The organism is Novosphingobium sp. AAP93 (genome assembly GCF_001296055.1).
GTDB lineage: Bacteria > Pseudomonadota > Alphaproteobacteria > Sphingomonadales > Sphingomonadaceae > Novosphingobium.
The window spans coordinates 1-115343 of sequence record NZ_LJHZ01000029.1 but is presented as its reverse complement, the minus strand read 5'-3'; the positions used below and the strand labels follow the sequence as shown (position 1 = coordinate 115343).

Below are 115343 nucleotides of genomic sequence, written 5' to 3'. Positions count from 1 at the left end.
CGCCTATGCCAAGAACCTGCGCCTGACGGTCGATTGCGTGTTCGGCGGCGTGCCGGTGGGCAAGCAGGCCCGCCGCCTCGTGCCGGGCTGCGACATCCTCGTCGCGACGCCGGGCCGCCTGCTCGACCTGATCGACCAGCGCGCGCTCACGCTGGGCCGGGTCGAGATCTTCGTGCTCGACGAAGCTGACCAGATGATGGACCTCGGCTTTATCCATGCGCTCAAGCGCGTGGCCAACCTGCTACCCAAGCAGCGCCAGAGCCTGTTCTTCTCGGCCACCATGCCCAAGGCGATTGCCGACCTCGGCAAGCAGTTCATCAACAATCCGGTGCGTGTGGAAGTAACGCCGCAGGCGACCACGGCCGAGCGCGTCGAGCAGTACGTTACGTTCGTCAACCAGGCCGAGAAGCAGGCTCTGCTCACGCTGCGTATCCGCGCGCTGCTGGCGGACAAGACGCTTGACCGCGCGCTGGTGTTCACCCGCACCAAGCACGGCGCGGACCGCGTGGTGCGTCACCTCTCCGCTGCCTCGATCAGCGCCCGCGCGATCCATGGCAACAAGAGCCAGGCGCAACGCACCGCCGCGCTGGATGCGTTCCGGCAGGGCTCGTGCCCGATCCTCGTCGCCACCGACATCGCCGCGCGCGGGATCGACGTGAGCGGGGTGAGCCACGTGTTCAACTTCGAGCTGCCCAACGTGGCGGAGCAGTACGTCCACCGCATCGGCCGCACCGCGCGTGCGGGCGCGGATGGCGAGGCGATCAGCTTCTGCGCGCCGGACGAGAAGCCCTACCTGCGCGATATCGAGAAGCTCACGCAGGTGAAGCTCACCCCGCTGCCGCTGCCCGAGGGCTTCCAGGCCGAAGCCGCGAAGCTTCCCGCCGTCAGCCGCAAGCCCGACGAGGCCGAGCGCGACGCACGGCGCGACGAGCGCGATCAGCGCGGGCGCTTCGGCGATCGCGGTGCGCCGCGTGGGGAGCGTCGTCGCGACGACCGTTCGCCGGGTGGCCGCGCGCAGGGCCGTGATGGCCGCCCGCGCGACGCCAATCCTGCTCGCGCGAACAATGATCGCGGCCCGGTCGGCAATCCCGTCCGCGCCGAGCGCACCGAAGCACCGCAGGGCGAGCGGCGCGAAGGCCAGAAGAAGCCGTTTCGTCCGCAGGGACCGGGACGCGGTCCCGGCGGCAACGGGGGCATGGGCCAGCACCGCAACAAGGTCCGCCGCGTCGTCTGACCGGCGTGCGGTGCCTGTGGACTGACCCAACGGCCGTCTGTCCACTGGCGCACCGCCTTGGCATAGAGAGCGCCGTGTTCCTGACTTCCTCTCCCCACGCTACCGGAGCGATCCCCGCATGAGCGAGCTGTGGCTGACCGCAGCGATCATGACGGTGATCATCGCCGCGCGCTATCTCGCGGTAAGCGGGCTCTTCGCTTGGCTGACCAAGCTGGTGCGCCCCGGCCATTACGATGGCCTTGACCGCCAGATGCGCAGCGAGATCGCGTGGAGCCTCGCTTCCGCCGCGATCTATGGTGTGCCGGCGGGCATCATCGCCTGGGGCTGGCAGCACCATGGCTGGACGCGGGTCTACACCGATGCGAACGCCTGGCCGCTGTGGTGGTTGCCGCTCTCGCTGTTGGTCTACCTCGCGCTCCACGATACGTGGTTCTACTGGACGCACCGGCTGATGCACCGCCCCCGCGTGTTCCGCGCGGTGCATGCGATCCACCATGCCAGCCGCCCGCCTACAGCTTGGGCAGCGATGAATTTCCATCCCGTGGAGGCCGCGATTGTCGGCCTGTTCATTCCCGCGCTGGTCTTCGTGGTGCCGATCCACGCCGGCGTGCTGGGGCTCGTATTGATGGTGATGACCGTGATGGGAGTCACAAATCATATGGGTTGGGAAATGTTTCCCAAGGCACTTGTTCACTCAACTGTAGGGCAATGGGTGATAACAGCGAGTCATCACCATCGTCATCACGAGCTCTATCGATGCAATTACGGCCTTTATTTCCGGTTCTGGGATCACGTCTGCGGGACCGACAAGGGTCTGTCCGCGCCATGATGCGCAAGGGACTTCCGCTTGGCGTGGCGGTGATCGCTGCACCGGCTGCGATGGCGGCTATGCCGTTGCCGCAGATTCTGGGCGCAGCGAATGCGTCCGAAGCAAGCTCGATCCTCGTCGAGATCGACGGGCTGCGTTCGAATCGCGGGCAGATCATGGCCTGCATGACCGCCAATCCCAAAACCTTCCCCGATTGCCAGAAGGACCCGCACGCGCGGCACCTCACCGTACCGGCGGCGAACGGAGAGACCGTAGAGTTCCGGGACGTGCCGCAGGGCCGCTATGCCATTGCGCTGTTCCATGACGAGAATGGCAATGGCCGGATGGACAAGATGATGATGCTCCCGCGCGAAGGTTTCGGCTTCTCGCGCGATGCGCCGCTGCAATTCGGCCCACCCCGATTCGGCGCGGCGTCGTTCCAGGTCGGTCCGGCGCAGCTGAAGACCGCAATCAAGGTTCGCTATATCCTGTAACATTTGCTTGCGCGGCGGCGCGGCATCGGGAATGGGCTGAAAGCCTCATGCTTTGTCGGAGAAGTGTGTGCCTGATGCCCTGACCGGAGCGCAGCCGCTGCGCTCGCTGCTTTACATGCCGGCGAGCAACCGCCGCGCTGTCGACAAGGCACGCGCGTTGCCGTGCGATGCCGTCGCGCTCGATCTCGAAGATGCCGTCGCGCCCGAGATGAAGGACGAGGCCCGCGCCGCGCTGGTCGAGGAACTGACCGCGGGCGGCTTCGGACACCGGCAGATGATCGCGCGGATCAATCCGCTGGGTTCGCCCTGGGGCAAGGCCGATCTGGCGGCGCTCGCTCGCGCGCCGCTCCACGCCGTGCTGGCGCCGAAGGTGGATGATGCCGCCGACGTGGTCGCGCTGTCGGTCGCGATGGACGGTGCAGGCTATGATCCTGCCGTGCGGCTGTGGGTGATGATCGAGACGCCGCAGGCCGTGCTCGCGCTGGAGCGGATTGCGCAGTCGGCTCGGATTTCGCGGCTCGCGGGCTTTGTGCTGGGGCTCAACGATCTCGCCAAGGAAACAGGCATGGCGCAAGTGCCGGGCCGCACCGGGTTCGTGCCGGTGATGGTGCAGGCGCTGATGGCGGCGCGCGCCTATGGCCTCGTCCTGCTCGACGGGGTGTGCAATGCGATCGACGATGCCGCGCGGCTCGAAGCGGAATGTACGCAGGCGCGCGAACTGGGGTTCGATGGCAAGACGCTGATCCATCCCTCGCAGGTCGAAACCGCCAACCGCGTCTTTGCGCCGGGAAAGGCGGAAGTCGCCGAAGCAGAGGCTATCGTGGCGGCCTTTGCCGACCCGGCGAACGCAGGCAAGGGCGCGCTCAAGGTCGGCGGCAAGATGGCAGAGCTGCTCCACCGCGACATGGCGGTGAAGCTGCTGGCCAAGGCGGCGGCCATCGCCGCACGCTGACTCCATTATCGAACGATTGCGCGCAGAGACGCGGCGCAACTTAAACACATCTTTACCATGTTGCGCCATGACCGATCCCATCGCACGACCACGGGGACTGGTTCATGGATACGTATCGCGGCATTTCCACGGAAGGTCGGGAGGGGCAGGAGCCCCTCGACTATGCCGCCGACTATACCGGTTACGAGGAATCAATCGACGAGCGGGGTGCTGTCGCGCCGCCGCCGCCGCCCATCGGGCAGGACGAGCGCCGCATGCAGGTGCGCGCCTACAATTTCTGGGCGAGCCTGCTCGATCAGGGCCAGTTTCCGCCGGTGCAGACGCTGCTTGACGGGCAGATGCCCGATTTTGCCGACCATTCGGTGCTGCTGCACTTCGACAATGGCATCGAGGACCCGGCCATCCCGTTCCTTGGTCAGGTGCTCGCCGATGAATGCGAAGCCGGCAGCCCGCTTCGCCGCCTGAGCGACATTCCCGGCCGCTCGCTGCTCTCGCGCATCACCGACCACTACCTGCAGATCATCGCCAATCAGGCACCGATCGGATTCGAGGCCGAATTCGTCAACCAGCGCGGCAAGACGATCCTCTACCGTGGCATCCTGCTGCCGTTCTCGACCGACAACGAGACGATCGACTACCTCTACGGGGTCATCAACTGGAAGGAACTGGCCGATCAGCAGACCACCGATGCCCTGCTGCTCGAAGTCGACCAGGCGCTCGACCAGCGCCCGAGCAGCGCGACGCTGGCCCCGCGCCGTGCGTCCGCCGTACCGCTGGGCGGCTGGGCGGATGGCCCCGATGCAGACAGCCACCCGCTCGATCTTGCCGAAATCGGGGCCGAGATCATCCCGGAAGAGGCCGCTCTGCCCGGAGAAGCTTACGGGCTCGAAGACCCTGTCCCTGCCTGCCTTGCCGACTGGCTCGCTTCCGCTCGCGACCTGGCGCACATCGCCCATGCCAGCGAGGACCGCACCCGCGGCGCGCTCTATGCTGCCATTGGCCGGGCCTGGGACTTCGCGCTTGCAGCAGAGGAAGCAGCCGACGACTATGCCGAAATGCTTGCGGACGCAGGCCTCACCATGCAGGCCCGCGCGCCGTTGACGCCGCTGGTCAAGCTGGTGTTCGGCGCGGACTACGACAAGACGCGCATTGCCGAATACACCACCGCGTTGACCCATGCGCAGCGCCTCGGGCTGGGCATTGGCGAACTCGGGGCCTACCTCGCATCGGCTTCCGGCGGGCTCAAGGGTGTCGTCGCGCTGGAACGCAAGCTGCGCCGCGAGGAGACCGGCAAGACCGCGCCGAAGCCGCGCGCGCCGTTGATCGAGGGGTTGCGCGCGCTCGATCACAAGCCGCTCTATGCGCTGGAGCCCGAAGGCGCGGAATTTGCACTCGTCATGGTGCGCCGCCTCGCCAGCGGCCCCGCCGTGCTGCTGGGCGAGATCGCTGACGACCAGCCAATGCTGGAGCGCGCGGCGCGCCGCCTGCTGGGCTGAAGGGCCGCTTTCCCGTCTGCACAAAAGCGTCTAGCCATGGCTCATGGCTGACGTCCTTACTCCAACCTGCAAACCGCGCCGCCGCTGGCTGGTGTGGACTCTTGCCGTGCTGGCCCTTCTCGGAGTCGGCGGATTTCTCCTCTATCGGCAAGCACTTGCGACAGAGGCCGTGGCAATGCTGGATACGGCCGACCGCATCCTGCATGGCGGCGACGGTACAATCCACGAAGTAGCCGCCGTGCGCTATGGCAGTGATCCGGCACAGAAGCTTGAAATGTTCCTCCCCGCCGGTGCGGCGAAAGGTCCTTTGCCCATCATCGTCTTCATCCATGGCGGCGGCTGGCGTTCGGGCGATCCGCACGACTACCGTTTTATCGCCCGCGCGCTGGCGCCGCAGGGTTATGCCGTGGTGCTGGCAGGCTACCGGCTCTATCCCAAGGCGCAGTACCCAGGCATGCTGGAGGACGGCGCCGCCGCGGTGCGCTGGGTGGCGGACCATGCCGCTGCGCTGGGCGGCGATCCCAAGCGCGTGGTGCTGATGGGCCACTCCGCCGGAGCCTACAACGCGGTGATGCTCGGGCTTGACCAGCGCTGGCTGGCGGCAAAGGGCCTAGATGCCAACACACTGCGCGGGGTGGTAGGTCTGGCTGGCCCCTATGACTTCTACCCCTTCGAGAGCGAGGCGACCAGGTTGAGCTTCGGCAAGGCGCCGAATCCCGAGGAGACCCAGCCGGTGGTCCACGCCCGCGCCGGAGGGCCGCCGCTGCTGCTCGTCCACGGCATCGCCGATACCCGCGTGCGACCGCGCAATTCAGTCGAGCTTGCCCGCACGATGACCCGCGCTGGAGCGCCGACCCGCGCCGTGCTGCTGGACGGCGTGACGCATGAAGGCCTCATCATGATGTTCGCACGGCCCTTCTCGCGCGATTCGCGGGCCTTCGATGCCGTGCTGCCGTTCCTCGCCAAGGTGACCGCTTCACCGGCGGTTCAGGCGAGCGGCAGATAAGCTCCGGCCACCGTGACCCGATCCTTACCTCGCCGCATCGGACAAGCCGTCGCAGCCGGCATCGCGCTGTTCCTCGCGCCCACGCCAGCCTCAGCGCAATCGGTCTTGCGCGATGCGGAGACTGAAGCCTTCTTTCAGGACATGGCCGCGCCGATCGTCGCAGCCGCCGGGTTCAACCCGCGCGCGATCGATCTGGTGCTGCTCAACGACCCTTCGATCAACGCCTTCGTGGCGGGCGGGCAGGCGGTTTACATCCACTCCGGCCTGATCAGCGCGGCGGACAACGCGCAGGAAGTCCAGGGCGTTTTCGCGCACGAACTGGGCCATATCACCGGCGGACACGTGATCCGCGGTGACGAGGGCGGCAAGCCCGCCACCGGGATCACGCTGCTCAGCCTGCTGCTGGGCGCCGCAGCGGCAGCGGCGGGTTCGGGCGATGCGGGTATCGGCATTCTGATGGCCGGGCAGCAGGCCGCGCTCGGCAAGTACCTCGCCTTCAGCCGCGCGCAGGAATCCTCGGCGGATGCCGCCAGCGTCGGCTTCCTGTCGAAGGCGGGCATCTCGGGCAAGGGCTCGATCGACTTCTTCAAGAAGCTGCAGAACCTCGAGTTCCGCTATGGCTTCAAGCGCAATGCGGACGCCGAGTTCTATTCCACCCACCCGCTGACCGCGGATCGCCTCACCACGCTGCAGGATTCGTTCTCGCAGGACCCGTCGTGGAACAAGCCGGGCGATGCGGCGCTGCAGGCGCGGTTCCTGCGGGTGAAGGCCAAGCTTGTCGGCTATCTCGCCGAGCCTTCCGCCACGCTTGCCGCCTATCCCGATTGGATGCAGGACGCGCCCGCACACCTCGCGCGCGCCTATGCCTACCACAAGGAAGCGCTCATGGACAAAGCGCTGGCCGAGACCGACGCGCTGCTTAAGCTCGATCCGAACGATCCCTATGCGCTTGAACTCAAGGGGCAGGTCCTGCTCGAATCGGGCAAGCCGGCCGATGCCATTGCCCCGCTACGCCGCGCGACTGAACTCACCCGCAACGCCCCGCTCATCGCCACCACGCTCGGCCATGCGCTGCTGGCGACCGAGAACAAGGCCAATTTTCCCGAGGCCGAGCGCGTGCTGAAGACGGCCGTGGGGCGCGACCGCGACAATCCCTTCGCGTGGTATCAACTCGGCGTCGTCTACGAAGCGCAGGGTGATATTCCGCGCGCACGGCTCGCCAGTGCGGAACAGCAGCTCGGCCAGTTGCAGCTGCCTGAAGCGCTGCGCAGCGCCGAGGCGGCCGAAGCCGCGCTGCCAAAGGGCTCGCCCGATTGGCTGCGTGCGCAAGACATCGCAATGTCGGCGCGCGCGATGATTGAGCGGACGCGCAAGTCGCGGTAGGCGCAGCAGGCGGCCCGTCAGGAGTTCAAGGCATGCGTTTCAGTCCGTTTCTTGCTCTGGCGCTGGTGGTCGGCGCAGCCGGTGCTGCCGGGGGCTGGTGGGCCATGCATGGCCGTGCCAGCGAGGAACAGCAAGCCGCCGCCGCTGACGCCAAGCTCGACGGCCAGCTCGCCGAAGCGGGAATTGACGCGCGCAAACGCGGCGCGATCGAGGCACTGGTGCGCAGCTATATCCTCGAACATCCCGAAATCCTGCCGGAAGCGATGGACAAGCTGCAGGCGCGCGAGACCGAAGCGCGGCTGGCCCCCTTGCGCGGCGCCCTTGAGACGCCCTTCCCCGGCGCCATTCTTGGCAACCCGCAAGGCAAGGTAACGCTGGTAGAATTCACCGACTTTTCCTGTACTTATTGCCGCAGCAGCGTCGCCGATGTCGAAGCGCTGGTGAAGGACAATCCGGACCTGCGCGTGGTGATCCGCGAGCTTCCGATCATCGGGCCCGAGAGCGAGCCCGCCGCCCGCATGGGCCTGGCCGCCGCGGCGCAGGGCAAGTACGCCGCCTTCCACAAGGCCATGTTCTCTGGCGAACGACCAAACAGCACCAGCATCGCTGCCGCCGCGAATGCAGCTGGGGTCGATGCTGCTTCCGCCACGGCCTTCACCCAGCAGCCCAGCGTGAAGCAGGAACTGGAGCGCAATATCGGCTTCGCGCGCCAGCTCGGCATCAACGGCACTCCGGCGTGGAGCGTGGGCGGCAAGCTGCTCAGCGGGGCGGTCGGGCGAGAAGCGCTGCAGGCGGCGGTCAACGCAGCCCGCAAAGGCTGATGCTGGCGCGGCTGGCGTTTGCTGTGGCCGCACTGGCACCGGGGACCCCGGCGTCCGCGCAGCCGGTCGACGATCTCCAGCAGGACGATGCGCAGGTCCAGACGATCGGCTGGCGACTGAGCCACGCCAATGCGGGTTTCTGCGCGCGGGCCGCACCGGGGATTGGCCTGCTGCTCGGCGACGCCCAGACATTCGCCGATCCTGAATTGGCGCGCGCTGCTTACGGCCTCTCCGGCGATATTGCGGTCGCGGCCGTTGCGGCAGGCAGTCCGGCGGAAGCGGCGGGCCTCGCAGTAAACGCAGTGGTGACCGCCGTCGATGGCGTGCCAGTCGGACCCGCACCGCGCAAGGGCAGCTGGGACCGCGTCTGGGCGCTGCAAACACGGCTTGAACAGGCTGCGGCGCGCGCTGGCAAGGTCTCGCTGATGCTTGGCGGCGGACGGGTTGTTACCGTCATGGCCGCACCCTCTTGCGCGGTGCGCTTCATCCTCGACGACGGGAAGAACAATGCCGGCGCCACGCGCAGCCAGGTCCGTATCGGCCGCGAGGCGCTCGATCAGCTGGGCGGCGACGAGGCAATGATCGCGGCGGTGCTCGCACACGAACTGGCCCACGCTGCGCTCGATCACGAGACGCTGCTCGGCCCGGGCAAGCGCAGCACCAATGCCGTCCGCCGCACCGAGCGCGAGGCGGACCGGCTTTCGGTGTGGATCATGGCCAATGCCGGTTATCCGCCAGAAGCGGCTCTGCGCATGATCCGCCTGATCCAGCCGCGCGGCCTGCTGGTGATCCCCGGCGCCAGCCACGGCATGGCGAGCACCCGCATGAAGGAAATGGCCGCCGAAATCGCAGTGATGCGCGCCCAGCCCGATACGAACTGGGCGCTCCGCTTCCGGCGCGAGCCTTAGGCCGGAACCTCGGTCTTCGCGGCGGTCGTTTCCATCGCGGTGATCGCCGTTTCGTTGCGCGGCCGGGCCATCACGCGGCGCACCATCGGCTCGAAGAATTCCAGCGGCAGCGTGTCGTAGTCCGGGTCGAACGCGGCCTGATCATACTTCGCGCAGAATTCCGCGCAGGCATCGAAGTACGGATTGCCGCGATGCTTCTCGCGCACATTGCGGTCGATGCCGAGGTAGTGGAAGTAGTAATACCCTTGGAACGCGCCGTGGTTGCGGCAGATCCACAGCTCTTCCTCGCTCACGAACGGCTGGAGGATCGCGGCGGCGACTTCGGGATGGTTATAGGAGCCGAGCGTGTCGCCGATGTCATGGAGCAGCGCCATCACGACATAGCTCTCTGGGCGGCCATCGCGGTGCGCGCGGGTGGCGGTCTGCAGGCTGTGGGTCAGGCGGTCGATCGGGAAGCCCCCGAAATCGCCGTCGAGCAGCTTCAGGTGCGCAAGCACGCGGTCCGGCAGGCCGGCAGCAAAGCCGACATAGTCGCGCGCGATGATCGCCCAGTCTTCCTGCGTGCCTTCCTCCATCGAATGGAACTGCGCGCGCTCTGCGGAATCGCCGTGATGATCCATGGTTCTCTCCCTTTTGCCGGGCAGACTATCCCCTTTGCACCACCACGAAAAGCCCACCTGTGGCGCTGCGCGAAACTGTGGGGTACACAGCCCCCATGGCAATGAAGCTGCCGCTGCGCCCAACGCCGTTCTTCGGCAACAAGAACCGCGCCTTCTGGCGTCTGCAGATGCTCGGCTGGGGCGGCGCGATGCTGCTGCGCGCGCTCTCCAGCATCGCCAACGGGCAGCCCTGGTCATTCCTGATCATCGTGCTGATCGCCACGATCACCGGCTTCTCGATCAGCCTCATCCTCTCGGTGATCTACCGCGCGCTGATCAACCGCACCCCGCTGATCACCTGGGGGATCACCGCCGTCGTCCTCGCAATCGCCGTCGGCCTCTATGCCTTCATCGATTCATGGGTGATCAGCCTCTACCGGACCGAGGGCAATTCCGGCTTCGCGCAGCTGTTTCTCGGCGTGTTCTACCTCGATCTCACGCTGCTCGGCGCGTGGTCGGCACTTTACTACGCGATCAATTTCTATGTGCAGGTCGAAGAGCAGAACGACCAGCTCATGCGGCTCGAAGCGCAAGCGACATCGGCGCAGCTCGCCATGCTGCGCTACCAGCTCAATCCGCACTTCCTGTTCAACACGCTGAACTCGATCTCCACGCTGGTGCTGCTCAAGCAGACCGAACCCGCCAATGCGATGCTCAGCCGCCTCTCCTCGTTCCTGCGCTATACGCTGATCAACGAACCCACCGGGCGCGTCACCGTGGCGCAGGAAGTGGAGACGCTGAAGCTCTACCTCGACATCGAGCGGATGCGCTTCGAGGAGCGGCTCGCTACCGAATTCCGCATCGACGAGGAGGCATCGCCAGCGCTGATGCCGTCGCTGCTGCTGCAGCCTTTGGTGGAAAACGCGATCAAGTACGCCGTCAGCCCGCTCGAGGAAGGGGCGACGATCACCATAGCGGCGCAACTCGTCGGCCCGGTGCTGCGGGTCACCGTGTCCGACACCGGCCCGGGGTTGCAACCGGGCACCGACCCTTCGACATTGTTCGGCGTGACCAGTTCTCCCTCGGACTCCACGCGCGTCGGCCTCGCCAATATCCGCGACCGGCTTGCCCAGGCCTATGGCGAGAACCAGCGGTTCGAAATCGGCGAGCGGCCAGGCGGAGGCTTTCAGGTGGTGATCGAACTGCCCTTCGAAGCACGAGAAACTCACGCAGCGTCGCTTGCCAGTCAGCAAAGGTAGCGCATGACCATTCGCACGATCCTCGTCGATGACGAAAAGCTCGCCATTCAGGGCCTTCAGCTCAGACTGGAAGCCTTCCCCGATGTCGAGGTGATCGACACCTGCTCCAACGGGCGCGAGGCGATCCGCAAGATCAAGACCGAGAAGCCCGATCTCGTGTTCTGCGATATCCAGATGCCGGGGTTTGACGGGTTCAGCGTGGTCAGCGGGGTGATCGAGATCGATCCGCCGCTGTTCGTCTTCGTTACCGCCTATTCCGAGCATGCGATCCGCGCCTTCGAGGCCAATGCGGTCGACTATCTCCTCAAGCCCGTCGAGCCCGCCCGCCTCGCCGACGCGCTTGACCGCGCGCGCACCCGTCTTGCCGAAAAGCGCGGGCTGGAAGAGGCCGAGAAGCTGAAAACCGTGCTCGCCGAGGTCGCGCCCGATGCGATGGAAGGCATTCCGGAGGATAGCGAGCCTGCCGTCGGGCGGTTCGAGAAGCTCATCAACATCAAGGATCGCGGCCAGATCTTCCGCGTCGATGTCGACACCATCGAGCGGATCGAGGCGGCGGGCGACTACATGTGCATCTACACCGGCGACAATTCTTTGATCCTGCGCGAAACGATGAAGGACCTCGAACGCCGCCTCGATCCGCGCGTGTTCCAGCGCGTCCACCGCTCGAAGATCGTCAACCTCGACCGCGTACGACAGGTCAAGCCGCACACCAATGGCGAATGCTTCCTCGTGCTCGACAGCGGCTCGAAAGTGAAAGTCTCCCGCTCCTACCGCGATGTGGTAGCACGCTTCGTGCATTGATGGTTGGCAGCGGGACCAGCCATGGCTAGTCCCGCTGCCATGACCGACTTCTCCATCCCCGGCTTCGATCTCGAGGCCTTTGTTGCTGCCACGCTTGCCGAGGATCTCGGGCAGGGCCTCCCCGGCGGCGGGCATGACGTGACGAGCGAAAGCGTGATCCCGGCGGACGCGCGCTTTGCCGGGGTGATGGATAGCCGCGACGCGATCACCGTCTGTGGGCTGCCGATTGCCGCCGCGTTCTTCCGTGCGCTCGATCCGACGATGGAAATCGAAGTGCTGGTTGCAGAAGGCGCGCGCGTTGAGCCCGGATCGGCACTGATGCGCCTCACCGGATCGGCCCGCGCGATGCTCACAGCGGAACGCAGCGCGCTCAACACCGTGCAGCACCTTTCGGGCGTCGCCACGCTCACGCGCCAGTATGTCGATGCAATGGGCGAGACCAGCGCAAAGCTGCTCGATACCCGCAAGACCATCCCCGGACTGCGCCATCTGGAAAAGTACGCCGTACGCACCGGCGGCGGGGTGAACCACCGCATGGGTCTGTGGGACGCGGCGATGATCAAGGACAACCACGTCCTTGTCGCAGGGGGTGTGGCCGAAGCCGTGCGCCGTGCGCTGGCCGCCGGGGTGCGCGAGGTGATCTGCGAGGTCGACCACATCGACCAGATCGAACCCGCGCTGCAGGCCGGCGCCACCCGCCTGCTGCTCGACAACATGGGGCCGGACACGCTGCGCGAGGCCGTCGCGCTGGTTGCAGGCCGGGCGCCCTGCGAGGCCTCAGGCGGTGTTCGACTGGAAACCATCGGCGCAATCGCCGCCTCGGGCGTGGACTACGTCTCGGTCGGCCGCCTGACGCAGAGCGCGCCTGCTGCCGATATCGGGCTCGACTTCACGCCGATCTGAACGCTGATCCGGTTGCCCGCTGGCCGCCACATGGTAGTCTCGCCGATGCAAAAGGGGGACACCGCTTTGAGGCCGCCATCGATTATCCGCTTCGAACAATTCTATCTTGGCGCAACCGCAATCACGGTGGTGCTTCAGATGCTCAATTTCGCCGGGCTGGTCGGGCCAGACCGCACCGCGGCGTTGGGCACTGCCGGAATGCTGATCGTTCTGGCTATGAGCTATGGCATGACGTTTCTCTTCTGGTACCTGATCGCCCGCCGCGCGAGCAATATCACGAAGTGGGTGCTGGTGGTCATCACCGTGCTTGGCGTGATCGGCACCGTACCGCTGCTGATTGCGCAGGGGCAGTCCAACCTTGGCTACTCTCTGATCGTGTCGCTGGTCTTCGTGCTGCAGCTCATCGCCATTGCGTACCTGTTCCGCCGCGATGCCGCCGAATGGCTGAAAAGCCGGGGGCAGCACGGGATAGTCGACCTGACTGCGTTCAACTGATGCGCAAGTTGGCGCTCGCGGCGCTGGGGTTTGCACTCCCGGCAACGGCGCTGGCTGAGGTTCCGCAATGCCGCGTTCCTCCGCAAGTCTCTGCCCCTGCCCTGCCCGCGCCTGATGGCCCGCGCCGCGTCCTGCCTGTCGCGGGCTATACGCTCGCGCTCAGCTGGTCGCCCGAGTATTGCCGCACCCGCGCGCGCGATCCCCGCGCAGCGTTCCAGTGCGGCGGCAAGCTGGGACATTTCGGGTTCATTCTTCACGGCCTCTGGCCGGAATCCTCGCCGGGCAACTGGCCGCAGTGGTGCCCCGCCAGCCCGCTCTCCGCCGAGACGGTCCGCCGCAACCTTTGCATGACACCTTCGCCCGATCTCATCGCGCATGAGTGGGCCAAGCATGGTGCTTGCATGACGGCCACGCCGGACAGTTACTTCAGGTCGAGTGCCGACCTGCTGCGCAGCGTGCGCTTCCCCGACATGGTCCGCCTCTCGCACCGCCCGGGCCTCACCGCGGGCGATCTGCGCACTGCTTTCCGCGCCATTCCCGCCAGCGCGATCCGCGTGAAGGCCAATCCGCGCGGCTGGCTGGACGAAGTCCACATCTGCTACGGGAAGGACTTCAAGCCCGCTGTCTGCACAGAGCGCGGTGCTGACGACAGCACGCCGATCAAGATCTGGCGCGGCCGGTAACCGAAGTACCGGCATATCCGAATCAGTGTGAGGAGGTTCCTATGTCGCTAAGGCTCGATCACCTTACGATCCTCTCGCGCGATCCCGAGGTCAGCGCTGCGTTCTATGGCTTGTTGCTGCCCAAACTCGGCTTTGTGCAGAAGAAGCCGAGTATCTGGGCGAACGACAGCGGCCTCCACATCCAGTTCGGCGCGGCGCATCCCGAAACTCGCGACTATGAGCGCTATGGCGCGGGCCTCAACCACTTCGGCTTCACTGCACCCTCGGTGGATATGGTCGAAGCCTTGGCGGCGCAGATGGAGGCGGCAGGCCATGTCGCGCGGCTGCAGCGCTTTCCGGGCGGCACCGTGGCCGTGTTCCTGCCCGATCCCGATGGCCTGCGCGTCGAAGTCTCGTGGTATCCGCCGGGCACCCCGCCGGTCGATTGAGCCTTCAGCGCCGCGCCTTGAAGAAATCGCGCAGCAGTTCTGCCGCCTCGCTCTCGCCAATGCCGGAATAGACTTCGGGGCGGTGCAGGCAGCCGGGCGCGTCGAACACCTTCGCGCCATGCTCCACTGCCCCTCCCTTGGGATCGCTCGCGGCGTAGTAGACCCGCGCCAGCCGCGCGTGGACGATCGCACCCGCACACATGGCGCAGGGCTCCAGAGTGACCCACAAGTCGCACCCGGTCAGCCGCTCATGCCCCAGCGCAGAGGCTGCCGCACGAATCGCCATGACTTCGGCGTGGGCGGTGGGATCATGATCCTCGCGCGGCGAATTGTGGGCGGCGGCGATCACCACGCCGTCCTTGACGATCACCGCCCCGATGGGCACTTCACCCGCCTCGGCAGCGCGTGCTGCGGCCTCCAGCGCCATGCGCATGGGTTCAGGAAGGGGCCAGCGGGTCATTCCAAGCGGGCTAGCGCGGCTTGGGGCGCGGATGCAACGTGCGAATCCTTGACTTTGCGCGCCGGATCGGCAAGAGCGCGCCCTTCCCGATCCATGATCGTTCAAATCCAAGCGAGTTTTCAGCCATGTCGCGTATCTGCGAACTGACCGGTAAGGGCCGCCAGGTCGGCCACAACGTGAGCCACGCCAACAACAAGACCAAGCGTCTGTTCCTGCCCAACCTGCAGAACGTCACGCTCATGTCGGAAAAGCTTGATCGCAGCTTCAAGTTCCGCGTCTCGACCCATGGCCTGCGCTCGGTGGAGCACAACGGCGGTCTCGACAACTGGCTGCTCAAGGCGGCTGACGCCAAGCTCAGCCCGCGCGCGCTCAAGGTGAAGCGCGAGCTGGTCAAGGCTGTCGCTGCCTGATCGACTTGCCGGGCGGCACGCTGCTGCCTGCGCTGAACGGGCCGGAGCCTAGCGGGCTTCCGGCCCGATTCGCAGCTTGAGCAGAAGTGTTCGCTGCGCCCAGACCATTTCGTTGCTGTCCGAGACCAGCCAGACGATCTGGCTGCCATCGGCCTCGCGCGTCACGGTCATGCCTTCATAGTTGTCACGGATCCTCGGATCATCGATTCGCGCGATCACGTGCGGGGTAACTTTCGCGCCCGGCCGCACCTGTTGCGGCGTGAATGCGGCGATCACCGAGCGAAAGCCGGTCAACCCGAAATGCCGTCCAAGCACCAGCAGCCGCCCGTCCGGCATCTGTGCGAGCTCGCAGGGCCGGTAACCCGGCGGCATGACCAGTTCGAACCGCGCAGGCTCTTCGTAAGGCTGCGGCGCGGCGCGAAAGATCAGGCCGGGATGGCGCGTGCGGTCAAGCCAGCCGGAATAGGTCTCGCCCACGATCAGCGTGCGCCCGTCGGCCAGCCTCGCCATTGCCTCCGGCCCCTGGTTGTCCGGCCATTCAGCCAGGACCGGCAAGGGTATGAACCGGCGCCGCACCAGATCGTGGCTATAGACCTCAAGCCCCGGCAGATCTTCATACGCGACGGTCAGATCACCGCTGGCAGGATCGACCGCAACGGCCTCGGCATCGGTCGGAAAACGGTGCTTGCGCCACTCGAGGCGGATCAGCCGGTCGAATCGGGCAAGCCAGGGTCCGGGCTGGTCTGGCCGGGTGAACCATAGAACGTTGCCGCGGTCTCCCACGGCGACGAACCCGCTGCTCGTCTGGGCAAGGCCGGACAATGTGCCGAGCCTGCGGTGCTGCCCGACGATTTGCCATGCGCCGGCAAGCCGCAGCGCACCCATCTGCGGCAATGAACCCTGCAGCGAGGGCATCAGATCCACGAGGTGGATCGCCGGATCACGCGGGCGAAGGGGCTTCGGCGCGGACAGCCAGGTCACTGGCACGAGCGCGAGGATCAGCAGGACCAGTTTAAGCGCGCGCATTGCCGGCGCGCTTGCCACAGCAGGCGGCGCGTGAACAGGCTCGATCAGGCGGGCACGAACTTCAGCGCATCGCCATTGATGCAGTAGCGCTTGCCGGTCGGCGGCGGGCCATCATCGAACACGTGACCAAGGTGACCACCGCAGCGCGAGCAATGCACTTCGGTGCGGGTCATGCCGAACGAGGTGTCGGTTGAAGTGCCGATGCCGCCCTTGATCGGTGTCCAGAAGCTGGGCCAGCCGGTGCCGCTGTCGAACTTGGTCGAGGAGGCGAACACTGCAGTGCCGTCCGCCGCGCACGTGAAGGTGCCCTTGCGGTGCTCCTTGAGCAGCGCGGACGTGAACGGCCGCTCGGTCCCTTCCTCGCGCAGGATGTAGTACTGCGCAGGGGTGAGGAGCTTGCGCCATTCCGCTTCGGTATGGTGCAGCGGGAAGGTGCCCTTGCGGGTGGCCGCAGCGGGCGCACCGCAGGCCGCCGCTGTCATGGCGGCAGTGGCGGTGAGGAAAGCGAGGAAATTGCGACGCGAAGGTTTCATGGCGTCCGGTTCGGCGGGATGGCTCAAGGCGTTACATCCGATGCGACAGGCAGCAGATCAAGTAAGCCATTTGGGTGAGAAGGAGTCCCGCCGTGGGCCGGGGAGGGGGGCGGGGTAACCCATCGGCGGGACGCCCCTCTCCTAGGCCTATGTACCTGAACGGAATCTGACCCGATCCGATAGGAACCGTTCAGCGTTTTTCGAGGACGACTTCCATCTTGCGGAAGCCATGGACGAAGTTGGCGCGCACGCGCTTCACACCGCCCGCCACGCGCACGCGCATCTTGCGCTCGTGCATCTCCTCCAGCAGCACACGCAGTTGCAGTTCGGCCAGACGCGCACCGACACAGCGGTGGATGCCGTGGCCGAACGCCAGGTGGCGGCGGGCATTGGGGCGGTCGACGATCAGCTTGTCCGGGTTCTCGAACACCGTCTCGTCGCGATTGGCCGAAAGGTACCACATCACGACCTTGTCGCCGGCCCTGATCTGCTGGCCGAAAAGCTCGTTGTCGGCGGTGCAGGTGCGGCGCATGTGGGCGAGTGGCGTCACGAAGCGCAGGCACTCCTGCACTGCGTTCGGAATGAGCGAGGGATCGCCTTCGAGCAGCGCGCGCTGATCGGGGAACTGGTCGAGCGCATGGACGATGCCCGACATCGTGTTGCGCGTGGTGTCGTTGCCACCGACGATGAGCAGCACGAGATTGCCCATGAATTCCTGCGGGCTCATCTTCGACATCGCGGGCGAGTGAATCATCATCGAGATGAGATCCGGGCTCGGCGCCTTGCCCATGCGCTCCATCCACAGTCGGCTGAAATAGTGCGCCATTTCCTGGAGAAGGCCGAAGCGCGTATCGGCAAGGTCCTGCGCCAGCGTCAGTTCGACATCGCCTGCCCAGTCCGACCAGAAGGTGAGGAGCCGGCGATCCTGCCACGGGAAGCCGAACAGGATCGCGAGCATGCCGGTGGTGAGTTCGATCGAGACCTTGTCGACCCAGTCGAATTTCTCGCCCCACGGCAGGCTGTCGAGCACCTCACCGGTGCGGTGGCGGATTTCCGCTTCCATCCGCGCGATCTCGGCAGGGGTGAAGGCAGGGGCGACGGTGCGGCGCTGGCCGGTGTGTTCGGGGCGGTCCATCGCAATGAACATCGGCAGCTGGCGCTCGGCAAGCTTGGCCGGGTCAATATCTTCCGGCGGATCACCGATCGTGATGCCGCCATGCTCCCACGAAGAGGAGAACAGCTCAGGCAGCGATTCGACGTGCTGGATCGCCTTGTGGGTCGCGATGTTCCAATAGTCGCCGTAAGGCGTGCCGGTCACCTTGTTGATCGGCGCCTCGCGCCGCATTTCAGCGAAGATCGGGCCCCAGCGGTCCTCGACGTAGATGTCCGAACGGCTGACGTCCCACTTGTGGGTGTGGTGCGGCCGCGCCTGCGGATTGGCGGCCAGCCATTCCTCGAACGCTTCGTTGGCGGTTGGTGAGGTGCGATAGGTGAACGGCGCTTCGGGGGCGAGCTGGGTGGCCATGGCAATCCTTCCGGGTGCGGGCAGCTCCGGGCGGCCGCCCTTGTCACTCGGTGGATACTATCCTTGCAACCTACATGGCTGTCAATAAGCTTTAGGCAGCCTTGGTTGATCTCCGCAACCAGCCCGCCACCCGGCTCTTGCGCCCGCGCGCCGGGCCCGATTTCATCACCGTGCGGCGGAACAGCTGTGCACCCACGCGGATGATCACGCCGACCCACACCGCCTGCCAGACCAGCGCGATAACATGCGGCCAGAGCACCGGCGATTGCGCCGCCTGCGCCAGCATCGCAAAGGGCGAACTGACGGGGAAGACAAGGCTCGCAACCTCGATCCACGTGCCCGGCCGCGCCAGCGCGTAGCTCGCAAAGAAGAACACCATGAGCTGCATCATCGTGACCGGCATGGAAAGCGTCTGCACTTCGCGCACCGTGGTCGCCATGCCACCGATCGAAAGGAACAGCGATCCGAGCAGCAGGTAGGCCATCGCGAAATAGAGGAAGCCGAGCACGCAGAACAGCGGCCAGCCGACAGCCGGGGTCGCCAGCAGCGGGATCGACTTCATGCCCGCCAGCATCAGCATGCCATAGACCGAGCCCCACACCGCGATGCCGACAAGGCTGACCGCGAGCATGGCGAAGAGCTTGCCGAGGAACAGCGCATCCATCGGGATCGAAGCGGCCAGCACTTCGATGATCTTGTTGGCCTTTTCCTCGACGAGGTTCGAAAGGACCATGCCCGCAAGGAGCATCGTGAGCAGGAACAGCAGCACCTGCCCGGCCTGCGCCGTCACCGCGAGATCGACGTGCTGCTTGGCGGCAGTCGTCGCGATCTTGTCTTCCTTCACTTCAGGGAACGTCCGCGGCCCCGGCGCACCGGCCTCTGCCGCAATCAGCGCGATCTGTCCGCGCCATTGGTCGACCCGTTCCGAGCTGCCGGTCAGCACCGGCTTGTCGAGCGTGCCCGTCACCACGGCGGCGAGTTGCGGGGCACCCTTCACGCCCTTGCTGGCAAGCACAGTGCGGGCGTCAAACGCCTCGCCCGGCTCCAGCCGCGCCAGCACAGTGTATTCCGGCACAAAGCCCGACATCTTCGGCGCAAGGCTGCCGCGCGCCGCAACCATCGCGTCCCCCTGATGCGCGGGCATGGCGATGCCGATCACCGGATTGTCGATGTCACGCGAAACCTGCGAGCCGACCGCCGCCGCCATCGCGCCGATGAACACCGGAAACAGCGGGCCGATGAGGAAGAAGATGAAGGTCTTGGAGAAGATCACCGCGCTGAAATCGCGGCGCATGATCACCCACGCGGCGGCAAAATGATTGCGAAGCATCAGCGGCGGCCCTTCTTCTGATTGGCTTTCTCGGCCTCTTCCTGTGCCGATTCCTCCAGCGCGCGGGCCGCAGCTTCGCCCGCAATCGAAACGAACGCATCATGCAGGCCGGGGCGCTCGATCGAGAGCGAAAGAATGCCGGCATCGCCTTCGATCAGCGCGCGCAGCAGCGGCTCGACCCCACTTTCGGGCAGGGTGAAGAACCAGAAGCGGCCTTCGTGGCGGGCATCGGCGGGGATGGCGGCCCGCCACGGCCCGTCCTGCGCGCGGGTTTCGAGGCGGACTTGCGGGCGCAAGCGATCGCGCGCCGCGTCGACTGGACCCGCGAACGGCACCTTGCCGCCGGCGATGATGGCGATCTGGTCGCACAAGCGCTCGGCATGGGCGATGACGTGGGTGGAGAAGATCACCGTCGTGCCGCGCTCGGCCAGGCTGCGGATCATCCGCTCCAGCTTGCCCTGATTGAGCGCGTCGAGGCCCGAAAACGGCTCGTCGAACACCACGAGATCGGGATTGTGCACAAGCGTGCCGAGCAGCTGGACCTGCTGCGCCATGCCCTTTGAGAGCTGGCGGATCTGCCGGTCCGCCGCATAGCCGAGGCCATGCTGCTCGAGCAGTTCCTGCCCCCGGCGGCGGCCTTCCTTGAGCGGCACCCCGCGCAGCGCGGCGAGGAACGCGATGGCCTCGACCGCCTTCATCGCCGGATAGAGCCCGCGCTCTTCTGGAAGGTAGCCGATGCGGCGCGCGACTTCGGTCGGCCGTTCGTGCCCCAGGACACGGCGATAGCCCGAATCGGGATCGATGATGCCCAGCAGCATGCGCAAGGTCGTCGTCTTGCCCGCGCCATTGGGGCCAAGAATGCCATAGATCGCGCCGCGCGGCACCGAAATGTCGACGCCGTCGACGGCGGTAAAGCCGTCAAAGCGCTTCACGAGGCCGCGCGCCTCGATAGCTAGTTCTGGGGCCAGATCGGCAGATGGAGCGTTGTCCAGCACGGGCGTCCCGGTAAAGGAGGCAAAGGGTTCGATCTTCATGCGATCTGCCGTTAACCGTAAGGCATGAACGAGGGGGGCAGCAAGTTTGGTTAACGGCGCGGAAACCACTCTCGTCTCGCGCATCAAGGACGAAGCCTCCAAGCTGGGTTTCGCCGCCTGCGGGATCGCCCCCGCCGCTGACAATCCGCTGCGCGCCGAACGGCTGGAGCAGTGGCTGGCGGAGGGGAGCCACGGCTCGATGGAGTGGATGGAGACCCGCTTCGATCACCGCAAGGGTCCGCAGTCGCTCTGGCCCGCCGCGCAGAGCGTGATCGCGCTGGGGATGAGCTATGCTCCCGCCGCTGATCCGCTCGCGCTGGCGGCTGCGAAAGACCGCGCGCGCATTTCGGTCTATGCGCAGGGGGCGGACTATCACGATGTGGTGAAGCGCGCGCTGAAGGCCCTCGCGCGCTGGCTTGTGAGCGAAGTGCCCGGGGCCGAGGTCAAGGTCTTCGTCGATACTGCGCCGGTGATGGAAAAGCCGCTGGGCGAAGCGGCGGGGATCGGCTGGCAGGGCAAGCACACCAATCTGGTCAGCCGCAGCCACGGTTCATGGCTGTTCCTCGGCGCAATCTACACGACGCTCCCGCTGGAGCCCGACGCGCCACATGCGGACCGCTGCGGCAGCTGCACAGCTTGCCAGACGGCCTGCCCGACCGAGGCCTTCCCGGCGCCCTATCGCCTCGATGCGCGGCGCTGCATTTCCTACCTCACCATCGAGCACAAGGGGCAGATCCCGCACGAGTTTCGCGCCGCGCTGGGCAACCGGATCTATGGCTGCGACGATTGCCTGGCGGTCTGCCCGTGGAACAGTTTTGCTGGCACGGCTGCGACGAACAAAGCGTTCCTTCCCCGCGCCGAACTCGCCGCACCGCGCCTTGCCGAACTGCTCACGCTGGACGACGCAGCCTTCCGTGCGTTGTTCGCAGGTTCGCCCATCAAGCGCATCGGGCGCGACCGGTTTGTGCGCAACTGCCTCTATGCTGCGGGCAACAGCAGCGATCCCAAATTGATGGCCCCGGTGCAGCGCCTGCTCACCGATCCGGATCCAGCCGTGGCCGATGCCGCGAGCTGGGCCTTGGACCGCCTCGCAGGGGCTATGCCAGTTCCTTGAGCGGGGTGCCCGGGTCGGCCAGCTTCTCGGGTGCGATCACCGCGCCGGTCTCCACCAGTTTGCGGCCCTGCACATAGTCCTTGACCATGTTGACGCAGTCGAGCGCCACGACCTTGCCCGCTTTCAGATAGATCACCGAGAAGCTGCGCGTAGCCGGATCACCGCGCGTGACGACCGCATCGTGACCGGTCGAAAGGCCGACCGTCTGGAGCTTGAGATCATACTGGTTCGACCAGAACCACGGTATGGCGTGGTAAGCGGCCTCCACCCCGCAGATCGTCTTGGCGGCGACGGTTGCCATGTCGTTGGCGTTCTGAACCGACTCCAGCCGGATGACCGCACCATCAGCAAAGGCGTTGGCATGCGCGGCGCAATCGCCGATCGCGAAGACATCAGGCAGCGACGTGCGGCACTGGCCATCGACCATCACACCGTTCGCTCCTTCGGCGCCCGCCGCGCGCAGCGGTTCGACGCAAGGGATGATGCCGATGCCGACGATCACGAGATCAGCCGGGAGCACCGTGCCATCGGCGAGCTTCACGCCGGTCACCTTGCCACCCTCACCCACCAGACAATCGACCGCGACGCCGGTGCGCAGGTCCACGCCATGCGCGCGGTGGTCGGCCTCGTAGAACGCGGAGAGCGCCTCGCCCGCAACGCGCGCCAGCACGCGGGGCAGGGCTTCGAGCAGCGTGACATGGCAATCGAGCTTGGTCAGCACCGCCGCCGCTTCCAGCCCGATGTATCCGCCGCCGATCACCACGGCGCGCTTCGCCCCGGCATCGAGCTCGCCCATCAGCCGGTCGACATCCTCGCGCGTGCGGACCGCATGCACGCCCGCCAGATCGGCGCCCGCGCAGGTCAACTTGCGCGGATCGCCGCCTGCAGCCCAGATCAGGTGGCCATACTGGAGAGTGCGTCCATCGCTCAGGGTTGCGACATGCGCCGCCGCATCGATCGCGGTGACTTCGGTGCCGAGCAGCATCGTCACCGCCTTGTCCGCCCAGAACGCTTCCGGACGGATCATGATGCGGTCGAACGTCTTGTCGCGCGCAAGGTATTCCTTCGAGAGCGGCGGGCGCTCGTATGGCAGCTCCGGCTCGCGCCCCACCACCATGACCGTGCCGGCAAACCCGTTCTGCCGCAGCGCGATCGCCGCCTGCGCGCCGCCATGGCCCGCGCCGACAATCACCACATCCGCCGAAAGGTCCGTCCCGCTCATATCCACTCTCCTTGTGTGAGCGCGGATTTGGCGAAAAGTCGCGGCGCGTCAACTATGCCGGTGATTATGTCCGGCGCGGCAAAGCCTCCTAGCGAGCCAGCAAGGTCCTCGCCTGGCTTGCCAGCTGCGCCAGCATGGCGGGAGCCACTCCGCCCGCACCCTGCGCCCGGCCCGTCAACGCGCGGAAATTGCGCACCGGAGCGGCCTGCGCCTCCAGCCACTGCGCGACTGCAGCCGCCGGATCCTGCCCGGCGGCACGGGCGAGGAAATCGAGCCGCATCTGCTGGAAATCGCGCGCGAGGCCGGCCACCAGCAGCCGCTCCCATGGATCGGAGGGGCTCATGCGGCTGGCCGCCTGCTGCGCCCAGTCGAGCCCGAGCGCCGCGCCCAGTGTGGCGAACGCCGTCGTCAGCGCGGAAGGATCGATCCCGCGCACCGCCGCAAGGTGCGCCAGCCCGATGGCCCCATCCATATCGACGAGGTGCGCGATGCGCTCCGCCACATGGGTGGGAACACCCGCGTCGGTCAGCTCCGCCAACATCCGCCGCGCCTGCACTTTGGCCTCGCCCTGAAGCAGTTCCCCGGTGGCGGCGGAGAGCTGCGAGACCCCCGGCTCCAGCTCGGCGATCAACTTGCCCGGCTCGAACGACCCGCGCCCGGCGCGCAGCACGTCGGCGATATGGCCCCGCAGCACTTCGGCGACGCGGCCGTAGAGCGAGAGCCGCACCTGTTCGGGCATAAGGTCGCCATCCGGCCCGTCGAGCAGCGCCCAGATGCCCTTGAGATCGAGCAGCCGCGCTGCCGCGACAAAGGCCGCCGCCACCTGTGCAAGGCTGACGCCTTCCTCCTCGACCAGCTCGAAGGGGTGCACCGGCCCCAGATCGTTGACGATCCGGTTGGCCAGCTTGGTCGCGATCAGCTCGCGACGCAGGCGGTGGGTGCGGATGTCCTCGGCAAAGGTCTCGCGCATCTGCGGCGGGAAGGCGGCGAAGAGATCGGCCTCGAGCACCGGATCATCGACCACCGGGCTTTCCTCCAGCGCACGCTGCAGCACGAGTTTCGCACTGGACAGCAGCACCGCGAGTTCGGGCCGGGTAAAGCCGTGGCCCGCTGCTGCACGGCGCAGCATATCCTCGCTGCTGGCCAGCCCCTCGGTCTTTCGATCAAGGTCACCGTTCTCTTCGAGCACATCGACCAGCCGCGCATAGGCCGGCGCCGCGCCAGCCCCACCGCGTTCGGCGATGGAGAGCGCCAACGCCTGCAGGCGGTTGTCTTCCAGCACGAGCGCCGCGACATCGTCGGTCATCGCGGTGAGCAGCGCGACGCGGCCATCCTCGTCGAGCCGCCCGGCGCGCTTGGCCGAAGCAAGCGCGATCTTGATGTTGACCTCGTTGTCCGAGCAATCGACGCCCGCCGAGTTGTCGATGAAATCGGTGTTGATCCGCCCCCCGCGCCCTGTTGCACCCACCAGCGAATACTCGATGCGGCCAGCCTGCGTGGTGCCGAGATTGGCGCCTTCGCCGATCACCCGCGCGCGCACGTCCTCGCCATTGATGCGCAGACCATCGTTGGCGGGATCGCCCACGGCGACGTTGTTTTCGCTCGAGGCCTTCACATAGGTCCCGATGCCGCCGAACCACAGCAGGTCGACCGGCGCCTTGAGGATCGCGGTGATCAGCGCTTCGGGCTCAAGCTCGGCGTCCTCGACGCCCAGCAGCGCGCGCACTTCGTCGGTCAGCGGGATCTGCTTCATCGTCCGGGGGAACACGCCGCCACCCGGCGAGATCAGCGCCTTGTCGTAGTCATCCCAGCTCGACCGCGGCAGTGCGAAAAGTCGCGCGCGTTCTGCCCAGCTCGCCGCCGGATCGGGCGTGGGATCAAGGAAAACATGCCGGTGATCGAAGGCCGCGACGACCTTGAGCGCCTTCGACAGCAGCATGCCATTGCCGAACACGTCGCCCGACATGTCGCCACAGCCCGCCACGGTGATCGGCTGCGTCTGCACATCAACGCCGAGCTCGCGGAAATGCCGCTGCACCGAAAGCCAGGCGCCCTTGGCGGTGATGCCCATGGCCTTGTGGTCATAGCCCTTGGAGCCGCCGCTGGCGAAAGCATCATCCAGCCAGAAGCCCTTGTCCTCGGCGATCGCATTCGCGATGTCCGAAAACGTCGCGGTGCCCTTGTCAGCCGCCACGACGAAATAGGGATCCTCGCCATCGCGGATCACCACGTCTCCCGGATGGACCACTTCACCGCCGACGATGTTGTCCGTCACCGAAAGCAGTGTGCGGATGAACACCTGATAGCTTGCGCGGCCCTCGGCGAGCCAGGCTTCGCGCGCGCGGACCGGGTCGGGGAGCTGCTTGGGATAGAAGCCGCCCTTCGCGCCCGTCGGCACGATCACCGCGTTCTTCACGCGCTGCGCCTTCATCAGGCTTAGCACTTCGGTGCGGAAGTCGTCGCGCCGGTCGGACCAGCGCAGGCCGCCACGCGCGACTGGGCCGGCGCGCAGATGGATGCCCTCGACGCGCGGCGAGTAAACGAAGATCTCGCGCCATGGCACCGGCTTGGGCAGGCCGGGGACGAGCGCGGAATCGATCTTGAACGCCAGCGCTTCGGCCGCAGCAGGCGAAAACGCATTGGTCCGCAGAATTGCTTCGGCAAGGGCGCGGAACTGGCGCAGCAGGCGGTCATCGTTGATCGCGGCCACTCCGGCGAGCCCTGTGCGGATCTGCTCGGCAAAGCGGGCTTCGGCCGCGGCGCGGTCTTCCTCGAACGCCGGATCATGGCGGGCAAGGAACAGGCCGATCAGCCCGCGCGTCACCTTGGGGGCGCTGCGCAGTGCTTCGACCGCTGTCGCGATCGAGAACGTCATCCCGGCCTGCCGCAAGTAGCGATACCACGCCCGCATCCAGTTGGCGCCGCGCGCGGTCAGCCCCGCCGTCACGATCAAGCGGTTGAACAGGTCGTCCTCAGCCCCGCCATTGAGCACGGCGGCCAGCGACTCCTCGATGGCCTCCTTGCGCGCGAGCAGTCCTTCGCCCTCGATCCCTTCGGGCAGCGCGACAAGGAAATCATGGATGAAGCCCAGTCGGCCCTTGTCGAGTGCGGTCGGGACTTCCTCCAGTACGCGGAAGCCGAAGTTCTCCAGCACCGGCACCGCGTCCGACAACACGATCGCGCCTTCGCGCTGATAGAGTTTCAGGCGCAGGCCTTCCTCGCCCGGCAGGCGGTGGAGCCGCACCGCGCGGCGCGGGGCATCGGTCTGCGTCAACGCGCGCAGCACACGGATATCGTCGGCTGCTTCGGCCGGGCCATAGGCGCTGCGATAGCCGATGGGGAACGCCTCGGCATAGCGCGCGGCGATGGCGGCGGCGCGCGCCGGGTCTTCACCCTTGGCCAGCTCGGCTTCGACTGCGGCGCCCCAGCCGCGCACCATCGTCTGCAGCGCCATGTCGAGCGCGGCTTCATAGGGCAGCGCCGCGCCATCGCGGATATCGATGACGAAGCGCATCAGCGCCAGCGTCCCGCCCTCGACCGAAAGGCTCCAGTCGAGGATAGGCGCGTCGGTCGCGGCCTCGAGCATGGCCTGCACGCGGTGGCGCAGCTCAGTCGACTGCACATCGCGCGGCAACCAGACAAACGCGAACAGGTGGCGCGCAAGCGGCGCGGCGACGAGCGCGAGGCGAGGGCGCGGCCGGTCGATCAAAGTCATCATCGTCGTCGCGACCCGTTCGAGGTCGGCTTCGTCAAAGCTGATCAGGATATCGTGCGGCAGAGCGGTGAGCGCATGGGCAAGCGCCTTGCCGGCATGACCGTTGGGCGCAAAGCCGAACTTGTCCATAAGCGCTTCAAGCTGGCTGCGCATGCGCGGAATGCGGTCCGGCGTCGCGGCCAGCGCGGCGCTGGTCCACACGCCCGCATGGACCGAAAGCGCCACAACCTTGCCGCCTTCCATCACCGGCGCGATGAACAGATCGAGCGGCACACGGCGGTGGACCAGCGCGATGCGATTGGCCTTGACGATGAGCGGGCTGCGCGGGGCATCGGTGCCGCGCTCGCCCAGCCGGTCGAACCACTTGAACGCGCGGTCGTAGCTGGCCTTGGCCAGCAGCGGGGCATCGCTGGCGCGGCAGATGCCGAGCGCCTCACCATGCGAGCCATCGCGGTGCTGCACGACATGGCCGAGCTGGGTGAGCATCCCGTCCGCCAGCCAGCGCAGCAGCGCGGCACCTTCCTGATCGGGAAGCGTGCGCGCATCCTCCTGCATCGCCGCCTGCATGCGTGACCAGTCCGCGACGGCGGCGTGCACGTCCGCAAGCGTTGCGCGCAGCGCGGCCAGCAATTCGCGCCGTTCGCGCGCATCGACGCGCTCGGTTTCCAGATAGACCATGGACTCGCGGCGTTCGCCCACGGCATCACCCTCGGGCAGGCCTAACAGCTTGCCTTCAGGATCGCGCCGGACCGCCACAACAGGGTGCACCAGCCGGTCGATGGCAAGGCCCTGCGCCGAAATCGTCGCCGCGATCGAATCGACGAGGAACGGCATGTCATCGTTGATCACCGCGATGCGCAGATAACGCGCGCCGCCGCCTGCGCCAGACTGGCCGCCGATGCTCTCGATGGCGATGGCCGGCTCTGCGCCGCAGCGCTTAGCCGCCGCCTTCAACGTGAAGCTTGCCGCCCCTGCCAGCCGCTCCGCATCGAATTCCGCTGCTTCCGCGGGCAGCAACGAAGTCGCAAAACGCGTGGCCAGAGTCTGGGACAGCGCCTGCGACAGAATCGCATCGGCGCCGGTGTCGGCGGTCTTCGTAGCCATGGTCGCTCCTGCTTCCCGGCGCGATCACCCCGCAGGTTTTGCCCTGTCAGCGGCGCGCCTTCTTGTCGTTATGGGTGCGTAATTTTATGTCACACCCATGAACTAATCATGCGAAGCCTACTCCGGCATCGGCGCAGAGGCAAGCGGGAGGAGCCTTAGGAATTCGGCGTCATTGGCTATTATGCCGGAACGGCCAAGTCGGCCTTGAGCGCATCCATCGTCAACGCGAGGCTGCGGTGGCGCAGCGCCGGATCGAAAGTCGAGCCCGAAACAATCAGCTCGTCCGCTCCGGTCCGCGCGCGGAAAGCCGTCAGCCGCTCGCGCACCGTCTTCACGCTGCCGATGGCGCTGACCTGCCGCATATGATCGAGCATCGCGAGCGAAGAGGGATGCAGGCTGTCGCGGTAGCCCGGCACCGGCGGTGGCAGCTTGCCCGGCGATCCGGTGCGCAGTCGCACGAAAGACTGGTCCATCGAGGAAGCAAGCAGCACGGCCTCTTCGTCGGTCTCCGCTGCGATCACGTTGATGGCGGCCATGACGTAGGGCTTTTCAAGCCGCTCCGAAGGCTGGAACCGCTCGCGGTAAAGCGTGAGCGCCGCGTCGAGCTGGTCGGGCGCAAAGTGCGAGGCGAAGGCATAGGGCAGGCCCAGCATTGCCGCGAGTTGCGCGCCGAACAGGCTGGAGCCGAGGATCCACATCTCCGGCTTGGCCCCGAGCCCCGGCGTCGCCTGCAGGGGCAGACGCGGATCGCCGGCAAAATGCAGCTGCAGCTCGACAACGTCATTGGGGAAGCTCTCGGCCGCCTGGTGGATGTCCTTGTGCAGCGCGCGCAGGATGCGCTGATCGGCCCCCGGCGCGCGGCCGAGCCCGAGGTCGATCCGCCCCGGAAACAGCGCGTCGAGCGCGCCGAACTGTTCGGCGATCACCAGCGGGTTGTGGTTTGGCAGCATGATCCCGCCCGCACCGAGCCGGATGCGCGAAGTGGCATTGCCGATATGCGCCAGCACGACCGAGACGGCAGCGCCGGCGATGCCTTCCATGCCGTGATGCTCGGCCACCCAGAAGCGGTTGTAGCCCAGATCCTCCGCCGTCTTCGCCAGCGCTGCCGCTTCGGCCAGCGCCTCGCTCACTGTCCCGCCCTCGCGCACGGGGACGAGGTCGAGGACGGACAGCTTGAGGTTTTCGAGGCTCATCGCGGCGGCTCCGGTGGCGCGGCAGCGGCTGCTGCCGGTGCGGATGATGTGGGAGCTGGTCCGATCTGGTCAAGATATCCTTTGGCCGTCGCCGCTTCCGCGCTGTCCGGCGCGAGTGCCAGGACCGATTCCCACGATTTGCGCGCGGCATCCTCGCGGCCCGAAAGCATGGCGATCACGCCCGCCTCGAGGCCAATAGGCGGACCGAGTGGATCGCCACGCGCGGCAAGGCTGGCCGCGACTTCGATATCACGCTGCGCCCGCTCCAGATCCTTGCCCCGCCGCGCCAGCGTGGCAGAGAGCAACCAGCCTTCGGGATCGTTCGGCGCGAGCCGGTGCGCGTCCTGCAGGGCACCGCTCGCTTCGGGCAGGCGCCCCAGCGCAACCAACGCGCGCGCCCGGCCGATCTGCGCTGCGCCGCGCACCGCGTTGTCGTCCGCGCTGGGCGCGCTGGATGGAAGCGGAGCAAGCGCCGTGTCAAACCAACCCAGCGCGGTTTCCGCGCGCCCGCCAGCCAGCGCGGCATTCCCGGCCATCGTCTGCAAGGCCGCTGCGGCAGCTTGTTTGTTGGCGGGCACCTGCCCCGCGCTTTCGACAAAGGCCGCTTCCGCCCCAGCGGAATCGCCCTGCTGCAAAAGCAGTTGGCCCAGACACTGCGCGGCAGCGCCATGCGCCGTATCCGGCGTTGCCGCCTTGGACGCCTCGGCAAGCCATGCGCGGGCAGCGGCGACGCCTGCGGCCAGATCCTTCTCACCCACCTTCAGGCACAGCGTATACCGCGTCGGCCGCGGTGCGGTCTCGACCGGCGCAGCAGGAATGCCGGTCTGCGTCGCCTGCGGTGTCTCGCCCGGCTTCGGCGGCGGCACTTCGGTCACGCGCTTGCGGCGCGGGATCGGCAGCGGCGAGGGTTCGTATTGCCGGGGATTGGGGCCGATCTGGTGCCAGACGTTCAGGGCAAGAGGCGTTTGCGCGGCAACCAGAGCGGAAAGCAGGAACAGCATCAGGGATCCTTCAGGCCCCGCCCAGCGCATCCAGCGCGGCGAGGAGCACCGCGATATCCGACGGGCGGGACAGGCGGTGGTCCGCATCCTTGATCAGCTGCACCTGCACATCGGCTGAACGCAGCGCGGCCGCAAGCCGGATGGAGATGTCCCACGGCACGTCCGGATCGGCCTGCCCGTGGATCAGCCGCACCGGGCCATCGAAGGCGATACCCTTGGCCAGCACCCGGCATTTCTGGCCGGCAGCCCAGAATTTCGCATAAGTCGGGGTCGGCTCCGGCCCGTAGATGTTGTCCTCGTAGACCGTCTCGCCGCGCGCAAACACAGCCTTCTGCTCGGCCGTGAAGCCCCATTCGCTGAAATCCGGCGCGGGCGCGAGGCCGACGAGCGCCGCCACCCTATCGCCCAGCACTTCGGCCAGCAGCAGCATCAACCAGCCGCCCATGCTCGACCCGCACAGCACCACGCGCTCGATCCCGAGCCCATCCAGCAGCGCGATCACTTCGTCGCGCCAAAGTGGCAGCGTCTTTTCGGCAAAAACACCCTCACTCTGGCCAAGCCCGCTATAGTCCAGCAGCAGGCAGGCCCTTTCGCGCCGCTCGGCATGCGCCATCAAGGCTTGCGCCTTGCCGCCGCTCATGTCGGACATGTAGCCGGGAAGGAACACGAATACTGGGCCTTGGCCCGGCAGGTAGCGATAGGCCATCCGTTCGCCGGAAGGCATGGTCATGTACTGGGTCATGCCGCGCTTGTGCCACCTCGGCGCGCCAAGGCCAACGCATTCGGCGCAGCTCATCCCCACAACCGGCCTTCCGCATGGCGGCGCTTTCTGCCAAAGCGCCCGGAACACCAGCGAGAGTTACCATGTCCGAAATGTTCAAGATCACCCTGCCCGATGGTTCGTCGCGCGAAGTCGCGCCCGGCACGACCCCGGCAGACATCGCCGCCGCGATCGGCCCGGGCCTTGCCAAGGCCGCGATCGGCGCGCGCGTGAATGGTGAGCTTTTCGACATTACCCGCCCCTTCGAAGGCGATGCCGCGCTCGCGCTCGTCACTGCGCGCGACGAAGCCGATGCGCTGGAACTCGTGCGCCACGACTATGCCCACGTGCTGGCCGAGGCGGTGCAGGCGCTGTTCCCCGGCACGCAGATCACTTTCGGCCCGAGTACGGACGACGGCTTCTATTACGATTTCGCCCCGAAGGACCGCGCCTTCACCGAGGACGACCTGCCCGCGATCGAAGAGGCGATGCGGGGGATCATCGCTGCGGACAAGCCGCTCCGCCGCGAGGTCTGGAGCCGCGAGCAGCTGATCAGCCGCTGGAAGCAGCAGGGTGAGACGTTCAAGGCCGAGTGGGCCGCTGAACTCCCCGAGAACGAGGAACTGACGGTCTACTGGTCCGGCGATGACTGGCTCGACATGTGCCGCGGACCGCACTTGGCCTCCACCGGCAAGCTTGATCCGCAGGCCTTCAAGCTCACGCGCGTCTCGGGCGCCTACTGGCGTGGGGACCAGTCGAAGGCGATGCTCAGCCGCGTCTACGGCACCGGCTGGCTGAACAAGAAGCAGCTCGATGCGCACCTCACGCGGCTGGACGAAGCGGCCAAGCGCGATCACCGCAAGCTGGGGCAGGAGATGGACCTGTTCCACCTCCAGCAGGAAGCCCATGGCTCGGTGTTCTGGCACCCCAAGGGTTACCGCATCTGGCGCGAGCTCGAGGCCTATATGCGCCGCGCCATCGACGGCGCGGGCTACAAGGAGGTCAAGACCCCGCAGGTGATGGACGCGCGCCAGTGGGAGCAGTCCGGCCACTGGGGCAAGTACCGCGAGAACATGTTCGTCATCCCCGATGAAGTGCCGAACACCGAGGACGAAGGTCCGATCGTGTCGGACGACGCCGAGTGGATGGCGCTGAAGCCGATGAACTGCCCGGCGCATGTGCTGATCTTCCGGCAGGGCCTCAAGTCCTACCGCGAACTCCCCTTGCGCCTCTACGAAAACGGCTGCTGCCACCGGAATGAACCGCACGGCGCGCTGCACGGGCTGATGCGCGTGCGGCAGTTCACGCAGGACGATGCGCATATCTTCTGCCGCGAGGACCAGATCGTGTCCGAAGTGCGCGCATTCTGCGAGCTGGCGGACCGGATCTACAAGGACTTCGGCTTCACCTATTCGATCAAGCTCGCGCTGCGCCCCGAAAAGCGCTTCGGCACCGAGGAGATGTGGGACAAGGCCGAGCACGAACTGCGCAATGCGGTGATCGAGGCCGGTCTCGCTACGCCGGAATATGGCTGGGAAGAGCTCCCCGGCGAAGGTGCGTTCTATGCTCCCAAGCTCGAATGGCACCTCACCGACGCCATCGGGCGGACCTGGCAGGTCGGCACGATCCAGTCGGACCGCGTGCTGCCCGAACGGCTCGATGCGGGCTATATCGGCGAGGATGGCGAGCGCCACCGTCCGGTCATGCTCCACCGCGCAATCTTCGGGTCCTACGAACGCTTCATCGGCATCCTGATCGAGCATTTCGCGGGCCGCCTGCCCGCATGGCTCGCCCCGGTGCAAGCCGTCGTCGCCACCATCGTCTCCGACGCCGATGACTATGCCTACGAGGCAACCGACGCCCTGCGCGCGGCCGGCATTCGCACCGAGACCGACACGCGCAACGAGAAGATCAACTACAAGGTGCGCGAGCACTCCTTGCAGAAGGTCCCCTACCTGCTGGTGGTCGGCAAGCGCGAGGCGGAGGAAGGCACTGTCGCGATCCGCACGCTGGGCGAACAGCACCAGAAGGTGATGCCGCTGGCCGAGGCACTTGCGATGCTCAAGGCCGAAGCGACTCCGCCGGATCTGCGGAGCTGATCACGCTCGATCTGCCGCTGCTCTCGCTGGCTCTCTGTGCGCTGGCGGCGTTCGTTGCCGCCTTCGTACGGGGCCTTGCGGGCTTCGGCATGGCGATCCTGCTGGTGCCGCTGATCGCGCTGGTGATCCGCCCAGGCGAGGCGGTCGTTGTCTCGAACATGCTCGGCCTCCTCATCGGCCTCGTCGGCGCGCGCAAGGTGTGGAAGGCGGGCGAAAAAAGCGCGGGCGTGATCGGCGGGCTTGCCATGGTGATGACGCCGCCGGGTCTCCTCGCACTGTTCGCCACGCCGCCCGCCGTCGCGCGTGTGGTCATCGCCGCTGTCGCCATCGGTGCCTTCGTGATGGTGCTGCTCCCTGCCAAACCCGGCCATGCCCCGGGCCAGTTGGAAACCGGGCTGACTGGCGTCGCCTCGGGCCTGCTCACCGGATTCGCCGGCATGCCCGGCCCGCCGGTCGTGCCTTATTACCTGCGCCGCCCGATCCCGCGCGAAGTCGCCCGCGCCTCGATGCTCACCGTGTTCCTGCTGACCTCCACCGCCAGCACCGCTGCTGCCCTCGTCCTGCGGCTGGCGTCCTGGCGCGATGCGCTCTTCGCGCTGCTGCTGTTCGGGCCGGTCCTCCTCGGCAATCACCTCGGCTCGCTCGCTTTCGGGAAGGTGAGCGATACGTTGTGGCGCGGCTTCGTCGGCCTGCTGCTCGCGGTCTCGGCTCTCATGGCTGTCGTCCGCCTGCTCGGCTGATCTGCCTAAGACGGGCCGTATCATGGGTAACGCCAAAGTAACCCTCGTCGGTCCATAGGTGCCGCGACTGGACAACCGGACGGACTGCCGATGACGATCAATTTCCCCGAGCTTGCACGTCAGGCCGCGGCCGACGGCGCGATCACTCCCGAGGAAGTGCTGGCCCTGCGCCGCTCCGCGTGGCCCGATGGCCGGATCGACGAGACTGAAGCCGAAGCCATTCTCGCGATCAACGACGTGGTCTCCGCCAAGAGTGCCGAATGGATCGACTTCCTCGTCGAAGCGGTCGGCGAATATGTCCTCAATGGCACCGAGCCGCGCGGCTATGTCGCCGATGAGACCGCCGACTGGCTGATCGCCAAGCTCGACAATGACGGGCGCCTCGATTCGGCAGCGGAACTCGAACTGCTCGTCCGCGTGCTCGAAAAGGCACTCGGCACGCCGGATCGTTTCAAGGACTACGCCCTCGCCCAGATCGAGCACTCGGTACTGACCGGCGAGGGCCCGACGCGCGACGGCGGCCACCTCAGCGCGGGTTCGATCACTGAAGCCGAATGCAAGCTGCTGCGCCGCGTGATCTTCGCAAGCGGCGGCGACCGGCCTGCCGCCGTGAGCCAGCGCGAGGCCGAAATGCTGTTCCGCCTCAAGGATGCGACCCTCGGCGCCGATAACGCCGCCGAATGGCAGCGCCTGTTCGTGCAAGGCGTCGGCAACTACCTGCAAGGCTGGCAGGGCGCCAAGGGTCTCACCCGCGAGCGTGCCGCCGAGCTGGAAGCCTTCATGAACCAGCCTTCGGGCGGCCTCAGCGGCTTCTTTCGCCGTATGGGCAGTGTCGCCGCCGGCGATCTGCGCTCTGCAGCCCGCGACCTGCTCACGAGCCCCTCCGCGCGCAACTTTACCGGAGAAGCCGTCGCTGATGCCGCTGTGACCGGAAGCGAACAGCAGTGGCTCGACACCCGCATCGGCAACGACGGCCAGATCGATCCGCTCGAACAGGCCCTGCTGGCGTTTCTCGCCGAAGGGTGAGGCCGCTCTTCACGCGAAATTAGCCATTCTGGCTGCAAGAAGCGTTTACCCGACCAAGGCATAACGGTCCCATCGCAAGGGGACGTCTATGCACATTCCGGCCAGAATGCTGACGCACGAAGACGCAGTCGACAACCGCCGCGTCCGTCGCCAGCGCGCGGGTGAAAACCCCGCCGGGCGCGTGCAGCGCATCTTCGATATCTCGCGCTATGGCTGCCAGATCGAAAGCAACGACCTTGCCGACGGTGCCAGCGGCCAATTTGTCGAGATCGATTTCGGCACGGTCGTTACCCGCGCCATCATCCGCTGGTCGGACCGTGCGCGGCTCGGCCTCGAGTTTGCCCGGCCCCTCGGTTCGCGTGAGGTCGATACATTGCTGGCTGAACCAGCACCGATCAAGTTGCGACGGCTCTAAGCCGCAGGCTTCACCGCCGCCGTCGGTTTGTACTTCGCGGCATCCGTCGTGAACTCGGCGTGCCCCAGGCTGCCGAGGTAGCCGCGCACTTTGCCCACCAGCCGCTGGTCGGCGAGGTGGCGCACCACCGGCGTCTTTGCGGCAACGCCATAAAGTCGCATCTGCCCCATCAGGCCTACCCCGACCGCCGTCGCGCGCAACTTGTCGATCGCGCGGATCTGCACGCCGAAGCGCGCCGCCGCCTTCTCGCTGCCATTGCAGAAGTTCTGCATGAAATAGACTTTGGCAAACGAACGCTCGAGCCGGGCGCGGACTTGCCCTTGCGGCGTCGAGGTGTCGATCAGATCGGCCTCCAGCGTCGCACGCAGCAGGCCGCCGCAAGTCGTGTCGTCAAACCCGGCCCGCAGCGTCAGTGCCCGCGCATTCCACATGTCGACGATCCCCTGCGGCGTCTCGGCCAGCAGGTCTTCCGGCAGACCGAGCAGGAAGCAACGATAGCGCGACAGCTCGATCTGCGTGCGCTCTTCGGGTGTAAAGTCGCTGCGGCCTTCCTTCAGCACCTTGGAAGAAATGAGAAAGTCCGAAATGAGCCCTGCTGGCATCTGGTCCACTTGCGGGATCGGAATGCCGTAGACCTGCTGGTCCCATTTGCCGCCCGAAAGCACGTTGAAGCGCACCATCGAGTGCATCAGCCGCACCATCGCCGCCGCCTTGAACCCTGGCCCGAACCGCGCCAGCGCGCCGGGCAATACCGAAGTGCCGAAGAATGTCGCGGTCTCCTTGATCCGCCGCGCGGCGGTCTTGTTGGAGAGCGTGCCCGTCAGCGCCATCGGCAGTGCGGCGTACTTGTTCATGAACGTCGCGACGAAGGCGCCCCGAATGGCCCACGGCGCGACATTGGCAAAACTCACCCGGTGCAGCCTTGCACCTTCCTCAACTTTCGCCATGTCGACCCACTCCGGAGTCGCTTCCATAGAGCGGATGAAGGTGACGAGCTCGGCAGGCGCGCCTTCCACTTTGTCGACGCCCTTGTCGCAGGCTTCGACCAGCAGATCGACCAGCCGCCGGAAACCATATTCCGGCATGAGCGCGGCATAGGGATCAGCCACAGCATCGCCCATCAGGGTATAGACAGCCATGCGCTCCATCAGCTCGGTGTTCTCGAGCAGCTTGGCCGCAACTTTGGGATACGAGCGGAGCTCGCTGCCGGCGATGTCACCATCCAATAGCAGGCGCTCGGGCTGAATGCTGAAATCGACCGCGCCATACATCGCCGGATTGTCCGTGCGCTGCGCGGCAATCCGCTGGCGCAGCTCGGCAATGGGCGTGGGCACGCGGGGCCTAAACCGTGAAGCTTTCCCCGCAGCCGCAGGAGCCCTTGGCATTGGGGTTCTGGAACACGAAACCGGCGGTGAAATCATCCTCCTGCCAGTCCATCGTGCTGCCGATGAGGTAGAGCACCGAGGCCCCGTCGATGAAGAAGGTCCCGCCCGGCGTCTCGATCCGCTCGTCCATCGGGTTCGCCTCGGCCACGTAGTCCACCGAATAGGCCAGACCCGAGCAACCCCGGCGCGGGGTGGAGAGCTTGACCCCGATCATGCCCTCGGGCGCTGACGCCATGAGCTTCGCCACGCGCGCCTCGGCGGAGGGCGTAAGGATAACCGCAGCGGGTCGGGGGCGGGCCTTGGGGCGGGTGGTCGTGTCGGTGGTCATGATTTCACCTAGATAGGTACGGTTCAGAGCATACCAAGTTCGAGCTTGGCGTCATCGCTCATCTTGTGCGGGTCCCACGGTGGATCCCACACGAGATTCACTTCGGCATCGCGCACGCCGGGCACCGCCTCGACGCGCAGTTCCACCTCCGCGGGCATCGACTCGGCCACCGGGCAATGCGGCGTCGTCAGCGTCATCGTCACCATGACCGAACCTTCGGCGCTCACATCGACGCCATAAATCAGGCCAAGGTCGTAGATATTGACCGGGATTTCCGGATCGAAAATCTCGCGCAGCGCGGCGACCACACCTTCGTAGATCTCGCCACCCGGCTCGCCCGGCGCGGCATCGGCCGGCTTTTCGGCCAGAAAGCCCTCCAGATAGTCGCGCTTGCGCTCCAGCTTTTCGGCGGGCGTCTCCACAGCCTCTTCCACACGCGCGCGGCGCGGCGGTTCGACGCCTTCGACTTCCTCGATCTCGATCCGGCTCATCCGAATATCCTTATCGTCCGTTCGATCCCGCGCACGAGCGCGGCAATATCGCTTTCATCGCTGTAAATGCCGAAGCTGGCGCGCGCGGTGGCTGGCACCCCGAGATGCTCCATCAGCGGCTGCGCGCAGTGGTGGCCCGCGCGGATCGCCACGTTCTCCTCATCGAGGATCGTGCCGAGATCGTGCGGATGCACGCCTTCCAGCGCGAAGCTGACGATCCCCGCGCTGTCTTCCGGTCCGAACAGGCGCACCGAATTGTTCCGCCCGAGCGCCTCGCGCGCCATGCGCACAAGCTTCGCTTCATGGGCATGGATGGCATCAAGGCCGTGGCCGGTGAGAAAGTCCGCAGCCGATCCGAAGGCAATCGCCTCGACAATCGCCGGGGTACCGGCCTCGAAGCGCTGCGGGGCCGGAGCCCAGGTCGTTTCGGCAAAGGTCACGCGGTCGATCATCGAGCCGCCGCCCTGCCACGGCGGCATCGCATCGAGCAGGTCCTTCTTCGCCCACAGCGCGCCGATCCCGGTCGGCCCATAGAGCTTGTGCGCTGAAAAGACGTAGAAATCGCAGCCGAGCGCCGTCACATCCACCGGGAGTCGCGCAGCAGCCTGGCAGCCATCGAGCAGGATTTTGGCACCGACACCATGCGCCAGCTTCACCGCGCGCTCTGCATCCAGCACCGAGCCAAGCACATTGGAGATATGCGCAAAGGCTACCAGCTTGTGCGCCGGGGTCAGCATCCGCTCAGCCGCATCGAGGTCGATCCGGCCATCCTCGGTCAGCGGACAGACGTCGATTTCAAGGCCTGTGCGCTCGCGGATCAGCTGCCACGGAACGATGTTCGAATGGTGCTCCAGCTGCGAAAGCAGCACGCGGTCGCCGGGCCGGAGGTTGGAGACGCCCCAGGTCTGCGCGACAAGGTTGATCGCCTCGGTCGCCCCGCGCGTGAAGACCAGTTCGTCCTCGCGCCCGCCGATCAGCGCCGCCACGGTCCGCCGTGCGGCTTCATAGGCCAGCGTCATCTCGGCCGAGCGGGTGTAGACGCCCCGATGCACCGTCGCGTAGTCCGCGCCCATCGCGCGGGTCATTGCGTCGATCACGCCCTGAGGCTTCTGCGCCGTCGCGGCAGTATCAAGGTAGTGCCAGCGCTTGCCTTCAGCGTTGAGCAGGCCGGGCCACTCAGCAGAGCGGGTGAGGGTTTCGGTGCTCACAGCAAGCCCTCCAGCGCCGCCAACGCAGCTTCGGTAAGCGCTTCACCTTCCGGCGCGTCCACAAAGGCTTCGGCAATGAACGCATGTAGCATCAGCTTCTTCGCTTCCGACGGCGGCAACCCGCGCGATTGCAGGTAGAACAGTCCCATCGGATCGAGCTCACCCACCGCACAGCCATGCGCGCACTTCACGTCGTCGGCGTAGATTTCGAGTTCGGGCCGCGCATTGGCGGTCGCCGTGCGCTCCAGCAGCATGGCGCGGATCGATTGCTCGCCGTCCGTCCCGATCGCCCCGCGCGCGACATGGACCTTGCCGAGATAGGTGCCGGTCGCATGCCCGCCGAGCACCGAGCGCACGACCTGCCGGCTGACCGCATCCGGCGCCATGTGGCGCACTTCGGTCACGATCTCGAGCGTCTGCTCCCCGCCGCCCAGCTGCGCGGCGCCGAAGTGGAACGACGCGCCCTTGCCCAGCGTTGCGGTCACGGCAATGCGGCCATAAGCCTGCCCGGCATTGAGCACGCGCAGATCGAAGCTTGCGCCCTCTTCCAGCGTGATAGCGATTGCGCGCGCTTCAGCCGCTTCGGCATTTGCGGTGATCGCCAGCGCCCCGCTCTCGCCAGCGGCGACATGGATTTCCTCCACCGCGACCGGCCACAGCGGCTCCAGCGCCGCGAGGTCGGCATAGCGATAGGCCTCGTGGGCCCGCGTCGGCAAAGCAAGACTAGCCACGGGCCACCTCGCACCGAACCATCGGGATCGCCGGCTCGGAAACCTTGGCACCATTGCGCTCCAGCACGTGGAGCACCAGCATGCGCGCATCCGGACTCAGCACATAGTCCGCCGTCAGCGCCACGCCGAAATCGTCGTCACCCTCACGCACCAGGATATGCCGACTGCCGAGCGTCTCGACCGCCTTGACCACGCCCCAGTAGTCGCCTTCGGTGTTCATCGTGGCGGTCACAATGCGCCGTGCGTACTTGTCGCCGCACGCCGCCGCGGAGGGCGCCCACTCGCCGAGGAATTCGGCGGGCATCGCGGCCGCAGGCGGCGCAGTGGGAGCCGGGTCCGCTGCCATGGCAAGGGCGAGCAGCAGGCTCATGCCGCCACGGCCTCGTAGCCCTGTTCTTCCAGCTGCAGCGCGAGTTCGGGCCCGCCGGACTTGACGATGCGGCCGCCAGCCAGCACATGGACGAAGTCCGGCTTCACGTAATCGAGCAGACGCTGGTAGTGCGTGATGAGCAGCACGGCCTTGTCAGGCTTGCGCATGATCGCGTTGATCCCCTCGCCGACGATGCGCAGCGCGTCGATGTCGAGGCCGCTGTCCGTTTCGTCGAGGATCGCGAGCTTCGGGTTCAGGATGCCCATCTGCACCATCTCGGCGCGCTTCTTCTCGCCGCCCGAAAAGCCGACGTTCACCGGGCGCTTGAGCATGTCCATATCGAAGCGCAGCAGCCCCGCCTGCTCCTTGGCGAGCTTGATGAAGGCCGCGCCCGAAAGCGGCTCCTCTCCATGCCCCTTGCGCTGGGCATTGAGCGCCTCGCGCAGGAACTGCAGGTTGGAAACGCCGGGAATCTCGACCGGATACTGGAAGCCGAGGAACAGCCCCGCCGCCGCGCGCTCATGCGGTTCGAGCGCGAGCAGGTCCTGCCCATCGAAGTCGACGCTGCCGCCGGTCACTTCATAGCCCGGACGGCCACCCAGCGTGTAGCCCAGCGTGGACTTGCCCGCGCCGTTCGGCCCCATGATCGCGTGGATTTCGCCCGCGTTGATCTGGAGCGAGAGGCCCTTGAGGATGGGCTTGTCGGCCACGGTGGCCTGCAGATTGTCGATCTTGAGCATCAGTATTCCCGTGGACGGCGCGGCGCGGAGCGGCGCGCGCCGGTTCTGGTGGAGGCGGACCGCTTGGCGCGGCGTTCGGTGTGGAGCGCGCGCATCGCATCGGAAACGCGCTGCGCGGCGGCATCGGGATCGGCGAGCACATCGGCGGCCGCGATGCGCTCGACGCGGTAGCCCACTTCGCCAAGGCTCTTGTCGCGCGCGGCGGTGAACGCCGCATCGGCATCGCCGTCGATCTCGACCACCAGCATCAGCTGCTTGCACGCGAAATCGACGATGGCCGAACCGATCACCGCCTGACGCTTGAAGCTGTAGCCGCCAGTCTCCACGCGGGTCAGCGCCTCGGCCAGCGCTTCCTGCGCGGGGCTGGGGTTGCGCCGCATCTCGCGCGCCCTCTCGTGCAGGGCGTCGAGCCGCGATTCCGAAATCGCCCAGCCGCGCCCCTTCTTTTGCAAGGTCGGCGCATCGGCCTCGCCAAAGCGCAGCGAAAGCTTGCGCTTTGCTGGGGCCGCCAGAGCAAACCGCTTGTGCACGCGGTCAACCGGAGTGCCATCCTTGAGCGGCACACCCTCGGTCACGCCATGATCGACAAAGCCCTGCTTGGTGTAGAACGCAAGACCGCCGGTATTGTCGCCCCGGATCGTCGCGTTGATCGCGCTGAGGCCGAGTTCGGCGGCGCGCTTGGAGGTCTCGGCAAACAGCGCCGAACCGATCCCGCGCTGCGTCCCGCCCACCAGCGCGAACGTGCCGATATCGCCGACATCCTCCGGAAGTCCCGGATAGCGCCCCAGCGTCTGAAACCCGAGCAGCGTGCCGTCCTCATCCTCTGCTACGAAGCAGCAGTGGACGTTGGGCCCCGTCAAATAGGCCGCATCGAGCGCTTCCGGCGTGTAGGGATCCTGCAGCGCCGTCGTCCCGCCCGCCGCGATAACCGCGTTGAGCAGGTCGGCCAGCGCGGGCGCATCCGCCGACGTCACCGGGCGCACGGCAAGGGTGATCGCATCGCTCACCCAACCGAACCTTCCAGCGAAATACCGAGCAGCTTCTGCGCCTCGACCGCGAACTCCATCGGCAACTGCTGCAGAACTTCGCGCGCGAAGCCGTTCACGATCAGCGCGATGGCGTCCTCCTGCGCGAGGCCGCGCTGCATCGCGTAGAACAGCTGGTCGTCCGAAATCTTGCTCGTGGTCGCCTCGTGCTCGATCGTCGCCGAAGGATTGCGCACCTCGATATAGGGCACGGTATGCGCGCCGCAGTCCGCGCTGAGCAGCAGGCTGTCGCACTGGGTGAAGTTGCGCACGCCCTCGGCCTGCGGGGCCACGCGCACCAGCCCGCGATAAGTGTTGTTCGAATGACCGGCGCTGATCCCCTTCGACACGATGGTCGAGCGGGTGTTCTTGCCATTGTGGATCATCTTGGTGCCGGTATCGGCCTGCTGGTGGTTGTTGGTGACCGCGACGGAGTAGAACTCGCCCACCGACCCCTCGCCGTTGAGCACGCAGCTGGGGTACTTCCACGTGATCGCGGAGCCGGTCTCGACCTGCGTCCACGAAACCTTGCTGCGCGCGCCCTGGCACAGCGCGCGCTTGGTCACGAAGTTGTAGATCCCGCCCTTCCCTTCGGCGTCACCGGGATACCAGTTCTGCACGGTGGAATACTTGATCTCGGCATCGTCGAGCGCGACGAGTTCGACCACCGCGGCGTGCAGCTGGTTCTCGTCGCGCTGCGGCGCGGTGCAGCCTTCGAGGTAGGAGACATAGGCCCCCTTGTCGGCCACGATCAGCGTGCGCTCGAACTGCCCGGTATTCTCCGCATTGATGCGGAAATAGGTGGAAAGCTCCATCGGGCAGCGCACGCCCTCAGGGATGTAGACGAAGGTGCCATCCGAAAAGACCGCGCAATTGAGAGCCGCAAAGTAGTTGTCGTGCATCGGCACGACCTTGCCCAGCCAGCGCTTCACCAGCTCCGGGTATTCGCGGATCGCCTCGCTGATCGAGCGGAAGATGACGCCGGCCTGCTCCAGCTCCTTGCGGAACGTTGTCGCCACCGAAACGCTGTCGAACACCGCATCGACCGCGACCTTGCGTGCACCCTCGACGCCTGCGAGCACCTTCTGCTCCTCGAGCGGAATGCCGAGCTTCTCGTAGATGCGCAGGATCTCGGGATCGACTTCGTCAAGGCTGCCGAGCTTGGGCTTCGCCTTTGGCGCGGCCCAATAGTAGGCCTCCTGGTAGTCGATCGGCGGGATTTTCAGCTTGGCCCATTCGGGTGTGGGCATGGTCAGCCAGTGGCGATAGGCCTTGAGCCGCCACTCGAGCATCCACTCCGGCTCGTCCTTCTTGGCCGAGATGAAGCGCACCGTGTCTTCGGAAAGGCCCTTGGGGCCATATTCCTGCTCGATGTCCGACGACCAGCCATGCTCGTAGTCCGCGACTCGCGCCGCAGCCTCGCGCGCGGCCTGGTCCTTGATCTCGATTTCTTCGCTCATGCTGAAATTCCTGAACCCACCGGGCTTGCCAGCTGCGTCAGCGGCACACCGGCAAGCGCACCGCGCAGCGCGGCATCCACCTGCGGCCAGTGCGGGCGCACGGTGCAATCGGCTTCCAAGGTGCAATCGTGGCGACCATGCACGCTGCACGGCGCCATCGCGATCGGTCCTTCGACCGCTTCGACAATGTCGGCCAGCGAAATCGCCGCCGCCGGACGCGCCAGCTTGAGCCCGCCGCCCAGCCCGCGCGCGGACTTGAGCAGGCCCGCCGCCGAGAGCTTGCTCACCAGCTTCTGCACCGTCGGGACCGGCAGTCCGGTCTCATCCGCCAGCTGCTGCGCCGAAACGCGCGCCCCGCCCGCGGCATGGCGCCCGCAATGGCGCGCAGCGGCGGTCATCGTCACCACGGCATAGTCGGCCATGCTTGAAAGTCGCATTGCGGCACTGTCCCGGAAAGGCATCCGATCCAAAATCGGACTAATCTGTTCCGGTTATCTAGGCGAAGGGCGCTGGATGCGCAAGGCGTGCGCCATGCCCGAAAATGCCAGTGACCGCACGCGGCACAAAAAAAGGCGGCCGTGCCAGGGCACGAGCCGCCATGAAGTCGAGAACTCGGCCGCATTGCTGCACCGAGCCCTTCGGGTCGCACGAGTCTGGTAGATCAGCAGCCTGCCAAAGAATTGTACGGATTCGACAAAATGGGTGGCAGCCATGCAACAGGCTAGTGAATTCAATGCTTAACTGGCGGTTAACCGACAAATTGGTTGCAATTGCGGCTTGGCGCGCTCGCCCGGTGCGGCAATAGAACCAGTGATCCGTAACGTTAAGGCGGATACGGACCGGAGGGAAACGCTCGCGCATGCTCTATTCGATTTGCCGCCCATTGCTGTTCCGCATTCCCGCCGAGCCTGCCCACCGCCTGACTATCGCCGCATTGGCAGCCGCACCACGCGGTGGGCGCATCGCACCGCAGCCACTGCTGTGCCAGCGAGTCGCGGGGCTCGTGTTCCCCAACCCGGTCGGGATCGCTGCCGGGTTCGACAAGAACGGCGAAGTTCCTGACGCGCTGCTTGGCTTGGGCTTCGGCTTTGTCGAGGCCGGTACGGTCACCCCGCGCCCGCAGGAAGGCAATCCCAAGCCGCGCCTGTTCCGCCTTGTCGAGGATAATGCGGTGATCAACCGCATGGGCTTCAACAACGCCGGCGCCCAGGTGGTCGCAAGCCGACTTGCCGCGCGGCAAGGCCGGCCCGGCGTCGTCGGTGCGAACATCGGTGCCAACAAGGATTCGGTCGACCGCATTGCCGACTATGCCGCGATGACGCGGATCATGGCCCCGCTGGCGAGCTATCTCACGGTCAATATCAGCTCGCCCAACACGCCCGGCCTGCGCGCCTTGCAGGATCCCGCGGCACTGGCCGACTTGCTCGATGCGGTGATCGAGGCGCGCGGTGCTCTGCCAACCAAGCTGTTCCTCAAGCTCGCCCCCGATCTCACCTCCACCGATATCGATGCGATCTGCCGAATCGCGATCGACAAGCGGCTTGATGCTCTGATCGTCAGCAATACCACGATCACCCGCCCTTCGCTGCGCTCGCCGCTGGCCGGCGAGGCAGGCGGCCTTTCAGGCGAGCCGCTGCGCACGCTGGCACTGCAGGTGCTGCGCGATTTCCGCAGCGCCACTGCCGGCCGCATCCCGCTGATCGGCGTGGGCGGCATTGCCAGCGTCGATGATGCCTGGGCACGCATCCGCGCCGGGGCCAGCCTGATCCAGGTCTACAGCGCGCTGGTCTACGAAGGGCCGGGGCTGGTGCGGCGCATTGTCGATGGCCTGGCCAAACGCGTGCGCGCCGAGGGCATGAGCAGCATTGCCGAGGCGGTCGGCAGCGAATAGGCACTGGCGGTGATGAAGAACCGCCTCACCCGCTCGCTGCTCACCCCGCTCGCTTTGGCATCGCTGGTAAGCGCCTGCGCACCGCTGCCCAATGCCGCGCGCCCCGTCGCAGCGCTCGCCCCGGCTCCTGAGCAGGCGCCGGAAGATCCAGGTGTCGTGACGGCCGCCGATCCCCGCGCCGCTGCGGCAGGCGCGGAAATGCTGCGCCTCGGCGGGTCCGCGACCGACGCCGCCATCGCCATGATGCTCGCACTCACCGTAGTCGAGCCGCAAAGCTCCGGCATAGGCGGCGGCGGCTTCCTCGTGACGGCAGACGAAGCGGGCAAGGTTGAAAGCTTCGATGGCCGCGAAATGGCCCCCTCGGCAGCCACGCCGGACTGGTTCAAGGTCGATGGCAAGGTCCTCAGCCACAGCGATGCCGTCCCCGGCGGACGCAGCGTCGGTGTTCCGGGCAACCTGCGCCTTGCCGCCATGGCCCACGCCCGAAACGGCAAGCTGCCCTGGCGCGTGCTGTTCGGCCCCGCGATCAAGCTGGCCGGGGACGGCTTCGCGATCACCCCGCGCCTTAACAACACGCTGGGCTTCGCCTCGGACATTGCCAGCCTTGACCCCGCCGGCCGCGCGCTGTTCTTCGCACCTGACGGCAATCCGCTCCCGGTCGGCACCCTCGTCCGCAATCCTGCACTTGCAGCCACGTTCGAAAAGATCGCCGCGCTTGGCGCCGACAGCTTCTATCTGGGCGACAACGCCAAGGCCATCGCCGCAAAAGTCGGCACGGCGCCGCGCAACCCCGCGCCGATGTCCACCGCCGATCTTGCCGCCTACAAGGCCAGGCCCCGCGATCCCATCTGCGCTCGTTACCGCGTCTACCGCGTCTGCACGATGGGTCCGCCGTCTGCCGGCGGCGTGACCGTGCTGCAAACGCTGGGCGCGCTTGAGCGCTTCGATCTCAAGGCAATGGGCTCCGCCTCGCCCAAGGCCTGGCACCTCATCGCCGAAGCCGAGCGGCTCGCCTTTGCCGACCGCGATACCTGGCTGGCTGATCCCGACTTCGTGCCCGTGCCGACCGCCGGCCTTATCGATCCCGCCTATTTCACCGCCCGGTCCGCGCTGATCTCGGAGACCGCGGCCATCAACAATGCCGCGCCCGGCAAGCCCGCCGGTGCAAGCGACCGTTTCTCCATGGCGGCCCCGGTGGACGAACACGGCACCACCCACTTTGCCGCCGTCGACCGCTGGGGCAATGCGGCCAGCTATACCGCGACCGTCGAAAGCGCATTCGGCTCGGGCCTCATGGTCGGCGGCTACTTCCTCAACAACGAGCTGACGGACTTCAACCTCGATCCTGACCGCGACGGCAAGCCTACCGCCAACCGCGTCGAGGCAGGCAAGCGGCCGCGCAGTTCGATGAGTCCCGTCGTGGTCTATGGTCCGGACGGCCACTTGCGCCTGATCGCGGGCGCGGCGGGAGGCTATACCATCCCGCCGCAGGTGATCCGCGTGATCATCGGCACGCTCGATTGGAACCTGTCCGCGCGCGATGCCATCACGCAAGGCATCGTGATGCCCGCGCCCGGCGGCGTGCTCGCGGTGGAAGCAGGCACCCCGCTTGCCGCCATGGTTCCGGCGCTGCAAACATTTGGCCATGCCAAGGTCGTCGCCGTCCCGATGCGCCTCAAGGCCAATGCCATCGAATGGGTGCCGGGAGCGGACGGCAAGAACCACTGGGTGGGCGCCGCCGACCCGCGCAGCGAAGGCGCCGCCGCCTCCCCTTGAGGCGCTATCCACAGCCCACCTTGCCCTTCCGCTACGGCACTCCTAGTTTCCGGGCCAAACACGTGACCCGCGGGCGCGGGCACCATGGGCAGGGGATCACCGCAACGTGCAGCTTTCCGATTTCGCGTCCTATCCGAATCTCGTCGCCATGTTCCTCGATCGGGCCGAGTTCTTCGGCGATCGTCCGTTCCTCTGGGCAAAGCGCGGCGGCACGTGGACATCGCAGAGCTGGCGCGAGGCAGCGGACCAGGTCTGCCTGCTGGCGGAGGCACTGCGCGGCCTTGGCCTCGATCCGGGTGACCGCGTCATCCTCGTCTCGGAAAACCGCCCGGAGTGGTGCATCGCCGATCTCGCGATCATGGCCGCCGGGCTGATCACCGTCCCCGCCTATGTCACCAACACCGAGCGCGACCATCTCCACGTTCTGGAGAACTCGGGCGCCCGCGCGGTGATCGTCTCCAACGCCAAGCTTGCCCAGCCGTTGCTCGCCGCCTGCCTGAGCGCGCGCGGGGTGGAGCATGTGATCGGCATCGAGCCGCTCCGCCGCATCCAGTCAGACCGCCTCGGCTTCCACGACTGGTCGGCCCTCACCAGCGGTGACGCCGCGCCTGCGCGCCTCTCGGCTGCCGCGCGCGTTGCTGCCATCGGCCGCGCCGATACGGCCTGCATCATCTACACCAGCGGCACCGGCGGCGCCCCGCGCGGCGTGCTTCAGCACCATGGCGCGATCCTCTGCAACGTGGACGGCGCGGCGCATGTCGTCGCCGAGGACCTGAGCTGGGACACCACGGGCCGCGAGACCGAGGTGTTCCTCTCCTTCCTCCCCTTGAGCCATGCCTACGAGCATTCCGGCGGGCAGTTCCTCCCCATCGGTCTCGGCTCGCAGATCTACTATGCCGAGGGACTCGAGAAGCTCGCCAGCAACATCGAGGAGACCAGGCCCACACTTATGGTCGTCGTGCCGCGCCTGTTCGAGGTGCTGCGCGCACGGATCATGAAGCAGGTCGAAAAGCAGGGCAAACTCCCGAACTACCTGATGGCCCGCGCGCTCGCGATCGGCGCGCGCAAGGCCGAAGGGGCAAACATCCTGCGCCGGATCATCGATGCACCGATGGATTTCTTCATCGAGCGCACCTTGCGCCCCAAGATCCGCCAGCGTTTCGGCGGACGCCTCAAAGCCCTCGTCTCGGGCGGCGCACCGCTCAATCCCGATGTCGGCCTGTTCTTCGATGCGATGGGCCTCACCATGCTGCAGGGCTACGGCCAGACCGAGGCAGGACCCGTCGTCAGCTGCAATCGTCCCAAGGTCGGCCTTGCAATGGACACCGTCGGCCCGCCGCTGCGCGGGGTCGAGGTGAAGATCGCGGATGACGGCGAGATTCTGGTGCGCGGCGAACTCGTCATGCACGGCTACTGGCACAACGATGCCGAAACGCTGCGCGCGATCCCGCAGGACGGGCCGAATGCCGGCTGGCTCCACACCGGCGACATCGGCCACTTCGACGAGAAGGGTCGCATCAAGATCACCGATCGCAAGAAGGACATGATCGTCAACGACAAGGGCGACAATGTCTCCCCCCAGCGGATCGAGGGCATGCTCACGCTTCAGCCCGAAATCGCGCAGGCGATGGTCTCCGGCGACAAGCGGCCTTACATCGTCGGCCTGATCGTCCCGGATCCCGAATGGGCGATGGAATGGTCGCGCGCGCAGGGCGAGAAGTACGATATGGCCGCCCTGTCCGACCTCCCCGCCTTCCGCAGCGCGGTGCGTGCGGCGGTGGACCGCGTGAACAAGGACCTCTCGGTGATCGAGAAAGTCCGCCAGATCACCCTCGCAGACGAGGCCTTCACCATCGACAACGAGGAAATGACCCCCTCGATGAAGATCCGCCGCCACAAGATCAAGGAACGCTACGGGTCAAGGCTCGACGCGCTGTATAAAGCGTGACGCTACCGACCTCGTTCCGCTCCCGCCTCCGCGCATTCCGCGAGATGCGAGGGGATCCACCAGATCCAGGATTCATCGCCGATCTTGAGTTCCTCGAGAACCGCGATCTTGATCTTTCGGTCCGGCTGGGCGCGATGCTGGGCTTTAACGCACTGATGATCACCATCGGCACGCATCCCATCTCGGCCAGCCCCGGCGCGCCGCTCGCGCTTGATGCGCATAGTCAGCCACAGTTCGTGCTTGCCAGCCTTGCCGGGCTGGCGCCGCTGATCGTGTCTTGCGCGCTCGCGCTCAGGGCCATGCTGTTGGGCGAAGAATTCGACGCCGAAGGGCTGGAAGGCGATGCCGCGCTGCGCCAGCGCCTGTTTGCCAGCTTTGTGCACTCGATCGACGCGCAGGCCCATTATCTGCGCCTTGCCATCCGTTGGACGATCGCTGGCGGAGGACTGACGCTGCTGGTCTGGGTGTCCATCCTCACCGCCAAGATGATCTGACAACCCCCTTCAAGGCTCGGCGATATTGAACGCCCCCGGCATAGGATCGAGCGCGGCCAGCCACGCTTCCACCGCCGCACGGTCGCCTTCCACCTTCAGCCCCGCCGCTTCCAGTTGCGCCAGCGGCAGTTTCAGGAACAGCAGGCCGAGCAGCAGACGGCGCGGGGCCGTCAGCGTCGCCGCCGGCCCGCTCGCCGCGCTCATCCGCGCCAGCATCGCGGTGCCTGTCAGTTCGACTCCCGCGGTCTCGCTACGCTCGGGCATCACTAGGTTGATTGCTGCGTGACGCCCCGCCAGCTTCGCCGGATCGATCCTTGTCGCCACCGAATCGAGCAGCAGCTGCGTCGGCACCGCCGCGATCATGTCCTGGCTCTGGCTCGATGTGGCCGAACTGATCCGCCCGTTGCGCAGCTCGTTCGCTGCGGCAAGAAACTGGTTGCGCCAGATCGCGCTTTCCGCCTGATAGCCCTGCTGCTCATAGCTGTCCGCAAGCAGCGCGCGGGCCGCCTTGTTTGCGGGATCGGCGAACACCGCAGCGCTCAGCAGCTCCGACGACCAGCGGTAATCGCCCGCCTTCATCGCCGCCTTGGCCTGCGCCAGCACCTTGGCCCCGCCGCCAATCGCCGCGACCAGCCGCTTCGAGCGCTCCACCGCAGGCCATGGGTTGAGGTTGGCGGGCACCGCATCGTACCAGCCGAGGTAGAACTGATAGACCGCCTTCGCGTTGTGGCTGTAGGTGCCGTAATAGCCGTGGTTGAACCAGTCGGCGGCAATCGCGGCAGGCTGCACCAGTTCCTCGGCAATCTCCGCCGCGGTCTCACCCTTGTTCATCAGCCGCAGCGTCTGGTCGTGAAGCAGGCGGTAGTTGTCGCGCTGGCTCGCCAGCATCCGGCTCACTTCCGCTTGCCCGAAGCGCGGCCAGCAATGGCTCGAGATCACCGCATCGCTGCGGTTGCCATAGAGCCTCAGCGCTTCATCGAGATAGCCCGCCCAGGCCCGCGTATCGCGCACCTTCGCCCCGCGCGGGGTCAGGATATTGTGCAGCGAGCAGGTGCTCATCTCCGCCGAAAGCAGCACTTTCGGGCCCGGCAGATAGACGTTGAGCTCGCTGGGCGCCTCGCTCCCCGATACGATCTGGAACTCCATCGGCACACCGTCGACCACCCGCGTCTCGCCCGTCTTGCTCACGGTATCGGTCGGCGCGATCAGCGTGATCGTGCCGGATGATACGCCGAGGCCGATGCCGCTCCCCATCTGGCCTTGCGCGCCCGGCACTAGGCCGCCGCCAAACTGGTACTGCGCGCGCCGCCCCATCGCGGCACCGGCAAGGATGTTCTCGCTCGCCGCTTCTTCGATGAAATGCGCCGGGGCGAGCACCTGTGCCTTACCCGCTGCCACGTCCGCCTCGGCGATCACCCCGCGCACCCCGCCGAAGTGGTCGGCGTGGCTGTGGCTGTAGATCACCGCCGAAACCGGCCGCGCGCCCAATTGCGCATTGACCAGCGCCAGCGCCGCCGCCGCGGTTTCCTTCGTCGTCAGCGGATCGACCAGCACCCAGCCGGTTGCCCCACGGATCACGGTCATGTTCGAAACGTCGAAGCCGCGCACCTGCCAGACGCCGTCGGCCACAGCGAACAGGCCATGCTGCTTGAGCAACCCCACCTCCCGCCATAGCGAGGGATTGACGCTGGCGGGCGCAGCGCCCTGCACCCAATCATAGGCGGCGACGTTCCAAACCGGCTTGCCCGCTGCATCGCGGATTACCGGATCGGCGGCGCTTGCCACGAAGCCTTCTGCGGCAAAGGCTGCATCGCGCCCGTCTTCCTGCGGCAGCGCGGCGGCCACGGCTTGCTGCGCCGCGACTGTCGCCGCGCTGGCAGGCTTGGGCGAAAGCGCCGGATCGGCAGCTGGTGCGGCCTGCGCCAAGCCAGGCAAAAATGCCGCCGTCGCCAAAGCAAGCCGCATCATGCGCGCGCGAAAAAGCATCCCGATCCCCTCCAGCCATTCTTATCCCGCCAGCTTGTCCGCTCGCAGCCCGGCTGGCAAGGGGAGGCAAATCGCAAGGCCCCTCGCAAAGAATACAAGCCAAACGCCGCGAATTGTTCTATGGGGCGCGCTTCTCCCGGCGCGGAGGCGAGCTTTTCAGGCTGCCACCGCGAGTCCGGCCCGCTGTTTTTCCCCCGAAAGTCCTATGCCCTTTTCCCAGCTCCCCCCCGCCCTCGGCGCCGCCGTGGCAGCCCGTGGCTATGCCGCCCCCACCCCGGTCCAGGCCGCCGTCCTCGAAGCCGAAGCACATGGCCGCGATCTCGTCGTCTCGGCGCAGACCGGCTCGGGCAAGACCGTCGCCTTCGGCCTCGCCATGGCCGCCGACCTCCTAGCCGGTGAAGACAAGCTCGGCCCCGCCGGCGCCCCGCTCGCGCTCGTCATCGCCCCGACCCGCGAGCTCGCCCTTCAGGTCAGCCGCGAACTGATGTGGCTTTACGAGCAGACCGGCGCACGAATTGCCACCTGCGTCGGCGGCATGGACCCGTCGCGCGAACGCCGCACGCTGATGCACGGCACCCATATCGTCGTCGGCACCCCGGGTCGCCTGCGCGATCATCTCGAACGCGGCGCCCTCCAGCTGGCCGCGCTGCGTGTCGCCGTGCTCGACGAAGCCGACGAAATGCTCGACATGGGTTTCCGCGAAGACCTCGAGGCGATCCTCGACGCGACGCCCGACGAGCGCCGCACGCTGCTCTTCTCCGCGACAATGCCCTCGCCGATCGTCGCGCTTGCCCGCCGCTACCAGAACGATGCGCTGCGCATTTCGACCGTTACCGAAGAGCGCGGCCACGGCGATATCGACTATCAGGCGATGGCTGTCGCCCCCGCCGATATCGAGCACGCTGTCGTCAATCTGCTGCGCTTCCACGAGGCCGAAACCGCGATGCTGTTCTGCGCCACGCGCGACAATGTCCGCCGCCTCCACGCCAGCCTGACCGAGCGCGGCTTCGCGGTGGTCGCCCTCTCCGGCGAGCACAGCCAGAACGAACGCAACCACGCGCTGCAGGCGCTGCGCGACCGCCGCGCCCGCGTCTGCGTGGCGACCGACGTTGCCGCTCGCGGGATCGACCTGCCTTCGCTCAGCCTCGTCGTCCATGTCGAAATCCCGCGCGATGCGGAAACCTTGCAGCACCGCTCGGGCCGCACCGGGCGCGCGGGGAAGAAGGGCACCGCCGTGCTGATCGTCCCATATCCGCGCCGCAAGCGGGTCGAGGCCATGCTGCGCGGCGCGCGTATTCCCGCGCGCTGGGTGCCGGTGCCGTCCGCTGCCGATATCCGCGAAGCTGATTCAGCGCGTCTGATGTCGGTGCTGCTCGCGCCCATCGAGGCGACCGAGGAAGACCGCGCGCTCGCCCAGCGCCTGCTTGCCGAACGCAGCCCGGAAGATATCGCCGCCGCGCTGGTGCAGGTCCACCGTTCAAAGCTGCCGGAGCCCGAGGATCTGATCAGCGGCGACGCCGGTCCGCCGCCCGGCCCGCGTGAGCCGCGCCCCGGTTTCGAGCAGAGCACGTGGATGCGGCTCAACATCGGGCGCAGCCAGAACGCCGATCCGCGCTGGATCCTGCCGCTGCTGTGCCGCCGCGGCCATGTCAGCCGCAGCGAAATCGGCGCGATCCGGATCACCGCGCGCGAAACGCTGTTCGAAGTGCCGACGGCGATCGCCGCGCGCTTCATGGACGCAGTGCGGCGCACGGCCGAGGAGGCGGACGAGTTCGAGATCCTGCCGATGGACGCTGCCCCCCGCGAGGAATCGCGTCGCCACCGCAGGGAAGGCAAGCCGGGCTACGCGCCCAAGCCCTATCGCACGCCGGGCCGGGCCGAAGCGCCCAAGCCGCACCGCAAGGGCACGTGGCGCGCCAAGCCCGACCGGGCCAAGTAGGTCAGCCTGCGAAGGCCCTCAAGCCGCGTCTTCCATCTCGACATATTCGGGAAAGAACTGCGGCGCGCGCATTGACCAGGCAGGAGCTGTCGCCGCGGCCTCGCTGATCGACTGCAGCAGTTCCTTGCGACGTTCCGGGCGGATGTGCGGCAGCGCGGCGGCACCGCAAAAGGCGCCGGGGAGCCAGGGTCGCACTGCGGCACCGAGCAGGCGTTCGTAGAGGAAGCGATAGGCCGAGAAGCTTTCGATGCGGCCCTGCGAGAGATCGAACGTGGTCACCCGCAGCAGCGGGCCCATCACACTTTCCAGGTCTTCAAGGCCCGCCGCCTCGCTACCCTCGCCATCTGCGGTCAACAGGCTGCGGAGGAGCTTGAGATCCTGATACATCACGTATTGTGTGCGGATCGAAGCCGCTTCGGCCGGCCCGCGCGCCCAGCGGCGGAAGGCATCCTGCCGTCCGAGACCGATATCGAGACTACGCCGGATATAACGCTGCTCACTCGGCGAAAACCCTGCGAACTCCCGCATCTCGGAGAGAATGGTCTGCGTTGTCGTGGTCGTGGCCATAAGCCCCTCGCTGCGCTTTCCTCTGCCGGACCAACCCTTGCTGTCCAGCGTCGAAGCCCAAGCTAAGCCCGGCTGGTTAGGAAGAGATTAATTGGTTAATGCGCTTCCTCCCGGGCCATCTGGGGAAAGATTGGCAAAGCATGGCAGGCGCTGCCGCTGGGCCTCGTCAGCACCGGCGGCGGTAGCGGAAGTACCAGACCTCATGACCCTGCGCGCGGGCCTTGGCCTCATAGCGGGTTTCGGGCCAGCCGCCGGGGCGCTTCTGGAAGTCCGCCGCCTTTTGCGCCAGCCACTCGAACCGGTCGGTGTGGCGGCGCATGACCATCAGCGCGTGGCGCAAGTAGATCGGGTGATCGGTGCCGAAGCGGAATTCGCCGCCGGGCTTCAGCTTGCGTGCGATCAGATCGACCGGGCCATCGTTCATCATCCGCCGCTTGGCGTGGCGCGCCTTGGGCCAGGGATCGGGGTGCAGCAGGTAGACGAACGAGAGCGCACCGTCCGGCACGCGCGCCAGCACTTCCAGCGCATCGCCGTGGTGGATGCGTACGTTGCGGATCGGCATGCTGGTGGCGCTGCCATCGCTGCCGCGCCCGCCATCGAGATGGACCAGCGCCTGCGCCACCCCGTTGAGAAAGGGCTCCGCGCCGATGAAGCCGTGATCTGGCAGCATGTCCGCACGGCCCGCCATGTGTTCGCCGCCGCCGAAGCCGATCTCGAAGTGCAGCGGGCAATCATGGCCGAACAGGACCTGCGCCGTGACGGGGCCTTCTTCCGGCACCGCGATCTGCGGCAACAGGGTATCTATCAGCGCCTGCTGCCCGGCGCGCAGCGGCTTGCCCTTGGCGCGGCCGTAGAGGCGGTTGATAGTGAGCGGATCGCCCGGCTTGTGTGCGGTCATGATGCGGCGCCTCTGGCAGCGCGATGCCAGCCGGTCAACGCCCCTAGAAGCCGCGCCGGATCCCGATAGTCCAGCGCCGCGGCGCGCCAGGTCCGAGGAAGCGCGGGGAAGAGGCGCCCGGCGCTTCGGCCAGCAGCACCGATCCGATCTCGCCGAACGTGCCGAACGTAGCATGGCGGCGGTCCAGCAGATTGCGCACTTCGCCGAACAGCACGACCTCGCGCAGCAGTTCTATCCCCGCGCGCAGGTCAACGAGGACATAGCCCGGCACCAGCGCCGCTCGGTTCGATTCGTCTCCGAGCAGCACCTGCCCGGAGCGGGCGGAGACTGTTCCGCCGACAGTGAAGCGCCGCCACGGTCCTACCTTCCCGGCATAGTCCAGATTGAGGTTCGCGCTGTGACGCGGCACCCCGGGGAGACGGTCGCCGGGCTGCACGAGGATTGCGCCAGCTTCCGCCGCCGGATTCCCGGGGCTTGCGATCCGTACCGGCGAACGATTGGTGGCATCGGTGAACGCATATGTTGCCGCCACTCGCAGGCCGCCGCGCTGCGCGGTCAGCGAGAGCTCGATGCCCTGCCGCCGCGCATCGCCAAGGTTCTGGAAATAGGCGCGCCCGCGCACGCCCGAAGCGACACGGCGGATCTCGTCACGGCTGTCAGCGCGGTAGGCCGAGGCCAGCCATTCGATCCGCCAGCCGCCAGCGGTACCCTTGCCCGATGCACCCAGCTCCCACGTGTGCGCCACGACCTGGCGCAGCGGCGGATCGGCGACGAAGAAGTTGGCAAGGCTGCAGGGCGCTTCGGGATCGGCGCAGGACAGTTCCGCGGGCGTCGGCGCGCGGTTGGTCTCGGCATAACCGGCGCGCAGCGAGAGGCCGGGAACCGCATCCCAATCGAGCTCCAGCCCGGGGTTGAGCCGGCCGAAATGGTGCTGCCCATTGAGTGCGGTCCCGATCTGATCGTCGAGCCGGATTGCCGCGTAGTTGTAGCGCAGCCCCGCTTCTAGATGCAGGTTCGGCCCCAGCGGCAGCGTCTCCGCCACGAAGAACCCGGCGTAGAGATTGCGCGCGATCACCGAGACCGGGGCGATGGCGTTGTCATCTTGCGCGATCACCGGACCAACCGATTGCACGCCGCGCGTATCGTCCAATGTGCCAAGCTCGGTCGTGGCCCCAAATGCGCTGCGGCCATAGTCGAGGCTCGTGCCGATCGTGAACACGTTGCTGCCGCCCAGCAATGGCCGCCGATCGGTGATCTGGGCCAGCAGACCGAACGCGCGTGAGGACAGCGCACCGTGGTTGAACACGGCATAGGTCGGGTCGCCCGCCAACGCACGGATGGGACGGCCCTGCCGGTCGGTGAGGACTTCGGCTTCTTCCTCTCCCTCGTTTTCGGTTTCGAGGCAAAGGAGCCCGGTATCATCCTCGCAAGGTTCGATATCGGCTGCATCGCCATTGAGCAGGCGGCTCTTCAGCCACTGCGCGTAGAATGCCGCCTGCAACCGCGTGGTCGGCGAAAGATCAGCCCACGGGTGGAGGCTCAGGCGAGCAAAGCGGTTCTCGGTGCGATCCGGATGCGTGAACACCGCGCTGCGGCGGACGGCGAGCAACTCCTCCGGCGCCGCGCCATTGCCACTGAGGCCGGTGCTGGCGAGGACGAGCTTGGCATGGAGCCCGGCAGCGACGCCATCATAGCCCAGATCGGCATAGCCGCTGGCGAGCCGCGAAGTGCTGTAGTCGCGCCAGCCGTCCTCGCCGCGGAGTTGCACCGCCGCATAGGCGCTCCAGCGCCCTGCTGCGCCGCCGGCGGCAAGGCTCACATCGTGCGCGCCGTAAGCACCGAGCGAGGCATTGGCACTGAGGCCGGGTTCGCTGCGGCCCGTAGCAGTCTCCAGCACAAGCGCTCCGCCCAGCGCGTTGAGGCCATAGACCGGGCTCGAATCGACGAGCTCGACCGTCCGAAGCGCGACATCGGGCACCAGATCGAGCGATATCGTATCGCCGAAGGGCAGATTGAACCGCGCGCCGTCGAGATAGGCGGCAAGGCCCTGCGACTGCCCTTGCGCGCCCGATGCGGTCTGCCCGCGATAGACCAGCGCCGGCTGCCACGGATTGCCCTGTGCATCCTGCAGGGTCACGCCCGGCAATTGGCGGGTCAGCGCACCTATCAGGTCCGGCCGCCCGCCGCGGGCGATGTCCCCGCGCGAGAGGCCGAGCGCGTCGTCGCTGTCCACTCCGGCGCCCGGCGCAGTGACGATAATGGACTGATCGATCTCCTGCGCCCGCGCACTGCAGGCCACGCACGCCAGCATGGTCGCAACGGCACTGGTGAGCTGTCCCCTCATCGGGTGCCCGGTATGCAAACCTGGCGTGCCAGACAAGAAAATTGGGATGGACGCCCGGCAGCCCATATGGTCACTGAGGGACCATGTCGGCGATGGAACGCTTGTCGGGTACACCTTCCCGTGAAGCCAGCGCGCTTGCGGACGCCTTGAACGTGCGCGAGCTGGAAGTGCTGCGGCTGCTCGCCGAGGGGCACACGATCAAATCGATTGCCGCACAGCTTGACCGGACCGAAGCCTCGATCAACGAACGGCTGCGCGATGCGCGGCGCAAGACCGGCGTAGGCAGCAGCCGCGAACTCGCCCGTCAGCTGGGAGCCCAGAAAAACTGGGACAAGAATCCTGATCTGGCAATGACATCGCCTTCGTCCGAGGCACCGGTCCAGCCCGCAAGCCGTGGGCTGACAGGACCGAAAGGAACGATTGCCATGCTGATCGCCATGCCTCTCATCGCCGCTGGATCGCTGCTGATGGCGGCCGACGCCCCCTACAACGCAGCTCGCCCGCAAAGCGCCGTGGCCGCAGCGCAAGGATCGCCGCTGGTCGGCCGCTGGGCGCTGGATGTGGCCGCTGTACCCGCCGAAGAACGTCCCCGCGCCGTCACCATCAGCTTCAGCGTCGCACCCGATCGGCGCTGGACCACCCTGGTCGAGATCGTCAATGCCGATGGCGGAACGCTTCACGCGGAATCGACCGCAGCGCTTGATGCCGCTCCCGTGCCGACCGCCGGCAACATGGGCTTCATCGACAGCGCGTCGCTGCGCCAGCCCGCTCCGGGCACGCTGGTGATGACGCTCGGCAAGGACGGCGCGCCCGTTTCTACGCGGGTCTATACCGTCTCGCGCGATCGCAAGTCGATGACCGAGACGATCATCTGGGCGGGCAGCACGATGCCCAAGCTCGAGACCAACACCTTCCACCGCATCGGCTGATCCCCAAACGCAAGCGGCCCGCCATTGCTGACGGGCCGCTGCGCACGGAGGTCGAGGCCGGGGGGCAGGAGGCCGGATCAGGCCGCTTCGACGTCCAGCTTGTCGTCCGGATCGCGCAGCACATAGCCGCGGCCCCAGACCGTCTCGATATAGTTCTCGCCATCGCAGGCATGGGCAAGCTTCTTGCGCAGCTTGCAGATGAACACGTCGATGATCTTGAGTTCGGGTTCGTCCATCCCGCCGTAGAGGTGGTTCAGGAACATTTCCTTGGTCAGCGTGGTGCCCTTGCGCAGCGAAAGCAGCTCGAGCATCGCATATTCCTTGCCCGTCAGATGGACACGGGCGCTGTCGACCTCGACCGTCTTGGCATCGAGATTGACCGAAAGCTTGCCGGTGCGGATGACCGACTGCGAGTGACCCTTCGAGCGGCGCACCACGGCGTGGATGCGGGCGATCAGCTCTTCGCGGTGGAACGGCTTGGTCACGTAGTCGTCGGCGCCGAAGCCGAACGAGCGGACCTTCGAGTCCATCTCGGCAATGCCCGAGAGGATGAGTACCGGCGTCTGCACCTTGGCGACGCGCAGCTTCTTGAGCACGTCGTACCCGTGCATGTCGGGCAAGTTCAGGTCGAGCAGGATGATGTCGTAATCATAGAGCTTGCCGAGATCGAGGCCTTCTTCCCCGAGATCGGTTGCATAGACATTGAAGCCTTCGGTGGTGAGCATAAGCTCAATCGCCTTGGCCGTGGTCGGCTCGTCCTCGATCAGCAGCACGCGCATTGGATAGCCCCTTGTTGCCATTCCCCGATGGCTTGAGCCCCACATCCGGGGCCTTCGCCGTCATTAACCATATGACCAATGAACATGAAAGGTTAATTTATCGTAAGCGAACGGCCCGGTACCCCTCGCATATCACTTATCTGGAATTTGTGCCCAGAATGGCAATTTCCCATTTCCATCCAACAGTTAAGAACCCTTATCTGGGATAACCTCGATGTCCGGGCGCGTATCACGAGGCGAAACCTTTTTTAAGAACTCCCGGTTTATCCGCCCGGTCCGGCGCCGGGAACACCGATCGCACCGGCCGCTTCGCGCAACTTGCGGGTCCCCGCGAGATCGTTGCGGAAGGCCGCAAGCCCGCCTTCGAGTGCCTTCGCCGCCTTGGCCGGCTCACCCAGTTGCATGCGGCTGCGCATCAGCATGATCCAGCCATCGGCATTGCCCGGGTTCTTCGCGAGCTTGGCTTCGAGCCCATCGACCATGCCGCGGATCATCGCTTCCTGCTGCCCCTTGGGCAGCGCCGAAGCAGCCTGTATCTCTGCCGAAGACGGCCCGGGGATCGCCCCGGAGGCGACTGCTGCGCCGTTGGTGGCCATTCCGCTGGCGGGCGGCGCGAACTGCGCGGCGGCAAGGCGCTCCTCGTAGGGGATCTTGTAGCGGTCCCCCACGCTCTTGATCACCGCGCGGATGTCTTCGGCATAGGGCGCATCCGACGGGGTATCCTTGAGCAGCGCGAACCACGCATCGATCGCCTTGCGGTGCTGGCCCGCCAGATCCATCGCCACAGCGCGGAAATACCGCGCCCGCGCATCCTTGGGATCGAGCTTCAGCGCCTTCCTGAACGCCGCCTGTGCGTCTGCCGGAATCCTGCCTTCGCTCTTGCTCGCCAGCACGAGCGACTCGCCGAGGAAGGAGTACGTCTCGGCGTGGGTGTCATCGAGCTTGGTCGCTTCCTTCAACGCGGTCGCCGCTTCGGCGTAGCGCTCGGTCTGGAAGTAGGACCAGCCGAGCATGCGCCAGCCCTCCGCATCGTCGGGCTTGGCCTTGAGCCGTGCCTCCAGGCGAGTGATCACATCATCGACCGAAGGCGCCTGACTTTCGGTGGGCGCAGGTGGCTGGGCGATGATCTCGGCATCGCGCTGCCCGCGCCAGACCGCGACACCACCGGCACTGAGCGCGACAACCGCCGCGAGCACAAGCACGATGCGCCCGCCACGACCGGACGGTTTGCTGGTTGAAGCGGCAGACGAGGAGGCAGGATCTGGGGTCGGCTTGGATTCGGCCTCGGTCATCACATGCTCCCTTGTGCGCCGGTTCAGGCGCGTCCCCATATTGTCGGGCATATCCCCAGCCCCCCGCACCATGCAAGCGGCGGCGCAGCGGATTGCCTCGCGCCGGATCGGAACAGATTGGCGTACCAGCCCGGCTAAATTGCGGCTGGCAAAGCACGGTGCATCGGCTAAACTCCAATGCAAACAGGGGCGCAAATCGGAAAACAGGGCACAGGGCCAGCCAACAGGGGTCCGTGTCAGGCAGCGCGGGGGGCGTGCACCGGTGAGCGAAGTCCATAAGGTTGCAATCATCGGATCAGGCCCCGCTGGCATGAGTGCGGCGAGCCGCGCGGCGCAGCTCGGCCTTGCGCATGTCCTGCTCGAAAAGACCGACCACCTTTCCGACACGATCTACAAGTACCAGAAGGGCAAGCACGTGATGGCAACGCCGTCCCAACTCGTGCTGCGCTCCGATCAGGAATTCGATGCCGGCAAGCGCGAGGACATCCTGGGCCGCTGGAACAAGCGGACCGAGGAACTCGGCGTCAATGTGAAGTACAACGCCGAAGTCAAATCGATCAAAGGCACAGGCCCCGCCATCGAAGGCTCGATCCAGAAGATTGTCACCCGCGCGCGCGACGGATCGACCACCACAACCGAACTGCAGCGCCACGCCCCGCCCTATGCGATCACCTTGACGAACGGCGAAGTGGTGATGGCCGATTCGGTCGTGCTCGCCATCGGCACGCAGGGCAACCCCAACCTGATGCGCTGCCCGGGCGCGGACCTGCCGCACGTGACCTATCAGCTCGACGATCCCTATGCGGTGCTGGACGAGCACATTGTCGTGGTCGGCACCGGCGACGCGGGGATCGAAAACGCGCGCGGGCTTGCCGAAGATTCGGCGCAGGGCAATGTCGTCACCATTCTCAACCGCTCGCCTAAATCGGCAAACGTGCGCGAAAGTTTTGCCACGGCCAAGGAGCCCAATGCCAAGGCGCTGGTCGAGGATGACGCGGCGGGCAAGCTCACCATCCGCTACGAGACCGAGACCAAGGCCATCGAGCCGGGCTGGATCACGCTCAACACGCGAGACGGCGAGGAGCGCATCCGCTGCGACCGCATCATCGCGCGCATCGGCTCGGCCCCGCCGCGCGGCTTCGTCGAGGGCTGCGGGATCGAGTTTGCGAGCAATGATCGGCTCGCTTTCCCCACGCTTTCGCCGCAGTTCGAATCGACCGCGCCCGGCATCTTCGTGATCGGCGCGCTGGCTGGCTATCCGCTGATCAAGCACTGCATGAACCAGGGCTACGACGTCATCGAGTTCATCAACGGCAACGCGGACCTCAAGCCGGCGGACGAGCCGCTGCTCGAAGCCAAGTTCGCCAGCCTGCCCGGCAAGCGCAGCGTGGCTGAATGGCTGGAACTGCTGCGCACCAATATCGCCATCCTGAACGGCATGACCACGCTGCAGCTCCGCGAGTTCATGCTCGATTCGGATGCCCGCTTCTACAAGGCGGGCGATACGATCTTCGAGAAGAACGATCCCGGCTCCTCGCTCTTTGCCATTGCCGATGGATCGGTGAACGTGCGGATCGATGCCAATGATCCAAGCAAGGTCGTGCCGATCCAGAAGGGCTCGATCTTCGGTGAAGTCGGCCTCATTTCCGGGCGGCGGCGCGGCGCGACGGTGGTTGCAGCGAGCGACTGTATCTGCGTCGAGATCAGCCGCAACGCCGCGCTCAAGCTGCAGAGCCAGGTACCGAGCGCCCGGCGGACGCTCGAGCGCATTTCGACCGAACGGCAACTGCTGCAGATGTTCGGCTCCGGTCTCACGCCGGACGACGTGCGCGAAGTCGTCGATACCGCCAAGATCATGGGCGTACGCGCGGGCGAGGCGATCATCACCGAAGGCGCCGACGACAAGGACATTTACGTCATCCGCGTCGGCTCGATCATCGTCGAGAAAGTCGTCGGCGGGAAGCCGGTGTTCCTCTCCTACCTTCCGGCGGGTTCCTATGTCGGCGAGATGGCGCTGATCGATGGCGGGCAGCGCACCGCCACCGTGCGTGCGGCGATCAAGAGCGAAGTGATCAAGATCGACGGCGAGGCGTTCGCGCGGGTGCTTGCGGCCAAGCCGGCGCTGCTGGAGCGTGCGCGCAAGGACATGGAAGCGCGGCGCGCGACCAATGCTTTCGTCGAATCGAAGAAGGACGGTTTCTCCGGCGTCGTCGATCTCTATTCGGAGCAGGCCAAGTTCCTCGTCAGCCAGGGCCTCGGTGAGGCGACCGACGTTCTCCTCATCGATGAACGGCTCTGCGTCGGCTGCGACAACTGCGAGAAGGCCTGCGCCGACAGCCACGATGGCCTTTCCCGGCTTGACCGCGAGGCAGGCAAGAGCTTCGCGCATCTCCACGTGCCGACGTCATGCCGCCACTGCGAGCATCCGCATTGCATGGCCGATTGCCCGCCCAACGCGATCCACCGCGGGGCGGACGGCGAGGTCTTCATCAACGACACCTGCATCGGCTGCGGCAACTGCCAGCGCAATTGCCCCTATGGCGTGATCCGCATGGACAAGGTGCCGCCGAAGAAACCCTCGCTCCTCTCATGGCTGTTCTTCGGCAGCGGGCCGGGGCCGGGCGAGCCGCCGTACAAATGGTCGAAGAAGAACACCAAATACACCGGCGACCCGGCCATCGACGAAGCGCTCGACCGCAAGAAGGCGATCAAGTGCGACATGTGCGCCGGCATCGAAGGCGGCCCGAGCTGCGTGCGCGCCTGCCCGACGGGGGCCGCGATCCGCGTCTCGCCCGACGAGTTCCTGACCGTCGCCCGCCTTGAAAACGAAGGGGCCTGAGCCATGGCAAGCACCCCGGCCCCCACCTCCCGCCGCCGCACCGGCGCCACGCGCGAGCGGCAGAGCACGCACGAGGGCTTCCTCGTCCACAAGAGCGGCAGGTGGATCAAGATATCCGCCGCGCTCGCCGCTGCGCTGATCCTGCTCTACATTTTCGTGCCGCTGCCGCCGCACCACTTCGGCTCGAGCTGGCTGGGCTACACGCTCGGCACCGTGGGCGCGCTGCTCATCCTGTGGCTGACCGCACTCGGCATGCGCAAGCGCGCGATCACGCCGGGGCGCTGGTCGCTGAAGGCATGGACCTCCGCCCACGTCTGGCTCGGCGTGCTGCTGATCGTGATCGGCACCCTCCATTCGGGCTTCGCCTTCGGTTGGAACGTCCACACGCTGGCTTGGGCGTTGATGATGATCGTGATCGTCTCGGGCATCTTCGGGGTGACGGCCTATGCCACCCTGCCCCGCGCACTCTCCGCCAACCGCTATGATGCGGAAGGCGCGATCACCGAGAAGCAGATGGTCGAAGCGCTGCGCTCGCTCGACCGACAGCTCCATGACGCCGCCCAGCCGCTCGACCGGGAGTGCGCCATCCTCGTCGACCACAGCCTTGAGCAGGACCCGTTCACCGGCTCGATCATCAACCGGCTGACCGGGCGCTACCCCGGTGACGCAACGCGCGAGGCGGCGAGCGAACTCCGCCGTCTGCGGGCGCATCGGCCGCGCGTGGCCGATGATCCGCTCGACAAGGTGGACGCGCTGCTTACCCGCAAGGAAGCCATGTTGGCGCGCCTCAGGCGGCATCTCAGGATCAAGGGCTGGCTGCAAGCCTGGCTCTACGTCCACGTCCCCATGACCTTCGCGCTGATCGCCGCGCTCTCCGCGCATATCGTCAGCGTCTTCTTCTACTGGTGAGCGCGCCCATGAGCTATGTCGTCCGCCAGATTGCGCTCAAGTCCAGCGGGGAGGAGATCGTCCGGCGCGCGGTCGTCGAGGAACCCGTTCTCGTCATCGGCCGCGACGGGTCTTCTGGCATTCACCTGCCCGACCTTGCCGTCGATCCCCGCCATGCCCGGATCCACGCGATCGATGCCGATACGCTGCTGATCGAATCGATCGGCGCGCAACCCTTTACGGTCAATGGCCGCTCGACCACGTCGAGCGAACTCGAAGTCGCCACAGGTGCCGAGCTTGCCTTCGGCGGCCATCGCATCACGCTGGCGCGCGAAGCCGAGAGCGGCCTTCCGGCCTTCACCGTGCGCCGCGTGGAAGCCGTCTCGGAAAGCGCCGAGGCCATCGACATCGGCAGCGCCTATACGCTGCAGAAGCTGCTCCCCGGCAAGCGCCTGTCCGCATGGGGCTTTGCCGCGCTGATGCTGCTGGCGTTCCTTGCGGTGCCGATCTGGTCGTGGGCGACCTACCAGCCGCTTGCGCTGCACAAGGATGCGCGTCGGCCGGCGGGCATTCATGGCGACCTGGCGTGGTCCTCGGGCAACCTCAGCCTCGCCCACAAGAACCTCGGCGGCGATTGCCAAGCCTGCCATGTAAAGCCCTTCGTGGCGGTGCGCGACAATGCCTGCATGACCTGCCACACGCAGGATGCCCACCAGCACATCGCCGATGGCGCCCGGCTTTTGAAGGCGCGCGGCGAGCCGACCGGATTCGCCGGATTCCAGCGCACGGTCGCGAGCGCCTTCAACAAGCCCGCCGGAAGGTGTGTCGATTGTCACACCGAGCACGAGGGTGCGGGTGCTATGCCTGCCACGCAGCAGCAATTCTGCACCACCTGCCACGATGGACTGAAAACGCGCTTGCCCGACACGAAGATCGCCGATGCCGCCGATTTCGGAACGGCCCATCCCCAGTTCCGGCCCATGCTCGTGGCCGGGATCGGCGGGGACGGCAAACCCATGTTCCAGCGCGCCGTGTGGCAGCAGGGCATGAAGGAAAACACCGGGCTCAAGTTCACCCACGCCCAACACCTCTCCAGAACCAACGGCATCGCGCAGATGGTGCGCCGCCGCCCGGGCGAGTTTGCCGCCAATGATGGGCTGGGCTGCAAGGACTGCCACCAGACCGACAGCGGCGGCGCGCGGTTCAAGCCGGTGGAGATGGAGAAGGCCTGCCAGTCATGCCACGCGCTGACCTTCGACGAGATCGGCGGCACTTTCCGCACTTTGCGCCATGGCCAGCCCGAACAGGTGGTCGCCGATCTGCGCGCGGCGTTCCGGGGCGGCATGCCGCCGCGTCCGGCCAGCCTCGGCGGGCTGGCGCGGCGCATCCCGGGCGCAGCGTCGCAGCAATCGACGGCCGCAGACTATGCCCGCGCGGTGCACTTCTATCCGATGCAGGCGGACGAGGCCGTGCGCCAAGTCTTCAGCAAAGGCGGCATGTGTTATGACTGCCATACGATCGGACGCGGCGGCAGCGCGGCGACCGCAGGCTTTACCGTGCAGAAAGTCGCGCAGAACGGGCGCTATTACAACAAGGGCTGGTTCGACCATAAGGATCACAACAAGTCCGAATGCGTGACCTGCCACGTCAAGGCAAACAGCTCGAACGATGCCGATGCCGTGCTGATACCCGGCATCGACGGCCAAGGCGGCTGCCGCTCGTGCCATGTCGGCGAAGGGGGGGCGAAACTTGCCTCCACAGCGGTCAAGGAACCGGTCGCGTCCGGCTGCGCGATGTGCCACGAATACCACATGGACAACGGCGCACCGTGGAAGCCGGCCGACAAGCGCAAGGGACCTGCGCTGCTCACCGCAGCCTGGGATCGCTCTCGCCATCCGCCGATGCTGCGATAGACGCCCTGGGGACCGCCGGATGCTGATAGCGCAGATTACCGATATCCACCTCGGCTTCGAGCCCGACAGCCCCGGCGAGTTCAACCGCCAGAGGCTTGACCGCGTGGTGGCGGAATTGCGCAGCATGGTTCCGCAGCCCGACATGCTGCTCGCGACCGGCGACCTCATCGACCGCGGGGACCGCGACAGCTACGAGCGGCTGCGCGAAGCACTCTCCGGCCTGCCCTTCCCGGTCTACTACGCGCTCGGCAATCACGACGAGCGCGCCAATTTTGCCGCAGTCTTTCCCGAGGCGGCGTTCGACGGCGGCTTCCTGCACTATGCCATCGAGACGCCGTCGCTGCGGCTGCTTGTGCTCGATACGCTTGAGGAAGGCCGCCACGGCGGCGCGTTCTGCGAAGCGCGCGCGGCGTGGCTCACTGCGCAGCTCGATGCCGAGCCGGAGCGCAAGACGCTGATCGTCCAGCACCACCCGCCCATCGAAGTCGGCATCGCGTGGATGAACACCGATCCCGCCGAGCCATGGGTCGCGCGGCTCGCGGCCTGCCTGCGCGGGCGGACCAACGTGATCGGCCTCGTCTGCGGTCACATCCACCGTGCAGTGACAGCGCATTGGGAAGGCCTTGTCGTCGCCACCTGCCCCTCGACCGCGCCGCAGATCGCGCTCGATCTCAGGCCCATCGATCCCGGCCTGCCCGATCAGCGCCCGCTGATCGTGGCCGATCCGCCAGCCTTTGCGCTGCACTGGTGGAACGGACGAGAGCTGGTCACGCACTGGCAAACGGCGGAGGAGCACCCGGTCCTCGCCCGCTTTGACGCCAATCTGCAGGACATGATCCAGCACATGCTGGCGGAGCGGCCCGGCTGACAGAAGGGTCTAGCGCACTCCGGCCAGCGTCTTCTGCCGCCGGCGCTGCACCGAACTGCCCAGCCCGATCGCCTCGCGGTACTTCGCCACCGTCCGCCGCGCCAGATCGAAGCCGCGCGCCTTGAGCAGATCGACGAGCGTATCGTCCGAGAGCACCGCCTTCGGGTCCTCGGCATCGATCAGCTGGCGGATCGCCGCCTTCACCGCTTCTGCCGAAACCGCGCCGTCACCATCCGCCGAGGCGACTCCCGAAGTGAAGAAGTACTTCAGCTCGAACGTGCCGCGTGCACAGTGCAGATACTTGTTCGAAGTGACGCGGCTGACAGTCGATTCATGCATCGAGATCGCCTCCGCCACAGTTCGCAAGGTCAGCGGCTTCAAGTGCGCGACGCCCAAGCGGAAGAAGCCCTCCTGCTGCTTCACGATCTCTGCCGCGACCTTCAGGATCGTCTTCTGCCGCTGGTCGAGCGCCTTCAGTAGCCAGTTGGCATCCGCGAGCCGCTCGCCCAGCCAGGCCTTGGCGTCCTTGCCCACACAGGCGTGGCGCATCTCGACATAGTAGCGCCGGTTGACCACGAGGCGCGGCAGGGTGGCCGGGTTGAGCGCGATGTCCCATCCCGGCGCGCCGTCATCGCCGACCACCGCCTGCACGAGGATATCGGGCACCACCGCCTCGGCCGGACCACTGCCGAAGCGCAGGCCGGGCTTCGGATCATAACTGCGCAGTTCACGCAGCATGTCGGCAAAGTCCTCGTCATCGACCTGGCATAGCCGCTTCAGCCGCGCGATTTCCCCGCGCGCGAGGAGGTCGAAATTGTCGATCAGGCGCGCCATGCAGGGGTCGTAGCGGTCGGCCTCGCGGGCCTGCAGCGCAATGCATTCGGACAAGTTGCGCGCGCCGACGCCGGTCGGATCGAGCGACTGAACCAAGGCGAGCGCCGACTGCATCGCAGCCTGCGGGAGGCCAAGCGCCTCGCCCGCTTCACCCAGCGTGGTTGTCAGGTAGCCCGCCTCGTCGATCTGATCGATCAGCCAGCGCGCGGCAAACAGCTGCACCGGATCCGAGGTCACCGCGCCGATCTGGGCATGAAGGTGCTCGGCCAGCGTCTCGCTTGCCCCGCCGCGCTCGTCGATATCGGGCGCCTCACCCCCGGCGCTGCTGGCCGAGCCGAAATCGCCCAAGCTGTCCGTGAAGTCGCTCCGCGTGCCATCTCCCGTGTCACGGTCCCGGTCGAGCGCGCTGGCGTCGATATCGAGCGGGCGATCATCCGCTGCACGACCTTCGCTGACCAATTGATCGACCGGGGAGGATTCGAGCGTGGTCCGGCGCAGGCTTTCCGGCTCGCCCTCGAACACGGCATCGATGCCGCTTTCCGGCGCGCCTTCGCCCAGTTCGAGCAGCGGATTCGAATCGAGCGCATCGCCGATGAAGGCCTCGATCTCGAGGTTCGACAGCGCCAGCAGCTTGATTGCCTGCTGGAGCTGCGGGGTCATGACGAGGGATTGGCTCTGGCGGAGGTCGAGCCGCGGACCCAGCGCCATGGTCCGCTATCCTCCCGTCTCTAGCAGCATCACGTCTTTAGGCATCACAGGGTGAAGCCTTCGCCGAGGTAGAGGCGGCGCACGTTGGGATCGGCGACCAGCGCTTCGGGACTGCCGGCGAACAGCACCTGCCCGCCATAGATGATGCAGGCGCGGTCCACGATATCGAGCGTCTCGCGCACGTTGTGGTCAGTGATCAGCACGCCGATGCCGCGATTCTTGAGATCGATAACGAGGTGGCGGATATCGCTGATCGAGAGCGGATCAATGCCCGCGAAAGGTTCGTCGAGCAGGATGATCGAGGGATTGGCCGCCAGCGCGCGCGCAATTTCGCAACGCCGCCGCTCACCGCCCGAAAGCGCCATCGCGGGCGAGGTGCGCAGCCGGGTAAGGCCGAATTCATCAAGCAGCCGGTCGAGCTCCGCCGCGCGGGTCGCCTTGTCGGGCTCGACCAGTTCGAGCACCGTCATGATGTTCTGCTCGACCGTCATGCCGCGGAAAATCGAGGTTTCCTGCGGCAGATAGCCGAGACCGAGGATCGCGCGGCGATACATCGGCAGGCGGGTGATATCGACGCCATCGAGCAGGATGCGGCCTGAATCCGGCCGGACGAGACCCATGATCGAATAGAAGCACGTCGTCTTGCCCGCGCCGTTGGGCCCCAGCAGCCCGAGCACTTCACCCTTGCCGACCGACAGCGAAATGTCGGTCAGCACGGCGCGCTTGTCGTAGCTCTTGGCGATCGAGACCACTTCGAGCCCGCCCTGTTCCAGAGCGGCATGGTTGGTCGCGGTGGCGGGCGTTTCGTCCATAATCGAGAAGGTCCATAGCCCGGTCTGCGGCGCGGGCAAAGCCTGTCTGCGCGCCTTTGGCAGGATTTATGCATGGCTGATCGCAGGATGCAGCGCGACACACCCCCGGTAATATTGCAGCGCTTGAAACATGGCCGAATGCGTGTTTTACTCGTGGTGGAGAGTGTGAAAACGGGGGCACCACCGATGCGCAAGGGTATTGCTGCGGGTCTGGGAAGCGAAGGCACGGCGATGCAGGGCCATGCACTCGATTGGCGCAAACGGATGAGCGACACCGTCGCCTACAGCCTGCTTGTCTATACCAGCCTCCAGATCTTCGTGACCTTGCGTACGCTTGAAGGCTCGAGCGGTTCGATGTTGCCCATGATGGCGCTGGTTGTGCTGGTCGCAGGCGTCATCCCGATGTTCCGCCACTTCGAGCGCCGCTGGGAGGCCCTAAGCGATAGCGAAGCGGCCGATCCGGCGCGCCGCAGCGATTTCCGCCGCGATCAGATGGCTACCTGGGCGGTCGCGATCGGCCTGCCGTTCCTGCTCGCGGCGGTGTTCCGGCTGCTCGTCACGCTGTTCTGATTGCCCGCCGCGCGGCGGCACCTATATGCGAGGCCTGACACTGATCTGCTGAAAGGCCCGTTTCCCGATGCTGTCCCCCCAAGAGGCCCAGGAGCGCTGCCACGCGCTGATCGAGCGCGCGCGCAAGGCCGGCGCTGAAGCGGGCGATGCCGTCTATATCGCCGATTCGTCCGAAGCTGTCTCGGTGCGCCTCGGCGCGCTGGAAGATGTCGAGCGTTCCGAGTCCGAACATATCGGCCTGCGCGTCTTCGTCGGCGGCGCCTCGGCTTCCATTGGATCGACAGACCTGGCAGACGGCGCGCTCGACGAACTGGCCAGCCGCGCGGTCGACATGGCGCGCGCCGCTCCTTCCGACAAGTTCGCCGGCCTTGCGCCGCAAGAGCTGCTGCTTCGCACTGCTCCGCCCGAACTCGATCTTGTCGATGAATACGAGCCCGATCCGCAGACGCTGCGGCGCTGGGCCGAGGAAGCCGAAGATGCTGCCCGCGCGGTTCCCGGCGTCACCAACAGCGAGGGCGGCAGCGCCAGCGCGGGACGGGGCGTGGTCGCGCTTGCCACCAGCCACGGCTTCAGCGGCGCCTATGCCGCAACCAGCCACGGCCGCTCGGCCAGCGTGCTCGCCGGAACCGACAGCGGCATGCAGCGCGACTATTCCTGGCGCAGCGCCCGCCACATCGCAGACCTGTTATCGCCCGCCGAAATCGGCCGCGAGGCGGGCGAGCGAACTGTCGCCCGCATCAATCCGGGCCGGGTCAAGAGCGGCACTTATCCGATCGTGTTCGATCCGCGCGTCGGCAGCTCGCTCGTCGGCCACCTGCTCGGTGCGATGTCGGGTTCGGCCATCGCCCGCCGCGCGAGCTTCCTGCTCGACAAGGACGGCGCGCAGATCTTCGCTGCCGCGATCACCATCAGCGAGGACCCGCTGCGCCAGCGCGGCCCCCGCTCGCGCCCGTTCGACGGCGAAGGGCTGCCGACAGGCGCACGCAATCTGGTCGAGGATGGCCGCCTCACCGGCTGGCTGATGGATTCCGCCGCGGCACGCCAGCTCGGTGCGACGCCCACCGGCCATGCCTCGCGCGGCGGATCAGGCGCACCGCATGTGACCGCGGGCAATCTCGTGCTGCAGCCGGGCACTGTCAGCCGCAGTGCGCTGCTGGGCGACATCAAGGACGGGATCTACGTGACCGAGCTGATCGGCCACGGCGTCAACGGCGTGACCGGCGACTACAGCCGCGGCGCCTCGGGCTTCCGCATCGTCAATGGCGAAATCGCCGCGCCGATTGCAGAGTTCACCGTGGCCGGGAACCTGATCGACATGTTCGCGCGGCTGGTCGCGGCGGACGACCTTGAAACCTGGCGCGGGATCGATGTGCCCACGCTCATGATCGACGGCCTCAGCGTCGCGGGTGATTGAGGGCGCAGCAGCGCCCTCAAAACCAGATTACTTGGCGGCCTTGGCCCGCTCGATCGCTTCGATCGTGATGCGCTTGGCATCTTCGGCGCCGCCCCACTTGCCGACGCGGACCCACTTTTCCTTTTCGAGGTCCTTGTAGTGGGTGAAGAAGTGCTCGATCTGCTGCAGCACGATCTCGGGCAGGTCGCTCTTTTCGGCGACGTCGCGGTAGTAGGGGAAGGTCTTGTCGTCGGGGACGCAGACCAGCTTTTCGTCGCCGCCGTGCTCGTCTTCAAGGTTGAGCACCGCGATCGGACGGGCGCGCACGACCGAGCCGGGGACGAACGGCGAGCGCGCGATCACCAGCGCATCGAGCGGATCGCCATCGGGCGAAAGCGTGTGCGGCACGAAGCCGTAGTTCGCCGGATAGCGCATCGGGGTATGCAGGATGCGGTCCACGAACAGCGCGCCAGAGGCCTTGTCGAACTCGTACTTCACCGGCTCGCCGCCCACGGGCACTTCGATGATCACGTTGAGCGTTTCAGGCGGATTCTCGCCGGTGGGGATCATGTCGATGCGCATGGGATGCTTTCGCTGGGCGCTGCGGCCGGTGGAACTTGCGCGCGTGCTCTAGCGCCGCGCTTTGTGCGCCGCAACATGAACGTGGGGCAAAATGGCTAGATTCCGCCGATCCCGTTGATCGTGAAGGCAATCACGCCGATGTTGAAAATGAACGCGGCGAAGGAATGCGCGGTGACGATCCGACGAATCGTGCGGGATGAAATTTCCACATCGGACGTCTGGAACGTCATCCCGAGGGTCAGCGAAAAGTAGGCGAAGTCGAAGTAATCGGGATGCCCGCTGCCGGGGAACTCCAGCCCCCCGGCATCCTCTCCCGGAACCGCCCCGGCACGATAATACTCGTGGGCGTAGTGCAGCGCATAGACCACATTGGCGAAGAGCCAGGTCAGCAGCAATGTGACGATCAGGCGGAGCAGCGCGCCCGGTTCGCCATGCTTTGCTGCAGGCAATTCGCCGGCAATGGCCGCCATGACCACCAGCGTGATCAGCGTGCTGACCGCGAGGACCACGGTCCGGTTGGCGTCGTTCTCCTCCGAATGACGCCGCATCGTCTCCTTCTTGCATTCTCGCAGCAGCGGGATCAGCGAAAGAAGGAAGCCGGTGACCGCGAAATCGAACCCGACGACCAGCGCATCGGCCAGATCGGCGTAGCCCGTCATCCAGCCGCGCGCGGCAAAACCGCCGATCAGCAGCCCCAAGAACAGCACGAAACGCGGCGGGGCAATGCGCTGGCCGAACCGCAGTGCGGCCTGCTGTTCTCCAGCATCGCCGCGCTTCCCCACCTTACTTCGCCGCTGCCTTCTTGGCCACCGCCGCGCGCGGTGCCAGCAGCTTGTCGAGCCCGGTCGGCGCGGTCCCCGGAGCGGCGCGCTCCAGCCACGGCCAGCGCAGGCCGTCGTGGTATTCGATGCGGATCGGACGAACCAGATCGTCGCGCTTAACGATCAGGTCGATCGGCATGTTGGTGCCCTTGGCGGCGGTGATCGCGGCCTTGATCGTCTCCTGATCGTAGGTCTTGCCGTTGACCGAGATGATCTGCATCCCCGTTACCAGCCCCGCCTTGAACGCCGGGCCATCCCAGCGGCTGCCGGTGATCTTGCCGTCGTTGTCGATGGCAAGGCCGATCGAATGGTTGAGCGAGATGTATTTCGCCGCCGCCATGCGTGCCTTGTCATAGGGGTTGGGCTCTTCCTTCCACGCCAGCTTGTAGCCGCCGCGCTCGATCCCGCCGAGCGGCGAGGGCTGGCCCGGGGTCTGGACGCGGGTCTTGATGAAGCCGGCCCAGTCGTAGGGATAAATCGTATTGAGCGTCTGGATCACGTCGGACAGCTCGTAAGTCAGCGAGCCCCAATCGCCGTCCCGCATGCCGAAGAAGGCCTTGGCGAAATCGTCCATGCCCTTCTTGCCGCCGGTGCCGTCGCGGATGATCGCCTCGGCCTCCAGCCAGATCAGCGCGCCTTCGGTGTAGTATTCCTCGTTCCGCGCGAGCGAGGAGAACGGCTTGGCCTTCCGGTTTGCCACGATCGGGTCGTGGGTGGTATCCTCGACCGAGCGCCATTCGCGCCCCGGATACTGGGTGAACGAGCCAGCATAGTTGGCGAACTGGCCGAGCACCTGCTCCTTGCTCTGGACGCCCGAACGCGCGGCGAGGACGAGGCCCCAGAACTGGTTCTGCCCTTCATAGACCCACAGCAGGTTGTCCTGCATCGGCACGCGGTAGTCCGGCGTCCACAGCTTGGCCGGGCGGCGGAACTTGCCATCCCACGAATGCGACAGCTCGTGCGGCACGACGTTGCGGTCCCAGTCGCCCGCCGCCCAATCGACAAGGGTGCGCGGCTCGTACTGGTTCTCGCTCGACCGGTGATGCTCCAGCCCGATGCCGCCCATGCGGTCGGTCAGCGCCAGCAGCAGGTCGTAGTGATCGAAGTGCTTCGAGCCGTAGGCCAGCAGCGCCTCGTCGACGAGGTTGCGGTAGGTCTGCAGGTTCTCGGGCGCGATCTTGAGGAGCTCCGGCTTGTCGGCCACGAGATCGAGGTAGACGCCTTTCCCGAGGTCATGCCGGTCCGCATAAAGTCCGGCGAAGATCGGCGAATCGACCAGCGTCTCGTAGTCGGTCTCGCTCCAGGTCACGACATTGCCGTTAGCCGACTTGCCATCGAGTGCGGTGAACACCTGCCAGTTCGCCGGGAACGTCACCGTGGGCTTCACCTTGATCTGCCGTACATAATGCCCGGCAGGATAGAGGCTCATCTTCTCCCACTGCAGGTTGAGCATCTCGCGCGTCATCGTGATGCGCCCCTCGCTTTCACGCAGCGGCGAGGTGTGGATGAACGTCGCGGTGATCTCGGACGCGCCAGCCGGTACATCGACGTGGAAGGCAAACACATCGACCGGATCGCGCGTCCAGCTCAGCAGCTGGCCGCCCGCGCGGAAGCGGATGTCGAGCAGTTCCGCGATCGTGCCCTTCGGTCCATGGTTGCCCGGCAGCCATTCGGGATGGAGCAGCGTGAGCCGTGTCGTGCCCTGTAGCACTGGGATCGTCTCGGTCACGCGGTAGGCGCCGGTGGTGGTATCGCTGGCATCGATCGCGAGCTGGATCGTGCCGGGCCAGGGCGTGTCCTGCGCGTCCGGGATGGTCTGTGCGATCGGCACCGCCATGGGCCGGCTGTTCGAGGACGGCTGGACCTGCGCGCAGATCGGGCTGGTGGTGGCAAGCAAGGCTGCGGCAAAAGTCAGCAGGGCGACAGGGCGCGTCGGGCGCTTCTTGGAAGTAATCATCGCCGCTTCATGGCGCGATCCCTTGCGGACTGCAACCGGCAGGCGCTCCGGCCTCTTTGCGCGCAAAGGTGCAGACCCTTTCCCCGCGCCGACATTCCCGCTAATCGCGCGGGCAATCATGAGCAGCGACAAGACCAAATCCGCACCAGCTACCCCGCAAGCCATCCGCGGGACGCAGGATATCTTCGGCCCCGATGCCGAGGCCTTCGCCTTCGTGGTGGAGACCTTCGAGCGTGTCCGTCGGCTCTACCGCTTCCGCCGTGCCGAAATGCCGGTGTTCGAAAAGACCGCCGTGTTCAGCCGCAGCCTGGGCGAGACGACCGATGTCGTTTCCAAGGAAATGTACAGCTTCGAGGACCGCGGCGGGGAATCGCTCACTCTGCGCCCGGAATTCACCGCCGGCATCGCGCGCGCCTATCTCACCAATGGCTGGCAGCAGCATGCGCCCTTGAAGCTGGCGACGCACGGCCCGCTGTTCCGCTATGAACGTCCGCAGAAGGGTCGCTACCGCCAGTTCCACCAGATCGACGCCGAAATCCTCGGCGCGGGCGAACCGCAGGCAGATGTCGAACTGCTGGTGATGGCCGACCAGATCCTGCGCGAACTGGGCATTGCCGACGGCGTGACGCTGCAGCTCAACACGCTGGGCGATGCCCCCAGCCGCGAGGCGTGGCGCGCAGCGCTGATCGACTACTTCCGCGCGGTGAAGGGCGACCTCAGCGAGGATTCGCAGGAACGCCTCGAGAAGAACCCGCTGCGCATCCTCGACAGCAAGGACCCACGCGACAAGGTTTTCACGGCGGATGCACCCAAGATCGACGCATACCTTTCGGACGAGGCGCAGGACTTCTTCGGCAAGGTAACGGCGGGGCTGGATGCCGCTGGCGTGGCCTGGACGCGCGCCCCAACGCTGGTGCGGGGGCTGGACTACTATCGCCACACCGCGTTCGAATTCGTCACCGACCGGCTTGGCGCGCAAGGCACCGTGCTCGGCGGCGGGCGCTATGACGGGCTGATCGAGGCGCTCGGCGGGCCCCACACCCCGGCGGTCGGCTGGGCCGCGGGGATCGAGCGGCTGGCGATGCTGGTGGGGGACAAGATTGAGTCGAAAGCCGAAGTGGCAATCGTTGTCGAGGATGGAGACCAATCCTTGGCAGCGATCAAAATCGCGCGCCTACTTCGCGCACATGGTATCTCCGTCGAGATCTACAACTCTGGTTCACCAAAGAAGCGCTTTGCGAAAGCGAGGAAAGACGAGCCCGACTACGTTTGCACTCTGAGTTCGGCGGTCAACAGCCCGGTCGGAACCTCTGTTGTGCGGTTTGTCCCCAGTGAGACCAAGCTTTTTTCCGATCTGCTCTCGCGGGTCGATGATGCAATGCGTTCAATGTTCGAGATCAGCAATCAGGACGGCATTGTCGCCTTTGAGTCGATCTTGATCGCCGAGAAGTCGTAAGCGACGGTGAGCGTCTCCGACACCCGCCTCGCTCAAATCGCATCCCGCTTCGCTGAACTCGAAGCGCGGCTGGCTTCGGGCACGCTTGAAGGCCCGGCGTTTGTCGCGGCGAGCCGAGACTACGCCGAACTGGAACCTGTCGCCCGCGCGGCCGCGCATGTCAGCGCGATGCGGAGCGAGCTCGCCGCGCTGTCCTCAAGCACCGACCCCGATCCGGAGATGCGGGCCCTCGCCGAAGAGGAAATCGCCCACCTCCGCGCCGAATTGCCCGTTGCCGAGCGCACGCTGGCCATCGCCATGCTGCCGCGCGACAGCGCCGACAGCCGCCCTGCGATGCTCGAAATCCGGGCCGGGACCGGGGGCGACGAGGCCGCCCTGTTCGCCGCCGATCTCTTCCGCATGTACGAGCGCTTCGCGGCCGAGCAGGGTTGGCGGGTCGAGATGGTCTCGGCCAACGCCAACGAGATCGGCGGCTTCAAGGAAGTCGTCGCCAACGTCGCCGGACAAGGCGTGTTCGCCAAGCTCAAGTACGAAAGCGGGGTCCACCGCGTGCAGCGTGTACCCGTTACCGAAAGCGGCGGGCGCATCCACACCAGCGCGGCGACCGTCGCGGTGCTGCCGGAGCCCGATGAAGTCGATGTCGCGATCGAGGACAAGGATCTCAAGATCGATATCTACCGCGCCTCGGGTGCGGGCGGGCAGCACGTCAACACCACCGACTCCGCCGTGCGCATCACGCACCTGCCCACCGGCCTTGTCGTGACTTGTCAGGACGAGCGCAGCCAGCACAAGAACAAGGCCAAGGCGATGCAGGTCTTGCGCGCGCGGCTCTACGAGAAGATGCGCGATGAGGCTCAGGGCGCCGAGGCCGAAGCGCGCAAGGCGATGGTCGGCTCGGGCGACCGCTCCGAACGCATCCGCACCTACAACTTCCCGCAAGGCCGCGTCACCGATCACCGCATCAACCTCACCCTGCACCGCCTGCCCGAGATTCTCGAAGGCCCCGGGCTTGGCGAACTGATCGATGCGCTCGCCGCCGAAGATCAGGTCAAGCGCCTCGCCGCGCTCGATGCCTGATATCCGCTCTGCGCTGCGTGAGGCCACCGAGCGGCTCTCGGCCACCAGCGACACGGCGCGGCTCGATGCCGAACTGTTGATGGCGCATGCGCTCGGCGTTTCGCGCACAGAACTGCTGCTGCGGCACCTCCATTCCGGACCTCCAGCAAGCTTCACGTCCATTCTGGACCGCCGCCTGAACCACGAACCGATCGCCTATATCCTTGGCTCGCAACCCTTTTATGGCCTCGATCTCGAAGTCGGCCCTGCCGTGCTGATCCCGCGCGGGGACAGCGAGATGGTGATCGAAGCGGCCAGACTTGCACGCGAAGGCCAGCCGACAAAGCGCATCCTCGATCTCGGCACCGGCTCCGGCGCGCTGCTGCTGGCCGCGCTGACGATCTGGCCTGAGGCGCAGGGGATAGGCCTCGAACGCTCCGGCGCGGCGCGGGAGGTGGCTGCCCGCAATGCCGAAACCAATGACCTCGCATCGCGCGCTCGCATCATCGCTGGCGACTGGACGCAAGGCGGGTGGGGTAGTGATCTCGGCCGGTTCGACCTGATCCTCGCCAACCCGCCCTACGTCGAAGAGGACGCCGAACTGGCGCCTTCCGTCCGCGCGCACGAGCCTGCCGAAGCGCTGTTCGCCGGACCCGATGGCCTCGACGACTACCGTCTGCTGATCCCGGCGATTCCGCACCTGCTCGCCCCCGGAGGCACCGCGATGTTCGAGATCGGGGCAAGGCAAGGCGATGCTGTTTCGGCGCTGGCCCGGGAGGCCGGGCTTGGCGCCAAAGTCCATCCGGACCTCGCAGGCAGGCCACGTGCAGTCGAAATGGCGTGAAACGGGCAAACATTTTGCTTGGCAAGGCGGCGCTGCGCCCCTAATCACATGCTTAGGCAGGGCGACGGATGAAGGCTTCCCGTCCCGGCTCACTCCACCATTTGCATCGATCGCCGGCAGGGCAGGCTGGCAACGCGCAGATGCTGGACACCGCGAATGGCAGCATTCGTGGTGGAGGATGCGCGGCAGCGGGGTCATGCAGTCCAGACCCAGGAGTTGCGCCACGTCAGGCCCACGTTGAAAAGAACGGGGTCAAGGTTGCACCAGAACAGGAAAGTGCCTCACTTGAACAACAATCGTGGGAACAACCGCCGGCGCGGTCGCGGGAACAACAACCGCCCGCAGGGTGGCGGCCAGCAGCTCAACCGCATCGACAGCCGCGCTCGGGGCAATGCGCCCCAGATGCTCGAAAAGTATCGCAAGCTGGCGCAGGACGCCCACCTCAACGGCGACCGTGTGCAGGCGGAGTACTACCTGCAGTTCGCGGACCACTATTTCCGCGTCATCGCCGACAGCCGCACCCGGATCGACGAGCAGCGCCAGCGCCCCAACGGCGAACGCTGGAGCGAGGCGGAAGGAGAAGACGACGGCACCGACTTCTCGATGGACAACGACTTCCCCGCCTTCGATCGCCCGCAAAGCCGCCGCGACGAGAACCGCGAGTCGCGTGATAACCAGCAGCGCGAAGCGCGCGACAACCGTGAGCCCCGTGACAATCGCGAGCCGCGCGAAAACCGCGATCAGCGCGAGTACCGCGAACCGCGTGAGCAGCGCGAAAACCGCGAGCCGCGCGAAAACCAGCGTCCGCGTTTCGAACCGGCGCCCGTAGCCGAAGGCATGGTCCGCGCAGACGAAGGCGAGCCGATCACCGATGCGGCTGACAATCCCTTCGTTCGCGAGAGCCGCTCGCAGCGTGGTCTGCGTCCGCGCAGCGACCGCCGCCCCCGGCGCGAGACCGAAGAAGCACCTGCCGCCGCGCTCGATCCGATGAGCCTGCCGCCCGCGATCGGCGTGCGTGCAGCCCCGGAACCCGAGCCGGCCGAGGAAGCGCCCGCGGCCGAAGCACCTCCTGCGGCAACGGAAGCACCTGCGCCCAAGCGTCGGGGCCGTCCGCGCAAGAACCCGCTGCCGGAAGCGGCGGAAGGCTGATCGCGGCCTTTCGCAGCGCCTGAGCGAGGCCGCGGCGTGCCGGTAACTACAAAGCGCTTCGCCCCGCTCGCGCTGATCGGCGCGGGCGCTCTGGCCGCGACGGGCTTCCAGCCGCTCGCGCTGTGGCCCTCCACGCTGGCGGCGCTGGCCTTCCTGATCCACCGGATCGAGCAGGCCGGTTCGGCTCGCCGCTCCGCGCTGGCGGGCTGGCTGTTCGGGCTCGGCTACTTCACGCTCGGCAACAACTGGATTGCCATGGCGTTCACTTATCAGGCAGCCATGCCCGCCTGGCTCGGCTGGATCGCGGTCGTGCTGCTGGCGATCTACCTTGCGATCTATCCGGCACTGGCCGCCTTCCTCGCCAAATGGCTGGCGAAGCGCTTCAAGGCGGCGCCGCTCCCGGCCTTTGCGGGATGCTGGATCATCGCCGAGTACCTGCGCGCCACGCTGTTCACCGGCTTTGCGTGGAACCCGCTCGCGATGGTGGCGCTGGGCGGGTTCGGACGGCCTGGCCTGGCCGCAATCGCGCCGTGGACCGGAACATATGCCTTGTCCGGCATCGTCATGCTGCTCGCCGGTGTCTGGCTGATGGCATGGCGGACAGCAAAGGCGGGCAAGCTCCACGTAGCCGCGATGACGGCGGCACTTCCCGCCGCGCTCATGATGCTGCCTTGGCACGGCAAGGGCGGCGAGGGGTATCTTGCCTATACCCTTGTCCAGCCCAACATCGGGCAGGACACGATCAACGATCCGAGCCAGTACGAAGGCCAGTTCCAAGGCATCGCGCGCCTTTCGCTCACGCCGAAGCCGGGATCGACCAGAATCGTGCTGTGGCCCGAAGGCGGGCTGCCCGACTATCTCCGGCCCGGCTATCCGCAGTTCTTCTACAATGCGACCACCTTCGGCGCAGATCCTGCGCTGGCCCGCGCACGGATCGGGCGGGTGATCGGCCCCGGCAGCCTGCTCCTGACCGGCGCAACCGATCTCGTGATGGAGCGAGGCGAGGTCACGGGTGCACGCAACGTCGTCACCGCGCTGGACGCAGGCGGCGCGATACGGGGCAGTTATGCCAAGGCACATCTGGTGCCCTACGGCGAATACCTGCCGATGCGCGCATGGCTCGCGCCGCTGGGTCTTTCGCGGCTGGTTTCGGGCAGCCTCGATTTTCTCCCCGGCCCGGGACCGCAGACGCTGGACATGGGAGTCCAAGGCAAGGCGGGCGTGCAGATCTGCTACGAGATCATCTTCTCCGGCGAAGTGGCCGACCGAGCGCACCGGCCGGACTACATCTTCAACCCCTCGAACGACGGCTGGTTCGGCGCCTGGGGCCCGCCGCAGCATCTGGCGCAGGCCCGCATGCGCGCGATCGAAGAAGGGCTCCCGGTCCTGCGCGCCACGACCACCGGCATCAGCGCCGTGATCGATGCCGACGGTGTGGTCCGCCAGTCCGTGCCGCGCCTCAGCGCGGGCCGGATCGATGGCATGGTGCCGCCGGCACACGCGCCGACACTGTTCGCGCGGCTCGGCAACCGGCTGGCGCTTGCGTGGGCGCTGTTGCTGATCGGGACTGCGCTCGTGGTTGCAAGGCGGCGCGGAGGACGCTAGGGAGGCCACATAAAGCTTTCTTTATATCATACAGGACGCCCCTCATGCGCACCGATTATCTGTTCACGTCCGAAAGCGTTTCCGAAGGCCACCCGGACAAGGTTGCCGACCAGATCAGCGACGGCATCGTGGACCTCTTCCTCTCCAAGGACCCCGAAGCGCGCATTGCCTGCGAGACGCTGACGACGACGCAGCTGGTGGTGCTGGCGGGCGAAATCCGCTGCAAGGGCGTCTACGAGGACGGCAAATGGGCGCCGGGCGCGCAGGAAGAGATCGAGAAGACCGTGCGCGAGACGGTCAAGCGCATCGGCTATGAGCAGGACGGCTTCCACTGGGAGAAGTTCGAGTTCATCAACCGCCTCCACGGCCAGTCCGCGCACATCGCGCAGGGCGTCGACGCGGCGGACAACAAGGACGAAGGCGCAGGCGACCAGGGCATCATGTTCGGCTACGCGACCGACGAGACGCCCGACCTGATGCCGGCGACGCTGTACTACAGCCACAAGATCCTCGAGCGCATGGCGGCTGACCGCCACTCCGGCGCGGCACCGTTCCTCGAGCCGGATGCCAAGAGCCAGGTCACGCTGCGCTACGAGGGCTCGCTCCCCGTCGCCGCGACGGCGGTCGTCGTCTCGACCCAGCATGCGCCGGGCTATGACGAAGGCGAGAAGGAAGCCGAACTCCACGCCTACGTGAAGCGCGTGGTCGCCGAGGTGATCCCGCCGGTGCTGCTGCGCGAGACCAAGTACTACATCAACCCGACCGGCTCGTTCGAGATCGGCGGTCCCGATGGCGACGCGGGCCTGACCGGCCGCAAGATCATCGTCGACACCTACGGCGGCGCGGCCCCGCACGGCGGCGGCGCGTTCTCGGGCAAGGACCCGACCAAGGTCGACCGTTCGGCGGCCTATATCACGCGCTACCTCGCCAAGAACGTGGTCGCCTCGGGCCTTGCGACGCGCTGCACGATCCAGATCGCCTATGCGATCGGCGTGTCCGAGCCGCTCTCGCTCTATGTCGACACGCATGACACCGGCACGGTGGGCGACGACAAGATCGAGGAAGCAATCAAGGCCATTGCTAAGCTCGGCGGCCTGACCCCGCGCGCGATCCGCACGCACCTGGGCCTCAACAAGCCGATCTACCAGCCGACCGCTGCTTACGGCCACTTCGGCCGCAAGGCAGACGGCGACTTCTTCCCGTGGGAGCGCCTCGATCTGGTCGACGATCTCAAGGCTGCGTTCGCCTGATCAAGGCCTGGCCGGCGGCGCGAATGTTGGAAGAAAAGCGACAAAAGCGACACCGTGTCGCTTTTCGAAATGCGCCTTAAACAGCTGATCCAAAAGCACGATTTCCGCACAAGGTGACACATGACACTTTGTGCGGAAAAGCGTGCATGGGCGAAACGACGATAGCAAAGAGCGGGAGGCCGAGGGCCGGACACGCTTGTGCCAGATTGCAGCCGTGTAGGAAAATGGAGTTCGGCGAGGCTGTTCGACCTGCACCTTGCACTCCATTCCAGAGCCCCATAGATTCGCTGCCATGGATCATATCAGCATCCTGACCCGCCACCGCGCCGCCGTGATCGCACTCGCGGCAAAGCGGCGCGCCGCAAATCCGCGCCTGTTCGGGTCGGTACTGCGAGGGCAAGCAACCGCGCGGAGCGATTTCGACATTCTTGTCGATCCTCTTCCCGGGGCAACGCTGTTCGACCTCGGCGGTCTTCAGGCGGATCTTGAAGACCTGCTCGGTGCGCCGGTGGACCTGCTGACACCCGAAGATATCGCCCCCGAATTTCGCGAGCAGGTCACCGCCGAGGCGCGCCCGATCTGATGGCGCTTTCTGCGCACGACCTGCTGAAACATATGCGCGAAGCCGCAGAGCAAGCTCTGACCTACACCGAGGGCATGGAGCATAACGACTTCCTCGTCGACAAGCGCACGCAGCAGGCGGTGATCCTGAACCTTGTGATCATTGGCGAGGCAGCAACCAAGCTGATGGATCAGCATGCCGAGCTTACGGACGCGCACAGTCACATCGAATGGCGCGCGATCCGGGGCATGCGGAACCGGATCGCGCATGGCTATTACGACATCAATCTGGACATTGTTTGGGAAACCTTGCGCAGCGCCCTGCCGGCACTTCTCGATCAGCTGAAAGGGTTGTCCGAGTAGCCGCCTACCCGAACATCCCCTTGCGCGGCCCGAGATAGCCGAACAGGTACGCGCCGACCTTGCGCATCTGGATTTCCTCCGCGCCTTCGGTGATGCGGTATCGGCGGTGGTGGCGGTAGATATGCTCGAACGGCTTGTGGCGCGAATAGCCGATGCCGCCGTGGACCTGCATCGCGCGGTCTGCCGCTTCGCAGACGAGGCGGTTCGCCCAGTAGTTGCACATCGAGACCTTGTCGGAGAGCTCGCGCTCGATGCGCTTGTGGCCGCCTTCTTCGGCTTCGAGACGGTCCATTTCCCACGCCGTCTTGCGGATGAGAAGGCGCAGCATCTCGCACTGGGTGGCGAGTTCGACCAGCGGGAACTGGATCGCCTGATTGCGCGCAAGTTCCTCGCCGAAGGGCTTGCGTTCCCGCGCATAACGCACCGCTTCCTCGACGCAGAACGTCGCGGCGCCGAGTGACGAGGCCGCCTGGCGGATGCGGTTCTGGTGGACGAAGCTCTGCGCGATGGCGAGGCCGCCGCCTTCCGGCCCGAGCATCGCGGATTCCGGCACCCAGACATTGGTGAGCGAAAGGCGCGGGTGGTCCGTCGGCATGTTGAAGGTCCACATGTATTCCTCGATCACCAGCCCCGGCGAGGGATTGGGCACGAGGAGACAGGTGATGCCGCGCGCGTCGCCCGGCTCGCCTGCGGTGCGCGCGAAGACCGCGCAGTGGCTGGCGACGTGCATGCCGGTGATCCACATCTTCTCGCCGTCGATGCGCCAGCCGGGGACGCCGTCGCGAGTCTCGCGCACCGCGCGGGTTTCCATGTGCGTCGCGTCCGAGCCGTGCCGCGCTTCGGTGAGGCCGAAGGAGACGCGGCGGGTACGCGCGAAGCCGCCGAGGATGAACTCCTCCTGCTGCTCGGGCGTGCCGAAGTGCTCGAACATGTTCACGAACGGGAAGTTCCCGACGATCGAATGCTCGTTCTGGAGATCGTTGTGGAGGCCGAGGCCCTTGGCCGCGAAATGCTCGCGGATCACTGCCATCCAGAGGTTCTTGCCATCCTTGCCGCCGTACTTCTTGGGCGCGGAGAAGCGCCAGTGGCCGGCGGCATCGGCGCGGCGGGTGGCCTCGATCAGGAGGGCTTCCCATTCGTGGCGCGGCAGGCCCTGATCCTCGAAATCGGTGCGCGCCCATTCGCGGCGGTGGTCGAAAAAGCGGATGTTGTCGTCCGCCTGCTCGAGCGGCTTGATCTCGGCCTCGATGAAGGTGTCGAGTTCGGCGAGGTAGTCGACAAGCTCCTGCGGCAGATCGAAGTTCATGGTGTGCTCTCCCAAATGCGGCGCGCTTCGTTGAGCGCAGGGTATTTCGGCATGTCGGCCGCCAGCGTATCGAGCACGCGGCGGCGCAGATCGGCGAGGAGGCCGGGCTGCGCCAGCGTGGTGCGGCCGGCCAGAATGGCCTCGCACAGCGCCTTGTCGTGGGGGTCCGGCCGACCAGCCAGTTCGCGGCGGACAATGCCGAGCGCGTTCTGCGCGACGGCGAGTTCGAAGCGCTCGCGCCCGGCGGCCATGTGCGGCTTCACGGTGGCGGCGAGCCATTCGGAAACAGCTGTGAGGATTTCGGCGGCGCTGGGCTCGCCTTCGCCAGCGGGCGGCGCGGATGAGGGCGGCGGCAGGGGCCGCGCGCGCTCCGTTTCGGGGGCTTCGGTTTCGAGCAGGAGCAGCAGATCGAGATCCTGCTCCGCCGCGCGCCGCGCCACCACGACGCGTTCGAGCGAGCGATCGGCCCCGCTGCGCCAGCCTTTGCCCATCGAGAGCGCGGAAAGCGCCCACCACACCGTGCGGTAGATCAGCCAGAAGCGGAAGCGGGCGGGTTCGAAGGCGGTGCCGCCCGCTGCTTCATAGGCGCGGGCGAGGTCTTCAATGGTGCCCAACCCGAAGCCGCGCTTGTCGAGCCGGCCGAAGCGCCAGACGGTCATGCAGCCGAACGCGAGGTCCTCGTGCGCATCGCCGAGGTGGGCGAGTTCCCAATCGAGCAGGGCCGACAGGTGCCCGCCATCGACCATGATGTTGCCGATGCGCAGATCGCCGTGGAGCACGCTGAGCGGTGCCGGTGGCGGCAGATTGGCGCGCAGCCAGGCGAGGCCGAGCGCGATGGCGGGGCGGTCGCCGCCTGCCTCGGCAAACTGCGCGGCAAGGCCTTCGACGCCGGCGGCCGGTTCGAGCACAGGCAGGAATGGCAGCGCGGCGGGATCGAGCGCGTGGACCTTGGCCATCGCAGCGGCGATTTCAGCGAGCAGCGCGGGCGGGGAGGACAGCGCGTTATCCGGATCGGGCGAGCCCGGCACGCAGCGCATGATGAAGCCGAGGCCGATATCATCCTGCGGTTCGAGTTCGGCGACCACTTCGGGGGCGGGAACACCGTTTGCCTGCGCGCAGCGGATCACCGCGGCTTCCCTGGCCATGTCGAGCGCGCGGCCCGCGACCCATTCGGCGGAGGGCGCCCGGCGCAGGACGAAGGCTTCCCCGCCGACCTCGAAGCGCCAGCTTTGCATGTTGGCACCGCCGGACAGGCGCAGCAGGTCCGTCACCGGGCCGAGACGACTGGCGCGCGCCATCACCCGCTGAAGGCCCTCGGCCAGGGCTTGCTGGGACTCCGCCGTCATCCGCTCCTCTTGCCCGCTTTGCACCGGGCTATTCGCTTTGCTGTTGCTCGCGCCACTATCATTAATCGCGCGGTTAATGTCTAGCACCCCATCTGCACGGCAAGACGGGCGGCAGGTACGACCACCTGCGGGAACAGTGCTTGCCGGGGAATCCCAATAGGTTAGGGTACTAATACATCCTAAAGGGATTGTCGGCTAAGGGGGATCATGGCTTCCGGCATCAAGATGATGGGCAAATGGGTCGCAGTTGCGCTTTGGTGCGCTGCGCCGCTTGCGCTTGTCTCGGCCCCTGCCGCAGCGCGCCCGGGGACCTCGCTTCAGAACGCGCGTGACGCGGCGATCGAGCAACAAGTCTCTGCAATCGTGGCGCAAGGACGCGGGCGCATCGGCGTCGCGGCGGTCGATCTCGATGGCGGCGGGCAGATCATGATCAACGGCGACATGCCGTTTCCGATGGCCAGCACGGCGAAGATCGCTGTGGCGGCCACCTATCTTTCCGGCGTGGAGCAGGGCCGCCTGCGGCTCGATCAGCAGTTCCCGATGATGGTGCCCGTCGCCGAAGCCGCAAGCTCGCGCGGCACGGTTGCTGCGGTGCGCCCCGGCATGGTGATGTCCGCGCAGAGCCTGATGGAGCTTTCCATCACGCGCAGCGACAACCATGCGACCGATGGACTGATTGCCGCTGTCGGCGGGATCGGTGCGGTGAACACCTGGCTCAACCGCATCGGCGTGACGGGCCAGCACCTCGATCACACGATGGCGACACTGGTGCGTGACGACGGGCGGGTCAATCCGGTGACGACGATCGACACCCGCACGAGCAGCACGCCGCGCGCGATGGTCCAGCTGCTCGCCGCGATCGACCGCGGCGGCGCGCTGAGCCCGGAAAGCCGGGCGGTGCTGCTCGATACGATGACCCGCACGAGCACCGGCAAGAACCGCATTCGCAGCGGCCTGCCCGAAGGCGTGGTGTTTGCGCACAAGACGGGGACGCTGGCGGGCGTGACCGACGATGTCGGCATCGTGCGCTTGCCCGATGGGCGGCACCTTGCCATCGCGATTTTCGTGACGGGGCCCGAGGGCCACACCGCCCACGCCGGGCTGATCGCGCAGATCGCCCGCGTGCTCTACGATGGCTACAGCCAGCCGCCGCTGCCGGCGAGCTTCGAGACGGCGCGCCGCTGATTTTCCAGTATGTCGGCAATTGCCCGCTGTGATGCGGAGCGCGGCCTAGCGTGCGCGCTGCATGCACAAAAGAGAACGGGCACAAAAGAGAAGGGGCGCAGCCACTGCAGTGGCCACGCCCCTCTATCTCTATCAAACCCTTGCGGGCTTGATTACATCTTCGCGGCTTCGCTCGAAGCGTCAGCAGCCGGAGCCGAAGCGTCTTCCGACGGAGCAGCCGAAGCGTCCATAGCGGCTTCAGTCGATTCCATGGCGGCTTCGGTGGCGGGGGCTTCAGGAGCCTTTTCCGAGCAACCGGCGAGAGCGAAGGCAGTGCCGGCGACAGCGGCGAGGAGGAGCTTGCGCATGCGTTACAATCCCTGGATTGAAGTGGACCGCGCCGGGCCCGCAGCCCGCCGCAAAGCCTACTCTGGCGGTAGACTTCTCGCCCCAATTAATCGGCAATTCACCTGCTTGCAAGTCTTAGGAGCAGCAATCCCGTCATAGAGCCGTTAATTTTCTGAAATATAACAATTTTTGCCACGCCTTGGCGGGGCAAGAGAGCGCATTCAGACCGCATGAATCACCCTGTCATCGCTGCAGCGCCGCAACATCGGGCGCTTCCGCTGACGGGGGCGAGGCGCTACCAGAGCGGACATGGACACCACCGCAGACGCCGCGCCGCCGCTCGATTCCGCCCAGCGCCACCTCTATCTGATCGACGGTTCGGCCTATATCTTCCGCGCCTACCACCGCCTGCCGCCGCTGACCAATCCGGCGGGCGTGCCGGTCGGCGCGGTCTATGGCTATACCACAATGCTGTGGAAACTGGCGGAGGACCTGCACAAGGCGGACGGACCGACGCACCTTGCGGTGATCCTCGACAAGGGTTCGATCACCTTCCGCAACGATCTCTATGACCAGTACAAGGCGAACCGCCCGCCGCCGCCCGAAGACCTCGTCCCGCAGTTCCCGCTCATCCGCGATGCGACGCGCGCGTTCAGCCTGGCCTGCATCGAGGAAGAGGGGCTGGAGGCAGACGACCTCATCGCATCCTACTCGCTGGCGGCGGCGGAGCGCGGGTGGAACGTGACTATCGTCTCGTCGGACAAGGACCTGATGCAGCTCGTCGGGCGGCCGCACGCAGGCGGCGGCTATATCGACATGCTCGATACGATGAAGAACCAGCGCATCGACTTGCCCGAGGTGATAGAGAAGTTCGGCGTCGAGCCCGAGCGCGTCGGCGATGTGCTGGCGCTGATGGGCGATGCGGTGGACAACGTGCCCGGCATTCGCGGCATCGGCCCCAAGACCGCGACCAAGCTGATCCAGGAACACGGCACGCTGGAAGGTGCGCTGGCCGCCGCACCGACGATGAAGCCCGGCAAGCTGCGCGACAGCCTGATCGAACAGGCCGACATGGCCCGCCTTTCGCGCCAGCTCGTCCAGCTGAAGGAGGATTGCCCGTTGCCGCTGCCGCTCGATGCCTTCGAGCTGACAGCGATCCCGCCCGATCCGCTGGCGGCGTTCCTGTCCGAGCACGGCTTTACCAGCCTGCTGCGCAAACTGGGCACCGCGCCGGTGGAAGCGCCTGCTGCGGGCGGCGCGCCATCCCCGAACCCGGCGGGCGCGGCGGAAACGCGGCAGAGCCTGCCGGACTGGCCCGCGATCGATCTGGCCGGCTACCGCTGCCTGCAGACGCTGGAAGACATCGCCGCATGGGTCGCGCGGGCAGAGGCGGCGCGGGTCGTGGCGGTCGACACCGAGACCAGCGCGCTCGATGCGATGCAGGCGGATCTTGTCGGCGTGAGCCTTGCGCTCGGGCCGGGCGATGCCTGCTACATCCCGCTCGGTCACCGGGGCAGCGACATGTTCGCTGAAGCACCAGTCCAAGCCCCGCGCGAGGCGGCGCTGGCGCTCCTGAAGCCGCTGCTCGAAAGCGATGCGGTGCTCAAGATCGGGCAGAACATCAAGTACGATCTGAACGTGCTGGCCCGCTACGGCATCATGGTCAGCCCCATCGACGACACGATGGTGATGAGCTTCTGCCTCGATGCCGGGCGCGGCGAGACCGGGATTGCCGGGCATGGCATGGATGAATTGTCTGCCCGCCACCTTGGCCACACGACCATGACCTTCAAGGACCTGTGCGGAACCGGCAAGAAGGCGATCTCGTTCGCCGAAGTGCCGCTGGCAGATGCGACGCGCTATGCGGCGGAGGACGCGGAAGTCACCTGGCGGCTCCACCGGCTTCTGGCGCCGCGTCTCGCAGAGGAAGGCGGCACGCGCATCTACGAGCGAGTCGACCGGCCGCTGGTGCCGGTGGTTGCGGGCATGGAGCGGCACGGCATCCGCGTCGACCGCGAGCGGCTGGCGGGGCTTTCATCGCAGTTTGCCGAGACGATCGCGGGCCTTGAAACCGTGATCCACGAGAAGGCCGGCCAGCCCTTCACCATTGGCAGCCCCAAGCAGTTGGGCGAAATCCTGTTCGACAAGCTGGGCTACAAAGGCGGGAAGAAGGGCAAGACCGGGCAATATTCAACCGACCAGTCGGTGCTCGAAGGCCTTGCTGCGCAGGGGGCGGAAGTGGCGACCCTGGTACTGGAGTGGCGCCAGCTGTCGAAGCTCAAGTCGACCTATACCGACGCGCTGCAGGCCGCGATCAATCCCGCCACCGGCCGCGTGCACACCAGCTACAGTCTGGTCGGCGCGCAGACGGGGCGGCTTTCCTCGAATGAGCCCAACCTGCAGAACATCCCGATCCGCACCGAGATCGGGCGCCAGATCCGCGACGCGTTCGTGGCCGAACCCGGCAATGTGCTGCTGGCGGCAGACTATAGCCAGATCGAGCTGCGGCTCGCAGCGCACATGGCCGATGTTCCGGCGCTCAAGGAAGCCTTCGCGGCAGGTCAGGACATCCACGCGCGCACCGCGCAGGAGCTGTTCGGCACGGTCGACCGCGACACGCGCGGACGGGCGAAGACGATCAACTTCGCGATCCTCTACGGCATCAGCCGCTGGGGCCTCGCCGGGCGGCTGGGCGTGACGGCGGATGAAGCGCAGGCGATGATCGACCGCTACTTCGAGCGGTTTCCCGGAATCCAGCGCTACATCCATGAGACGTTGGAAAGCGTCCGTGCGCGTGGCTATTCCGAGACGCTGTTCGGCCGCAAGACGTGGTTCCCGCGCATCAATTCGAAGAACCAGGCCGAGCGGCAGGGCAGCGAGCGCGCGGCGATCAACGCGCCGATCCAGGGCACCAGCGCGGATATCATCAAGCGCGCGATGGCGCGGATGAACCCGGCGCTGGCGGCGGCGGGATTGGGCCACGTGCGCATGCTGCTGCAGGTGCACGACGAACTGGTGTTCGAACTGCCCGAAGCCGATGTGGCGGCAGCGCGCGCGGTGATCGAAGCGGTAATGGCAGGTGCGGCGGAACCGGCGGTCAAGCTGACGGTGCCGCTGGGCGTGGAGATCGGCACCGGACCCAGCTGGGGCGCGGCGCACTAGAGCCTGTCCTGTTTAGGTGAAGGCATCGTCATCGCGTTAGGAAGCCTGCTGGCAAGGAACGGCGCGCAGTGCGGACTGGTAGCCCGTGCCAGCGACGTGACGCTGTCCAGCGGGCTTCCTGACGCGACCCCGAAGGGGCGGGCCGATTTTGGCCCAGCGCAGCGTTGATCGTCGGTCACTATGCATGAACATAGCTCCCTCCTCTCTCCTCGCGCTGGGCCAAAATCGGCTCCGTGCCGACGCCTCCACCTAAACAGGACAGGCTCTAGGCCGCGCTATTCCACCTTCACGAACGGCTTGATGTCCTTGGTGTGGAGCCAGAGCATCTGCTCGTTGGGCACCGAATTGGTGAGGGCATAGAGCCCCTCGGCTTCTTCGGCGCTGAGGCCCATTTCGCGGTAGTAATCGAGATAGGCCTTGTTGGGGCCTTCATCGGGCGCGAAGTCGTCGGGCTGGTGGCCTTGCTCGTCCTTCCACGCGTGGACGCCGAATTCGGCATCGGGCGCAGCGTGGCGGGTCTTGCCGGCGAGGAAGATCTCGAACCCGCCCGAGCGCACCGAGCCGCCTGAGGGCACGTCAGTGGCGATGCCATGGCGCCGGATCAGCCGCCCGAGCGTGAGGTTCGCGCCATCGTCGATTGTACCGGGGCAGTCGACGAGTTCGAGCATGCGAATGCCCGGATGGGCCTGCAGCATGGCGCGAAACAGAGTGGGCGACGTGTCGTCGATCTCGCCCACCAGCGCCGCGTGGGTCGTATCGACAACCGCAAAGGGGCCGAAGCGGGGCAGGCCCTCGATCGCCCGCGCGACGCGCTGGCTGCGCGGCTCCTCGGTGACCGTGCGGGTGGTGGTCACTTCGGTCCAGGTGGTGCCGTGCGAATCGACCCAGGTACGCGTCGCCGTCTGCTGCGCAGCGGCTGGTGCCGCGGCGGCCAGACTGAGCAGCAGGGCGCAAGTGAGTCGGAGCATGGTGCGCTCATAATCCGCTCATGCTTGCCGCTTTTCCAGCAAAACGCGGTAAATCGCGCTTAAGACCTTTTTGCCTCCGATTTGGCAAGACCCCGCGCCTTCCCCTATCGCGCGCTCCGACCCGACCTTAGGCTGCCGAACGGACTTGGGGGTTGGTATGGTCGCGCTGGTATCCACGGTTGCCTATCTGGGGCTCGAGGCGCGCGCGGTCGAAGTGCAGTGCCAGATCGCGCCGGGGCTGCCGACTTTCCGCGTCGTCGGCCTGCCCGACAAGGCGGTGGGTGAAAGCCGCGAGCGGGTGCATTCGGCGCTCGCCGCACTCGGGCTGGCGCTGCCGCCCAAGCGCATCACGGTGAACCTTTCCCCGGCGGACCTGCCCAAGGAAGGCTCGCACTATGACCTGCCCATTGCGCTGGCGCTGCTGGCGGCGATGGGCGTGGTCGATCTGGAAGCCGTCGCGGAGTTTGTCGCGGTGGGCGAACTCGCGCTCGATGGCCGGGTGATCGCGAGCCCCGGCGTGCTGCTGGCCGCGCTTCATGCGAGCGGGATCGAGAAAGGGCTGATCTGCCCGGCGGCGCAAGGCGCGGAAGCACGCTGGGCAAGCGGGGTGGAAGTGGTCGCGGCGCCCGATCTGATCAGCCTGCTCAACCACCTCAAGGGCACGATGCGCCTGCCGATTCCCGCACCGGGCGAAGTCGACGCGCCGGAGCGGCGGGCGGACCTCAGGCAAGTGAAAGGGCAGGAAACCGCCAAGCGTGCGCTGGAGATCGCGGCGGCGGGCGGGCACAATCTGCTGATGATCGGCCCTCCGGGTGCGGGCAAGTCGCTGATGGCCTCCTGCCTGCCGGGGATCCTGCCCGAACTGACGCCTTCGGAAGCGCTGGAAGCATCGCTGGTGGCCTCGGTCGCAGGTCTGCTGGAGGAAGGCCGGATCAGCCGCGCGAGGCCGTTCCGCGCACCCCACCATTCGGCTTCGATGGCGGCGCTGACGGGCGGCGGGCTGAAGGTGCGGCCCGGCGAAGTCAGCCTCGCGCATCTCGGCGTGCTGTTCCTCGACGAACTGCCCGAATTCCAGCGCGCGGTGCTCGATTCGCTGCGCCAGCCGCTGGAGACGGGCGAAGTCACCGTCGCACGCGCCAACGCGCATGTGACCTTTCCGGCGCGGGTGCAGCTGGTCGCGGCGATGAACCCGTGCCGCTGCGGGTACCTCGGCGATCCAGCGCTGGGCTGCAGCCGCGCGCCGCGCTGTGCGGGGGATTACCAGTCGAAGGTCTCGGGACCGCTGCTCGACCGGATCGACTTGCATGTCGAAGTCGATCCCGTGTCCGCCGCCGATCTGGCCCTGCCGCCCCCCGCCGAAGGATCGGACGCGGTCGCCGCGCGCGTGGCGGCAGCGCGGCGGGTGCAGACGGCAAGGCTCGAAGGCAGCGGGCGGCGCACCAATGCCGAGCTGGAAGGCGATCTGCTCGATCAGTACGCGACCCCGGACGAGCCGGGGCGCAAGCTTCTGGCACAGGCCGCGGAAGCGATGCGGCTATCCGCGCGCGGCTATACCCGCATGCTGCGCGTGGCGCGCACGATTGCGGACCTGGCAGGAGCGGAGACGGTGGGGCGGGTGCATATGGCGGAGGCGCTGAGCTATCGGCGGATTGCGCCGAGAAGCTAGCGTCCCGCCATCGCCTTGGCCTTCGCCAGATACGTCCGCCCGATGCGCAGCAGTTCGCCATCCGCGAGCTGCGCCGACCATACCCCCAGCCCATCGTGCTTCAGCCCAGCTATCCGATCCCGCCGCACGATGGTCGAGCGGTGGAGGCGGATGAAGCGTTCGGGGTCGAGGCGGTCTTCGAGGCGCTGGATGGTGTGGAGCAGGAGGTAGCTGCGGGCGCCCACATGAAGGCGCACGTAGTCGCGCTCGGCGTCGATGCGGTCGATGTCACCGGCGGCAACGCGGATCAGCTCGCTGCGGTGGGGGACCCAGAATTCCTCGATCCACGGGCTTTCTGCAGGCGCGGCTTCGGTGGGCGTAGTGGCAGTGTCGCGGCGGGCCAGCGCGCGCTCGACGGCGCGTTCGAGGCGGTCTTGCGCGACGGGCTTGAGGACGTAATCCACCGCGTCGCAATCGAAGGCTTCGACCGCGAAGTGATCGTGCGCGGTGACGAAGATGACGGCGGGACGCGGGGACAGGCGGGCAAGGCCGCGGGCAACGCCGAGGCCATCGACTTCGGGCATGGTCATGTCGAGCAGCACGAGCTCGGGCGAGAGCGCTTCGCACAGCCGCAGCGCCGCCGCACCGTCGCTGGCCGTGCCGACGACATGGAGCGCGGGAATGCGCGCGCAGAGGATCTGCATGCGCTCCACCGCAAGCGGTTCATCATCGACGATCAATGTGCGCATGCGTTCCCTCTTCTATTCGCAGCCCGACCGCACCAACGGGATCGTCAGCACCGTGGCATAGCCGCCGGCCGGCAGGGCCCCGCTTTCCACCCGCGCCTCGTCGCCGAAGCGCGCCGCTAGGCGGTTGCGGACGTTTTCGAGACCGATGCCGGTGCTGCCGCTGGCGCCGCCCTTGCCCGGCCCATCATCCGCGACGGTGAGCACCAGCTTGCCGCCGGCTTCCTGAGCGGCAATGCGGATAGTGACGGGGCGCGTGCTTGCGGAGACGCCGTACTTGATCGAGTTTTCGACCAGCGGCTGGAGGATCATCCCCGGCACGCAGGCGTTCTCGAGCCCCGGCGGCACATCGAATTCGCAGACCAGCCGTTCCGGGAAGCGCACGGCCTCGATCTCGAGATAGTGGCGCTGCAGCAAAATCTCGTCCGCCAGCGGCACGTCCGCCGTGGGATCGCCGGCAAGGCTGTGGCGGTAGAAGCTGGAGATCGTCTGGATCATCTTCTCGGCCTGTTCGGTGCGGCCGACCATGACGAGGGCGGAGAGCGAGTTCAGCGTGTTGAACAGGAAGTGCGGATTGACCTGATAGCGCAAGCTGCGCAGCTCGGCGGCTTTCGCCGCGCGCTTGTATTCCCCCTCGCGCCGTTCGGAGGCGCGCGCCATCTCGGCATTGCCGAGCGCGATGTAGAGCCCGGCCCACGCGATCAGCAAGAAGTAGCGGCCGAGTGCGACATCGGTGAGCTGCTTCCACAGGCCTTCGTCCTCGATCATCTTGCTGATGATCATGCTGTGGATCTGGCTATCGCTGTCGGTTGCAGCGGGCGTTGGTGCTGGCATGGGCGACGGCGCAGTGCTGGCTGCGGGCGACGGCGTGGGGGAAGGTGCCGGCGTGGGCTTGGCGGCGGGCCGCTTTGCCGCAGGAGGGACGGGGCGCGGCTTTGCGACGCGGGCCTTGTGCACCTCGGCGTTGCGCGCGTGGACCTGCTTCACTGCTTCGCCGACAGGTCCGGCAGGCGGCGGCGGGACATCCTTCTCGGCGACGAGACCCGCATCGGCGAGGCCGCGCAGCACGTTCCAGCGCACGGCATCGATGCCGGCCAGTCTCGCCTGTGCGGCAGAGAAGCGCTCTGCCCTGGCCCGCTCGATCTCGCGCTGCGCCTCGGCAACTTCACGCTGCGCCTGCGCGAGTTCGCGGGCGACCTCTTCGGCATGCTCGGCATCGGTGGGGACACGGTGGGCGCCGACGCGCACTTCCGCCGTGCCGTCACTGCGGCGGATGATGGAAACGCCGCCGGGTGCGGTGATCACCGCTTCTTCGTCATTGTCGCTGTCGGTTTGATCATCATCGTCATCCTCGGTCGGCGCGGCCATGACCTTCGACGCGCGCGGCGGCGCTGGCGAGGCCGGCGGCGCGGGGGGCTCGGGCGGCGGAGGCGGCACCGGGATGGCCTGCGGCGGGTCGGCGACGTCGATCAGGACATTGCCCGAGACATCGTGGCGCACGCGCACCGAGGGCAACGGCACATCGGACGGCAGGACAATCGGCGCGGTGCCTTGCTGGCCCCGGATCGCCCGCGCCGCCGCCTCGGCCTGCGCCTGTGCGGCCTTGGCCTCGCGCGCGATGATCTTCTTCTCGACCGGGGCGAAGCACTGCTGGTTGATCGCGGCGAGCGCGAGCGCGGCGGGCAGCATGATGACGAGCGCCGCGCCGATCCGCGCCCCGTTGCTGCGCCCGTCGAACCGGCGCAGCAGCGGCCACGCGAGCAGTGTGACGGCAATGCCGGCGAGCGTGACCACGGCGCGGCGCCACAGCAGTTCGTTGAACTCGCCGAGATCGACAACGATCCCGCGCAAGGTGATCAGCAGGAAATAGGTGAGCCACAGCGCGGCCGCCGACAGGAACACCGCACGCGCGGGGACGTGCGGACGTTCGGCAGCAGCAGTATCGACGGGAAGTGTGGGCATTCGGCCGCTTCTACGCCCAACCGACCGGCCAGCGCCAGCCGGGCAGTCGAACGCAGTCAGCCGTTGGTCGATGGATCACGCGGGAAGCAGGCCTTCCTCGCTGATCTTCTTCTTCCACACCAGCGGCGCCAGCTGGTGGACGTTCTGCCCGGTCGAATCGACCGCGACCGTTACCGGCATGTCCTCGACGGTGAATTCATAGATCGCTTCCATGCCGAGATCAGCAAACCCGACGACCTTGGACTGCTTGATCGCGCGCGCGACGAGATAGGCCGCACCGCCGACCGCCATGAGGTAGGCGGACTTGTGCTTGGCGATGGATTCGGTCGCCGCCGGGCCGCGCTCCGCCTTGCCAACCGAGGCGAGCAGGCCGAGGTTCAGCATGGTGTCGGAGAACTTGTCCATGCGCGTCGCGGTGGTCGGGCCAGCCGGGCCGACGACTTCATTGCCGACCGGATCGACCGGGCCGACGTAGTAGATCACGCGGCCCTTGAAATCGACCGGCAGCTCCTCACCCTTGGCGAGCATGTCGGCGATCCGCTTGTGCGCGGCATCGCGGCCGGTGAGCATCTTGCCGTTGAGCAGCAGACGGTCGCCCTGCTTCCAGCTCTGCACTTCCTCCGCCGTCAGCGTATCGAGATCGACGCGTTTGGCCGCCGCATCCGGCGTCCAGTGCACGTCGGGCCACTCGTCGAGCTTGGGCGTTTCGAGGAACGCCGGACCCGAACCGTCGAGCGTAAAATGCGCGTGGCGCGTGGCGGCGCAATTGGGGATCATCGCGACCGGCTTGCCCGCAGCGTGGCAGGGGGCGTCCATGATCTTGACGTCAAGGATCGTGGAAAGCCCGCCGAGGCCCTGCGCGCCAATGCCGAGCGCGTTGACCTTGTCGAAGATCTCGATGCGCAGCGCCTCGACATCGTTCTGCGGCCCGCGCAGCTTGAGCTGGGCCATGTCGATCGGCTCCATCAGCGCCTGCTTGGCCAGCAGCATGCAGTGCTCGGCCGTGCCGCCGATACCGATGCCGAGCATGCCCGGCGGGCACCAGCCGGCGCCCATCTGCGGCAGCATCTCGATCACCCAGTCGACGATCGAATCGCTGGGGTTCATCATCTTGAACTTCGACTTGTTCTCGCTGCCGCCGCCCTTGGCCGCGACATCGACCGAGACCTTGTTGCCCTTCACCATCTCGACGTGGAGCACGCAGGGCGTGTTGTCCTTCGTGTTGCGGCGGGTGAAGGCGGGATCGGCCAGCACCGAGGCGCGCAGCTTGTTTTCGGGATCGAGGTAGGCCCGGCGCACGCCTTCGTCGACGACGTCCTGCAGGCTCTTGTCGCTTTCGAGGCGGCAGTCCTGGCCCCATTTGATGAACACGTTGACGATGCCGGTGTCCTGGCAGATCGGGCGGTGCCCTTCGGCGCACATGCGGCTGTTGGTGAGGATCTGGGCGATGGCGTCCTTTGCAGCGGGGCCCTGTTCGGCTTCGTAGGCATCGCCCAGCGCGCGGATGTAGTCCATCGGGTGGAAGTAGCTGATGTATTGCAGCGCATCGGCCACGCTTTCGATGAGGTCTTCCTCGCGGATCGTTGTCATCTCTGCCATGGCTGGTTCCTTCCACTGGTTTGGGGCCCGCCGTACGCGGGCACAATCGATGAACCGCCGTTTAGCCATCGACCAGCGTCATGCAAAGCGCTTGGCGCGCCGGAGACGATATTCTAAGGGCTGGAAATCTAAAGACGCAGCTTTCAGTCGGCGGCGGCGCCAGGCGCCGGCTGGCTGCGCAGCCCGGACGAAGAATGAGGGATTTCATGACGGTGGTGGAAGAACGCGCTGGAGTTGCCGAGACCGAGTCCGCGCGCCGCGCGATGATCGACAGCCAGCTGCGCGTGAGCGGCGTCAACGATCCGGCCATTCTCGCAGCATTTCTTGCCGTGCCGCGTGAAGACTTCCTGCCCGAGGCGCGCCGCGCGGTGGCCTATGCCGACCGCGCCGTGGCGCTCGGCGATGGCGAAGTGCTTTCGCCCGCGCTGACGTATGGCCAGATGCTGACCGCCGCCGAACCCACCGCTGACGACAGCGTGCTGGTGATCGGCAACCCGGGCGGCTATCTCGCCGCGCTGGCGGAGAAGCTGGCCGGCACGGTCACGCTGGTTGCTGCTGGCGGCGATTGGGCCAAGGCCGGCGAACATTCGCTGGTGCTGGTCGACGGCGCCATCGAAGCGGTGCCCGCTGCTCTGGCCGGTGTCGTCACGGCGGAGGGCCGCGTCGTTGGCGGCATGGTCGAGCGCGGCGTGACCCGTCTTGCGCTGGGCCGCAAGGTGGCCGGCTCGCTCGCGATGACGGTGCTGGCGGAAGCTGACTTTACCCCGCTTGCTGCCTTTGCCGCCCCGCGCAAGTGGAGCTTCTGAACCCCATGATCTGCGCCTTCCGCGCTGCTCCCGCGCTTTCGGCGCTTGCCATGGCGCTGGCCGCTGTTCCAGCGCAGGCCGACGACCTGCAGGGCGCGCTGGCAGCAGCCTATGCGGGCAACCCCGATCTGAATGCTGCACGTGCGAACTTGCGCGCGACCGACGAAAGCGTGCCGATCGCCCGCGCGCCGGGCCTGCCCAGCCTGACCGGCACGATCAACTACACCGAATTCCTCAAGCAGGGCCCCAACACCTTCATCGCGCCGCAGCGCCTGATGACGGTCGACCCGCAGCTCAGCGTGCCGATCTATTCGGGCGGCGCCGTGCGCAATTCGCTCGCTGCCGCCAAGATCCGCGTGGAGGCGGGCGAAGCCTCGCTGCGCGGGACCGAGGCCGGCGTGTTCAGCCAGGTCGTCGCGGCCTACATGGACGTGATCCGCGATTCCGCGACGGTCGGGCTCAACCGCAACAACGTGCAGGTGCTCGAGGTCAACCTCAAGGCCACCACCGACCGGTTCGAGATCGGCGACGTGACGCGGACCGACGTCGCGCAGTCCAACTCGCGCCTCGCTCTGGCGCGCGCCGATCTGCGCAGTGCCGAGGCCGCGCTGGTCGCCAGCCGCGAGCGCTATGTCCAGATCGTCGGCAAGGTGCCGGACGATCTGCAGCCGCCGCCGCCGCTGGCCGGGCTGCCGGAATCGCCCGAGGAAGCGGTGCAGACCGCGCTCGACAACAATCCCGATCTCGAAGCCGCACGCCAGCGCAGCAAGGCGGCGGGCTATGATGCCAAGGCCGCGGGGGCTGGCCGTCTGCCGACGATCTCGCTGTTTACCTCGGGCGAGTACCAGACCTACTTCAATTCGCTGGGCGGCGCCGGGGCCGGGAGCGGCACCCGATTTACCCAGAGCCAGACCACGGCGCAGGCCGGTGCGCGCATCTCGATCCCGCTGTTCCAGGGCGGCCTTCCCGCCGCGCGCCAGCGGCAGGCCCAGGCCACCGCGACCGCCGTGCAGGAGCAGGAAATCGGGACCGAGCGGACGGTGATTGCCAATGTCCGCTCGGCCTATACCCAGTGGCGCGCGGCGAACGACGTGATCGTGCTCAACCAGACCGCCGTCGATGCCGCGGCGCTGAGCCTCGAAGGTGTGCGCGCGGAAAATACCGTGGGCAACCGCACGATCCTCAACATCCTCGATGCCGAGCAGGAACTGCTGCGCGCGCAGGTGGGCCTCGTGGCAGCGCGGCGCAATGCCTATGTCGCCGCGTTCAACCTGATTGCCGCGATGGGCAAGGCGCAGGCCGCCGATCTCGGCTTCGATCCGGCGACGCTCTACGATCCCGAGGCCAACTACCGCCGTGTACGGGGCCGCGTATTCGACTGGTCGCTCGACTCGCCGACACCCCCTAAGGCGACGCGCACGGTTGACACGCCGGCCCAGACCGCGACAATTCCTGCACAAACCGTGCCGTAATGGTACAGGACCGCGGGGCGGCCGACTGATTCGGCCCAGAGTAGTGTGTGGGGTAATGCATGCGTCAGGCTTCGGAACCTTCGGTCGAGGAGATCCTCGAATCGATCAAGAAGGTGATCGCGCGCGACAATCGGGCCGAAGCAGCGCGTGAGCGCAGCCGCCGCGATGCTGCCGCGGAAATGCCCGCCGCGCCGCGAGTCTCTGCCCGTCCGGCGACACGGAGCGAAGGTCGCCCGGCGTCGTTCCCGGCCGACGTGCTCGATCTCAGCGAAGTGGCCGCACAGATCCTGAACGAAGACCGCGCCATCACTGTCGAGGCAGACGAAGAGGAGGCGCCGCTGCTGGCGGACGAGACCACCGCTTCGATGCGCGATTCGCTCGCCGCGCTGGCGATGCTGTCCGCCCCCGGGGCCAGCCCGCAGATCGTCCGCTCGGGCGAGACCTCGCTCGAAAACATGGTGCGCGAGATGCTGCGCCCGGCGCTGGCCGAATGGCTCGACAAGAACCTGCCGCCGATGGTCGAGAAGCTGGTCGCGGCGGAAATCGCGCGGATTGTCGGCAAGAAGGGCTGATCTCGCGGCTTCCCGCGTGCTAGGGCGCTTTCATGGCCAGACCTGATCCCGCGCTGCTCGACCCGGCGCGCTACCCTTTCGGCAATGCCGTCACCACGCGGTTCGCCGATCTCGATCCCAACGGGCACATCAACAACGTGGCGATGGCCGCGGTGTTCGAGGATGCGCGGCTGCGCTTCATCACCGCGGTCGGCATGCCGAAGAACGCCGACGGCGCGCGGTTCATGGTCGCCAATGTCACCATCGATTATCTGGCGCAGGCCTATTATCCAGCGGGTCTCGAATGCCGCGTCGGCGCGCTGCCGGGTGGGCGCTCCAGCTGGAGCCTGCGGCAGCTGATCCTGCAGGATGGCCGCCCGGTGGCGACCGCGCATGTCACGATCGTGTTCACCGACGGCAAGCGGCCGCAGCCGATCGACCCAGCCCTTCGCGAAAGGCTCGATGCATGGCTGATCCGGTGAAGCCTGACGAGATCACGCTGGCACGGCAAGCGGTCGCGGGCCTCGGCGGGTTCGCGCCGCAGCGGCACATCCTGCTCTGTGCCGGCCCCGAAAAGGACAAGTGCGCCCCGCGCGAGGCGGGCGACGAAGCGTGGAACTTCCTCAAGAAGCGGCTGGGCGAGCTCAAGCTGGGCGGGCCGCAGGGCGTGCTGCGCAACAAGGTCGGCTGCCTGCGCGTCTGCGCCGCCGGACCGGTCGCGCTCGTCTATCCGGACAACGTCTGGTACCACTCCTGCACGCCCGCCGTGCTGGAGCGGATCATCCAGGAGCACGTGATCGGCGGCGTTCCGGTCGAGGACTACCGGCTCACGCCGCCGGAGTAAGCGGCGCTACTTCCACCAGCTGTCGACGTGCTGCTCAAGGCCGTTGTCGACCGCCTCGTCGTGCCCGGTGCCGCTGGAGAGGAACACGAGCCCCATCAGCGCCGCCATCAGCATCATCGTCAGGCCGATGCCGAGCATGGCCGCGATGTAGAGATGGATCGAAACCAGCCCGACCGCCGCATAGAGATACCAGGCGGCTGCCGCCATGACGACGAGGGTCAGAAGACCCATCCAGCGCATGATGCGGAAGTAGCGGCCCCACGCGAATTCGGCGTAGTCCGGATCGTCGAGCGGGGAGGGGCGGACAGGCTGGGCCATGCGCCGTTTCATGCGCCGCTCGCGGCTCCAAGGCAATCGCTTTCCCCGCCTGCCCTTTGGTGGCATGATCGGCGAATCGGCAAGCATTGGAACGACTTGCCGGACAAAGAGGCTCTCCCCGGGTGGGGGAAGGAGGATGCCATGTCGATCGCCATGTTGATCGCCGGTCGTTCAGGAGAAGTATGGCACTGCCATGCCGACGACCTTGTTGCGGACGCCGTTGAAACGCTCGCCACGCGCCGGATCGGGGCCTTGCCGGTCACCGACGCCGGGACTGAAGTGGCCGGGATCTTTTCCGAACGCGACGTGCTCTACGCACTCAAGACCCACGGTGCCGCCGCACTGCAGATGCGCGTGCGCGACGTGATGACCGCGCCGGTGATCTCGGTCAGCCCGGAGCAGAGCGCGCTCGAAGCGCTTGCCCTGATGACGCGGCGGCGCATCCGCCACCTGCCGGTGATCGACAAGGGCAGGATGGTCGGCTTCGTCTCGATCGGCGATCTCGTGAAGTTCCGCATTGACCGCATCGAGGCCGAGGCCGAGGCGCTCCGGGAATATATCCAGACGGTGTGACTTGAGCGGGCCGCCAGGGCGGCCTATCTTGAGGACATGACCACAACGCTCTCTGAACCCGCGCTCGGCGCCGGTGTCACGCTCGCCCCCAGCGCAGCGGCGCGCATCGCCGCGATTGCTGCCAAGCAGAACCGCCCCGCCGTGCTGCGCCTCGCGGTCGAAGGCGGCGGCTGTTCGGGCTTTCAGTACAAGTTCGAGATGGCGGGCGAGCCGGAAGCGGACGACCTCGTCACCGAGACCGATGGCGTGCGGCTGCTGGTCGATGCGATGAGCCTCGACCTGATCGCGGGCGCGACGGTCGAATACATCGAATCGCTCGGCGGCGCAGCTTTCCGCGTCACCAACCCGCAAGCGGCATCCGGCTGCGGTTGCGGCGCGAGCTTCTCGGTGTGACGATCAAGGTCGCTTCCTTCAACATCAACGGAATCAAGGCACGGCTTCCGCGGTTGCTGGAGTGGCTGGAGGAAACGCGCCCGAGCGTCGCCTGCCTGCAGGAAATCAAGGCGCAGGACGCGGACTTCCCCGCCGCCGAGTTCCACAAGATCGGCTACCACGCGATCTGGCATGGGCAGAAGGGCTTCAACGGCGTCGCCATTCTCGCCGACGGCACCACGCCGGTCGAAGTGCAGCGTGGGCTGGCCGGGGAGCCGGAGGACGAGCATTCGCGCTACCTTGAGGCCGATGTCTTCGGGCTGCGCGTCGCGTGCATCTACTTGCCCAACGGCAATCCGCAGCCGGGCCCGAAGTTCGATTACAAGCTGCGCTGGATGGAGCGCCTGCGGGGGCGCATGGCCGAAATCGCGGCGGAGGAAGTCCCCGCGCTGGTGATCGGCGATTACAATGTGATCCCCGAGGACAAGGACGTGTGGGACGTCCGCGCGATGGCGAGCGACGCCCTGATGCAGGGCGAATCGCGCGATGCCTATCGCCGCCTGCTCAATGACGGCTGGACCGATGCGCTCGACCTGCATCACCCGCGTGGCGGGCTCTGGACGTTCTGGGACTATCAGGCCGGCGCCTGGCAGCGCGATCACGGCTTCCGCATCGATCACGCGCTGCTATCGCCGGAACTAGCGGACCGGCTGGTCGGTGCGGGTGTCGACAAGGCCTATCGCGGGCGCGAGAAGGCGAGCGACCACGCGCCGATCTGGGTAACCCTGCGCAATCCCGACTAGTTGACGACCTTCCAGAAGCGCATGTGCGAACCGGGGGCGAGGTCCACCGGCTGGAGCCATGCGGGAGTCCTGCCATCGAGCAGCTTCGCCATCAGCCCATTCGGCGCGCGGGTGGCGTAGACCGAAGGCTCGAAGATGTCCGGGCACACGGCGATCAGCGAGGCGTGGCGCTTGCGGACCAGTTCGTGGGCTCTGGCTTCGGGCGACATGAAAGCTTCGATCACGTCGTGGATGCCCGAAGCGCCGCGATGGTGGCCGGTCGCGACAACGCGGTGGTGCGAGCGCACGATGAGGTCCGGGCCGATATCGAGCGGGGCGAAGATGTCGGTTGCCGGGAGCTTGTCGAGCGCGCGGCCGGCGATGTCATAGCGGCAGGCGGACATGCCGATGGCGCCGGGCTTGACGCCCGCGACGGACGGAGCTGCGTTTGACCCGCTTGCCTTGGCCGTCACGGCATTCACCGCGTTCATGGCGGCGACCGCCGGAAGCCCGGGCGCCAGCAGCGAGATGACGATGGCATAGCCGCCAAGGCGCGGCAGGATCGCCACACTGCGCAGGCGATAGACCCAGCCGAGGATCAATGCCGCGGACGGGACGGCAGCGAAGACCAGCGCGGTGGCCGAAGCACGCGCCACGGCCATGCCGATCAGCCAGGCCCCGGCGAGCAGCAGCATGTGATCGAGCCACAGCAGCCGCGTCGGCGCGTCCTTGGCCCCGTGCCACAGGCGGTAGGTGCCGTAGAGGCCGATCAACGGCCCGGCAAAGATGGCGGCGGCGAGCGGGGCGGGCGCATGCCAGAAGGGCATGCCTTCGGCGATGGCGTCGTACCAGTAGCGCTTCACCAGTGGATCGAGCATGACGAACGCACCGCCGCGGCATTCCGGCGCAATGCCGAACAGGATGGCCGCAGCACCCGCGCCCATGACCACCAGGCCGCCGATCTGCCCCGCAAGCGTGCGAGGGGTGGCAAAGCGCAGCGCAGCGGCACCGGCGGCAACCCAAGCGAACAGCGCGAGATGCACCGGCGAAATGGCATCGCAATGGGTGCCGAGATCAAATGTGCCGCGCGTGCCGAGGAAGAACACCGCACTGCCGAGCGCCAGACCGAGCGCCGCGGCATGGAGCCAGTCGAACCGGCTGGCCGGAGAGCGCAGCCCGCGCAGCGCACAGATACCGAGGAACAACGCGGTAAGCGGCAGGCCTTCGATGGAAATCGCCAGCAAGGCCGCGAGCGCGACGCCGATGACCGCGCCGCCCTTCAGCGCGTCCCTGGCGTGCAGTCCGCTCAGCGCCGCAAGCGCGAGGACGATCTGCCAGCCGTGGTGATCGATGCGCATCGGCGTGAACTGGCACAGGATCGGCGGCGAAAGGCCGATCATCAGGCAGGTGAGTCCCACCACTTCATCATTGAACCAGCGCGCTGCAAACCGGCCGAGCAGCGCCATCGCGCAAAGCAGCGTCAGCAGCGGCACCGCGATCACGGTGGCAAATTCCGCGCCCGCCGTGCCGAGCAAGGGGCGCAGCAGCAGGATCATCGCGGCAATCGGCACGTCGACCAGCCGCGACCAGTGCATGGCAACGCCCTCCGGCGCGGCGATGCGGTACTGGTGGACATCGAACCACGATTGTCCGGCAAGCAGATCGCGCACCTGCAGCAGGCGCAGCGCGTCATCCGGATCGGTGAAGCGCAGCATGGCGATGAGCTTGAAGTTCATCACGATCATGGTGACCGCGAGCAGCACCCAGGTGATCAGCACGCGCAGGGCTGGTCCCCGCGCCGGATCGGTCACCGAGGGCGCCGCTGCGGGAGCCTGGGCATCAGGAGCGAACAAGGTAGCCATCAGCCAAGGTCCCACATGCTGAAATGATCGAAAGTCAGGGGCATGCTCATCGCACCACCTGCCAGAACTGCAATCCCGAGCCCGGCGCGAGATCGACCGGTGCCAGCCATTCCGGCGGACGATTTGCCACGAGGCGGGCCATCAGCCCATCGGGCGCGAGTTTGGCATAGACCGATTGGCGCGAGACGGCGGGGCAGATCATAACCATGGTCGCATGGCGCGCCTGCATGATCGCGCGCGCCTCTGCGGACGGGGCGAGGAAGGCGGCGATCACATCATGCATCGCGGCAGAACCACGGTGGTGACCCGTCGCAACCACGCGCTGGTGGGTGCGGACGAGGATATCAGGGCCCATGTCGAGCGGCACGAGGATGTCGGTCGGCGGAAGGCGGTCCAGCGCGGCAGCGGCGCGGTCGAAGTGGCACGAAGCGGCGCTGCCGGTGCCTGATCCGTCAGCCTTTGGCGCCACGAAGCTGGCCGCCACGGCAACGGGAATGCCCGGCACCAGCAGCGCGGCCATGCCGGCGTAGGCAACGATGCGCTTCCCGGGGGAGGCCTTGCGCAGGGTGTTTACCCAGTGCGCGACCTGAACGGCGGCTGGCACGGCGGCGAAGACGAAGGCTGTCGCCGATGCCCGCGCGACCATCATGCCGATCACCCAGGCGCCGAACAGCACGAACAGGTGGTCGCCCCAGATCGGGCGCTGCTCGGCAGGTTCGGCCTCGCGCCACAGCCGCCATGCGCCAATCAGTCCGATCAGCGGCCCGGCAACGATGACAGCGGCAAGATGCGGGCGGGCGTGCCAGAAGGGCATGCCTTCCGCGACGGAAGGCAGCCAGAAGCGCAGCACCAGCGGATCGAGTTCGGCAAAACCGCCGCCCCGGCATTGCGGCGCCGCGGTGAGCAGGATGGCGAGTGCGCTGGCGCCGATGACCGTCAGGCCGCCGAGGGAAAGCGCGAGCTGGCGCGGCGCGGCGAGTCGCAAGGCAGCTGCACCGAGCGCGGTCCATGCGAACAGTGCCAGATGAACCGGCGAGACCTGATCGCAATGCTGCGCCAGATCGCCGATTCCCCGCGTCGCCAGAAACAGCACAGCCGATCCCGCTGCGAGTGTCACGGTCGCCGACTGGAGCCAGTCAAACCGCGCTTCCGGCGCACGAAGGCCGCGGAACCCGCAGACGACGAGGAACAGGGCCGCCAAGGGCAGGCCTTCGATCGATATCGCGAGCGTTGCGGCAAGGGCGAGCCCGATCACCGCACCGCCGGTCCGGGCCTCGACCGCGTGCAGGCCGTTCAGCGCCGCGAGCGCAAGCACGATTTGCCAGCCGTGGTGATCGATCCGCAGCGGGGTGAACTGCCACAGCAGCGGGATCGCCAGGGCGAAGCTCAGGCACGCCAGCATCGCGATCTCGCGGTCGAAATGGCGAACGGCAAGGCGGCCGACGAGAGCCATCGCGCAAAGCAGGGTCAGCAGCGGCACGGCAACCAGCGCGGATAGCTCGGCGAGGTGAATGCCCAGCAAGGGCTTCAGGAGCAGGATGACCGCCGCGATCGGAACATCGACAAGGCGCGACCAGTGCATCGCCACACCCTCGGGCGCGGCGACGCGGTATTGGTGGAGGTCGAACCAGGACTGGCCGGCAAGGAGATCACGCACCTGCACCAGCCGCAGTGCATCGTCGGGATCGCCGAATTGCATCGCGGCAATCTGCGGCGCCTTCAAGGCGATCAGCGCGGCGGCAAGGAGCAGCCAGCTCAGCAGCACGGGCCGCCAGAAGGACTGTGCCTGATGCCTGCGCGGAGCGGCCCCGACCGGCCGTTCGGCGCCGGACGGGTACAGCGTGGCCATCAGCGAAAGACCACCCGCTTGCGCAGCAGCCACGTCACGGCGAAGCTCACGACGATCGCGCAGAGCTTGGCGGCGCGCGGATCGAGCCCGGCGGCGCTTGCCCCGCCGACGATCAGCGTCGTGACGCCGAGGCCAATCAAGGCCGAGACGACGAACATCGCCTTCTGCCTGGTGCGCGCGATGCCGCCTTCGGCGACCTGTTCGGCAAAGACCTTGCGGCTCGACAGGATCCAGTGGACCATGATGCCGATGCCGTAGCCCATCGCCGAGGCGGCCACCGGGGGCACACCCGCCGAAAGCAGCGCGAGGAACGTGCCCATATCCACCGCCAGCGCGCCGACGCTGGCGAGGATATAGCGCACCAGCACGATCTGGCGGATGCGGTTCAGGGGAGCGATATCAAGCACGGTCACGGGTTGATCCTGTCTAGCAAGCAGTCACGACCGGTCAGGCAGCAGCGCGATCCTTGCTCTTCTCATCGGCAATCCGGGTCGGCACATCGCGCAGCGAGTTCAGCGCAGCGGCCTGATCCTCGCTCACGGCACGCGCGGGGATCGCGGCCTGTGCGCCCTCGTCACCCGCCTCGTGATACTCGGCGTCCTCGTTCACGCACCAGATGTCGTAGACGCGGGTGCCCGCGAGGATGTTCTCGACCGTGAGCATCGCGGTCATCATCGCGTGGTCCTGATTGTTGTAGCGGTGCATGCCGTTGCGGCCGACGAGGTGCAGCGTCGGATGGCTGGCTTCCAGCTCGGTGCGCATCGCGGCGACATTGGCGGCATATTCGTCGTCGTAGACCGGATAGGCCTTTTCCTGACGGACCACCGCACCGCCGATCACCTTGGCGGGATCGACGAGGCCGAGGATGTCCATTTCCCTGGTCGCGAGCTTGATCAGGTCCTCGTCGCTCGAGGCCCAGAGGTCATCGCCTTCGAAGCAGAAGTATTCGAGGCCGACGCAGGCGACGCTTTCGTCGGGCACCATTTCCGGCGACCACGAGCGGAAGTTCTGGACGCGGCCGACGCGGACCTTGCTGTCGTGGATGTAGATCCAGTTGTCGGGAAACAGGTCTTCGCTGCGGATCTTGAGCGCCACGGTGAGGAAGTCGCGGTACTTGAGGCGGCTTGCTTCCAGCGTGGTTGCCGGCAGCGGATGCAGGCGGGCGGCAAGTTCACGCATCGGCGCGGAGCTGATCGCGTGGCGTGCGCGGATCACCGTCTCGCCGCCATCTTCGGCGCGGGTGGCCGAAAGACGCCAGCCGCCCTGGCCATCGCTGGCGAGCTGCTTCATCGCATGGCCCATCAGGACCTGGCTGCCGGCGGCGACGATCTTGTCGCGCGCGGCTTCCCACATCATGCCCGGGCCCTGGCGCGGATAGCGGAAGGTTTCGAGCAAGGTCTTGGTCTGCATGCCGTCGTTCGGGCGCTTGTTGAGTCCGAGGCTGCGCTTGAGGCCATCGAGCACGGCAGCGCCCAATGAAAGGCCCTTGATGCGCTGTGCGGCCCAGTCGGCGCTCATTTCGTTGCAGGGCATGCCCCAGACCTTCTCAGTGTAGGTCTTGAAGAAGATCGAATAGAGCTTCTTGCCGAACTGGTTGCTGGTCCAGTCCTCGAAGCTCTTCACGTCCTTGATCGGGAAGAGCTTGGACATGCCATAGCTCATCATGCAGGTGGTCGAGCGCCAGATGCCGAGGTTGCTGAGCGCCTCGAACGCGCGCAGCGGGTACGAGTAGAACTTGCCCTCGTAGTAGATGCGGCTCATGCGCGGGCGCTGGATGAAGTCGTCCGGCAGGATCTCGTTCCACAGGTCGACGACCTGCTGCGACTTCGAGAAGAAGCGGTGGCCGCCGATATCGAAGCGATAGCCCTCGTGCTCGACGGTGCGGCTGATGCCGCCGACGTAGCGCGTGTCCTTTTCGATGATCGCGACCTTGAGGCCCTGCTTGGAAAGGAGATAGCCGGCGGTCAGCCCCGCTGGTCCCGCGCCGATGATGGCGACATCGACCTGAACCTCGCTGCTATCCACCTGCAGATCCGTGAAACCGTTACCCATCGCTAGCTCCCGCTCAAGCGTTCATGCCTTGGAAACGGAAGTGAACGAAAATGGCTAAGAGACGGTTAACGCGGGTAAGGGGAACGGCGAAATCAGGCCTCGCCCGCAGAGGGTTCGGATTCGCTGCCGCGCGCGTGCTGTTCCAGCGCTTCGGCAAACTGGAGCGGCGCGGAAATGCGGGCGAGTTCCTCGAGGCGGAAGGTGTGCTCGAAGATCATTCCATAGCGCGGGTGGCTGCGCCAACGGACCTTGGCGAAAAGCGGCGGCGTGACCCCGGTCTCGATCCGCACCAGCTCGTTCATCAGCAGCCATTTCTCGGATTCGATGCAGGCACCTTGCTGCGACAGGTTGTGGAAGACCACCGGAACCGCCTCGCCGCCCGAATGCAGCATGCCGCCAATCGCGATCTGCAGGCGAATCTGCCGCTTGGGATAAGCGCCCTTCGATTCGTCGAGCAGCCGCTCGATGTCGATTTCGTGCGTGAAGCGCAGACCGGCATAGTCTTCCGCCATCCACACGAGCTCGACCGGATAGCGGTCCCCCGTCATCAGTTCGACGACGAGTTCGCGCGCCTGCGGCAGATCGGAAAACAGGCGAATCTTGAGACCGCTGGCTGATGCATCGCGGATAATGCACAGAAATTCGCGGCCATCGGCGATGATCTTGGCAGTGCGAATCAGCAGCGCGTAACGCGGAGCGGAGCGATGCTCCGCGCCGGGCGGCGCACCTGTCTGATCCTGCCGGGCTGCCCCGGGCAGTTGCTGTTCCTGTGCCAAGCCTTGTTCCCCTGGCGCACCCTGCCGGACCCTTCCGACCAAGTGCACGCTCCGCTGTGCAGCAAGGCTTCTAACGCACTGATCCTTGACATGTTGTTACTCTGGGTAAGCACGACTGGTTACCAATGCCCGCTTGCCCATAGCGGAGGACACCACCTGGTCGGCCGCGCAGGAAACACGGGTAAACCTGGTGGTGGGCGGGCCCATAGTGGTACGGACGGCGGGACTCGAACCCGCACGAGCTGAGCTCAAGGGATTTTAAGTCCCCTGCGTCTACCATTCCGCCACGTCCGCACATGAAGGAGAAGCCGGTGCGATGGCACAGAGCAGCGGACGCGGCAACGGGCAGCGCTACCGGAGCACTGCCCCCGACCGATCGGAAAAGCCTTGGCGGCTATTCGGCGTTGAGCCGGACCCGCATGTCCTTGCCGGGCTTGAAGTAAGGCACGCGCTTGCCCGGGACTTCGACGGAATCGCCGGTCCGCGGATTGCGTCCCTTGCGCGCATCGCGCTCACGCGTCGAAAACGCGCCAAAACCGCGCAGTTCGACACGACCACCTTCGGCGAGGCGCTTTGCGATCTCGTCGAAGAACACGACTACCACGCGCTCGATCTCTTCGCCGCGCATGCCTGGGCTCTGTTTGGCAAGCGCCTGCAACAATTCGGATCGGATCATCCGCATCCCCCCTACTTACCTGCCGGCAACAACGGGTACCCTTTGGGCTTGAGCCGCGCTGCCGACATCACTCCTTCCGGGCGAGTCCCGGTCCGCTGGAGCGCTGCAATAGTGCCAGACCATGGGCGGTGCGGCAACTTATCAATCGTTAAACGGCAAGGGATTAGCCGATGGCGCTCTCAGGCTCGCCCAGAAGCTGTGCCGGATCGAGATGGAGCCGCCGCATGCGCACCCTGATTTCCGGCCACTCGTGTCGCAGAAATGCAGCGCGCTCCCGCGCCCTCAGCGTTTCCGCAGCACCGGTTGCGACAAACATGCCGACCCCGCGCTGGACCTGTACAAGCCCTTCGGCCTGAAACTGCTGGTAGGCCTTGGCCACGGTGAGCGGATTGGCCGCCTCCGCCGCCGCATAGGCGCGGACCGAGGGCAGCATCGCCCCTTCCGCAAAAGTGCCATCCAGAATCGCCGCCGCGATCTGATCGCGCAGCTTCAGGTAGACGGGCCGACCGGCGGAGGAGCTTGGCGATGCCATAGGTGATGTGCTGCCATAATACAGCGAGACGCGCAATCGGGCGCAACAAAGTTTCACCGAAACGGTCAGTTTTCGGACAATCGCAAAAGGCGAGGCCCGGCGTGCGCACGAAACCACCTTGGCATCTGAAATGCCTAGGAAAACCGCGATAACTGCCTTCCCAATGCGTGGTTAGGCGCTAATCATGATCGCAAATGACGCACAAGGTGCGCGAGGGGAGCTTTTTCATATCATGACAGAACCGCTTGGAGCCACGATCGACGCCGCACCGGTCAAGGGGAGCGGTGATGCCAGCTGGTTTGGCCACCCCGCCCAGCTCGCCCGGCTCTTTACCACGGAAGCGATGGAGCGCTTCGGCTACTACGGCATGCGCGCGCTGCTGACGCTCTATCTCGCGCAGCATTTCCTGTTCAGCGACACGACCACGACGGGCCTCTACGGCGGCTTCACCGCGCTCGTTTATCTCACCCCGCTCATCGGCGGCATGATGGCCGACCGGTTCCTCGGCTCCAAGCGCTCGGTGAAGTTCGGCGCGATCCTGATGAGCCTCGGCTATGCGATCCTCTGCTTCTCGAGCACCGGCGGCGCCGCCAAGCCCTATGCCATGATCGAGGGCACGCGCTACGAAGTGACTGTCGAGGGCAGCGGCGAAGCGCGCAAGCAGTATGTCAGCGATCAGGGCGCCACGCTGCGCATCAAGGGCAACGAAGACAAGACCGTCTCGCTGCTGCGCGAAGACGGCAGCGAGGCGCGCCGCATTGCCGCCGGCGGTTTCGAGGCGGGCGGCGAGCGCAATCCGCTCTACACGTTCCTCCTGATCACCGGCCTCGCCTTCGTTACGGTCGGCAACGGGTTCTTCAAGCCCAACATCTCGACCATCGTCGGCGAGCTCTATGAACAGGGTGACCGGCGGCGCGATGCGGGCTTCACCATCTTCTACATGGGGATCAACCTTGGTTCGCTGTTCTCGCAGATCCTCTGCCCGCTGCTGGCTGTGGGCATGGGATCATGGGGCGGGCTTGGCTGGTGGGCGGGTTTCGCGCTCGCCGCCGCCGGAATGGCGGTCTCGTGGCTCCTGTTCCAGTTCGACGGCGGCAAGCTCGACGGCTATGGCGAGCGCCCTGCGGACGCCAACCCCTCGCGCGACATGCTGGTCTACATCGGCGCGGTGCTGGCGATCCCCCTCGCCTACCTGCTGTTCGCCAACCTCATGGCCTATGTGAAGCCGCCCGAGGGCAGCGGCCTTGTCGGCTACATCATGAGCCTGCCGATCATGGGCAAGATCATGTTCGGCACGTTCCTCGTCGCGATCCCCGGCATCCTGCTATGGTCCTGGCAAAACGGCGACAGGCGCGAGTTCGAGATGATGGTCGCCGCCATCGTGCTGATCACCTTCAACACCGTGTTCTGGACCTTGTTCGAACAAGCGGGCTCCTCGCTCACGCTGTTCGCCGATCGCAATACCGACATGAGCGTGTTCGGCCTGTTCTCGATCACCGCCGGGCAGACGCAGTTCTTCAACGCGTTCTTCATTGTCGTGCTCGCGCCCCTGTTCTCGATGCTGTGGGGCGCGCTTGCCCGGCGCGGTCTGGAGCCGGGCATCCCGGTCAAGTTCGGCGTCGCGCTCGTCGGCGTCGGTGCGGGCTTCCTGTTCCTGGTCTGGGGCGCGCAGTTTGCGGACGCCAACTACAAGGTCGGCCTCTGGTGGCTCGCCGGGCTCTACATGATCCACTCGATGGCCGAGCTGTGCATTTCGCCGGTCGGCCTCTCGATGGTCACCAAGCTCTCGATCGCGCGGATCGTCGGCCTGATGATGGGAACATGGTTCCTGTCGATCGCCGTCGCCCAGTATGTCGCTGGCGTTGTTGCACAATTTGCCAGCGTGGAGACGGTTGGCGGCGAAGTCACCAACCTCAAGGTGAGCCTCGACACCTATGTCGGCGTGTTCCAGACGATCGGTGAAGTCTCGGCAGTGATCGGCCTGGTGCTGCTTGCACTCTCGGTGCCGCTCAAGCGGCTGATGCATGGTGTGAAGTAACAGCGATGACGGCGATACGAACCTTGGGCCGCACGGCCGCACATGTGCTGGCCGGGTTCGCGCTGCTCGCATCGCCGATGGCCGGCATCGCGGCAAACAAACCTGCCCCGGCCGCCGCGCCGGTCTGGCAGGAAAACCCCTACCCCTCGACCTACAAGGCCTATCCCGGCGAGCCCACGGCCATCGTCGGCGCAACGGTGTTCGATGGTAGCGGCGGGGAAATCCCGAACGGCACCGTGCTGCTGCAGGGCGGCAAGGTCGTGGGCGTGGGCGATGCCCGCCTTGCCGTGCCCGACGGCTACAGGCGGATTGACGGCACCGGCAAGTACGTCACTCCGGGCGTGATCGACATCCACAGCCACCTCGGCGTCTATGCCAGCCCCGCCGTCCCGGCCCATTCGGACGGCAACGAGGCGACCTCGCCGACCACGCCGCAAGTCTGGGCAGAACACAGCGTCTGGCCGCAAGACCCCGGCTTCAGCCGCGCGCTGACCAACGGCGGCGTCACCACGATGCAGATCCTGCCGGGCTCGGCCAATCTCATCGGCGGACGCTCGGTCGTGCTCAAGAACGTCTATGCCCGCACCGCGCAGGCGATGAAGTTTCCCGGCGCCCCTTATGGCATGAAGATGGCCTGCGGCGAGAACCCCAAGCGTGTCTATGGCGGCAAGGGCCAGATGCCCTCGACCCGCATGGGCAACCTCGCAGTCGATCGGCAGATGTGGATCAAGGCCGCAGAGTACCGCAAGAAGCGCGCCGAAGGGAAGCTGACCGACCGCGACCTGGCGATGGACACGATGGCCGACGTGCTCGACGGCAAGATCCTCGTGCAGAACCACTGCTACCGCGCCGACGAAATGGCGCAGGTCATCGATATGGCGAAAGAATTCGGCTACAAGGTCGCGGCCTTCCACCATGCGGTCGAAGCCTACAAGATCGCCGATCTGCTCAAGGCGAACGGCATTTGCGCCGCGATCTGGGCCGACTGGTGGGGCTTCAAGATGGAAGCCTTCGACGCCATCCCCGAGAATGCCGCGCTGCTCGCCGATCAGGGCGCCTGCGTGATCATCCATTCGGACGACGCCAACGGGATCCAGCGGCTCAACCAGGAAGCTGCCAAGGCGCGCGCGGCCGGAAAGCGGATAGGCATCACGATTCCCGATGGCGAAGTCATCCGCTGGATCACGCTCAATCCCGCCAAGGCACTGGGGATCGACCAGCAGACCGGTAGCCTTGCGCAGGGCAAGATGGGCGACGTGGTGCTGTGGAACGGCAATCCGCTCTCGGTCTATTCGCGGCCCGAAAAGGTCTGGATCGACGGCGCCCTGCTTTACGACATGGCCGATCCGAAACGGCGGCCGGTGAGCGATTTCGAACTGGGCCTGCCGGGTGAGGGAGACGTGAAATGACGCGCGCATCGCTCTTCCTTGCCGCGCTGCTCCTCTCCGGATCTGCGCTTCCGGCCTATGCAGGCGACGCGTCGGCCCAGCTTCCTTCCGGCGATTTCGCGGTGACCAATGCCACTGTCGCGATCGGTGACGGCAGCGCGCCGATCCCGGGCGGCACCGTGCTGGTACGCGGCGGCAAGATCGTCGCGGCGGGCAAGTCTGTCTCCGTGCCGACCGGGGTTCCGGTGATCGACGGCACCGGCAAGTGGGTGACGCCCGGCCTTGTCACCGCGATGACCGACCTCGGCCTCCTCGGCGTGGGCGCGGTGGATGAAAGCAATGACAGCTACGCCAACACCGCGCGGTTCTCGGCTGGTCTTGATGTGTCGCTGGCGATCGATCCGGACGCACCGCCGGTGGCCGTGAGCCGAGCAAGCGGGATCACCCGCGCGGGCGTGGCGCCCGCAGCCGCCAACGCGATTTTCGCCGGACAAGGCGCGGTGATCGATCTGGCCGAGAACGGACCGGGCATCTCGCAGCCGCGCGCGTTCCAGCTTGTCGAGTTGGGCGAACGCGGGGCCGACCTCGCGGGCGGCAGCCGCGTTGCAGCGCAGGCGCTGCTCCGCAACGCGCTACGCGAGGCACGCGATCTGGCGCAGCGCAAGCCAGTGAAAGCGGGCGATGATGCGCCGGGACAACCGGTCGATGCACTGCTTACCCGCGTCGATGCCGCTGCGCTGATCCCGGTGGTGACCGGCAAGCAGCCGCTGTTCGTCCACGTCGAACGCGCGGCGGACATCCGCGGCGTGCTTGCGTTGGGCAAGGAGTTCCCGGCCCTGCGGCTCGTGCTTGTCGGCGCGGGAGAAGGCTGGCGCGTCGCGCGCGAAATCGCCGCAGCCAAGGTGCCGGTGCTGGCAAGCGCGTTGGCCGACTTGCCCGGCAGCTTCGAGACGCTCGCGGCAACGCAGTCCAACGTCGGCCGGATGACGGCAGCGGGCGTCAAGGTGGCTCTCGGCGGTTTCTACGATCTCGATCAGCCGCGTTATGCCCCGCAGTTCGCCGGCAATCTTGTCGGCCTTTCGCGAGTCTCCGGCGCGAGCGGGCTAAGCTGGGGGCAGGCGCTCGCATCTATCACGTCGATCCCGGCGGAGATCCTTGGCGAGGGTGCGGTCTTCGGCAGCCTCAAACCCGGTCTTTCAGGAGATGTCGTAATTTGGGACGGTGATCCGCTGGAGGTATCATCCGCGCCTGTTACAATATATGTCGATGGAAAATTGCAGCCGTTGGTTAACCATCAGTCACGTCTCCGCCAAAGATATCGTCATGCTGGTGAGGGGACGTTGCCGAAGGCCTACGAATGAACATGTGAAGTCTCGCATGGCGCGACAAGAACGATAAGCACGGAAGGGACCAAACCGTGGATGCAGCAACTTTGACGCTCGTTGTGGGCATGGCGACCTTTGTCGGCACGCACCTCTTGATGTCCCACCCATGGCGTGCCGGAATGGTTCGCCTGTTCGGGCAGGGCGGCTTTCTGGGGATCTACTCGCTCATTTCGCTGGTTGCCTTCAGCGTCTCGGTGGTCGCTTTCGGCAAGGCTCCCGCCACGCCGCAGTTGTGGGATGGCCAGGCACTGGTACCGTGGGTGCTGGCCTCGCTGCTCACGTTCGTCGCATCCGCCCTGTTTCTTGCATCGATTGTCGGAAATCCGGCGCTGGCGGGAACCGATATTGCCGGGCTTTCGACCCGTATTCCGAACGGCGTGTTCAAGGTTACGCGGCATCCGATGATGTCGGCCTTCACGCTTTGGGGGATTGCGCATATTCTGGTGGCGCCCAGCCTGCGAACGATCATCTTTGCGGGCGGCATGATCGCGCTGGCGCTCATCGGCTCTCGCGGCCAGGATGCGAAGAAGGCAGCGCTGTATGGCGCAGACTGGAAAGTCTGGATGCGGCGCACATCGTTCCTGCCGAAGCCTTCCGCGTTCGGCAATCTCGGCCTTTACTGGGTCGCGGCGCTGCCGGTCTGGCTGCTGCTGACGTGGCTGCACCTCAAGCTCGCCCTTATCCCGGCAGGCCTTTGGGTCTGGCTGGAACAGCTCTGAGGCGGCCAATCGCCGGCGGTCAGGCCCTTGCTTCCTGCACGCCTGCGCTGTTGTGGCGCAGGGCCTTGAGGACGG

The 115343-nt window shown here is 66.5% G+C and carries 104 protein-coding genes and 1 tRNA gene (1 of these 105 running past the window's edge); 56 read left to right on the top strand and 49 right to left on the bottom strand.

Features of this window, described 5'->3' with window-relative positions:
- The 9 genes from IP83_RS06815 to IP83_RS06775 all read left to right on the top strand — a co-directional run.
- Window positions 1-1234, top strand: the 3' portion of a protein-coding gene (locus tag IP83_RS06815; protein ID WP_054121502.1) for a DEAD/DEAH box helicase. Its footprint begins 287 nt before the window's first position; only the last 1234 of its 1521 coding nucleotides appear in the window; its start codon lies beyond the left edge, outside the window; it ends in the stop codon at window positions 1232-1234.
- A 118-nt stretch (window positions 1235-1352) separates the two neighbouring features.
- On the top strand, window positions 1353-2063 hold the full coding sequence (locus IP83_RS06810) for a sterol desaturase family protein (protein WP_054121446.1): 711 nt from the start codon (window positions 1353-1355) through the stop codon (window positions 2061-2063).
- A complete protein-coding gene (locus IP83_RS06805) occupies window positions 2060-2536 on the top strand; it encodes a DUF2141 domain-containing protein (RefSeq protein ID WP_231624942.1) in 477 nt (158 codons plus the stop codon). Before IP83_RS06810 ends, IP83_RS06805 begins: the two co-directional genes overlap by 4 nt.
- Before the next feature lie 67 nt (window positions 2537-2603).
- Window positions 2604-3488 (top strand): CoA ester lyase, encoded by an 885-nt coding sequence (locus IP83_RS06800; protein WP_231624941.1) that lies wholly within the window; start codon window positions 2604-2606, stop codon window positions 3486-3488.
- Window positions 3489-3592: 104 nt separating this feature from the next.
- On the top strand, window positions 3593-4984 hold the full coding sequence (locus IP83_RS06795; RefSeq protein ID WP_156309607.1) for a hypothetical protein: 1392 nt from the start codon (window positions 3593-3595) through the stop codon (window positions 4982-4984).
- Window positions 4985-5027: 43 nt separating this feature from the next.
- Window positions 5028-5990, top strand: a complete 963-nt coding sequence (locus IP83_RS06790) for an alpha/beta hydrolase (protein ID WP_054121445.1) — start codon at window positions 5028-5030, stop codon at window positions 5988-5990.
- Between the two features lie 36 nt (window positions 5991-6026).
- Window positions 6027-7373, top strand: coding sequence for a M48 family metalloprotease (locus IP83_RS06785; RefSeq protein ID WP_231624949.1), 1347 nt, complete (start codon window positions 6027-6029; stop codon window positions 7371-7373).
- Between the two features lie 32 nt (window positions 7374-7405).
- The gene (locus IP83_RS06780; protein ID WP_054121443.1) at window positions 7406-8194 is read left to right on the top strand and encodes a DsbA family protein; all 789 of its coding nucleotides are present in this window, start codon (window positions 7406-7408) and stop codon (window positions 8192-8194) included.
- Complete coding sequence (locus IP83_RS06775) at window positions 8194-9102, top strand: PDZ domain-containing protein (RefSeq protein ID WP_054121442.1); 909 nt, start codon at window positions 8194-8196, stop codon at window positions 9100-9102. Before IP83_RS06780 ends, IP83_RS06775 begins: the two co-directional genes overlap by 1 nt.
- Here the strand turns inward: IP83_RS06775 and IP83_RS06770 are convergent.
- Window positions 9099-9722, bottom strand: a complete 624-nt coding sequence (locus IP83_RS06770) for an HD domain-containing protein (RefSeq protein WP_054121441.1) — start codon at window positions 9720-9722, stop codon at window positions 9099-9101. The genes IP83_RS06775 and IP83_RS06770 overlap by 4 nt on opposite strands.
- Before the next feature lie 95 nt (window positions 9723-9817).
- Between IP83_RS06770 and IP83_RS06765 the strand changes: the two genes are divergently transcribed.
- Genes IP83_RS06765 through IP83_RS06740 form a run of 6 tightly spaced genes read left to right on the top strand, consistent with a single transcriptional unit; the run spans window position 9818 to window position 14270 of the window.
- Window positions 9818-10960 carry a sensor histidine kinase gene (locus IP83_RS06765; protein WP_054121498.1) on the top strand — a complete coding sequence of 381 codons (1143 nt, stop codon included), beginning with the start codon at window positions 9818-9820 and terminating at the stop codon, window positions 10958-10960.
- A 3-nt stretch (window positions 10961-10963) separates the two neighbouring features.
- Complete coding sequence (locus IP83_RS06760) at window positions 10964-11761, top strand: LytTR family DNA-binding domain-containing protein (RefSeq protein WP_054121440.1); 798 nt, start codon at window positions 10964-10966, stop codon at window positions 11759-11761.
- 39 nt (window positions 11762-11800) lie between these two features.
- Window positions 11801-12664: a carboxylating nicotinate-nucleotide diphosphorylase gene (gene nadC, locus IP83_RS06755; RefSeq protein ID WP_054121439.1), complete on the top strand. Its 864-nt coding sequence runs from the start codon at window positions 11801-11803 to the stop codon at window positions 12662-12664.
- 30 nt (window positions 12665-12694) lie between these two features.
- A complete protein-coding gene (locus IP83_RS06750) occupies window positions 12695-13159 on the top strand; it encodes a hypothetical protein (protein WP_054121438.1) in 465 nt (154 codons plus the stop codon).
- On the top strand, window positions 13159-13842 hold the full coding sequence (locus IP83_RS06745; RefSeq protein ID WP_054121437.1) for a ribonuclease T2: 684 nt from the start codon (window positions 13159-13161) through the stop codon (window positions 13840-13842). The genes IP83_RS06750 and IP83_RS06745 overlap by 1 nt, the downstream gene beginning before the upstream one ends.
- Window positions 13843-13883: 41 nt before the next feature.
- Entirely contained in the window at window positions 13884-14270 is a 387-nt protein-coding gene (locus IP83_RS06740) for a VOC family protein (protein WP_054121436.1), read from the top strand.
- A gap of 4 nt (window positions 14271-14274) precedes the next feature.
- On the opposite strand, the gene tadA is transcribed toward IP83_RS06740, so the two are convergent.
- Window positions 14275-14730, bottom strand: coding sequence for a tRNA adenosine(34) deaminase TadA (gene tadA, locus IP83_RS06735; RefSeq protein WP_054121435.1), 456 nt, complete (start codon window positions 14728-14730; stop codon window positions 14275-14277).
- 125 nt (window positions 14731-14855) lie between these two features.
- On the opposite strand from tadA, the gene rpmB reads away from it, so the two are divergent.
- Window positions 14856-15140 (top strand): 50S ribosomal protein L28, encoded by a 285-nt coding sequence (rpmB, locus tag IP83_RS06730; protein WP_054121497.1) that lies wholly within the window; start codon window positions 14856-14858, stop codon window positions 15138-15140.
- Between the two features lie 48 nt (window positions 15141-15188).
- Here rpmB and IP83_RS06725 read toward each other — a convergent pair whose 3' ends face one another.
- From IP83_RS06725 to IP83_RS06705, 5 genes are all read right to left on the bottom strand, one after another.
- On the bottom strand, window positions 15189-16166 hold the full coding sequence (locus tag IP83_RS06725) for an esterase-like activity of phytase family protein (protein ID WP_054121434.1): 978 nt from the start codon (window positions 16164-16166) through the stop codon (window positions 15189-15191).
- A 44-nt stretch (window positions 16167-16210) separates the two neighbouring features.
- Window positions 16211-16699: a peptide-methionine (R)-S-oxide reductase MsrB gene (gene msrB, locus IP83_RS06720; protein ID WP_082364545.1), complete on the bottom strand. Its 489-nt coding sequence runs from the start codon at window positions 16697-16699 to the stop codon at window positions 16211-16213.
- Between the two features lie 190 nt (window positions 16700-16889).
- Complete coding sequence (locus IP83_RS06715) at window positions 16890-18224, bottom strand: cytochrome P450 (RefSeq protein WP_054121433.1); 1335 nt, start codon at window positions 18222-18224, stop codon at window positions 16890-16892.
- 91 nt (window positions 18225-18315) lie between these two features.
- Window positions 18316-19554, bottom strand: coding sequence for an ABC transporter permease (locus IP83_RS06710; RefSeq protein WP_054121432.1), 1239 nt, complete (start codon window positions 19552-19554; stop codon window positions 18316-18318).
- Window positions 19554-20588 carry an ABC transporter ATP-binding protein gene (locus IP83_RS06705; RefSeq protein ID WP_231624940.1) on the bottom strand — a complete coding sequence of 345 codons (1035 nt, stop codon included), beginning with the start codon at window positions 20586-20588 and terminating at the stop codon, window positions 19554-19556. The genes IP83_RS06710 and IP83_RS06705 overlap by 1 nt, the downstream gene beginning before the upstream one ends.
- A 46-nt stretch (window positions 20589-20634) precedes the next feature.
- On the opposite strand from IP83_RS06705, the gene queG reads away from it, so the two are divergent.
- Window positions 20635-21702 carry a tRNA epoxyqueuosine(34) reductase QueG gene (queG, locus tag IP83_RS06700; protein ID WP_054121431.1) on the top strand — a complete coding sequence of 356 codons (1068 nt, stop codon included), beginning with the start codon at window positions 20635-20637 and terminating at the stop codon, window positions 21700-21702.
- Here the strand turns inward: queG and IP83_RS06695 are convergent.
- From IP83_RS06695 to IP83_RS06675, 5 genes are all read right to left on the bottom strand, one after another.
- Window positions 21686-22924: an NAD(P)/FAD-dependent oxidoreductase gene (locus IP83_RS06695; RefSeq protein WP_054121430.1), complete on the bottom strand. Its 1239-nt coding sequence runs from the start codon at window positions 22922-22924 to the stop codon at window positions 21686-21688. The genes queG and IP83_RS06695 overlap by 17 nt on opposite strands.
- An 88-nt stretch (window positions 22925-23012) precedes the next feature.
- Entirely contained in the window at window positions 23013-27743 is a 4731-nt protein-coding gene (locus tag IP83_RS06690) for an NAD-glutamate dehydrogenase domain-containing protein (protein WP_054121429.1), read from the bottom strand.
- A gap of 179 nt (window positions 27744-27922) precedes the next feature.
- Window positions 27923-28936 (bottom strand): LLM class flavin-dependent oxidoreductase, encoded by a 1014-nt coding sequence (locus IP83_RS06685; protein ID WP_054121428.1) that lies wholly within the window; start codon window positions 28934-28936, stop codon window positions 27923-27925.
- Complete coding sequence (locus IP83_RS06680) at window positions 28933-29937, bottom strand: tetratricopeptide repeat protein (RefSeq protein WP_231624939.1); 1005 nt, start codon at window positions 29935-29937, stop codon at window positions 28933-28935. The genes IP83_RS06685 and IP83_RS06680 overlap by 4 nt, the downstream gene beginning before the upstream one ends.
- Window positions 29938-29947: 10 nt before the next feature.
- Window positions 29948-30679, bottom strand: coding sequence for an alpha/beta fold hydrolase (locus IP83_RS06675; protein WP_054121494.1), 732 nt, complete (start codon window positions 30677-30679; stop codon window positions 29948-29950).
- Between the two features lie 122 nt (window positions 30680-30801).
- Here IP83_RS06675 and thrS point away from each other — a divergent pair, with 122 nt between their 5' ends.
- From thrS to IP83_RS06655, 4 genes are all read left to right on the top strand, one after another.
- Entirely contained in the window at window positions 30802-32796 is a 1995-nt protein-coding gene (gene thrS / locus IP83_RS06670; RefSeq protein ID WP_054121426.1) for a threonine--tRNA ligase, read from the top strand.
- Window positions 32793-33536, top strand: a complete 744-nt coding sequence (locus tag IP83_RS06665) for a sulfite exporter TauE/SafE family protein (RefSeq protein WP_054121425.1) — start codon at window positions 32793-32795, stop codon at window positions 33534-33536. The genes thrS and IP83_RS06665 overlap by 4 nt, the downstream gene beginning before the upstream one ends.
- A 90-nt stretch (window positions 33537-33626) precedes the next feature.
- The gene (locus IP83_RS06660; RefSeq protein ID WP_054121424.1) at window positions 33627-34562 is read left to right on the top strand and encodes a hypothetical protein; all 936 of its coding nucleotides are present in this window, start codon (window positions 33627-33629) and stop codon (window positions 34560-34562) included.
- A gap of 106 nt (window positions 34563-34668) precedes the next feature.
- Window positions 34669-34977 carry a PilZ domain-containing protein gene (locus IP83_RS06655; RefSeq protein WP_054121423.1) on the top strand — a complete coding sequence of 103 codons (309 nt, stop codon included), beginning with the start codon at window positions 34669-34671 and terminating at the stop codon, window positions 34975-34977.
- Here the strand turns inward: IP83_RS06655 and IP83_RS06650 are convergent.
- From IP83_RS06650 to IP83_RS06600, 10 genes are read right to left on the bottom strand one after another with little or no spacing between them, the layout of a single operon-like run.
- Window positions 34974-36311, bottom strand: a complete 1338-nt coding sequence (locus IP83_RS06650; RefSeq protein ID WP_054121422.1) for an oxygenase MpaB family protein — start codon at window positions 36309-36311, stop codon at window positions 34974-34976. The genes IP83_RS06655 and IP83_RS06650 overlap by 4 nt on opposite strands.
- Before the next feature lie 7 nt (window positions 36312-36318).
- Entirely contained in the window at window positions 36319-36690 is a 372-nt protein-coding gene (locus tag IP83_RS06645) for an iron-sulfur cluster assembly accessory protein (protein WP_054121421.1), read from the bottom strand.
- 23 nt (window positions 36691-36713) lie between these two features.
- Window positions 36714-37181: an SUF system Fe-S cluster assembly protein gene (locus tag IP83_RS06640; RefSeq protein WP_054121420.1), complete on the bottom strand. Its 468-nt coding sequence runs from the start codon at window positions 37179-37181 to the stop codon at window positions 36714-36716.
- Window positions 37178-38389 carry a cysteine desulfurase gene (locus IP83_RS06635; RefSeq protein ID WP_054121419.1) on the bottom strand — a complete coding sequence of 404 codons (1212 nt, stop codon included), beginning with the start codon at window positions 38387-38389 and terminating at the stop codon, window positions 37178-37180. The genes IP83_RS06640 and IP83_RS06635 overlap by 4 nt, the downstream gene beginning before the upstream one ends.
- Complete coding sequence (locus IP83_RS06630) at window positions 38386-39120, bottom strand: SufD family Fe-S cluster assembly protein (RefSeq protein ID WP_054121418.1); 735 nt, start codon at window positions 39118-39120, stop codon at window positions 38386-38388. The genes IP83_RS06635 and IP83_RS06630 overlap by 4 nt, the downstream gene beginning before the upstream one ends.
- Entirely contained in the window at window positions 39113-39490 is a 378-nt protein-coding gene (locus IP83_RS06625) for a hypothetical protein (RefSeq protein WP_054121417.1), read from the bottom strand. Before IP83_RS06625 ends, IP83_RS06630 begins: the two co-directional genes overlap by 8 nt.
- The gene (sufC, locus tag IP83_RS06620; RefSeq protein ID WP_054121416.1) at window positions 39487-40230 is read right to left on the bottom strand and encodes a Fe-S cluster assembly ATPase SufC; all 744 of its coding nucleotides are present in this window, start codon (window positions 40228-40230) and stop codon (window positions 39487-39489) included. Before sufC ends, IP83_RS06625 begins: the two co-directional genes overlap by 4 nt.
- Window positions 40230-41237 (bottom strand): GNAT family N-acetyltransferase, encoded by a 1008-nt coding sequence (locus IP83_RS20825; protein WP_231624937.1) that lies wholly within the window; start codon window positions 41235-41237, stop codon window positions 40230-40232. The genes sufC and IP83_RS20825 overlap by 1 nt, the downstream gene beginning before the upstream one ends.
- Window positions 41234-42715 carry a Fe-S cluster assembly protein SufB gene (gene sufB / locus IP83_RS06605; RefSeq protein ID WP_054121415.1) on the bottom strand — a complete coding sequence of 494 codons (1482 nt, stop codon included), beginning with the start codon at window positions 42713-42715 and terminating at the stop codon, window positions 41234-41236. Before sufB ends, IP83_RS20825 begins: the two co-directional genes overlap by 4 nt.
- Entirely contained in the window at window positions 42712-43152 is a 441-nt protein-coding gene (locus IP83_RS06600) for an Rrf2 family transcriptional regulator (protein WP_054121414.1), read from the bottom strand. The genes sufB and IP83_RS06600 overlap by 4 nt, the downstream gene beginning before the upstream one ends.
- A gap of 422 nt (window positions 43153-43574) precedes the next feature.
- Between IP83_RS06600 and IP83_RS06595 the strand changes: the two genes are divergently transcribed.
- The 4 genes from IP83_RS06595 (at window position 43575) to IP83_RS06580 (ending at window position 48824) form a co-directional block, all read left to right on the top strand.
- Window positions 43575-44606 (top strand): quinone-dependent dihydroorotate dehydrogenase, encoded by a 1032-nt coding sequence (locus tag IP83_RS06595; protein WP_054121413.1) that lies wholly within the window; start codon window positions 43575-43577, stop codon window positions 44604-44606.
- Between the two features lie 12 nt (window positions 44607-44618).
- Complete coding sequence (gene ggt, locus IP83_RS06590; RefSeq protein ID WP_054121412.1) at window positions 44619-46382, top strand: gamma-glutamyltransferase; 1764 nt, start codon at window positions 44619-44621, stop codon at window positions 46380-46382.
- 106 nt (window positions 46383-46488) lie between these two features.
- Window positions 46489-48330, top strand: a complete 1842-nt coding sequence (locus IP83_RS06585; RefSeq protein WP_054121411.1) for a long-chain fatty acid--CoA ligase — start codon at window positions 46489-46491, stop codon at window positions 48328-48330.
- A 44-nt stretch (window positions 48331-48374) separates the two neighbouring features.
- Complete coding sequence (locus tag IP83_RS06580) at window positions 48375-48824, top strand: hypothetical protein (RefSeq protein ID WP_054121410.1); 450 nt, start codon at window positions 48375-48377, stop codon at window positions 48822-48824.
- A gap of 9 nt (window positions 48825-48833) precedes the next feature.
- On the opposite strand, the gene IP83_RS06575 is transcribed toward IP83_RS06580, so the two are convergent.
- Window positions 48834-50750 carry an alkyl/aryl-sulfatase gene (locus IP83_RS06575; RefSeq protein ID WP_197274301.1) on the bottom strand — a complete coding sequence of 639 codons (1917 nt, stop codon included), beginning with the start codon at window positions 50748-50750 and terminating at the stop codon, window positions 48834-48836.
- A 265-nt stretch (window positions 50751-51015) separates the two neighbouring features.
- On the opposite strand from IP83_RS06575, the gene IP83_RS06570 reads away from it, so the two are divergent.
- Window positions 51016-52749 carry a DEAD/DEAH box helicase gene (locus tag IP83_RS06570; RefSeq protein WP_156309606.1) on the top strand — a complete coding sequence of 578 codons (1734 nt, stop codon included), beginning with the start codon at window positions 51016-51018 and terminating at the stop codon, window positions 52747-52749.
- An 18-nt stretch (window positions 52750-52767) separates the two neighbouring features.
- On the opposite strand, the gene IP83_RS06565 is transcribed toward IP83_RS06570, so the two are convergent.
- From IP83_RS06565 to IP83_RS06555, 3 genes are all read right to left on the bottom strand, one after another.
- Window positions 52768-53316 carry a hypothetical protein gene (locus tag IP83_RS06565; protein WP_054121408.1) on the bottom strand — a complete coding sequence of 183 codons (549 nt, stop codon included), beginning with the start codon at window positions 53314-53316 and terminating at the stop codon, window positions 52768-52770.
- 166 nt (window positions 53317-53482) lie between these two features.
- Window positions 53483-54214: a tRNA (guanosine(46)-N(7))-methyltransferase TrmB gene (locus IP83_RS06560; RefSeq protein ID WP_054121407.1), complete on the bottom strand. Its 732-nt coding sequence runs from the start codon at window positions 54212-54214 to the stop codon at window positions 53483-53485.
- Window positions 54215-54257: 43 nt separating this feature from the next.
- The gene (locus tag IP83_RS06555; protein ID WP_054121406.1) at window positions 54258-56558 is read right to left on the bottom strand and encodes a TonB-dependent receptor; all 2301 of its coding nucleotides are present in this window, start codon (window positions 56556-56558) and stop codon (window positions 54258-54260) included.
- A 92-nt stretch (window positions 56559-56650) separates the two neighbouring features.
- Here IP83_RS06555 and IP83_RS06550 point away from each other — a divergent pair, with 92 nt between their 5' ends.
- Entirely contained in the window at window positions 56651-57487 is an 837-nt protein-coding gene (locus IP83_RS06550; protein WP_082364553.1) for a helix-turn-helix transcriptional regulator, read from the top strand.
- Window positions 57488-57564: 77 nt separating this feature from the next.
- Here the strand turns inward: IP83_RS06550 and ctrA are convergent, their stop codons facing one another.
- Both ctrA and IP83_RS06540 read right to left on the bottom strand, forming a co-directional pair.
- On the bottom strand, window positions 57565-58266 hold the full coding sequence (gene ctrA, locus IP83_RS06545; protein ID WP_054121404.1) for a response regulator transcription factor CtrA: 702 nt from the start codon (window positions 58264-58266) through the stop codon (window positions 57565-57567).
- A gap of 263 nt (window positions 58267-58529) precedes the next feature.
- A complete protein-coding gene (locus IP83_RS06540) occupies window positions 58530-59558 on the bottom strand; it encodes a tetratricopeptide repeat protein (protein WP_054121492.1) in 1029 nt (342 codons plus the stop codon).
- A gap of 262 nt (window positions 59559-59820) precedes the next feature.
- Here IP83_RS06540 and IP83_RS06535 point away from each other — a divergent pair, with 262 nt between their 5' ends.
- The 4 genes from IP83_RS06535 to IP83_RS06520 are packed head-to-tail and all read left to right on the top strand — an operon-like array spanning window position 59821 to window position 66066.
- Window positions 59821-62397 carry a cyclic nucleotide-binding domain-containing protein gene (locus IP83_RS06535; RefSeq protein ID WP_082364541.1) on the top strand — a complete coding sequence of 859 codons (2577 nt, stop codon included), beginning with the start codon at window positions 59821-59823 and terminating at the stop codon, window positions 62395-62397.
- Window positions 62398-62400: 3 nt separating this feature from the next.
- Window positions 62401-63306 carry a hypothetical protein gene (locus IP83_RS06530; protein ID WP_054121402.1) on the top strand — a complete coding sequence of 302 codons (906 nt, stop codon included), beginning with the start codon at window positions 62401-62403 and terminating at the stop codon, window positions 63304-63306.
- An 8-nt stretch (window positions 63307-63314) separates the two neighbouring features.
- Window positions 63315-65198 (top strand): cytochrome c3 family protein, encoded by a 1884-nt coding sequence (locus IP83_RS06525; RefSeq protein ID WP_054121401.1) that lies wholly within the window; start codon window positions 63315-63317, stop codon window positions 65196-65198.
- 19 nt (window positions 65199-65217) lie between these two features.
- The gene (locus IP83_RS06520; RefSeq protein ID WP_054121400.1) at window positions 65218-66066 is read left to right on the top strand and encodes a phosphodiesterase; all 849 of its coding nucleotides are present in this window, start codon (window positions 65218-65220) and stop codon (window positions 66064-66066) included.
- Between the two features lie 9 nt (window positions 66067-66075).
- Here IP83_RS06520 and rpoN read toward each other — a convergent pair whose 3' ends face one another.
- On the bottom strand, window positions 66076-67608 hold the full coding sequence (gene rpoN / locus IP83_RS06515) for an RNA polymerase factor sigma-54 (protein WP_054121399.1): 1533 nt from the start codon (window positions 67606-67608) through the stop codon (window positions 66076-66078).
- A 44-nt stretch (window positions 67609-67652) separates the two neighbouring features.
- Complete coding sequence (gene lptB / locus IP83_RS06510; RefSeq protein ID WP_054121491.1) at window positions 67653-68420, bottom strand: LPS export ABC transporter ATP-binding protein; 768 nt, start codon at window positions 68418-68420, stop codon at window positions 67653-67655.
- Window positions 68421-68492: 72 nt separating this feature from the next.
- On the opposite strand from lptB, the gene IP83_RS06505 reads away from it, so the two are divergent.
- Both IP83_RS06505 and IP83_RS06500 read left to right on the top strand, forming a co-directional pair.
- Complete coding sequence (locus IP83_RS06505) at window positions 68493-68990, top strand: hypothetical protein (RefSeq protein ID WP_231624936.1); 498 nt, start codon at window positions 68493-68495, stop codon at window positions 68988-68990.
- 67 nt (window positions 68991-69057) lie between these two features.
- A complete protein-coding gene (locus IP83_RS06500; RefSeq protein WP_054121398.1) occupies window positions 69058-70404 on the top strand; it encodes a TldD/PmbA family protein in 1347 nt (448 codons plus the stop codon).
- A gap of 27 nt (window positions 70405-70431) precedes the next feature.
- Here the strand turns inward: IP83_RS06500 and ppa are convergent, their stop codons facing one another.
- The 3 genes from ppa to IP83_RS06485 form a co-directional block, all read right to left on the bottom strand.
- Window positions 70432-70965: an inorganic diphosphatase gene (gene ppa, locus IP83_RS06495; RefSeq protein WP_054121397.1), complete on the bottom strand. Its 534-nt coding sequence runs from the start codon at window positions 70963-70965 to the stop codon at window positions 70432-70434.
- Between the two features lie 95 nt (window positions 70966-71060).
- Entirely contained in the window at window positions 71061-71747 is a 687-nt protein-coding gene (locus tag IP83_RS06490) for a DUF1345 domain-containing protein (RefSeq protein ID WP_231624935.1), read from the bottom strand.
- A gap of 1 nt (window position 71748) precedes the next feature.
- Entirely contained in the window at window positions 71749-73743 is a 1995-nt protein-coding gene (locus IP83_RS06485; RefSeq protein ID WP_197274300.1) for a M61 family metallopeptidase, read from the bottom strand.
- Between the two features lie 118 nt (window positions 73744-73861).
- Here IP83_RS06485 and hisS point away from each other — a divergent pair, with 118 nt between their 5' ends.
- From hisS to IP83_RS06445, 8 genes are all read left to right on the top strand, one after another.
- Entirely contained in the window at window positions 73862-75199 is a 1338-nt protein-coding gene (gene hisS / locus IP83_RS06480) for a histidine--tRNA ligase (protein WP_082364540.1), read from the top strand.
- A 6-nt stretch (window positions 75200-75205) separates the two neighbouring features.
- A complete protein-coding gene (prfA, locus tag IP83_RS06475; RefSeq protein ID WP_054121395.1) occupies window positions 75206-76276 on the top strand; it encodes a peptide chain release factor 1 in 1071 nt (356 codons plus the stop codon).
- Window positions 76269-77099 (top strand): peptide chain release factor N(5)-glutamine methyltransferase, encoded by an 831-nt coding sequence (gene prmC / locus IP83_RS06470; RefSeq protein WP_054121488.1) that lies wholly within the window; start codon window positions 76269-76271, stop codon window positions 77097-77099. The genes prfA and prmC overlap by 8 nt, the downstream gene beginning before the upstream one ends.
- A gap of 285 nt (window positions 77100-77384) precedes the next feature.
- A complete protein-coding gene (locus IP83_RS06465) occupies window positions 77385-78248 on the top strand; it encodes a DUF4167 domain-containing protein (protein ID WP_054121394.1) in 864 nt (287 codons plus the stop codon).
- Window positions 78249-78284: 36 nt separating this feature from the next.
- Complete coding sequence (lnt, locus tag IP83_RS06460; RefSeq protein ID WP_082364538.1) at window positions 78285-79853, top strand: apolipoprotein N-acyltransferase; 1569 nt, start codon at window positions 78285-78287, stop codon at window positions 79851-79853.
- A gap of 44 nt (window positions 79854-79897) precedes the next feature.
- Complete coding sequence (gene metK / locus IP83_RS06455) at window positions 79898-81103, top strand: methionine adenosyltransferase (protein WP_054121393.1); 1206 nt, start codon at window positions 79898-79900, stop codon at window positions 81101-81103.
- Window positions 81104-81395: 292 nt separating this feature from the next.
- Window positions 81396-81686: a nucleotidyltransferase family protein gene (locus IP83_RS06450; RefSeq protein WP_054121392.1), complete on the top strand. Its 291-nt coding sequence runs from the start codon at window positions 81396-81398 to the stop codon at window positions 81684-81686.
- Window positions 81686-82027: a DUF86 domain-containing protein gene (locus tag IP83_RS06445; protein WP_054121391.1), complete on the top strand. Its 342-nt coding sequence runs from the start codon at window positions 81686-81688 to the stop codon at window positions 82025-82027. Before IP83_RS06450 ends, IP83_RS06445 begins: the two co-directional genes overlap by 1 nt.
- Window positions 82028-82031: 4 nt before the next feature.
- Here IP83_RS06445 and IP83_RS06440 read toward each other — a convergent pair whose 3' ends face one another.
- Window positions 82032-83333 carry an acyl-CoA dehydrogenase family protein gene (locus IP83_RS06440; protein WP_054121390.1) on the bottom strand — a complete coding sequence of 434 codons (1302 nt, stop codon included), beginning with the start codon at window positions 83331-83333 and terminating at the stop codon, window positions 82032-82034.
- On the bottom strand, window positions 83330-84679 hold the full coding sequence (locus IP83_RS06435) for a phosphotransferase family protein (protein ID WP_054121389.1): 1350 nt from the start codon (window positions 84677-84679) through the stop codon (window positions 83330-83332). Before IP83_RS06435 ends, IP83_RS06440 begins: the two co-directional genes overlap by 4 nt.
- A 207-nt stretch (window positions 84680-84886) precedes the next feature.
- On the opposite strand from IP83_RS06435, the gene IP83_RS06430 reads away from it, so the two are divergent.
- On the top strand, window positions 84887-85864 hold the full coding sequence (locus tag IP83_RS06430) for a serine hydrolase (protein WP_054121388.1): 978 nt from the start codon (window positions 84887-84889) through the stop codon (window positions 85862-85864).
- A gap of 152 nt (window positions 85865-86016) precedes the next feature.
- Here the strand turns inward: IP83_RS06430 and IP83_RS06425 are convergent, their stop codons facing one another.
- The gene (locus IP83_RS06425) at window positions 86017-86211 is read right to left on the bottom strand and encodes a hypothetical protein (protein ID WP_054121387.1); all 195 of its coding nucleotides are present in this window, start codon (window positions 86209-86211) and stop codon (window positions 86017-86019) included.
- Window positions 86212-86500: 289 nt separating this feature from the next.
- Between IP83_RS06425 and polA the strand changes: the two genes are divergently transcribed.
- On the top strand, window positions 86501-89353 hold the full coding sequence (polA, locus tag IP83_RS06420) for a DNA polymerase I (protein WP_054121386.1): 2853 nt from the start codon (window positions 86501-86503) through the stop codon (window positions 89351-89353).
- 275 nt (window positions 89354-89628) lie between these two features.
- Here the strand turns inward: polA and IP83_RS06415 are convergent, their stop codons facing one another.
- Window positions 89629-90321 (bottom strand): hypothetical protein, encoded by a 693-nt coding sequence (locus IP83_RS06415; RefSeq protein ID WP_054121385.1) that lies wholly within the window; start codon window positions 90319-90321, stop codon window positions 89629-89631.
- Between the two features lie 157 nt (window positions 90322-90478).
- Between IP83_RS06415 and IP83_RS06410 the strand changes: the two genes are divergently transcribed.
- Window positions 90479-91987 carry a YifB family Mg chelatase-like AAA ATPase gene (locus IP83_RS06410; RefSeq protein WP_054121384.1) on the top strand — a complete coding sequence of 503 codons (1509 nt, stop codon included), beginning with the start codon at window positions 90479-90481 and terminating at the stop codon, window positions 91985-91987.
- Here IP83_RS06410 and IP83_RS06405 read toward each other — a convergent pair.
- From IP83_RS06405 to IP83_RS06395, 3 genes are all read right to left on the bottom strand, one after another.
- Window positions 91984-92715, bottom strand: coding sequence for a LytTR family DNA-binding domain-containing protein (locus IP83_RS06405; protein ID WP_054121383.1), 732 nt, complete (start codon window positions 92713-92715; stop codon window positions 91984-91986). The two genes, IP83_RS06410 and IP83_RS06405, sit on opposite strands and share 4 nt — an antisense overlap.
- A gap of 12 nt (window positions 92716-92727) precedes the next feature.
- A complete protein-coding gene (locus tag IP83_RS21110; protein WP_369816999.1) occupies window positions 92728-94674 on the bottom strand; it encodes a sensor histidine kinase in 1947 nt (648 codons plus the stop codon).
- Between the two features lie 75 nt (window positions 94675-94749).
- Complete coding sequence (locus IP83_RS06395; protein WP_054121382.1) at window positions 94750-96273, bottom strand: fumarate hydratase; 1524 nt, start codon at window positions 96271-96273, stop codon at window positions 94750-94752.
- Between the two features lie 206 nt (window positions 96274-96479).
- On the opposite strand from IP83_RS06395, the gene IP83_RS06390 reads away from it, so the two are divergent.
- Genes IP83_RS06390 through IP83_RS06370 form a run of 5 tightly spaced genes read left to right on the top strand, consistent with a single transcriptional unit; the run spans window position 96480 to window position 99946 of the window.
- A complete protein-coding gene (locus IP83_RS06390; RefSeq protein WP_054121381.1) occupies window positions 96480-97079 on the top strand; it encodes a protein-L-isoaspartate O-methyltransferase in 600 nt (199 codons plus the stop codon).
- 5 nt (window positions 97080-97084) lie between these two features.
- Window positions 97085-98551: a TolC family outer membrane protein gene (locus IP83_RS06385; RefSeq protein ID WP_054121380.1), complete on the top strand. Its 1467-nt coding sequence runs from the start codon at window positions 97085-97087 to the stop codon at window positions 98549-98551.
- Window positions 98552-98610: 59 nt separating this feature from the next.
- Window positions 98611-99123 (top strand): DUF2497 domain-containing protein, encoded by a 513-nt coding sequence (locus IP83_RS06380; RefSeq protein ID WP_054121379.1) that lies wholly within the window; start codon window positions 98611-98613, stop codon window positions 99121-99123.
- A gap of 32 nt (window positions 99124-99155) precedes the next feature.
- Window positions 99156-99584, top strand: a complete 429-nt coding sequence (locus tag IP83_RS06375; RefSeq protein WP_054121378.1) for a thioesterase family protein — start codon at window positions 99156-99158, stop codon at window positions 99582-99584.
- The gene (locus tag IP83_RS06370; protein WP_054121377.1) at window positions 99569-99946 is read left to right on the top strand and encodes a ferredoxin; all 378 of its coding nucleotides are present in this window, start codon (window positions 99569-99571) and stop codon (window positions 99944-99946) included. Before IP83_RS06375 ends, IP83_RS06370 begins: the two co-directional genes overlap by 16 nt.
- Window positions 99947-99952: 6 nt before the next feature.
- Here the strand turns inward: IP83_RS06370 and IP83_RS06365 are convergent, their stop codons facing one another.
- Window positions 99953-100264: a hypothetical protein gene (locus tag IP83_RS06365; RefSeq protein WP_072384734.1), complete on the bottom strand. Its 312-nt coding sequence runs from the start codon at window positions 100262-100264 to the stop codon at window positions 99953-99955.
- A 141-nt stretch (window positions 100265-100405) separates the two neighbouring features.
- Between IP83_RS06365 and IP83_RS06360 the strand changes: the two genes are divergently transcribed.
- From IP83_RS06360 to xth, 3 genes are read left to right on the top strand one after another with little or no spacing between them, the layout of a single operon-like run.
- Complete coding sequence (locus IP83_RS06360; RefSeq protein WP_054121375.1) at window positions 100406-100837, top strand: CBS domain-containing protein; 432 nt, start codon at window positions 100406-100408, stop codon at window positions 100835-100837.
- 36 nt (window positions 100838-100873) lie between these two features.
- Window positions 100874-101230 (top strand): iron-sulfur cluster assembly accessory protein, encoded by a 357-nt coding sequence (locus IP83_RS06355; protein ID WP_054121374.1) that lies wholly within the window; start codon window positions 100874-100876, stop codon window positions 101228-101230.
- Between the two features lie 2 nt (window positions 101231-101232).
- Window positions 101233-102012, top strand: a complete 780-nt coding sequence (gene xth / locus IP83_RS06350) for an exodeoxyribonuclease III (protein ID WP_054121486.1) — start codon at window positions 101233-101235, stop codon at window positions 102010-102012.
- Here the strand turns inward: xth and IP83_RS06345 are convergent.
- The 8 genes from IP83_RS06345 to IP83_RS06310 form a co-directional block, all read right to left on the bottom strand.
- Entirely contained in the window at window positions 102009-103853 is a 1845-nt protein-coding gene (locus IP83_RS06345) for a hypothetical protein (RefSeq protein WP_054121373.1), read from the bottom strand. The genes xth and IP83_RS06345 overlap by 4 nt on opposite strands.
- 46 nt (window positions 103854-103899) lie before the next feature.
- Window positions 103900-105702 (bottom strand): hypothetical protein, encoded by a 1803-nt coding sequence (locus tag IP83_RS06340; protein ID WP_231624934.1) that lies wholly within the window; start codon window positions 105700-105702, stop codon window positions 103900-103902.
- Window positions 105702-106115, bottom strand: coding sequence for a GtrA family protein (locus IP83_RS06335; RefSeq protein ID WP_054121372.1), 414 nt, complete (start codon window positions 106113-106115; stop codon window positions 105702-105704). The genes IP83_RS06340 and IP83_RS06335 overlap by 1 nt, the downstream gene beginning before the upstream one ends.
- Window positions 106116-106149: 34 nt before the next feature.
- Window positions 106150-107754 carry an NAD(P)/FAD-dependent oxidoreductase gene (locus IP83_RS06330; RefSeq protein WP_054121371.1) on the bottom strand — a complete coding sequence of 535 codons (1605 nt, stop codon included), beginning with the start codon at window positions 107752-107754 and terminating at the stop codon, window positions 106150-106152.
- Window positions 107755-107846: 92 nt separating this feature from the next.
- Entirely contained in the window at window positions 107847-108530 is a 684-nt protein-coding gene (locus tag IP83_RS06325; protein WP_054121370.1) for a PilZ domain-containing protein, read from the bottom strand.
- A 209-nt stretch (window positions 108531-108739) separates the two neighbouring features.
- A tRNA-Leu gene (locus IP83_RS06320) sits at window positions 108740-108824 on the bottom strand.
- Window positions 108825-108924: 100 nt separating this feature from the next.
- On the bottom strand, window positions 108925-109206 hold the full coding sequence (locus IP83_RS06315) for an integration host factor subunit beta (RefSeq protein ID WP_054121484.1): 282 nt from the start codon (window positions 109204-109206) through the stop codon (window positions 108925-108927).
- A gap of 163 nt (window positions 109207-109369) precedes the next feature.
- Window positions 109370-109738, bottom strand: a complete 369-nt coding sequence (locus IP83_RS06310; protein ID WP_054121369.1) for a GntR family transcriptional regulator — start codon at window positions 109736-109738, stop codon at window positions 109370-109372.
- Between the two features lie 232 nt (window positions 109739-109970).
- Between IP83_RS06310 and IP83_RS06305 the strand changes: the two genes are divergently transcribed.
- From IP83_RS06305 to IP83_RS06290, 4 genes are read left to right on the top strand one after another with little or no spacing between them, the layout of a single operon-like run.
- The gene (locus tag IP83_RS06305) at window positions 109971-111776 is read left to right on the top strand and encodes a peptide MFS transporter (RefSeq protein WP_054121368.1); all 1806 of its coding nucleotides are present in this window, start codon (window positions 109971-109973) and stop codon (window positions 111774-111776) included.
- A 5-nt stretch (window positions 111777-111781) separates the two neighbouring features.
- Complete coding sequence (locus IP83_RS06300; protein ID WP_054121367.1) at window positions 111782-113185, top strand: amidohydrolase; 1404 nt, start codon at window positions 111782-111784, stop codon at window positions 113183-113185.
- A complete protein-coding gene (locus IP83_RS06295) occupies window positions 113182-114525 on the top strand; it encodes an amidohydrolase family protein (RefSeq protein ID WP_054121366.1) in 1344 nt (447 codons plus the stop codon). The genes IP83_RS06300 and IP83_RS06295 overlap by 4 nt, the downstream gene beginning before the upstream one ends.
- Window positions 114526-114581: 56 nt before the next feature.
- Window positions 114582-115268 (top strand): NnrU family protein, encoded by a 687-nt coding sequence (locus IP83_RS06290; protein ID WP_231624933.1) that lies wholly within the window; start codon window positions 114582-114584, stop codon window positions 115266-115268.
- Window positions 115269-115343: the final 75 nt, after the last annotated feature.

Bases quoted from the DNA above. Each gene is read 5' to 3' on its own strand.
- IP83_RS06385 (WP_054121380.1), top strand. From the start codon at position 97,085: ATGATCTGCGCCTTCCGCGCTGCTCCCGCGCTTTCGGCGCTTGCCATG.
- IP83_RS06740 (WP_054121436.1), top strand. From the start codon at position 13,884: ATGTCGCTAAGGCTCGATCACCTTACGATCCTCTCGCGCGATCCCGAG.
- IP83_RS06430 (WP_054121388.1), top strand. From the start codon at position 84,887: ATGGCTTCCGGCATCAAGATGATGGGCAAATGGGTCGCAGTTGCGCTT.
- IP83_RS06705 (WP_231624940.1), bottom strand. From the start codon at position 20,588: ATGAAGATCGAACCCTTTGCCTCCTTTACCGGGACGCCCGTGCTGGAC.
- msrB (WP_082364545.1), bottom strand. From the start codon at position 16,699: ATGAAACCTTCGCGTCGCAATTTCCTCGCTTTCCTCACCGCCACTGCC.
- IP83_RS06555 (WP_054121406.1), bottom strand. From the start codon at position 56,558: ATGAGGGGACAGCTCACCAGTGCCGTTGCGACCATGCTGGCGTGCGTG.
- IP83_RS06540 (WP_054121492.1), bottom strand. From the start codon at position 59,558: ATGACCGAGGCCGAATCCAAGCCGACCCCAGATCCTGCCTCCTCGTCT.
- IP83_RS06345 (WP_054121373.1), bottom strand. From the start codon at position 103,853: ATGGCTACCTTGTTCGCTCCTGATGCCCAGGCTCCCGCAGCGGCGCCC.
- IP83_RS06645 (WP_054121421.1), bottom strand. From the start codon at position 36,690: ATGACCACCGACACGACCACCCGCCCCAAGGCCCGCCCCCGACCCGCT.
- IP83_RS06675 (WP_054121494.1), bottom strand. From the start codon at position 30,679: ATGACCCAGTACATGACCATGCCTTCCGGCGAACGGATGGCCTATCGC.
- IP83_RS06765 (WP_054121498.1), top strand. From the start codon at position 9,818: ATGGCAATGAAGCTGCCGCTGCGCCCAACGCCGTTCTTCGGCAACAAG.
- IP83_RS06790 (WP_054121445.1), top strand. From the start codon at position 5,028: ATGGCTGACGTCCTTACTCCAACCTGCAAACCGCGCCGCCGCTGGCTG.
- IP83_RS06520 (WP_054121400.1), top strand. From the start codon at position 65,218: ATGCTGATAGCGCAGATTACCGATATCCACCTCGGCTTCGAGCCCGAC.
- IP83_RS06435 (WP_054121389.1), bottom strand. From the start codon at position 84,679: ATGACGGCGGAGTCCCAGCAAGCCCTGGCCGAGGGCCTTCAGCGGGTG.
- IP83_RS06625 (WP_054121417.1), bottom strand. From the start codon at position 39,490: ATGAGCCTGCTGCTCGCCCTTGCCATGGCAGCGGACCCGGCTCCCACT.
- IP83_RS06600 (WP_054121414.1), bottom strand. From the start codon at position 43,152: ATGCGACTTTCAAGCATGGCCGACTATGCCGTGGTGACGATGACCGCC.
- IP83_RS06775 (WP_054121442.1), top strand. From the start codon at position 8,194: ATGCTGGCGCGGCTGGCGTTTGCTGTGGCCGCACTGGCACCGGGGACC.
- IP83_RS06360 (WP_054121375.1), top strand. From the start codon at position 100,406: ATGTCGATCGCCATGTTGATCGCCGGTCGTTCAGGAGAAGTATGGCAC.
- IP83_RS06415 (WP_054121385.1), bottom strand. From the start codon at position 90,321: ATGCTCCGACTCACTTGCGCCCTGCTGCTCAGTCTGGCCGCCGCGGCA.
- IP83_RS06680 (WP_231624939.1), bottom strand. From the start codon at position 29,937: ATGCTGTTCCTGCTTTCCGCTCTGGTTGCCGCGCAAACGCCTCTTGCC.
- IP83_RS06810 (WP_054121446.1), top strand. From the start codon at position 1,353: ATGAGCGAGCTGTGGCTGACCGCAGCGATCATGACGGTGATCATCGCC.
- IP83_RS06655 (WP_054121423.1), top strand. From the start codon at position 34,669: ATGCTGACGCACGAAGACGCAGTCGACAACCGCCGCGTCCGTCGCCAG.
- IP83_RS06370 (WP_054121377.1), top strand. From the start codon at position 99,569: ATGGCTGATCCGGTGAAGCCTGACGAGATCACGCTGGCACGGCAAGCG.
- tadA (WP_054121435.1), bottom strand. From the start codon at position 14,730: ATGACCCGCTGGCCCCTTCCTGAACCCATGCGCATGGCGCTGGAGGCC.
- sufC (WP_054121416.1), bottom strand. From the start codon at position 40,230: ATGCTCAAGATCGACAATCTGCAGGCCACCGTGGCCGACAAGCCCATC.
- ppa (WP_054121397.1), bottom strand. From the start codon at position 70,965: ATGCGCATCGACATGATCCCCACCGGCGAGAATCCGCCTGAAACGCTC.
- IP83_RS06660 (WP_054121424.1), top strand. From the start codon at position 33,627: ATGACGATCAATTTCCCCGAGCTTGCACGTCAGGCCGCGGCCGACGGC.
- polA (WP_054121386.1), top strand. From the start codon at position 86,501: ATGGACACCACCGCAGACGCCGCGCCGCCGCTCGATTCCGCCCAGCGC.
- IP83_RS06440 (WP_054121390.1), bottom strand. From the start codon at position 83,333: ATGAACTTCGATCTGCCGCAGGAGCTTGTCGACTACCTCGCCGAACTC.
- IP83_RS06525 (WP_054121401.1), top strand. From the start codon at position 63,315: ATGAGCTATGTCGTCCGCCAGATTGCGCTCAAGTCCAGCGGGGAGGAG.
- IP83_RS06315 (WP_054121484.1), bottom strand. From the start codon at position 109,206: ATGATCCGATCCGAATTGTTGCAGGCGCTTGCCAAACAGAGCCCAGGC.
- IP83_RS06485 (WP_197274300.1), bottom strand. From the start codon at position 73,743: ATGATTACTTCCAAGAAGCGCCCGACGCGCCCTGTCGCCCTGCTGACT.
- IP83_RS06640 (WP_054121420.1), bottom strand. From the start codon at position 37,181: ATGAGCCGGATCGAGATCGAGGAAGTCGAAGGCGTCGAACCGCCGCGC.
- IP83_RS06780 (WP_054121443.1), top strand. From the start codon at position 7,406: ATGCGTTTCAGTCCGTTTCTTGCTCTGGCGCTGGTGGTCGGCGCAGCC.
- IP83_RS06710 (WP_054121432.1), bottom strand. From the start codon at position 19,554: ATGCTTCGCAATCATTTTGCCGCCGCGTGGGTGATCATGCGCCGCGAT.
- lptB (WP_054121491.1), bottom strand. From the start codon at position 68,420: ATGGACGAAACGCCCGCCACCGCGACCAACCATGCCGCTCTGGAACAG.
- IP83_RS06505 (WP_231624936.1), top strand. From the start codon at position 68,493: ATGGCTGATCGCAGGATGCAGCGCGACACACCCCCGGTAATATTGCAG.
- IP83_RS06715 (WP_054121433.1), bottom strand. From the start codon at position 18,224: ATGGCCACCCAGCTCGCCCCCGAAGCGCCGTTCACCTATCGCACCTCA.
- nadC (WP_054121439.1), top strand. From the start codon at position 11,801: ATGACCGACTTCTCCATCCCCGGCTTCGATCTCGAGGCCTTTGTTGCT.
- IP83_RS06295 (WP_054121366.1), top strand. From the start codon at position 113,182: ATGACGCGCGCATCGCTCTTCCTTGCCGCGCTGCTCCTCTCCGGATCT.
- IP83_RS06695 (WP_054121430.1), bottom strand. From the start codon at position 22,924: ATGAGCGGGACGGACCTTTCGGCGGATGTGGTGATTGTCGGCGCGGGC.
- IP83_RS06425 (WP_054121387.1), bottom strand. From the start codon at position 86,211: ATGCGCAAGCTCCTCCTCGCCGCTGTCGCCGGCACTGCCTTCGCTCTC.
- IP83_RS06725 (WP_054121434.1), bottom strand. From the start codon at position 16,166: ATGCGCGCGCTTAAACTGGTCCTGCTGATCCTCGCGCTCGTGCCAGTG.
- IP83_RS06395 (WP_054121382.1), bottom strand. From the start codon at position 96,273: ATGGCAGAGATGACAACGATCCGCGAGGAAGACCTCATCGAAAGCGTG.
- IP83_RS06530 (WP_054121402.1), top strand. From the start codon at position 62,401: ATGGCAAGCACCCCGGCCCCCACCTCCCGCCGCCGCACCGGCGCCACG.
- IP83_RS06580 (WP_054121410.1), top strand. From the start codon at position 48,375: ATGCGAGGGGATCCACCAGATCCAGGATTCATCGCCGATCTTGAGTTC.
- IP83_RS06405 (WP_054121383.1), bottom strand. From the start codon at position 92,715: ATGCGCACATTGATCGTCGATGATGAACCGCTTGCGGTGGAGCGCATG.
- IP83_RS06685 (WP_054121428.1), bottom strand. From the start codon at position 28,936: ATGAGCCTCGAAAACCTCAAGCTGTCCGTCCTCGACCTCGTCCCCGTG.
- ctrA (WP_054121404.1), bottom strand. From the start codon at position 58,266: ATGCGCGTGCTGCTGATCGAGGACGAGCCGACCACGGCCAAGGCGATT.
- IP83_RS06500 (WP_054121398.1), top strand. From the start codon at position 69,058: ATGCTGTCCCCCCAAGAGGCCCAGGAGCGCTGCCACGCGCTGATCGAG.
- prmC (WP_054121488.1), top strand. From the start codon at position 76,269: ATGCCTGATATCCGCTCTGCGCTGCGTGAGGCCACCGAGCGGCTCTCG.
- IP83_RS06300 (WP_054121367.1), top strand. From the start codon at position 111,782: ATGACGGCGATACGAACCTTGGGCCGCACGGCCGCACATGTGCTGGCC.
- IP83_RS06805 (WP_231624942.1), top strand. From the start codon at position 2,060: ATGATGCGCAAGGGACTTCCGCTTGGCGTGGCGGTGATCGCTGCACCG.
- IP83_RS06770 (WP_054121441.1), bottom strand. From the start codon at position 9,722: ATGGATCATCACGGCGATTCCGCAGAGCGCGCGCAGTTCCATTCGATG.
- IP83_RS06380 (WP_054121379.1), top strand. From the start codon at position 98,611: ATGCGTCAGGCTTCGGAACCTTCGGTCGAGGAGATCCTCGAATCGATC.
- sufB (WP_054121415.1), bottom strand. From the start codon at position 42,715: ATGAGCGAAGAAATCGAGATCAAGGACCAGGCCGCGCGCGAGGCTGCG.
- IP83_RS06795 (WP_156309607.1), top strand. From the start codon at position 3,593: ATGGATACGTATCGCGGCATTTCCACGGAAGGTCGGGAGGGGCAGGAG.
- IP83_RS06365 (WP_072384734.1), bottom strand. From the start codon at position 100,264: ATGGCCCAGCCTGTCCGCCCCTCCCCGCTCGACGATCCGGACTACGCC.
- IP83_RS06550 (WP_082364553.1), top strand. From the start codon at position 56,651: ATGGAACGCTTGTCGGGTACACCTTCCCGTGAAGCCAGCGCGCTTGCG.
- IP83_RS06375 (WP_054121378.1), top strand. From the start codon at position 99,156: ATGGCCAGACCTGATCCCGCGCTGCTCGACCCGGCGCGCTACCCTTTC.
- IP83_RS06340 (WP_231624934.1), bottom strand. From the start codon at position 105,702: ATGGCCACGCTGTACCCGTCCGGCGCCGAACGGCCGGTCGGGGCCGCT.
- IP83_RS21110 (WP_369816999.1), bottom strand. From the start codon at position 94,674: ATGCCCACACTTCCCGTCGATACTGCTGCTGCCGAACGTCCGCACGTC.
- rpoN (WP_054121399.1), bottom strand. From the start codon at position 67,608: ATGGCGCTGGGTCCGCGGCTCGACCTCCGCCAGAGCCAATCCCTCGTC.
- IP83_RS06570 (WP_156309606.1), top strand. From the start codon at position 51,016: ATGCCCTTTTCCCAGCTCCCCCCCGCCCTCGGCGCCGCCGTGGCAGCC.
- IP83_RS06745 (WP_054121437.1), top strand. From the start codon at position 13,159: ATGCGCAAGTTGGCGCTCGCGGCGCTGGGGTTTGCACTCCCGGCAACG.
- hisS (WP_082364540.1), top strand. From the start codon at position 73,862: ATGAGCAGCGACAAGACCAAATCCGCACCAGCTACCCCGCAAGCCATC.
- IP83_RS06310 (WP_054121369.1), bottom strand. From the start codon at position 109,738: ATGGCATCGCCAAGCTCCTCCGCCGGTCGGCCCGTCTACCTGAAGCTG.
- IP83_RS06450 (WP_054121392.1), top strand. From the start codon at position 81,396: ATGGATCATATCAGCATCCTGACCCGCCACCGCGCCGCCGTGATCGCA.
- IP83_RS06355 (WP_054121374.1), top strand. From the start codon at position 100,874: ATGACCACAACGCTCTCTGAACCCGCGCTCGGCGCCGGTGTCACGCTC.
- IP83_RS06445 (WP_054121391.1), top strand. From the start codon at position 81,686: ATGGCGCTTTCTGCGCACGACCTGCTGAAACATATGCGCGAAGCCGCA.
- ggt (WP_054121412.1), top strand. From the start codon at position 44,619: ATGAAGAACCGCCTCACCCGCTCGCTGCTCACCCCGCTCGCTTTGGCA.
- rpmB (WP_054121497.1), top strand. From the start codon at position 14,856: ATGTCGCGTATCTGCGAACTGACCGGTAAGGGCCGCCAGGTCGGCCAC.
- IP83_RS06760 (WP_054121440.1), top strand. From the start codon at position 10,964: ATGACCATTCGCACGATCCTCGTCGATGACGAAAAGCTCGCCATTCAG.
- IP83_RS06390 (WP_054121381.1), top strand. From the start codon at position 96,480: ATGACGGTGGTGGAAGAACGCGCTGGAGTTGCCGAGACCGAGTCCGCG.
- thrS (WP_054121426.1), top strand. From the start codon at position 30,802: ATGTCCGAAATGTTCAAGATCACCCTGCCCGATGGTTCGTCGCGCGAA.
- IP83_RS06565 (WP_054121408.1), bottom strand. From the start codon at position 53,316: ATGGCCACGACCACGACAACGCAGACCATTCTCTCCGAGATGCGGGAG.
- IP83_RS06690 (WP_054121429.1), bottom strand. From the start codon at position 27,743: ATGGCTACGAAGACCGCCGACACCGGCGCCGATGCGATTCTGTCGCAG.
- IP83_RS06560 (WP_054121407.1), bottom strand. From the start codon at position 54,214: ATGACCGCACACAAGCCGGGCGATCCGCTCACTATCAACCGCCTCTAC.
- IP83_RS06595 (WP_054121413.1), top strand. From the start codon at position 43,575: ATGCTCTATTCGATTTGCCGCCCATTGCTGTTCCGCATTCCCGCCGAG.
- IP83_RS06305 (WP_054121368.1), top strand. From the start codon at position 109,971: ATGACAGAACCGCTTGGAGCCACGATCGACGCCGCACCGGTCAAGGGG.
- IP83_RS06750 (WP_054121438.1), top strand. From the start codon at position 12,695: ATGGTAGTCTCGCCGATGCAAAAGGGGGACACCGCTTTGAGGCCGCCA.
- IP83_RS06330 (WP_054121371.1), bottom strand. From the start codon at position 107,754: ATGGGTAACGGTTTCACGGATCTGCAGGTGGATAGCAGCGAGGTTCAG.
- IP83_RS06410 (WP_054121384.1), top strand. From the start codon at position 90,479: ATGGTCGCGCTGGTATCCACGGTTGCCTATCTGGGGCTCGAGGCGCGC.
- metK (WP_054121393.1), top strand. From the start codon at position 79,898: ATGCGCACCGATTATCTGTTCACGTCCGAAAGCGTTTCCGAAGGCCAC.